Raw genomic sequence first — 113,673 nt, 5'->3', positions numbered from 1 at the left:
GGCGAGATCGGCGGGCAGTTCAACGTGGCCAAGCGGGTTCCCGGCAAGGAAGAGTTCCACGAGACCCTGCGCTACTTCCGCAACAAGCTGGAGAGCACCGGCGTCGAGCTGCACCTGAACCGCCGGGTCGGCGTGGACGATCTGGTCGCGGGCGGCTACGACGAGATCGTCCTCGCCACCGGCATCGTTCCGCGCACGCCGGCGATCCCCGGCATCGAGCATCCGAAGGTGATCAGCTACCTGGACGCGATCCTCGAGCGCAAGCCGGTGGGCGGCAAGGTGGCGGTGATCGGCGCCGGCGGCATCGGCTTCGACGTCTCCGAATTCATCACCCATGCCGGTCCGTCCACCAGCCTGGAGCGCGAAGCGTTCTGGAAGCAGTGGGGGATCGATACCCGCCTGGAGGCCCGCGGCGGCATCGCCGGGGTCAAGGCCGAGGTGCATCCGGCAGCGCGCCAGGTGTTCCTCCTGCAACGCAAGAAGAGCAAGGTCGGCGACGGCCTCGGCAAGACCACCGGCTGGATCCATCGCGCCGGCCTGAAGAACAAGCAGGTGCAGATGGTGAATGCCGTGGAGTATCTCGGGATCGACGACGCCGGCCTGCATATCCGCGTCGCCGAGGGCGAGCCGCAGGTGCTGCCGGTGGATACCGTGATCGTCTGCGCCGGCCAGGACCCGCTGCGCGAGTTGCAGGACGGCCTGCTGGCGGCCGGCCGGAGCGTGCACCTGATCGGCGGCGCCGATGTCGCCGCCGAGCTGGATGCCAAGCGCGCCATCAACCAGGGTTCGCGCCTGGCTGCCGAACTCTGAGAACCTGTCCGCGATCTGTTGCGTAGCGGAGAAACTGCGTTGAAAACGGCTTTTCTCCAGCTCGCACAGGTTCTGCGTATCGTCCCTGTCCGCGCTCGTCGGCGCGGCGGGGCGCTGCGCACCGGTTTGGTGAACGGTGGCGCTCTGCCACGGTGATCTCCGTCCGCTCAAAACCCGACCGCTTCACAATTTCCCCTACCGCTCGGCGGGCCGTCCGGCATCGCCCGGGTGTCTGCCAACCCAGTCACATTGCCCGCGACATTTTTTCCCCTAGACTTGCCCGAACAACGAGATAGCGCCTGTTTTTCAGGTGACATGCCAGATGGGTACTGCCGGATGCGGGCCGCCTCGCCAGGCGTTCGAGGGTTAGCGATGAGCATGCAGAAAAAGCCACAGATGGCGGAGGCCGTGCTGTTCTTCAACGACAGCGGCGTCTGCAAGGAAATGCTGTATCCCGAATTCGAGGCGCTGCTCGATGGTCTGGTGCGCATGCCGGAATACGCCGACCGGCAGATGCACCTGGCCTATGTGTTGATCAATCCGCGCCTGCAGGCGCGGGCAGCGGTGTTCTTCTATCTCGATTTCGACGAGCAGGGCGGCGCCGACACCGGCTGGAACCTGCCTCTGCGCAACCTCGCCGAGCGCGCCGGACGCGGCCCCGACATGGGCGGCGGGCCGATCCGCCTGGCCTGTCGCAGCCAGTGCCCGGTGTCCTGGCACCAGATGCACCTGTGGGACCCGGAGAGCAGCGCCGGACGCAACCATTTCGTACTCATCCGCGACGCGCTCAGGCGCAACCAGCTCGGCCTGCTGGTGGACGAGGAGCCTGCCGCGGTGGAGCCGCAGCGGCTGCAGATGGCCGCCGAAGAACAATGGTACGCCGCCGGTCCCGCCGCCCCGAAGGCAGCGCCCGCGGAGCCTCCGCGCAAGCAGGAGGACGAGCAGGCGGCGCGCCTGGCGCAACTGGTCAAGCAGCAGCGGCAACAGCTCGCCGCCCTGGCCCGGCAGCACGAGCAGCGCCTGGCCGGGCTCGCCCGGCAGCACGAAGAGGAACTGGCCAGGCGCGAACAGGACGCCCGCGGGCAACTGGACATCCTGCGCAGCGAAGTGCTCAGCCTGCAACAGGCCCTGGAACGGCAGGCGCGGGAGAACGCCGAGTTGCAGCAGCGTCTGCTGGAGCAGGGCGAGCAGTTCCAGCGCAACCGCGAGGAACTGACCCGGCAACTGCGTTTCATCGAGAACCAGGGGCGCAACGAGACCGACCTGCTGCGCTCGGAGTTCGCCGACGAACTGGAGGCTCGGGTGGCGGTGGCGGTGGCCGGCTACAAGGAGCAGGTCTCGATCCGCGACGTCGAACTGGCCTACCGCAACGAGCTGGACCAGCAACTGGAGCAGGAACTGGCCGAGCTGCGCGCCGAGCGCGACCGTCTGGCCGCCCAGGGGCCGGAGCAACTGCTGGAGCGTCTATCCGGCCAGGGCGTGGTATTCGTCGCCTACCATCCCGGCGCCGGGCACCTGACCATCCCCTTGCAGGACATCCCGCGTTACCAGGACAATCCGCTGGCCTACGCGGCGGCCAAGTGCTTCGTCTCCGAGAGCCAGTACCGCCAGTGGCTGGACCACTTCCAGCAGCCGCGCTGCGAGGCGCTGCTGCCCGGCGGCGAACGCTGCAACCTGCCGCTCGACCGGGTCGACAACCCGGCGCGCTTCGTCGCCGGCGACACCAACTGCTGCGCCCGGCACAAGACCACGGGGCGCCTGCGCACCGTGAGCTGACTTCTTGCCGTTTCCCCACTGGTCACCGCATACACCCTTGCAGCGTCTCGAACTCGACTGGCTGCAACGGGCCGGGGTCGAACTGGCGCTGCTGCGCCTGGACCAGGCCGATCCGTTGATCTCCGGCAACAAGGGGTTCAAGCTCGCGCCACACCTGGCGCTGGCCCGCGAGCAGGGGCTGGACGGCCTGATCAGCCTCGGCGGCGCCCACTCCAACCACCTGCACGCGCTGGCCGGCGCCGGCGCGCGTTTCGATTTCCGTTGCGTCGGCCTGTTGCGCGGACACGAAGTCGATACGCCGACGGTGCGCGACCTGCGCAGTCTCGGCATGGAACTGCACTGGCTCGGCTACGGCGGCTATCGCCAGCGGCATGCCGCCGGTTTCTGGCTTCCCTGGCGGGAACGTTACCCAGGCTTGCTGCCGGTCGCCGAGGGCGGTGGCGGGCTGCTGGGCGCGCGCGGTTGCATCGGGCTGGTGGAGCGCATAGCGACCCAGTTGCCGACGCTCGGCTGGGACGATTACGACGCGATCTGGGTGGCCGCCGGTACCGGTACGACACTGGCCGGCCTGGTGCTCGGCGAGGCTGGGCGGCATCCCGTGGTGGGCGCGCTGGCGGTGCCGGAGGACCACGGCGTCGCCGCCCAGGTCGCGGCGACCCTTGCCGAGGCGGGCTGGGCCGATACCGGCTATCGCCTGCTGGACGCCAGCCGTGGCGGTTTCGCCTGTCTCGATGGGAGGTTGGCGCGGTTCATCGTCGAGTTCGAGACGGCCAGCGGCGTCGCCCTCGAACCGCTGTACACCGGCAAACTGCTGCTCGCCCTGCGCGAGGCCGTGGAGAGCGGCGCGGTGGCTCGCGGCAGCCGGCTGGTGGCGCTGCACAGCGGAGGCCTGCAGGGCCGCCGGGCATTGCAGGAGCGTTTGCTGGCGTTGCTCTGATCAGGCATCCGCGGCCTGGCGCGCGCTACCCCACAGGCTGAGCCCCGGGGGCCAGTCGTCGCTGGCCAGGAACAGGCGCTCGGCCTCTACCCAGTAGCCGTCGCGCGGCACCACCCTTACCAGCATTTGCGGACGTGCCTCGTCGGCGAAGGCGATGTTCCAGCAGGCGCCGTCGCGCGGTGGGTCGAGCGGGTCCTGCCGCCGCATGGCCGGCGCCAGCCAGTGCTCGCGCGACAGATGCAGCCAATGCTGCCCGGCCTGCGGTCCGGCCAGGCTGGCCAGGTACGCCGGCCAGTCGCGCTGGCGGAGCCAGCGGCCACGCAGATGCCGTGGCTCGATGTCGGCGGGCAGGCTGCCCGGCCCGGGCCAGGGATGGAACAGGTAGCCGCTCAGCCACAATGCGGAAACGGCCGATTCGGCTCCATGGGCGGCCAGCACCTGGCGACCCTCGCGGGTCGCCGCCAGCGGCAACTGGTGTCGGCAGAGGTGTTCCAGCTTGCGTGACAGGCGGTCCTGGCCGCCGGGCCCGAGCCAGTCGCCGGGGCCGGACTGGGGCCCCAGGTAGAGTTTGATCGCCAGTTCCAGGTGGTGGATGCCGTCGTCGTCCCGCAGCAGCAGGTCGAGTTCGCCAAGGGTATGCCCGCCGTCGCGCACCGGCAGGTTGGCGGCGATCAGGCGCACGTCCGGGGCTTGTTCCAGGGCGAATTGCCAGAGATGTTCGTAGTACAGGCCGAGACGCTGCCGTGGCCACTGCGCGAGCCAGGCGGCGAGGTGCTGCGGCTGTCGCTCCTGTTCGCGCAACCAGGCGGCCAGGCGCTCCGGCTCCTGGCGCCAGCGGCTGGCGGCGAGCGGATGGCGCTGCGGCTCCGGGGTCCGGCGCAGCAACGGCGGGGCGAGCAGGGTCCAGGCCAGGTCGCGGACGGCCGGGTGGCGCAATTCGTCGAGCAGTTCGGTCAGCAGCGTCATACCCAGAGGTTAGCCGGGTTGCGCCACTCGCGGCGATTTCCCGTACATGCGCGGGTTTGCCGCTGTCCGCGGCTTTCGCCCATAATCCGCTCTATCCCGCCCGCCAGCTTTTCGCAGGAACCGCATGGAACCCTTTCGCAATATCGGCATCATCGGCCGCCTCGGCAGCACCCAGGTGCTGGATACCATCCGCCGGCTGAAGAAATTCCTGATCGATCGCCACCTGCATGTGATCCTCGAGGACACCATCGCCGAAGTCCTGCCCGGACACGGCCTGCAGACCTGCTCGCGGAAGATCATGGGCGAAATCTGCGACCTGGTGGTGGTGGTCGGCGGCGATGGCAGCATGCTCGGCGCGGCCCGCGCGCTGGCCCGGCACAAGGTGCCGGTGCTGGGGATCAACCGCGGTAGCCTGGGCTTCCTCACCGACATCCGCCCGGATGAACTGGAGGCCAAGGTCGGCGAGGTGCTGGACGGCCAGTACATCGTCGAGAGCCGCTTCCTCCTCGATGCCCAGGTGCGTCGCGGTATCGACTCGATGGGGCAGGGCGATGCGCTCAACGACGTGGTCCTGCACCCGGGCAAGTCGACCCGGATGATCGAGTTCGAGCTGTATATCGACGGCCAGTTCGTCTGCAGCCAGAAGGCCGACGGCCTGATCGTCGCCACGCCCACCGGTTCCACCGCCTACGCGCTGTCCGCCGGTGGTCCGATCATGCATCCGAAGCTGGATGCCATCGTCATCGTGCCGATGTACCCGCACATGCTTTCCAGCCGCCCGATCGTGGTGGACGGCAACAGCGAGCTGAAGATCGTCGTGTCGCCGAACATGCAGATCTACCCGCAGGTCTCCTGCGACGGGCAGAACCATTTCACCTGCGCCCCCGGCGATACCGTGACGATCAGCAAGAAGCCGCAGAAGCTGCGCCTGATCCACCCCATCGACCACAACTACTACGAGATCTGCCGGACCAAGCTCGGCTGGGGCAGCCGCCTGGGCGGAGGCGACTGATGCAACTCGACCCCGGACGTGGCTACGACCTGATCGGCGATGTCCACGGCTGCGCGCATACCCTGGACCGCCTCCTCGACCTGCTCGGCTACCGCCTGCAGGGCGGCGTCTGGCGCCATCCGCGGCGCCAGGCGCTGTTCCTCGGCGACATCGTCGATCGCGGCCCGCGCATCCGCGAGGCCCTGCACCGGGTGCACGCGATGGTCGACGCCGGCGAGGCGCTGTGCATCATGGGCAACCACGAATTCAACGCGCTCGGCTGGAGCACCCCGGCGGCGCCCGGCAGCGGCCGCCAGTACGTCCGCGAGCATACGCCGCGGCATGCCCGGCTGATCAAGGAGACCCTCGAGCAGTTCGAGGGCCACGACGCCGACTGGCGCGACTTCCTCGGCTGGTTCCAGCAACTGCCGCTGTTCCTCGATGCCGGGCGCTTCCGCATGGTCCATGCCTGCTGGGACGGCGAACTGATCGCGACCCTGCGCCGGCAGTTCCCCGACGGGCGGATCAGCGAAGCCTTCCTGCAGGAGTCGGCGGAGCCCGGCAGCTTCGCCGACCTGGCCTGCAACCGCCTGCTGCGCGGTACCGACATGCGCCTGCCGCACGGTGCCACGCTGACCAGCAGCGATGGCTATACGCGCGCCTTCTTCCGCACCAAGTTCTGGGTCGAGGACGAGGCGCCGCGCACCTACGGCGATATCGTCTTCCAGCCCGACGCGTTGCCCGAAGCGATCGCCCGCGAGCCGCTCAGCGAGGAGCAGAAGTCCAGCCTGCTGACCTACGGCGCCGACGAACCGCTGTTGTTCGTCGGCCACTACTGGCGACGCGGCACGCCGGCGCCGATCCGGCCGAACCTGGCCTGCCTGGACTACAGCGCGGTGATGTACGGCAAGCTGGCGGCCTACCGCCTGGATGAGGAAACCCGCCTGGACCGGCACAAGTTCGTCTGGGTCGAAGTGAAGCGGCCGGAGGCTGACGAGTGAGCGCGGTGCAGGTCCTGAAGTTTCCCCTGTCGGTCGACCTGGCCGGCTTCGTCGGCCTGCTGCGGCGTCTGAACGTGCCGCACCGGGTCAGCGAGGAATCCGGCCAGCAGGTCCTCTGGGTGCCCGACGAGCGGCTCGCCGAGCAGGTCCGCGAGTTGTACCGGCGTTATCCCGAAGGCGATCCGCAGGCGACCCTGGAGGCCGCGCCGCGACCGGCGGGGCAGGGGTTCGTCCGGCAACTGCGGATGAGCCCGATGACCGCCGCGGTGTTGCTGCTGACCTTCGTCGTCGCCGCCGTCACCTACCTTGGCGACAACTTCGCGACGATGCGCTGGCTGACCTTCCAGGACTTCCGTATCCAGGGCCAGTACGCGCTGTTCACGCCGTTGGCCGAGAGCCTGGCGGCGGGTCAATGGTGGCGGCTGTTCACGCCGATGCTGATCCACTTCGGCTGGCTGCACCTGGCGATGAACGCCATGTGGTTCTGGGAGCTGGGCCGGCGCATCGAATTCCGCCAGGGCGGCCCGATGCTGCTCGGCCTGACCCTGCTGTTCGGCCTGGCGTCCAACGTGGTGCAGTACGCGGTGAGCGGCGCCAGCCTGTTCGGCGGGTTGTCCGGGGTGCTCTATGGCCTGCTCGGGCACTGCTGGATCTTCCAGTACCTGGCGCCGAACCAGGCCTATCGCCTGCCCAGGGGCGTCGTGGCGATGATGCTGATCTGGCTGCTGGTGTGCCTGTCCGGGGTGATCGACCTGCTCGGTTTCGGCTCCATCGCCAACGGCGCGCACGTTGGCGGGCTGCTGGTCGGTTGCCTCAGCGGTTTGCTGGGCGGCCTGCTGGCGCGGCGTCGCCGTTGAGCGAGGGGCTGCGGCAGCTTCGATGTGCGCCGCCGGCCCCGGCCCGGTAGAATGGCCGGTACGCCTTTTCACCGGAGCCGGCCATGTCGTCCTTCAACCAAGCGATCGAGAACATCACTCCAGAGATCTACCAGAACCTCAAGCTGGCCATCGAGATCGGCAAGTGGCCGGACGGCCGCAAGCTGACCCAGGAGCAGAAGGAACTCTGCCTGCAGGCGGTGATCGCCTGGGAGCTGCAGAACCTCCCCGAGGAGGAGCGCACCGGCTACATGGGCCCGCAGCACTGCTCCTCGCATTCCGACGAGCCGATCCCGAACATCCTGTTCAAGTCGGACTCCGTGCACTGATGGAAGAAATCGCCCGCGGCGCGTTGAGCAAGATGACGGCGCGCCTGGAAAGCAATGCTCCCGTGCAATACGCCTTCCGCCTCGACGACCGCGAAGTCGCGGTGAACCCGCTGATCGGCCGGCCGCTGCGCCTGGAGTACCTCGGCAGCATCTTCTGCACCCATTGCGGCCGCAAGACGAAGAAGAGTTTCAGCCAGGGCTATTGCTATCCTTGCTTCACCCGGCTGGCGCAGTGCGACAGTTGCATCGTCAGCCCGGAGAAGTGCCACTACGAGCAGGGCACCTGCCGCGAACCGGAGTGGGGCGAGCGGTTCTGCATGACCGATCACGTGGTGTACCTGGCCAACTCCTCCGGGGTGAAGGTCGGCATCACCCGCGCCAGCCAGATTCCCACCCGCTGGATCGACCAGGGCGCGCGCCAGGCGCTGCCGATCCTGCGCGTGGCCACCCGCCAGCAGTCCGGCCTGGTGGAAGACCTGCTGCGCAGCCAGGTCGCCGACCGCACCAACTGGCGAGCCATGCTCAAGGGCGAGGCCGAGCCGGTCGACCTGGCGGCAGTCCGCGAGCAGTTGTTCGACCAGTGCGCCGACGGCCTGCGCGAATTGCAGCAACGTTTCGGCCTGCAGGCGATCCAACCGGTTATCGACCTCGATCCGCTCGAGATCGCCTACCCGGTCGAGGCCTACCCGAGCAAGGTCGCCAGCCTCGACCTGGAAAAAACGCCTATCGTCGAAGGCACGCTTCGCGGTATCAAGGGCCAGTACCTGATCCTCGATACCGGGGTGATCAACATTCGCAAATACACGGCCTACCAGATCGCCGTGCATCACTGAGCAGAAGGGCCACAAGCCATGCGCACCGAGCAACCGAAAGTCATCCACCTCAAGGACTATCAGGCGCCGGACTACCTGATCGACGAGACCCACCTGAAGTTCGAACTGTTCGAAGACCACAGCCTGGTGCACGCCGAGCTGAAGCTGCGGCGCAACCCCGAGCGCGGCGCCGGCCTGCCGCCGCTGTTGCTGCATGGTCAGCAACTGGAGCTGCTGGCGCTCGAACTGGACGGCCAGGCGCTCGGCGCGGACGACTACCAACTGGACGACGAGCAGCTCGGGGTGCAACCGCGGCAGGCCGAGTTCGTCCTCAGGAGCACGGTGCGTATCCATCCGGAGAGCAACACCGCGCTGGAAGGCCTGTACAAGTCCGGCAAGATGTTCTGCACCCAGTGCGAGGCCGAGGGTTTCCGCAAGATCACCTATTACCTCGACCGTCCCGACGTGATGAGTCGCTTTACCACCACCGTCAGCGCCGAACAGCAGCGCTACCCGGTGCTGCTCTCCAACGGCAACCCGCTGGCCAGCGGTTCCGAAGGCAACGGCCGGCACTGGGCGACCTGGGAAGACCCGTTCAAGAAGCCGGCCTACCTGTTCGCCCTGGTCGCCGGCGACCTCTGGTGCGTCGAGGACAGCTTCCGCACCATGAGCCAGCGCGACGTGGCGCTGCGCATCTACGTCGAGCCGGAGAACATCGACAAGGTCCAGCACGCCATGGACAGCCTGAAGAAGTCGATGCGCTGGGACGAGGAGGTCTACGGCCGCGAATACGACCTGGACATCTTCATGATCGTCGCGGTCAACGACTTCAACATGGGCGCGATGGAGAACAAGGGCCTCAACATCTTCAACTCCAGTTGCGTCCTGGCCCGTGCCGAAACCGCCACCGACGCCGCCCACCAGCGGGTCGAGGGCGTGGTGGCGCATGAGTATTTCCACAACTGGTCGGGCAACCGGGTCACCTGCCGCGACTGGTTCCAGCTGTCGCTCAAGGAAGGCTTCACCGTATTCCGCGACTCGGAATTCTCCGCCGACATGAACTCGCGCACGGTCAAGCGCGTCGAGGACGTCGCCTTCCTGCGCACCAACCAGTTCGCCGAGGACGCCGGGCCGATGGCGCATCCGGTGCGCCCCGACTCGTTCATCGAGATTTCCAACTTCTACACCCTGACCGTCTACGAGAAGGGCTCGGAAGTGGTGCGGATGATCCACACCCTGCTCGGCGCCGAAGGCTTCCGCAAGGGCTCGGACCTGTACTTCCAGCGCCACGACGGCCAGGCGGTGACCTGCGACGATTTCGTCAAGGCCATGGAAGACGCCAATGGCGTCGACCTGACCCAGTTCAAGCGCTGGTACAGCCAGTCCGGCACTCCGCGCCTGGCGGTGGAAGGCGAGTACGACGCCGCCGCCCGCCGCTACACCCTGACGGTGCGCCAGAGCTGCCCGCCGACTCCCGGCCAGCCGAGCAAGGAACCCTTCGTCATCCCGCTGGAGCTGGGCCTGCTCGACGGCCAGGGCCACGAACTCCCGCTGCGCCTGGAAGGCGAGGCCGCGGCCCAGGGCGGCAACCGCGTGCTGGCGGTGACCGAGGCCGAGCAGCGCTTCGTCTTCGTCGAGGTGCCGGAGCAGCCGCTGCCATCGCTGCTGCGCGGCTTCTCCGCGCCGGTGAAACTGAGCTTCCCCTACAGCCGCGACCAGTTGCTGTTCCTCATGCAGCACGACAGCGACGGCTTCAACCGCTGGGAGGCCGGCCAACAGCTTTCGGTGCAGGTCCTGCAGGAGCTGATCGGCCAGCACCAGCGCGGCGCGCAACTGGTACTCGACCCGCGCCTGATCGAGGCCTACCGCACCCTCCTGGCGGACGAGGCGCTGGACCAGGCGATGGTCGCCGAGATGCTCTCGCTGCCCAGCGAGGCCTATCTCACCGAGATCAGCGAAGTCGCCGATGTCGACGCGATCCATGCCGCCCGCGAATTCGCCCGCCAGCGTATCGGCGAAGCGCTGTTCGAGCCGCTGTGGCAGCGTTACCAGGCCAACCGCAAGATTTCCCGCGACACCGCCTACCTCGCCGAAGCCTCGCACATCGCCCGGCGCAGCCTGCAGAATATCGCGCTGTCCTACCTGTCGCTGTCGGGCCGGGAGGAAATCCTCGCCGCCTGCCTGGAGCAGTACGAAGGCTGCGACAACATGACCGAGCGCCTGACCGCCCTGGCGGTGCTGGTCAATTCCGGCTTCGAGGCAGAGAAGGGCAAGGCCCTGGCCATGTTCGCCGACTACTTCAAGGACGACCCGCTGGTGATGGACCAGTGGTTCAGCGTGCAGGCCGGCTCGCCGCTGCCGGGCGGGCTGGAGCGGGTCCAGGCGCTGATGCAGCACCCGGCCTTCACCCTGAAGAACCCGAACAAGGTGCGCGCGCTGATCGGCGCGTTCGCCAACCAGAACCTGGTCAACTTCCATCGTCCTGACGGCGCCGGCTATCGCTTCCTCGCCGACCAGGTGATCGTGCTCAACGCACTCAACCCGCAGATCGCCTCGCGCCTGCTGATGCCGCTGACCCGCTGGCGCAAGTACGACGAGGCGCGGCAGGCGCTGATGCGCGGCGAGCTGGAACGTATCCTGGCCTCCGGCGAGCTGTCCAGCGACGTCTACGAAGTGGTGAGCAAGAGCCTGGCCTGATCCGCCAGCTTCTCCCGGAAGAGGGTGTTACTGGCCACTGGCTGGTAACGCCCTTTGTTACTTCTGGGAATCGCTTCACTGTTTTCCATTGATGGAGCCCGCTTAATCGTGTTTCGCGAACCACCCTGCGCAGGCTCTGCGAAGGGACTTTTCGCGCCATTGGCGGAATTCGCCTGGCGCGTTTTGTCGGACACTTCCTGTTTTCTGGTCAGTGAATGAACAGTCATCTGGCAGGAAGTCCTGTTTTTGTCGCAATCCATTGAATTCCCTGGAGGATTCCGTTGAATTGGCATCCCGGTTGCACTGCCTCGTCGCGCGGTTCCCTTTCGTCGACGCGAGGCCGGTGACGCCGCGACCACCCATAACAAGGCCGCAGAGAAACGGCCGAACGGCGAACCGCCCGCAGTGGCGGCGCCCAACGCATGACCACATGGAGTGAGTTCCCGATGTACATCCCCAACCGCCAGCCCCGGCTGCGCTCCGCGCCGGCCCGGGCCGGCTTCGCCTTCGCCGGGCTGCTGCCGCTGCTGGGCGGCCAGGCCCAGGCCGTCGAATTCAGCTTCCTCGACAACGAGGTGTCCGGTTCGCTCGATACCACCCTGTCCTACGGCACCCTGTGGCGGGTGCAGGGGCAGGACAAGAGCAACAACGACATCAACACCAACGACGGCAACCGCAACTTCGATACCGGCCTGGTTTCCGAGGTCTACAAGATCACCTCGGACCTGGAGGCGACCTGGCGCAACTATGGCGTGTTCATCCGCGGCACGGCGTTCTATGACACCCAGATCATGGACAAGCGCAACGACTACTACAGCCACAACGATCCATCGCAGCCGAGCCAGAGCTATCCCCACGACGACCGTTTCACCAGCCAGACCCGCGACATCGCCGGGCACAAGGCGGAAATCCTCGACGCCTACGTCTACGGCAGCTGGGACATCGGCAACATGCCGCTGAGCGCGCGCTTCGGCCGCCAGGTGTTCAACTGGGGCGAGGGCATCTTCTACCGTGGCGGGGTCAACACCACCAACCCGGTGGATGCCGCCAAGTACCGCCTGCCCGGTTCCGAGCTCAAGGAAGTGCTGATGCCGGTGGAGGCGCTGAGCTTCAACATCGGCCTGACCGACAACCTGTCGATGGAAACCTTCTACCAGTGGAACTGGAAGGAAACCCGCCTCGACCCGGTCGGTACCTTCTTCTCCGAGACCGACCTGTTCGCCGACGGCGGCAACACCGGCTACAGCGACTTCACCGGCACCGCGCTGGACACCCCGGTGCCCGGCTTCGGCAACGTCATCGGCCTGTACCAGGCGCTGGGCAACAATCCGCTGCTCAGCGGCGCGCTGAAGAACACCGGCCTCTATGCCAACGGCGTGACCCCGGCCTACGGCAACGTAATGAAGGTGTCGTCCATCGGCAAGGACATCAACGCGCGCAACGACGGCCAGTTCGGCGTGGCCTTCCGCTACATCGCCGAGGAACTGAACAGCACCGAGTTCGGCTTCTACTTCGTCAACTACCACTCCAAGGAGCCGACCCTGTACGCCGACATCGGCGACTATGCCGGGGCCGACCTGGCGGCGCTGGCCAACACCCTGCGGCCGATCGCCGGCAACCTCGCCGAAGCCCTGGCCAACGGCCTGGTGACCGCCGACGTGATGGGCAACATCAATGCCCGCCGCGAGTTCGCCGAAGACATCCGCATGTACGGCTTCAGCTTCAACACCACGGTGGGCGACGCCTCGGTGTTCGGCGAGCTGGCCTATCGGCCGAACCTGCCGATCGGCATCGCCGCCACCAACGACCTGATCGGCGACCTCGCCCACGGTGCGGCGGAAGCCGCCAACGGCGGGCAGATCAACGTCGGCGGGCAGATGGTCGGCCTCGGCGGGCAGATCCACAACTACGAGCGGGTCGAGGCGTTCAACACCTCCCTCGGGACCATCTACAACTTCGGCCCGTCGCTGAGCTTCGACTCGTTGACCGGCGTCGCCGAGCTGGCCTCGGAACACCTGCGTGGCAGCAGCCTGAAGTACACCGCCTACGACGGCAGCACCCGCTACTACGCCGGGCGCGGCAACAGCTCGTACGTTTCCGGCGGCGACCGTGGCGACCAGGTGAACCGCAACGCCTACGGCTACACCCTGCTGCTCAGCGGCACCTGGAACGACGTGTTCGCCGGGGTCAACGTGTCGCCCTACGTGGTCTACAAGGACGACTTCGAAGGCAACTCCTACCAGACCGGCAACTTCATCGAAGGTCGCAAGGCCTACACCCTGGGGGTCAAGGCCACCTACCTGAACAGCCTGGAAGGCGAACTGCAGTACACCGAGTTCTACGGCGGCGGACAGAACAACAACATCCGCGACCGCGACAACATCGGCCTGACCGTCAAGTACTCCTTCTGACCGAACCGATAACGACACGGGCGCCGCGAGCGCCCGGCACCTCACACGGAGAACCCTCATGTTGAACAAGCACCTGCTGATCGGCGCTTCCCTGGCGCTGGCACTGGGCAGCGGCGGCGCGCTGGCCGGCGTTTCCGCCGGCGAGGCGGCGCAACTGAAGTCGAGCCTCACCCCGCTGGGCGCGGAGAAGGCCGGCAACGCCGCCGGCAGCATTCCCGCCTGGACCGGCGGCATCACCCAGGCGCCGGCCGGCTACAAGCCGGGCCAGCACCACCCGGACCCGTTCGCCGCGGACAAGCCGCTGTTCACCATCGACAAGGCCAACCTGGAGCAGTACAGGGAACACCTGACCCCGGGCCAACTGGCGCTGTTCAAGACCTACCCGGACAGCTTCCGGATGCCGGTCTACCCCAGTCGCCGTTCCGGCTCGGCGCCGCAGTGGCTGTACGACAACACCTTCGCCAATGCCACCAGCGCCAGGCTGCTGGACGGCGGCAACGGGTTCGCCGACGCCTATGGCGGGGTGCCGTTCCCGATTCCGAAGAGCGGCGTGGAGGCGCTGTGGAACCACGTCGCCCGCTACCGCGGTACCTATGTCGTGCGCCGCGCCTCGGAAGTCGCGGTACAGCGCAACGGTAGCTACTCGCTGGTGACCTCGCAGCAGGAAGCGCTGTTCAAGTACTACCTCAAGGGCGGCAGCTTCGCCGACCTGAACAACCTGATGTTCTACTACCTGTCGTTCACCAAGAGCCCGGCGCGCCTGGCCGGCGGCGCGGTGCTGGTGCACGAGACCCTCGACCAGGTCAAGGAGCCGCGCCAGGCCTGGGGCTACAACGCCGGCCAGCGCCGTGTGCGGCGTGCGCCGAACCTTGCCTACGACACGCCGATCGCCGCCGCCGACGGCCTGCGCACCGCCGACGACACCGATATGTTCAACGGCGCGCCGGACCGCTATGACTGGAAGCTGCTGGGCAAGAAGGAAATCTACATTCCCTACAACAACTACAAGGTCAGCAGCCCCGAGGTGAAGTACGAGGAACTGCTCAAGCCGGGCCATCTCGATCCGCAATACACCCGCTACGAACTGCACCGCGTGTGGGTGGTGGAAGGTACCCTGAAGCCGGGCGCGCGGCATATCTACTCCAAACGCACCCTGTACCTCGACGAGGACAGCTGGAGCGCGGCGGTGGTCGACCAGTACGACGGTCGCGGCGAACTGTGGCGGGTGTCCATGGCCTACCTGAAGAACTTCTACGACCTGCCGTACACCTGGAGCGCGCTGGACGTGTTCCACGACCTGCAGGCGCGTCGCTACCACGTGCAGAACCTGGACAACGAGGAGCCGGGTACCATCGACTTCACCCAGGCGATACCGGACGACTCCTACTTCAAGCCCTCGGCCCTGCGCCGCCGCGGCACCCGCTGATCGCTCCGCTCGCCGGCGCCGACCGCTTCCCTCCGGGGAGGAGGGCGGCGCCGATCCCCCGTTACAGACGGCTTACACGCTTAACAAAAGATAACGTGGCTTCAATTGTCTCCGTCGCCAAACGCTGGCTATATAACGCTCACCACGAACCACTAATAACAACAACGGGGACGGTATCCATGCGTGAGCCCATGACGTGGCGCACTTCGCCCGGCCAATCCGCGGACGCTTCGCGGCATCCGGCCATTCCTTCCAGATCGCCCCTGGCCAGCAGGGCCCTGTCGTTTCTCGGGGCGCTTTCTCTTCTGACCTTCGCCGCCACCCCGGTTCTGGCCGAGTCGACGCCAACCGCCGCGCCGCCGCAATTCGCCGTGGAATCGCCGAAGGCCGCCAGCAGCCTGCTGCTCAGCGTCGCCCATGCCGGCAAGCGGCTGGTCGCGGTCGGCGACCGTGGGCATATCCTGCTCTCCGACGACGACGGCAAGACCTGGACCCAGGCCAAGGTGCCGACCCGCCAGTTGCTCACCTCGGTGTTCTTCGTCAACGAGCGCAAGGGCTGGGCGGTCGGGCACGATGCGCAGATCCTCGTCAGCGACGACGCCGGCAGCACCTGGACCAGGCAGTTCGAGGACCTCGGCCGCGAAGCGCCGTTGCTGGACATCTGGTTCGCCGACGAACAGCACGGCCTGGCCGTCGGTGCCTATGGCGCGCTGCTGGAGACCCGCGACGGCGGCCAGCACTGGGAAGACGTCAGCGAGCGCCTGGACAACGAGGACCAGTTCCACCTCAACGCCATCGCCGCGGTCAAGGACAACGGCCTGCTGGTGGTCGGCGAAGCCGGCAGTCTGTTCCGCTCGAAGGACTGGGGCGCCACCTGGGAAAAACTCGAAGGCCCCTACGAGGGCTCGCTGTTCGGCGCCATCGGTACCGCCGATGCGGGCGGCGTGCTGGTCTACGGCCTGCGCGGCCACCTGTTCCGCTCCGCCGATTTCGGCGACAGCTGGGAAGAGATACCGCTGAAGGCGGCGTCCGGCGACCTGGAATTCGGTCTCTCCGACGGCGCGCTGCTGGCGGACGGGCGTATCGTCGTGGTCGGCCACGGCGGCAGTGTCCTCGAAAGCTCCGACGGCGGGCGCAGCTTCAGCGTGTTCAACCGTCCCGACCGGCTGTCCCTGGCCGGCGTCAGCGCCACCGGCGACGGCCACCTGATCCTGGTCGGCCAGGGCGGCGTGCACCTCGCTGCGGCGAACGGTGCCGCGCTCGAACAACCACAATAAGGCGGGGTCGCATGAGTGCCATGAACCAGCATCAGCAAAACAAGGCGAGCCTGCTCGAACGCCTGATCTTCAACAACCGGCCGGTGGTGATCTTCCTCTGCCTGCTGGTCAGCGTCTTCCTGTTCTACCAGGCCACCCAGGTGCGGCCGTCCACCAGCTTCGAGAAGATGATCCCGCTGGAGCACCCGTTCATCCAGAAAATGCTCGAGCACCGCAACGACCTGGCCAACCTCGGCAACACCGTGCGCATCTCGGTGGAGGCGGTGAACGGCGACATCTTCACCAAGGAGTACATGGAGACGCTCCGGCAGATCCATGACGAGGTGTTCTACATCCCCGGCGTCGACCGTTCCGGCCTGAAGTCGTTGTGGAGCCCCAGCGTGCGCTGGACCGAAGTGACCGAGGAAGGCTTCGCCGGCGGCGAGGTGATCCCGCAGACCTACGACGGTTCGCCGCGGGCGCTGGAGGAACTGCGCAACAACGTGCTCAAGTCCGGGCAGATCGGCCGCCTGGTGGCGAACAACTTCAAGTCGAGCATCGTCGACGTACCGCTGCTGGAGATGTACCCGAACCCGAAGAACCAGAGCGAACTGATCAAGCTCGACTACCGCCAGTTCTCCCATGAGCTGGAAGAGAAGATCCGCGACAAGTACCAGTTGCAGAATCCCAACGTGAAGGTGCACATCGTCGGCTTCGCGAAGAAGGTCGGCGACCTGATCGACGGGCTGGTGATGGTGGTCGGCTTCTTCGGTATCTGCCTGCTGATCACCCTGGTCCTGCTGTACTGGTTCACCAAGTGCATCCGCAGCACCATCGCCGTGCTGATCACTACCCTGGTGGCGGTGCTCTGGCAGCTCGGCCTGCTCAACCTGGTCGGTTTCGGCCTCGATCCCTATTCGATGCTGGTGCCGTTCCTGATCTTCGCCATCGGCATCTCCCACGGCGTGCAGAAGATCAATGGCATCGCCTTGCAGTCCAGCGGCGCCGACAATGCGCTGATGGCGGCGCGGCTGACCTTCCGCCAACTGTTCCTGCCCGGGATGATCGCGATCCTCGCCGACGCCGTCGGCTTCATCACCCTGCTGGTGATCGACATCGGGGTGATCCGCGAGCTGGCCATCGGCGCCTCGATCGGCGTGGCGGTGATCGTCTTCACCAACCTGATCCTGCTGCCCGTGGCGATCTCCTACATCGGCATCAGCAAGAAGGCAGTGCAGCGCAGCAAGGACGACGCGGTGCGCGAGCACCCGTTCTGGCGCCTGCTGTCGAACTTCGCCAGCCCGAAGGTGGCCCCGGTGTCCATCGCCATCGCCTTGCTGATGCTCGGCGGCGGCCTCTGGTATGGCAAGCACCTGAAGATCGGCGACCTCGACCAGGGCGCGCCGGAACTGCGTCCCGACTCGCGCTACAACCTCGACAACGACTTCATCATCCGCAACTACTCGACCAGTTCGGACGTGCTGGTGGTGATGGTCAAGACCACCCCGGAAGGCTGCTCCACCCACCAGGCCCTGGCGGCCATGGACGAGCTGGCCTGGAAGCTGGAGAACACCGAGGGCGTGCAGTCGGCGATCTCGATGGTCACCGTGTCCAAGCAGGTGATCAAGGGGATGAACGAAGGCAACCTGAAATGGGAGACCCTGTCGCGCAACCAGGACGTGCTGAACAACTCCATCGCCCGTGCCGACGGTCTCTACAACACCGACTGCTCGCTGGCGCCGCTGCTGGTCTTCCTCAACGACCACAAGGCCGAGACCCTCGACCGCGCGGTGGCGGCGGTGCAGGCCTTCGCCGCGGAGAATGACAAGGACGACCTGCAGTTCCAGCTGGCCGCCGGCAACGCCGGGATCGAGGCCGCCACCAACGAGGTGATCAAGCAGTCCGAACTGATCATCCTGGTGCTGGTGTACATCTGCGTGGCGGCCATGTGCATGATCACCTTCCGTTCCTTCGCCGCGACCCTCTGCATCGTCCTGCCGCTGATCCTCACCTCGGTGCTGGGCAACGCGCTGATGGCGGCGCTGGGCATCGGCGTGAAGGTCGCGACCCTGCCGGTGATCGCCCTCGGCGTCGGCATCGGGGTGGACTACGGGATCTACATCTACACCCGCCTGGAGTCTTTCCTGCGCATGGGCCTGCCGTTGCAGGAGGCCTACTACGAGACCCTCCGCTCCACCGGCAAGGCGGTGCTGTTCACCGGCCTGTGCCTGGCGATCGGCGTGGCCACCTGGATCTTCTCGGCGATCAAGTTCCAGGCCGACATGGGCCTGATGCTGACCTTCATGCTGCTCTGGAACATGTTCGGCGCCCTCTGGCTGCTGCCGGCCCTGGCGCGTTTCCTGATCAACCCGGCCAAGCTGCAGGCCAGGAAGGCCTCGCTGTTCGCTCACTGAGTCGCACCGAGCCTCGCCAAGACCGCGGCCCCGGCCGCGGTTTTTTTCGCGCGGAGGAAGGCCGCCGCGCTTCAGTCCGGTGTGGCGGGGAACAGCAGCTCGCAGCGGAAACGCTGCTCGTCGCTGCTGTAATGCAGGCGCCAGCCGCTCTTCTGGCACAGGCGCTGGACCAGGTCGAGGCCCAGGCCATAACCGAACGCCATCGACTCGTCCGTGCCCTGGGCCGCGCCGATGGGGTTGCTGATCAGCAGGCTGCGGTCGCGCACGACGATTTCCACCACGCCCTCGTCGCTGTACTGCAGGGCGTTGCGCAGCAGGTTGCCGATGATGATCCGCGCGCGGGTCTGCGGCAGGCTGTGTGGCTCCACGTCGAGGTGGAAGGTCAGGCCGCGGCGCTGGCTCAGCGCCTGTTGTTCCTCGAGCAGCTCCTCCAGCAGGCGACCGACCTCGATGTGTCCGTCGTCGCGCAGTTCGCCGCTCTCGCGGCTGAGCCAGAGCAGGGTTTCGGTCATCTGCTGCATGGCCAGCGCCGAGCGGCGGATGCGTTGCAAGGCATGCGGGGAGGGCGCGCGGCCGGGTTGGTCGAGCAGCTCCAGGTTCATGCCGATCACCGCCAGCGGGGTGCGCAGCTCATGGCTGGCGTAGCGCAGGAAGCGCTCCTCGCGCTGGCTGAAGTCCTTGATCCGGGTCACGCTGTTCCACAGGGTATCCGCCAGCACGTTGAGTTCGCGGTAGTTGAAGCGCGGCCGCTGGCTGTCCGGGGCGAGGTCGTCGAGGGTCATCGACCAGCGCGTCAGCTTGCGCAACGGCGCGACGATGAACCAGACCAGCAGGCCGACGGCGGCCAGCGAAGGCAGGGTGACCGATAGGGTGACGATCCAGGTCTGCCTGACGCGGGCGTCGATGATGGCGTCGGACAGCGGCGTGTCGATGCTGCCGGCGGCGTCGTTGTCGTAGAGGTAGAGCGTCTTGCCGTCGGCCAGTGGCTGGCGGACCACCACGTAGGCATCGTCGCTGGGCGCGTCGTCATCCTCCTCTTCGTCATCGTCGTCCCAGTTGCCGAGCAGTTGCATGGCGCCGATGCTCTTGTAGGGCGGGGTGTCGAGCATCTCCCTGAGTTTCGGCGGCAGCCCCGCGGTGCCGACGCTGCCCTTGAAGTAGTAGCTGTCCGGCGCCGGCGTAGCCGGGTCTTCCTGGTAGCGCTGGGCGAAGTACAGCCCTTCCTCTTCCATCATCATGCTGAGCAGGTAGAGGGCGCCGGTCTCGCCGTAGTTGCCGAGCATGCGCGTGTAGACCAGCAGCACCCCGGCGAGGATCAGGCTGACGCCGCCGCCGACGATGGGGATCAGGCTCAGGCCGCGTTTCATTTTCGCTCCAGCTGGAAGCCGACGCTGTGCAGGGTATGGATCAGAGGGGTGGCGAACCCCTTGTCGACGGTGCTGCGCAGGTGGTGCATGTGCACGTTGAGGGTGTTGCTTTCCGGCGGCTCGTCGCCCCAGACGCTGCGCCCCAGCTGCTCGCGGGTGACCAGCGCGGGGCTGGCGCGCATCAGGCACTCGAGGATCTTCCAGGCGGTGGGGGACAGCGCCAGGGGCGTGCCGCCGCGGCTGGCCTGGCGGCTGTCGAGGTCCATCACCAGGTCGTCGACCTGCAGGCGCTGGGCCTGGCCGCTGCGGCGCCGGCTGAGGGCTTGCAGGCGGACCAGCAGCTCCGGCAGTTCGAAGGGCTTGAGCAGATAGTCGTCGGCGCCGGCGTCGAAGCCGTCGAGCTTGTCCTGCAGGGTATCCAGGGCGGTGAGCATGAGTACCGGGGTCTGCAGGCCGGCTTCGCGCAGCTGGCGACAGACCTGCCGGCCGTTGATGCGCGGCAGCATGATGTCCAGCAGGATCACGTCGTAGCGGTTGGCGCGCGCCAGGTTGAGGCCGGCCTGGCCGTCGCGGGCGTGATCGCAGACCACCCCGGCGGCCTCGAGGTAGTCGATGACGGTGCCGGCGAGATCGAAGTTGTCTTCGACGACGAGTACGTGGATATGCATGGCCTGGGTCGCGTGACGAATGGGCTGGTCGACTGGCGGTGGATGGCCGTCGCGCCATGGGCGGTTCGGGAGAGGCGGGCGGTCGGCGGTTTTCGCGAGTCGGGCAGCGATGTTCGTCGATCGGGGCGCGGGCTGTCCAGTTGCCCACCCGGTTTGCGCCTCCGCTGTGACCCCGTGCCGCTCCCGTCGGCGTGTCCGCGTTAAGCCTTTTTTAACCCCCCGGGAGCTAGCGTGCGCCTGCTCGGAACGCTAGCCGCCAGGCTATTGCCGGGTGCCATCCGCGAAGAGTGCGGGTGCCTTTCGTTTTTGGGGGATTTTTTGCCATGTCGCGGACGACGCGTTGGAAGGATGTTCGAAAGTGCGGGATACGCACACTGGTGCCGCTGGGCGTTTCGCTATCGCTGTCGCCCTGTGCGTTGGCCGAAGCCCGGTCCAGCGGCTGGGAGCAGGACTTCATCGGCGTGCCGGTCGCGCGCGCGTTGGGCCTGACCGGCAAAGGCGTGGATGTCGGGGTGATCGATGGCGGTTTCCTTCCGCAGCATCCGGCGTTCGCCGGCCAGGCGATCACTCCGCTGGCCAACCGAGTGGCCATCGACGGCGAGGAAGCGATCGCCGATCCCTCCCGGCCGCTCTTCGATCGCGATGAGCAAAGCGGAGAAATCCAGGTCGCCAGCCATGGCGCGAATGTCAGCGGAATCATCGCGGCCAGGCCGGAGGTCATTGCCGATTTCACCTATCGTGGTGGCGTGGCGCCGAAGGTCGGGCTTTTCCAGACGCAAATCAGGCCCAGCGACGAAGCCGATGACGAGGATGCCGACATAGAGGAGGAACAAGATGAAGCGGCGAGCCAGGCCAGCCTGCTGCAACCGGGCAGCGAGGAACTCGTCCATGGCGCCCTGAGCACCCTCTACCGGGGCGCGCCGACGGTACGGATCATCAACAACAGCTACAACGACGATCCTATCGGCAATGACGCCGCCGCGGTGGATGCCGCTTATGCGGCGATCGATCCCGCAGCGCCGCATCCCTACCTGAATGCCCTGGCCGACGGCGTGCGCGACGGGCGCCTGCTGGTGTTCGCAGCCGGCAACGAAAGCCGCGCGCAGCCCGGCTTGCTCGCCACCTTGCCGCGCTTCATGCCCGGACTGGAAAGCGGTTTCCTCAGCGTGGTCGCGCTGGGTCCGGACCGCGACCTCACCGACTACTCCAACCAGTGCGGGGTGACGAAAGACTGGTGCCTGGCGGCGCCCGGCGACATGTACGTGGCCGCGGCGAACGGTGCCTCGGCCGAACGCTTGACCTACACCTATGCCGACCAGAGCGGTACCTCCTACGCCACGCCGCTAGTCAGCGCCAGCGCGGCATTGCTGGCCGAGCGTTTTCCCTACATGGACATGGCGCAGGTGCGGATGACCATGTTGAGCACCGCCGTCGATCTTGGCGAGCCTGGGGTCGACGCGCGTTTCGGCTGGGGGTTGCTGGACCTGGCCCGGGCGGTACGTGGACCAGGCCAGCTGTTCGGCGATCAGCGGGTGACGCTGGACGCGGCGCGCGGCGGCTGGAATGCCAGGGATGCCTGGAACAACGACATCCGCGCCGGTGGCATGCTTGGCAAGGCCGGCAGCGGCGCGCTGCGGCTGTCGGGCGATAACCGTTTCGCCGGGGTCGCGGTCGAGGCCGGCGAACTGGCGCTCGCCGGGCGCAACCGGTTCTCTGCCGCCAGCGAGGTTCGCGGCGGGCGCCTGGTGGTGGACGGCACGCTCGAAGGACCGGGGTTGAGGGTAGCCCGGGCCGGCGAGCTGGGCGGCGGCGGCACCATTGCCGCGCCGACCCGGATCGACGGTGTGCTCGCCGCCGACCGCCTCGCGGGCGCGCCGAGCTTCACCCGCTCGCTCGAACTGTCGCCGTCGAGCACGACCCGGGTGGCGCTGGGCGGGCAACCGCCGATCCGCCTCGACGGCGCGGCTGCTTTCGCCCGGTTGGGCGGGCGGCTGCAACTGACGGCGGCCGATGCGGCGGGGGCGGGGCAGAAGTTCCTGACGGTCGCGCGGGGCGCCACCTACCAGGGCGGTTTCGATGCCTTGCAACAGGCGCCGGGCCTGGCCGCGCGGGGCCTGCGCCACGACTTGCGCTTCGCTGCGGATGGCATCGCCCTGGCCCTGGCTCCGCTCGACCTGCCGGGGCAGGTCAACCTACAAGGCAACGCCGGGCGTTCCGCGGCGGCGTTGAACGCGCTCCGTGACCGGCCCATCGCCCTGCGCCCCGGCGCCTACAACGATTGGCTGCAGGCCAGCCTGGCGCGCGGCGATCTCGCTGGCCTGCCACGCAGCGCCGGCGGCCAGGTGTATGCCGACAGCCTGGCCTACCTGAGTCGGCAGCCGTCGCAAGTGGATCGCGCGATGTTTGGCGAGCTTTCCTGGGCGCAGCCCGGGCAGGCGCCGCGGTTGTGGTTCCAGGGGCTCGCTTCCGGCTTGCGCAACGAGGGGCGCTCAGGCGTCAGCGGCAGTCGCGAGCGTAGCGACGGCATTGCCCTGGGCCTGGTCCAGGCGCTCGACGAACGAACCCAGGGCGGCGCGACGCTGGCGCAGACCAAGGGACGGATCAACAGCGCCGGCGGCAAGGTCGAGCTGGACATCACCCAGCTCGCCGTGGGCTTGCTACACGCCTTCGACAGCCTGGAACAGGGCGGTTACGTCAGTGCCATGCTCGGCGCCGGCTACCTCGACGCCGCCAGCAAGCGGCGCCTGCCGGGCTTTGCCACGGCCAAGGGCGACAGCGAGGGCTGGCTCTACCACGCCAGCGTCAAGAGCGGCTACCGCTGGCGCAAGGACGATTGGCGGGTCGAGCCGCGGGTCGGCCTGCTGGCGACCCGCACGGAATGGAAAGGTTTCCGCGAAAAGCACAGCGAGCTGGCGCTGGACGTCGACCGCGCGGCCAGGGATGCGACCTTCGCCACCCTGGAACTGAGCGTCGCGCGCAGCCTGCGGGTGGCCGACTGGTCGCTGGAGCCGGAGCTGAACCTGGGCTACGAGCGTGCCCTGGGAGTGCCGGCGAGCCACACCGAGGCTAGCCTGCAGGGCGTCGACCTGAAGCAGGTTTCGGCCCATCGGGGGCGCGACCTGTTCAGTGCGGGGATGGCGCTGCACGCCCGCCGCGGTCCGTTGCAGGGCAGCCTGGAGCTGCAGGGGACGAAAGGCGAGCGGGTCGGCGGCAGCGCCGTCAACCTGCGCCTGAGCTACGACTTCTAGCGCTGGCTACTTGAGCACCTTGATTGGCTTCACCGGGGTGCCGTCGCTCCACTGGCCCATGCCGGTCTGCTCCGGCGTAGCGCCCAGGGCGTACTGGCGGTTGCGGTTGTAGAACGCCGCGTCGGTGAGGCCATCGAACAGCTTCCAGGTGCCGTACCAGTCGAGGGCGTCGATCACCAGCGGGTCGTGGCCGGTATAGCGGCCTTCGGCCTGCTGGACTTCGAGGCGCTTCTCGACGCGGTCGAGCAACCAGTCGCTGTCTTCTTCCTTCGGATACTGCGGGCCGAATACCGGCGCGGTGGGCGCCGCGTGGTTGGCCAGCAGCGGCGGAGCGCCGTGGCGATCGCTGCGCAGCAGCAGGAGGTTCTTGTCGCTGGGCGGAATGTGCCGGCTCTGGCGGTAGATGCGCTTGGCGTCGGTGCAGGCCACGTGGCTGTCCTCGTCGCCGCAGACCGCCAGCAGCAGGGTACCCTTGGCCAGCCCCGACAGGCGTTCCTGGGCCACGCCGTCCCAGCGCTTGCCCTGGCTCTTGCCGGGCTCGACCACCATCAGCGCCTTCGCCGCCGGCAGCTTCAGGCGTTCGCTGGCGGCCGCCAGGTTGGCGGCGAGCAGTCCGCCGGCGGAGTGGCCGAGGTAGGCGACCTGGTTCAGCCGCGGGCGCACCCCCAGCTCGCCGGCCTGCAGGCGCCTGAGGGCGTCGCCGAGGGCGCCGGCGGCATTGTCGAGGAAGTCTGCGTTGGGCGTCTTCAGGTCCGGCTGGTAGCGCGGGTAGACCACCACCATGCCGCGGCGGACGATATGGTCGATCCAGGCGCGGTAGAGGTCCGGCTGCATCACGCTCCAGCCGTGCAGGAAGATCACCAGCGGAGCGTTGCCGGGGACCGGTTGCTCGGGGGTGAACACCCAGTATTCGCGAGCGCCTTCGCCGAAGTGCCACTGATGCACGCTGGCATGGCGATAGGCCGCGCCGCCCGGCCCTTCGGCCGGCTGCGTCGGCGGCGTGGGCGCGGTCGGCGGTTCGGCGGCCGTCGCGGCGTGGCCCAGGAGCAGGCCGCACAGGACGAGGTACAGGGTACGGAAGCGCATGCGGGCCCTCTTGCGGAATCGGAATGTCGTGCCAGTCCTAACCATAGCGCCGTTCAGCGCGGATAGAGCGGTGGCAGGCCGCCATTGTCGACCGCTCCCGCCGGCGCTTGTTCCGTGGTGGGCAGGGCGCGGATCGCCCGCCACAGGTCCTCGCCCTGCCAGGAATGGCCGCTCTCGCTGTACAGCGCGCCGTTGAGGCCATCCAGGGCGTCGGACAGCGGTACGAAGCGGGCCGCCATGTCGGCCAGGGTATCGGGTTGCTGACGAGCCCAGGCGTCCAGGGCCTGGCGGGTCGCCTGGGGATCGTTGGCCAGGCAGGCGCGGCGCAGCTCGTCGAGCAGGCTGCGGCTGCTCGGGCCGTTGGCTGCGGCGCGGATCACCGCCGGCAGCTGGCGGGCGCGCCACCAGAGGCCGAAGCCGAGCAGGGTGGTCAGGGCCAGCACGGCGGTAGCCAGTTGCCAGGGCCAGAGCGTCGGCTCCAGGCGTTCGCCGAGCGGCAGCGCCGCCGCCGGCGGCTCCGCCTCGGCCTGCGGCGCGGCGGCCACTTCCAGGGTGCGCGGTGGCAGGCTGGTGCGCTCCAGGCGGTCTTCGCGGGTGTTCCACCAGACCACTTCGAGCGCCGGCAACTCGATGCGCCCGGCCTGCTCGGGCACCAGCGCCTCGCGTTCCTCGCGACTGCCGATGAGGCCCTGGTCGGTGCTCTGGTCGGCCAACTGCGGTTGGTCCGGGTAGCGCCGCAGGCCTTGCACGTCGGGCAGCGGCAACGGCGGAAGCTGGGTGCCGGAAAGCCCCTCGACCTTCAGCAGCACATTGCGCGTCAGCGATTCGCCGACCTGCGCCTGCTCCGGCTGCGGGCTCCAGCTTTCGCTGATGCTCAGCGCGCGGGCCGGCATCCAGGGCGCGTCGGCCGGATAGTCGGCAGGCTTGGGCCGGACCTGCAGCGGGATGCTCGGCGAAGTCACCCGCATCTGCCGGCCGGGGCGCGGGCCGAAGGGGTTGTAGTCGTCGCTGCCACGGTCGACCAGGGTCGCGCTGAAGGCTTGCGCAGGAATCTCCAGGGTGCCGCTCTTCTGCGGGAAGATCGCGTAGCGCACCTCGATCACGCCGTGGCGGATGCCGTTGATCTCCTTCTCGTAGGTACGCGCCTCGCCGAGCTGTTCGACCTTCGCGTCGTTCATCGCCAGCGGGGTCAGGCTGCTGTCGTCGTATAGCGACACCGAGTGGTAGATGCGCAGGGTGAGGATCGCCTGGGCCTGCACGTAGACCGTCTCCTGGTCGACGCTGGCATCGATGAAGACCGGCGCCAGCTTGCTGCTCTTGGCGCGGTCGCGCGCCTCCAGTACGTGCAGCCTGATCGGCTGGGTGCTGCTGGCGCCGAGGCTGATCGGCGGGATCGCCACGTAGCCGCTCTGCTTCGGCAGGAGGGTGACGATCCAGCGGGTGGTGGCCTGGGCCCGGCCGTTCTGCGTGGCGAGACGGTTGACCTGGCGCGTGCCGAGGACCTCGAAGAGGGCGTCCAGCGGGCTCAGGTCGGGCTTGCCGAAGAGGGTCGGGTCGTCCGATTCCAGCGTCAGTTCGACGCTTTCCCCTTCGGTCAGGCGGGCGCGGTCGACGCTGGCGCTGAAGCTGGCGTGGGCGGAGACGCAGAGGAGCGCGAGAAGCAGGCTGCAGAACAGGCGGATCATGGCGTGGCTTCCTGGCGTTGCTGCTGTTGGTACCAGAACTTGCGCCGCAGCAACTCGGCGGGATCGTCGGGAATCTGTCGCAGCCATTGCTCGAGGGCCTGGCGACGTTCGTCGTCGAGTCCGTCGTCGGCTTCCTCGTCGCCCGTCCGCTCGTCCTCGGCGTCGGGCTGCGGCTGCGCTTGGCCGGGTGCTCCGGCGGTCTTCTCGCCTTCGTCTTCCGGCAGGCTGGTCGAGGGCGCCGCGGCCTGGGCCTTCTGCGCATCGACGGTCGCCGCATCGCGCGGCGGCCGCTGGCTGCTTCCGGATGGCGGGCTCTGCTGGCTCGCTTCCTGGCGCTGTTCCTTGTTCTCGCCGGCCTGCTGCTGCGCCGCCTGTTCCTGGCGCTGGCGCAGCAGTTCCTCGACCAGGGCCTTGTTGCGTTGCGCGGCGACCAGTTGCGGCTGGCGCTCCAGGGCTTGTTCGTAGGCGTCGACGGCGGCTTCCAGTTCGCCCTGGCGGGCCAGGGCGTTGCCACGGTTGTAGTGATCGTCGGCCTGGTCGCCCTGGGCGAAGGCCTGGGCAGCGGCGGCGTAGTCGCGGGCCTGGTAGAGCGACAGGCCTTTCCAGCGGAAGTCCTCGAAGCGCTTCGCCGCCTCGTCCGCCTGGCCTCGTTGCAACAGGCGCTGGCCTTGCTGGTCCGGACGCAGCCAGAGGTCTTCGAACTGGAAGGCCATGGCCGGTTGCGGCAGGCTCAGCATCAACAGCGGCAGGCAGAACAGCCAGCCGCGCCGTCCGGCACAGGCGGCCAGCAGGAGCAGCGGCAGGAGCAGCCAGTAACCCTGGTCGGCCCAGCGCTGCAGGCGCAGCAGGGCGTTCTCGCGGTCTTCCTCCAGCGTGCCGCCGCGGGCCAGCAGGCCGAGGCTGTCGAGGTCGCGGTCGTTCGGCCGCAGGCGCTGGTAGCCGGCGCCGATCTCCGCGGCGAAGCGGCGCAGCCCGCTTTCGTCGAGCCTGGGCAGGAGGATGCCGCCCTGATCGTCCTTGAGGAAGCTGCCATCCTCCTGCTGCACCGGAGCGCCCTTCGGCGTGCCGACGCCGAGCACGGCGAGGCGCGCCGCCCGGTGCTCGAGGGCGCTGCGGATGCCCTGGCGCTCGGGTTCGCTCAGCCCGCTGGTCAGCAGCAGCAGGCGGCCGCGGCCCTGGGCGCCCTGTTCCAGCAGGTCGAGGGCCTGGCGCACGGCGAGGTCGGCGCGCTGGCCGGGCTCGGGCATGATCGAAGGTTTCAGGGCGTCGAGCAGGTTGCGCGCGGTGAGCTGGTCGTCCGACAGCGGCACCAGGGTATGCGCGCTGCCGGCGTAGACGACGATCGCGGTCTGCGCGTCGTTGCGCGTGCGAAGCAGGTCGAGCAGCTTGCGCCGGGCCTGCTCCAGGCGGGTCGGCGACAGGTCGCCGGCAAGCATCCCGGGAGTCAGCTGGAGGATCGCCACCAGCGGGTCGCTACGCTTCATCGAGGGCTGTTCCAGTTGCTGCCAACTGGGCCCGAGCAAGGCCAGCAGGGCCAGCAGCCAGGCGATGCCGAGGCAGATCCAGGGCATGCGGTTCTGCCGCCCGGCGCCGCCGACCAGCAGCCAGGGCTGGAAGGCCGTCGGCAGCAGCAATTGCCAGCGTCCGGCACGACGCTGGCGATGCAGCAGCTTCCACAGCAACCAGCCAAGCAGCGGCGCCAGCAGCAGCCAGTAGGGGCGCAGCCAGTGCGGCCAGGCGTCCAGCAACAGGTTCATGGTTGCCTCCCGGAACGGCGGCGCGGCCAGGTCCGGTTTTCCCGTGGCCAGAGTTCCAGCGCCACCAGCAGCACGCTCAGGCCGAGGGCGGCGGCCAGCGGCCAACTGTACAGCGCCAGGGCCGGGCGCGCCCGGGTAGTCTGCTGGGCGACCGGTTCGAGGCGGTCGAGGGTCGCGGAAATGCTTTCCAGCTCGGCGCTGGATCGCGCGCGGAAGTATTCGCCGCCAGTGATCTCGGCGATACCGCGCAGGGTCGGCTCGTCGAGATCGAGCCCCGGGTTGAAGCCGAACAGGCCGGGCACGCCGCCCTGCTGCGGGTCGGCGCCGACGCCGATGGTGTAGATCTTCACCTGTTGCTCGGCGGCCAGTTGCGCGGCGATCTGCGGGGCTATCTGTCCGCCGGTGTTGGCGCCGTCGGTGATCAGCACCAGCACCCGGCTTTCCGCGGGCCGCTGGCGCAGGCGCTTGACCGCCAGGCCGATGGCGTCGCCGATCGCGGTGTTCTTGCCGGCGATGCCGATCTGCGCCTCGTCCAGCCAGACCCGCACGGTGTGCCGGTCGAAGGTCAGCGGCGCCTGCAGGTAGGCCTGGCTGCCGAACAGGATCAGGCCGACGCGGTCGCCACGACGGTCTTCGATGAAGTCGCCGAAGAGTTTCTTGATCAGTTCCAGGCGGCTGATCTCGTCGTCCTGCCAGCGCATGTCGCGGTAGTCCATGGAGCCGGAGACATCCACCGCGAGCAGCAGGTCACGGCCGCTGGCGGGTAGCGGCAGGGGTTCGCCGACCCACTGCGGGCGGGCCGCGGCGAGCAGCAGGAGGAACCAGAGCAGGGCGAAGCGCACCTGCTGCCGCCAGGCCGGCAGGCGTGCGCGGGCACGGCGTCCGGCGAGGCTTTCGAGTTCGTCGAGGAAGCTCACCTTGAGCGCCGCCTCGCCGCTGTCGGCGGCCGGCAGCACCAGGCGCAGCAGCCAGGGCAACGGGGCGAGGGCGAAGACCCAGGGCCAGGCGAACTCAAACATGCTTGCGAATCCAGGTGGCGACGGCGGCGTCGAGGCCGTCCACGGCCTTGTCGTCGAGGGTGCAGTCGGCACGGTAGCCGCCTTCCACCAGGATCATCCAGCGGGTCAGGCCGGCGGCCGGGCAACGGTTGTCGAGGAACGCCAGCCAGGCGCGGCCGCTGAGGGCGTGGCTGCCGCTATCTGGCCAGCGCGCCCTGCAGACCCGCTTGAGCAGGCCGTTGATGGCCTGCAGCCAGGGCCCGGCGGAAGCCCTGCCGTAGGGCTTGGCAAGCGCGGCCAGTTCGGCCAGGGCCGCTTCGCGCAGCGGATCCAGCGGCGCTTCGCCGCGGGTGGCGATGGTGCGCCGCGGCAGGTGCCGGCGCAGTCGCCAGAGCCCCCAACCGAGCAACGGCAGCAGGGCGGCCAGCAACCACCAGCCGGGCGCCGGCGGCCACCAGCCGATGGGCGGGGGGGCGATCAGCGGTTCCAGCCGGTCGAGCGGATTCATGCGCGATATCCCGGCTGGTGTTGTTCCAGCAGGTCCCGCAACTGCTCCACCAGGTCTTCCTGGGTCGACAGCGGCAGCAGCGGCACGCCCAGTCGCTGGGCCAGCCGCTGCCAGCGCGCGCGGCGCGCCTCGGCCAGCTCGCGATAGGCCTGGCGCAGCTCGTTGGCGTGGGTGTCCAGCTCGAGGTCGGCGGCGCCTTCGCGGAAGCGCAGCAGTCCGGCGGCGGGGAGGGCATGGTCGAGCGGGTCGGACAGCGGTAGCAGCACCAGGTCGGTATGGCGTGCGATCAGGCTGAGTTGCTGCTCGGCGACGTCATTGAGGGTGCGCTCGTCGCACAGCACCAGGATCAGGCTGCCCGGGCGCAGCACTTCGCGGGCGCGGCGCAGGGCCAGGCCGAACAGTTCGCCAGGTCGCTCGGCCGGCGTCTCGCGCAGCTCGCGATTGGCCCGCAATAGCTGGTTGAACAGTTGTAGCAGGCTGTGCTTGCTGCGTCGCGGCTTGATTTCGTGGCAGTCGCGGTCGCTGAATACCAGGCCGCCGATACGGTCGTTGTGGGCCAGCGCCGACCAGCCGATGAAGGCCGCCGCGCGTGCCGCCAGCACCGCCTTGAAGCACAGGCCGGAGCCGAAGAACAGGCGCTGGCTCTGTTCGACCAGGACGAACACCGGTCGCTCGCGTTCCTCGTGGAACAGCTTGGTGTGCGGCTCGCGGGTGCGCGCGGTGACGCGCCAGTCGATGGTCCGTACGTCGTCGCCGGGCTGGTAGATGCGCACCTGGTCGAAGTCCACGCCGCGTCCGCGCAGGCGCGAGTGATGCAGGCCGACCAGCGGGCTGCGGCGGTTCTGCGAGGAGAACAGGCGCGCTTCGTGGAGCCGGTGGCGCATTTCCAGAAGCTCGTCGAGGCCCAGTTCGACGCCCGGGGCGGCGCTCAGCATGGCGGCGGCCTCAGGCCACGGCGACCACGTCGAGGATGCGCTGCACGACCCGGTCCTGGTCGATGCCGGCGGCTTCCGCCTCGAAGGTCAGGATCAGGCGATGGCGCAGCACGTCGAACAGCACCGCCTGGATGTCCTCGGGGCTGACGAAGTCGCGTCCGCCCAGCCAGGCGTGGGCGCGCGCGCAGCGGTCGAGGGCGATGGAGCCGCGCGGGCTGGCGCCGTAGGAGATCCATTCGGCGAGTTCCGCGTCGTGCTTGGCCGGGGTGCGGGTGGCCATGATCAGTTGCACCAGGTATTCCTCCACCGCGTCGGCCATGTACAGGCCGAGGATTTCCTGGCGCGCGGCGAAGATGGTTTCCTGGGTCACCCGGCGCTCCGGCCGGGCCTCGCCGTTCAGTGCCTCGCCACGCGCCTGCTGGAGGATGCGGCGTTCCACCGAGGCCTCCGGGTAGCCGATCTTGACGTGCATGAGGAAGCGGTCGAGCTGGGCTTCCGGCAACGGGTAGGTACCTTCCTGCTCGATCGGGTTCTGTGTCGCCATCACCAGGAACAGCTGTGGCAGGTCGTAGGTGCTGCGGCCGACCGAAACCTGGCGCTCGGCCATGGCTTCGAGCAGCGCCGACTGCACCTTGGCCGGGGCGCGGTTGATCTCGTCGGCCAGCACCAGGTGATGGAAGATCGGGCCTTGCTGGAACACGAAGGTGCCGGTCTCCGGACGGTAGATCTCGGTGCCGGTGATGTCGGCGGGGAGCAGGTCGGGAGTGAACTGGATACGGTGGAACTCGGCTTCGAGGCCTTCGGCGAGGTCCTTGATGGCCTTGGTCTTGGCCAGTCCCGGCGCGCCTTCCACCAGCAGGTGGCCGTCGGCTAGCAGCGCGATCAGCAGGCGGTCGACGAGTTTTTCCTGGCCGAGGATCTGGCTCGACAGGTAGCCCTTCAGTCCCTGCAGGGCGCTCTTGTGCTGCGTGCTTTCTGGCTCGTTGCTCATTGTCTGGACTACCGGTTCCAAGGCCTGCTGGGGTGTCGCTCGGTGGCGCACGGCGAGGCCGGCGCGCGCGGGCGGGGAGAAGGCTCCGCTCTGCGGCGGATGACGCCCCCCGATCCCGCACATGTTAGCGCACGGCGACTGCCTAGCGTACTCTCCGACGCTCGTGCCGCGCCTATTCGTGAACCCGCGCGGGTATGCCGGTGAAAAGCCTCCGCCTCTCGCCGTGACCTGCCTCGCGAAGCGCGGCGGATCGACGCGCCCGGGGAACTTCGCCGGCTCAGGCGGGTCGGTTTCCGCGATGCGAACAGCGAATGGACAGAGCGTTTGTCAGGAGCGACATTGCCGGGGGTTGCCCGGCGCAAGGGGGAGGGCCGCGCCCGGCGTGGGTGGCGGCGCTGGGTCGGCGGGCTGCTGTTGCTGCTCGGCGCGCTCGCCAGCGGATGTTCGAACGCGCCGCGCAACGCCGCCGGCGAGGACACCAGCCAGGGTTCGATGCGCGCCGGCGAATTCCTCCAGACCGATGCCGATCGCATGGCCACCCTGGCCATGCGCGACAACCTGCAAAGCCTCTACCAGTTGCTCTGGAAGCTGTACAAGCGCAATCCCGCCGAATGGAAGAAGACCGGCCTGCCGAGCCAGGCCGACGCCGAGCTGGCGATCCGCCGGGCCATCGAGCAGAACCGCGAACTCAGCGACCTGGGCGGCCGCCGCGACATCGCCGCGCTGTCCTATTCCCTCGATCCGGCGTTCAGGGGCGACCGCGTCGGCGCCTTCATCTATTCCCTGGCCAGCATGCTGATCACCGCCCATGGCGGGCGTACCGAGTTCTACGTCTACCAGGGGATCGACGCGCAGTACGTCTACAACGCCGCGCGCAACGTCGAGGTCGCCACCTGGATGCTGGCTACCCGCAAAGACGACAAGGGCGCCCCGTTGCTGCTTTCCAACGCCCTCACCGACGACGCCAGCAACCTCAGCTACGCCCGCGAGTTCGCCAAGATCGTCGCGCGCCTGGACCTGCTCGCCGAGGTGCTCGGCGAACGCTACCGGCGGATCAGCGTGAACTACGCCCAGGGACTGCTGTTCATGCATTTCCTGCCGGTGCAGTGAGCCGATGCTCCCGGGGTGAACGAATATGTCGCAGCACGGTAAGTGTTTTGCCTTGCCGGCTCGTTAAGCTCTGTCGGATATGACCGGCGGGTCGCTCGCCGAAAAAGGGCGGTTCCCGGTCAGCCTTTGCTGTGCGCCTGCCTGCCTGGATTAATGCTCAGCTTCTGCTGAACTTCATGGACGCAGCGAGGGTCGGTCCGAAGGTGCGTTGCTCGCGACCTTTCCCGCGAACCGCTCGCCTCCATGAAATAACAAGCCAAGCGGAGTACAACCATGGCGTTCTTCACCGCGGCCAGCAAAGCCGATTTCCAGCATCAACTGCAGACGGCACTGGCGCAGCACCTCGGCGACAAGGCGTTACCACAAGTCACGCTGTTCGCCGAACAGTTCTTCAGCCTGATCTCCCTCGATGAACTGACCCAGCGTCGGCTTTCCGACCTGGTCGGTTGCACCCTTTCCGCCTGGCGCCTGCTGGAGCGCTTCGACCGCGACCAGCCCGAAGTCCGCGTATACAACCCCGACTACGAGAAGCACGGCTGGCAATCCACCCACACCGCGGTGGAAGTGCTGCACCCGGACCTGCCGTTCCTGGTCGACTCGGTGCGCATGGAACTGAACCGTCGCGGCTACAGCATCCATACCCTGCAGACCAACGTCCTCAGCGTGCGCCGCTCGGCCAAGGGCGAGCTGAAGGAAATCCTGCCCAAGGGTAGCCAAGGCAAGGACGTCAGCCAGGAATCGCTGATGTACCTGGAGATCGACCGTTGCGCCCACGCCGGCGAACTGCGGGCGCTGGAGAAGGCCATCCTGGAAGTGCTCGGTGAAGTACGCGTGACCGTCGCCGACTTCGAACCGATGAAGGCCAAGGCCCGCGAACTGCTGACCTGGCTTGGCAAGGCCAAGCTGAAGGTGCCGGCGGAGGAACTGAAGGAAGTGCGCAGCTATCTCGAATGGCTGCTGGACAACCACTTCACCTTCCTCGGCTACGAGGAATTCAGCGTCGCCGACGAGGCCGACGGCGGGCGCATGGTCTACGACGAGAAATCCTTCCTCGGCCTGACCCGTCTGCTGCGTGCCGGCCTGAGCAAGGATGACCTGCACATCGAGGACTATGCCGTCGCCTACCTGCGCGAACCGGTCCTGCTGTCCTTCGCCAAGGCTGCCCATCCGAGCCGCGTGCACCGCCCGGCCTACCCGGACTACGTGTCGATCCGCGAGCTGGACGGCAAGGGCCGGGTGATCCGCGAGTGCCGCTTCATGGGCCTGTTCACCTCCTCGGTGTACAACGAGAGCGTCAACGACATTCCCTTCATCCGCGGCAAGGTCGCCGAAGTGATGCGGCGCTCCGGTTTCGACACCAAGGCCCACCTCGGCAAGGAACTGGCCCAGGTGCTGGAAGTACTGCCGCGCGACGACCTGTTCCAGACCCCGGTGGACGAGCTGTTCAGCACCGCCCTGGCGATCGTCCGCATCCAGGAGCGCAACAAGATCCGCGTGTTCCTGCGCAAGGACCCCTACGGTCGCTTCTGCTACTGCCTGGCCTACGTGCCGCGCGACGTGTATTCCACCGAGACGCGCCTGAAGATCCAGCAGGTCCTGATGGAGCGCCTGCAAGCCAGCGACTGCGAGTTCTGGACTTTCTTCTCCGAGTCGGTGCTGGCCCGCGTGCAGTTCATCCTCCGCGTCGACCCGAAGTCGCGCATCGACATCGACCCGGCGCGCCTGGAGGAAGAAGTGATCCAGGCCTGCCGTTCCTGGCAGGACGACTACAGCAGCCTGGTGGTGGAAAACCTCGGCGAGGCCAAGGGCACCAACGTCCTGGCCGACTTCCCGAAAGGCTTCCCGGCCGGCTATCGCGAGCGCTTCGCCCCGCACTTCGCGGTGGTCGACCTGCAGCACCTGCTCAGCCTGTCCGAGCAGCGCCCGCTGGTGATGAGCTTCTACCAGCCGCTGGCGCAGGGCGAGCAGCAACTGCACTGCAAGCTGTACCACGCCGACACCCCGCTGGCCCTGTCCGACGTCCTGCCGATCCTGGAGAACCTCGGCCTGCGCGTGCTCGGCGAATTCCCCTACCGCCTGCGCCACCAGAACGGCCGCGAATACTGGATCCACGACTTCGCCTTCACCTACGCCGAAGGGCTGGACGTGGACATCCAGCAGCTCAACGAGATCCTCCAGGACGCCTTCGTCCACATCGTCAGCGGCGACGCCGAGAACGACGCCTTCAACCGCCTGGTGCTGACCGCCAACCTGCCGTGGCGCGACGTCGCCCTGCTGCGTGCCTACGCGCGTTACCTGAAGCAGATCCGCCTGGGCTTCGACCTCGGCTACATCGCCAGTGCGCTGAATGCCCACACCGACATCGCCCGCGAGCTGGTGCGGCTGTTCAAGACCCGCTTCTACCTGGCGCGCAAACTCACCGCGGAAGACCTGGAAGACAAGCAACAGAAGCTGGAGCAGGCGATCCTCGGTGCCCTCGACGAAGTCCAGGTGCTCAACGAGGACCGCATCCTGCGGCGCTACCTCGACCTGATCAAGGCAACCCTGCGGACCAACTTCTACCAGCCCGACGGCAACGGCCAGAACAAGAGCTACTTCAGCTTCAAGTTCAACCCGAAGGCCATCCCGGAGCTGCCCAGGCCGGTGCCCAAGTACGAGATCTTCGTCTACTCGCCGCGCGTCGAGGGCGTGCACCTGCGCGGCGGCAAGGTGGCTCGCGGCGGCTTGCGCTGGTCGGACCGCGAGGAAGACTTCCGCACCGAGGTGCTCGGCCTGGTCAAGGCCCAGCAGGTGAAGAACGCGGTGATCGTGCCGGTCGGCGCCAAGGGCGGCTTCGTCCCGCGCCGCCTGCCGCTTGGCGGTAGCCGCGACGAGATCCAGGCCGAGGCGATCGCCTGCTACCGGATCTTCATTTCCGGCCTGCTCGACATCACCGACAACCTCAAGGAAGGCGAAGTGGTGCCGCCGGCCAACGTGGTCCGCCACGACGAGGACGATCCCTACCTGGTGGTCGCCGCGGACAAGGGCACGGCGACCTTCTCCGACATCGCCAACGGCATCGCCGCCGAGTACGGTTTCTGGCTCGGCGACGCCTTCGCCTCGGGCGGCTCCGCCGGCTACGACCACAAGGGCATGGGGATTACCGCCAAGGGCGCCTGGGTCAGCGTGCAACGGCACTTCCGCGAACGCGGCATCGACGTGCAGAAGGACAACATCAGCGTCATCGGCATCGGCGACATGGCCGGCGACGTGTTCGGCAACGGCCTGCTGATGTCGGACAAGCTGCAACTGGTGGCCGCCTTCAACCACATGCATATCTTCATCGACCCGAACCCGGACGCCGCCAGCAGCTTCGTCGAGCGCCAGCGCCTGTTCAACCTGCCGCGTTCGAGCTGGGCCGACTACGACGCCAAGCTGATCTCCGCCGGCGGCGGGATCTTCCTGCGCAGCGCCAAGAGCATCGCCATCACCCCGGAAATGCAGGCGCGCTTCGACATCCAGGCCGACAGGCTGGCGCCCACCGAGCTGATCCACGCGCTGCTCAAGGCGCCGGTCGACCTGCTCTGGAACGGCGGTATCGGCACCTACGTGAAGTCGAGCAAGGAAACCCACGCCGATGTCGGCGACAAGGCCAACGACGGTCTGCGCGTCGACGGCCGCGAGCTGCGCGCGAAGGTGGTGGGCGAGGGCGGCAACCTGGGCATGACCCAACTGGCGCGGGTCGAGTTCGGCCTGCACGGCGGTGCCAACAACACCGATTTCATCGACAACGTCGGTGGCGTGGACTGCTCCGACCATGAGGTCAACATCAAGATCCTGCTCAACGAAGTGGTGCAGGCCGGCGACATGACCGAGAAGCAGCGCAACGCGCTGCTGGTGAAGATGACCGACGCGGTCGGCGCCCTGGTGCTGGGCAACAACTACAAGCAGACCCAGGCGCTGTCCCTGGCGCAACGCCGCGCCCGCGAGCGGATCGCCGAATACAAGCGGCTGATGGGCGACCTCGAGGCGCGCGGCAAGCTCGATCGCGCCCTGGAGTTCCTGCCTTCCGACGAGGAACTGGCGGAACGCATCAGTGCCGGCCAGGGGCTGACCCGCGCCGAGCTGTCGGTGCTGATCTCCTACAGCAAGATCGACCTCAAGGAATCGCTGCTGAAATCGCTGGTGCCGGACGACGACTACCTGACCCGCGACATGGAGACCGCCTTCCCGGCATTGCTGGCGGAGAAGTTCGGCGACGCCATGCGCCGCCATCGCCTGAAGCGCGAGATCGTCAGCACGCAGATCGCCAACGACCTGGTCAACCACATGGGCATCACCTTCGTGCAGCGCCTGAAGGAGTCCACCGGCATGAGCGCGGCCAACGTCGCCGGGGCCTACGTGATCGTTCGCGACGTGTTCCACCTGCCGCACTGGTTCCGCCAGATCGAGAACCTCGACTACCAGGTGCCCGCTGATATCCAGCTGACCCTGATGGACGAACTGATGCGTCTCGGTCGCCGCGCCACCCGCTGGTTCCTCCGCAGCCGCCGCAACGAGCTGGACGCGGCGCGCGACGTGGCCCACTTCGGCCCGCGCATCGCCGCCCTCGGCCTGAAGCTCAACGAGCTGCTCGAAGGGCCGACCCGCGAGCTGTGGCAGGCGCGCTACCAGACCTACGTCGACGCCGGCGTACCGGAACTGCTGGCACGCATGGTGGCCGGCACCAGCCACCTGTATACGCTGCTGCCGATCATCGAGGCGTCCGACGTGACCGGCCAGGACACCGCGGAAGTGGCCAAGGCCTATTTCGCCGTGGGCAGCGCGCTGGACCTTACCTGGTACCTGCAACAGATCACCAACCTGCCGGTGGAGAACAACTGGCAGGCGCTGGCCCGCGAGGCGTTCCGCGACGACCTCGACTGGCAGCAGCGGGCGATCACCGTCTCGGTGTTGCAGATGCAGGACGGACCGAAGGAGGTCGAGGCTCGCGTCGGCCTGTGGCTGGAACAACACCTGCCGCTGGTCGAGCGCTGGCGGGCGATGCTGGTCGAACTGCGTGCCGCGTCGGGTACCGACTACGCCATGTACGCCGTGGCCAACCGCGAGCTGATGGACCTGGCGCAGAGCAGCCAGCACGGTGTCTGCATCCCCTGATGCGAGCGGACTGACGGCAAGCAAGAGCCCCGCCTGAGTGCGGGGCTCTTTCATTCTGGCGCGGCGAAAACCTGCGGTGTTTGCGGTGGCTGAGGCGCTGCGCGGCGACAAATGTCCGGCGCCCGGCGTTAGCCTGGAAAGGACAACCTGACTCACAGATTTAATAAATATTTAGTTATTAGAAAATCTATTGATAGGTTCATATGGATCTATGACTTCTCCGCTTCGTATGCCTTGGCCGGGATCCTGTCGATCGCATAAACCCCCGGCAGCCCGTACTTCCTTCCCCGCCCGGTGAGTTTTCCGATGACGTCGCGGCGGTCACGCGGGAGGCAAGAACAGGCAAAAGGACACTATTTCGCCATGGGTGTGTCTAAAAATTGACAGTTCCCGCTTAAAAAATTAGCAATTAGCATATTTAGTCATTAGATTGACGTTAATCGCCTGCGGCTGCTTTGGCCGTGCCCGCACTGTCAGGGATTCGACGTTGCCATCGGAAACCGCATCCATGCTCCCGACCTGCCGCTTCGGTCGGTATCGACCTTGCCGCGTAGGCTGGGCATGCGGTTCAGCAAGAAAGGAATCGCCGTGCTGCGTCTGCCGTCCTGCCGTAACACCCTTCGACCCATCGAACGCCCGCTCGCCTGGCTTGCCGGCCTGGCGCTGGCGCTTTGTGCCGGCGCTGCCGCAGGGGCTGCCGGCGGGCCGTCCAGCGTGGCGTTCTGGTACGCCGAGCGGCCGCCGCTGGCCGAGCTTTCCCAGTTCGACTGGGTGGTGCTCGAAGCGGCGCACCTCAAGCCGGCCGATGTCGGGTATCTGAAAGAGCAGGGCAGCACGCCCTTCGCCTATCTGTCGGTCGGCGAGTTCGACGGCGACGCCGCCGCCATCGCCGATAGCGGCCTGGCCCGGGGCAAGAGCGCGGTCCGCAACCAAGCCTGGAACAGCCAGGTAATGGACCTCGCCGCGCCGAGTTGGCGGGCGCACCTGCTCAAGCGCGCCGCGGAGCTGCGCAAACAGGGCTACGCCGGCCTGTTCCTCGATACCCTGGACAGCTTCCAGCTACAGGCCGAGGAGCGCCGCGAGGGCCAGCGCCGGGCGCTGGCCAGTTTCCTCGCCCAGCTGCATCGCCAGGAGCCGGGCCTCAAGCTGTTTTTCAATCGCGGTTTCGAAGTGCTGCCGGAGTTGCCCGGCGTCGCGTCGGCGGTGGCCGTGGAGTCGATCCATGCCGGTTGGGACGCCGCTGCCGGGCAATACCGCGAGGTGCCCCAGGACGATCGCGATTGGCTGAAGGGTCACCTGGATGCCCTGCGCGCCCAGGGCATGCCCATCGTCGCCATCGACTACCTGCCGCCGGAGCGGCGCGACGAGGCGCGCGCGCTCGCTGCGCGCCTGCGTAGCGAAGGCTACGTGCCGTTCGTCAGCACCCCGGCGCTGGACTACCTGGGGGTGAGCGACGTCGAGGTGCAACCGCGGCGCATCGCGCTGCTCTACGATCCGCGCGAGGGCGACCTGACCCTGAGCCCCGGCCACGTCTACCTCGGCGGCCTGCTCGAATACCTCGGTTATCGGGTCGACTACCTGCCCACCGACCAGCCGCTGCCCGAACGTCCGCTGAGCGGTCTCTACGCCGGGGTGGTGACCTGGATGACCAGTGGACCGCCGCTGGCCAGCGACGCCTTCGACAACTGGGTCGCTGCGCGTCTCGACGAAAAGGTGCCGGTGGCGTTCCTCGCCGGCCTGCCTACCGAGAACGACGGTCTGTTGCAGCGCCTGGGGATTCGCCGACTGTCGCAGAAACTCAAGGTCAAGCCGAGCACCGAGACCCACGACCAGGCGCTGCTGGGCGCCTTCGAGGCGCCGCTGGTGATCCGGATCCGCGACCTGCCGGCGCTCACCGTACTCGACCCGGCGCGGGTGGCCCCGGCGCTCAAGCTCAAGGGCGACGGCAAGGAGTACGTGCCGGTGGCGACCGCCGACTGGGGCGGCTTCGCCCTGGCGCCCTATGTGCTGGAGGAGGGTAGCGAGCACCGGCGCTGGATCCTCGATCCGTTCGCCTTCCTGCGCAAGGCCTTGCGTCTTGTGCCGCTGCCGAGTCCCGACGCGACCACCGAGAATGGCCGGCGCATCGCCACCGTGCACATCGATGGCGACGGCTTCGTCTCCCGTGCCGAGGTGCCCGGCAGTCCCTATGCCGGCCAGCAGGTGCTGGAGGACTTCATCAAGCCCTATCCGTTCCTCACCTCGGTCTCGGTGATCGAAGGCGAGGTCGGGCCGAAGGGCATGTACCCGCACCTGGCCAGGGAGCTGGAGCCGATCGCCCGGCGCATCTTCGCCGACGACAAGGTCGAGGTCGCCAGCCATACCTTCAGCCATCCGTTCTTCTGGCAGCCGCAACTGGCCGAGCAGGGCGAGAACTTCGAGGCCCAGTATGGCTACAAGATGGCCATCCCGGGCTACGACAAGGTCGACTTCGTACGCGAGGTGATCGGGGCCCGCGACTACATCGAGCAGCGCCTGACCACCCCGCGGAAGCCGGTGAAGATGATCTTCTGGTCCGGCGACGCGCTGCCCGACACCGCCACCATCAAGCTCGCCTACGACGCCGGGCTGATGAACGTCAACGGCGGCAATACCGCGCTGACCCGGGCCTTTCCCTCGCTGACCGGACTCTACCCGCTGATCCGGCCCACCCGCGGCGGCGTGCAGTACTACGCGCCGATCATCAACGAGAACGTCTACACCAATCTCTGGCAGGGGCCGTACTACGGCTTCCGCGGCGTCATCGATACCTTCGCCCTGACCGACAGCCCGCGCCGCCTGCGCGGCCTGCACCTGTACTACCACTTCTATTCGGGGACCAAGCAGGCCTCGATCCGCACCATGCACCAGATCTACGCGGCGATGCAGGCGGAGCATCCGTTGTCGCTGTGGATGAGCGACTACATCCCGCGCCTGGAAGGCCTGCATCGCGCCAGCCTGGCCAAGCGTGCCGATGGCAGCTGGCAGTTGCGCGGCTTCGCCGCCTTGCGCACGGTGCGCCTGGACCCGGCGCTGGGTTGGCCGGACCTCGCTCGCTCCACGGGAGTCGCGGGCGTGCGCGACCTGCCCCAGGGGCGCTATGTACACCTGAGTGCGGCGAATGCGCGCCTGGTCCTGCGCGACAGCCGCGATCCGCGGCCGGCGCTGGAGGAGGCCAACCTGCCGCTGAAGCACTGGCGCTACCGCGACGATGGCCGCGTCGAGTTCGCCTTCGCCGGGCACCTGCCATTGCGCCTGGTGGTGCGCGCGGCGGGCGATTGCCGGCTGAGCGCGGCCGGCAAGGCCTTCCCGGGAAAGGCCGGCAACGGCCTGTGGACGTTCGAGTTGCCGATGGAGCAGGTGCGCGATGGCCAACTCGTCTGCCGCTGACAAGCATCCCCAGGCGCGCCTGCTGAATCCCTGGGCCCTGCTGCCGGTCGCTCTCGGGGTGGCGCTGGTGCTGTGGCTGACCTTCAACAGCGAAGAGGTATTCATGCCCAGCGGCGATGGCGAGCCCGACGCGGTCTCGGTGAACTACGCCGAACTGCTGTTGCAGGCGCACCCGGAGAACGACGCGCTGCGCCTGACCCTGATCGACCTGCTGGTCAAGCTCGGCGACTTCGAGCAGGCGCGTCATCACCTCGCCCGTCTGCGCGGCAAGGACCGCCTGGCAACGCCGTTCTACGAGGTGGAACTGGACATCCTTGGCGCCCTGGCCAGGCCCGAGGGCATGGATGAGGAGCAGACGCGCCGATTGCTGGAGCGCCTGCGCAAGATCGAGCATGTTTCGTTGAACGACGCCATGCTCGAACGACTTGCCCGTCATGCCCTGGCCCTGGACGCGCCGGACCTGGCGGCGCGGACCTTTGCCGAACTGGCCGGCCGCGACCCGCAGGGCCGGCAGCGCTGGCTGGACGAGGCGGCGCGCTGGTACCTGGCTTCCGGCGAGCCGCTGCCGGCGGCGGACATCCAGCGGCAACTGGCCGAAGCGCAAACCGAGCCGGCGAAGCGCCTGGCCTATCTGCGCCAGGCCTTCGCCAGTCTGCTCGCTGGCGAGCGCGGCGAACAGGCGGCGTTGTTGCTGGACGAGCGGCTGGACGCCTTGCCGGAGGATGAGTCAACCCTGGCCTGGCTCGCCGAGGGCGTACGCGCCGCCGAAGGCAGCCAGCGCTACGACCTGGCCGAACGCTTCATCCGGCGCTGGCGCGAATTGCGCCCCGAGGACCATGAGGCGCTGGCCGCCGACCTGCGCCTGAACATGGCCGCCGGGCGGATCGAGCGGGCCTGGGAGGTCGGCCGGGAGCTGCTGGCCCTGCGCCCGGAGGACAGGACGCTGCTGGCCGATCTCGCGCGCCTTGGCGAATGGACCGGCAACGGCCCGCAGGCCCTGGGCCTGTGGAAGCAACTGCTGGCCGGCGCCGATGACCCGGCCCTGCGCGAGCATGCCTGGCGCCTGTCGCTGCAGATGTTCGATTTCGACAGCGCCATCGAGCTGCTGGCGCCCATCGGTGCGCAGCGACAGATGACCGACGAGGAACTCGATGCGCTGGTCTACAGCCATGAAACCCGCGGCACGCCGGAAGAGGGCGAGGCATGGCTGCGCGGCTACGTGCAGGTTTATCCGAAACAGCGCCTGGCCTGGCAGCGCTTGCAGCAGATCCTCGAACACACCCAGCAGTTGCAGGAAGAGACCGGGGTCTGGGCGCGGATGGCCCGGCATTTCCCGCTGAGCGTCAAGGAACGCATGCAGTGGGCGGAAACCCACTGGAACCTGTTCGATCCGCGCCAGGCCTGGAAGGTCCTCGCCGGCGTGGATACCCGCGCGATCCGCGAGCCGGAGTTCTGGCGCCTGCGCGCGGCGCTGGCCTGGGCCCTGGAGCAGGACGACGATGCCCGCGCCGCCTACGAGCGCATGCTGGCCCTGGACATCCGCCTGAACAGCAGCGACGAGGACCAGTTGATCGCCCTGTACCGGGACAGCAATCCGCAGCAGGCCTTGCAGGTGCTTATCGGCAGTTGGCAGCGCAGCCGCGATCCGCGGCGCCTGGCCAGCGCCCTGCAACTGGCGGAGAACCTCCACGACTGGCCGGCCCTGAAGAGCCTGCTGGCCGAGGCCGAAGGCCTGCCGGAAGCGCAGGGCAGCCCCTATTACTGGGTGGCCAGGGCGCGGTTGGCGGAACAGGAAGGCCATGGCGACGTCGCCGAGCGCCTGTACCGGGAAGCCCTGGTGCGTTTCCCCGGCGAGAACCTGGTGCGCGAACGCCTGCTCTGGTTCTACATCGACCGTGGCCGTCGCGACAGCCTGGCGCCCCTGTTGGCGCAGTGGCATGGCCTGGCGCTGCGGGACAGCACGCTGTGGCTGCCGTTCGCCAGCGCCAGCCTGCTGCTCGAGCGTAACGATCAGGCGCTGGCCTGGTTCCGCCTGTACCTCAAGTCCAATCCCAACGACTGGCTGGTGCAGGCCGCCTACGCCGACGCGCTGGATGCCAGCGGCTACCAGGACAAGGCCCTGCGCCTGCGCCGGCAACTGCTCCGGCGGCTCGACCGCGAGGCGGTCAGGGCCACCCCGGACAGCTTCGCCGCCTACCTGCGCCTGCTCGCCGTGGCCCAGGGGCCGCTGCTCGCCCAGGGCGAGGCGCGGCGGGCCTGGAATGGCGAGCCGGCGATGCTGCAGCTGTGGTTCGAGCAGTTCCTCGACCAGCTCGCCGCCACCAACCAGGAGCCGCTGAAGGATGACTGGCTGGCCTGGGCGCGCGGCCGGGGCCTGAAGATCGGGCGCAACGAAGAGATCCAGGCCGCCCTGCGCAGCCAGAATCGCGCCGCCCTGCAACGCCTGCTGGAGCGCGACGAGCTGGATCCGGCGCAGCGGGTCGAGGCGCTGGTGCGTCTCGGCCATGGCGGCGAAGCGCTGGGCGAGGCCCTGGGCGCACTGGGCGACGGCCACTCGCGCGACAACCGCGAGCAGCTGCGGCGGCAGGCGGCGGAAATCCTCGAACGCACGCCCCAGGGCCTGCAACTGGGTTGGAACAAGCGCGACTTCGGCGGTCTCGACTTCAAGGGGCCGACGCTGCGCGCGGCGCGCCACCTCGGCGACGACTGGTACGCCGATCTCGAACTGGGCAGTGGCCGCTATCACGGCGATGCGCTGGATAGCTCGCTCCTCGGTAGCGAACGCAACGCCAGGCTGACGTTGCGGCGCGAACTGGCCGATGGCTTCGCCGCGGCGACGCTCGATGGCAGTTGGCGCGACGACGAGGACCGCCACGGCCTGGGCCTGCTGCGCAACTGGCGGCTGAGTGCGCGCGACGAACTGGAAGCGGGCCTCGACTGGCACCGCGAGACCGACGAGACCGGCCTGATGCGCGCCCTCGGCATGCGCGACAGCCTACGGCTCGGCGGCCGCCACACCCTCAGCGGGCGCGACCAGTTGAGCTGGTCGCTGGCGCACAACCGCTTCTCCACCCGCCAGGGCGACGACCTCGGCAACGGCGAGGCGCTGTCCCTGGAGTGGGCCCACACACTGTTCTTCGATGGCCCGGCCTGGCAACTGCGCGGCGGCATCGACTACCAGCGCAATCGCCTGGAGAACCGCGTGCCGGACGACCTGCTGGCGGCCCATGGCGGTGCGCTGGCGCTCGATGGCGCGCGCAGCCAGGACCTGCTGCAGGACCGCTACGGCCAGGTCTACCTCGGCAGCACCTGGCGCCGTGGCTTCCCTGGCGCGCTGAACCGCAGCCGTCCGCAATACACCTGGATCGTCGACACCCTGGCCGGCTGGCAGTGGACAGAGAAGGAGTTCAACTACGGCATCGATCTCGGCATCGGCATGGAGCTGCTGGGCGATGACGAACTGGCGTTCACCTTCGGCTACCAGTCGGCTCCCCAGGGCGGCGGCGGCGATGCCGGCGGCACGCTCGGGGTGACCTACAGCACGCGCTTCGGCCGCTGAGCGCGGCCCGGATACGGAATTCAACAGGAGGAACACAACATGCAATCCATCCGCTGCCTGGCTCTCGCGGCCGTCGCCCTGTTCATGGCGGGCTGCTCCAGCTTCACCAGCGAAAGCGCTACGCCGCTGGCGCGCGGCGCGCAGTGGGGCCTGGTGCCGCTGCTCAATTACTCCCAGGCGCCGCAGGCCGGCGAGCGTGCCGAGCAGATCCTGCTCAGCGTGCTGGCCGAGGAGGGTGTGCGGCCGCGCCTGTACCCGGCGCAGCCGCAAGGCGACCTGCAACTGGTCGACGACCGCGAGCGCCAGCAGCGCGCGCTGGACTGGGCACGCCAGCAGAAGCTGGCCTACGTGGTCACCGGCAGCGTCGAGGAGTGGCAGTACAAGAACGGCCTCGACGGCGAGCCGGCGGTGGGCGTCAGCCTGCAGGTGCTGGAGCCGGCCTCCGGGCGGGTGCTCTGGAGCACCAGCGGGGCGCGCGCCGGCTGGTCCCGGGAAAGCCTGGCGGGCGCCGCGCAGAAAGTCCTGCGCGAGCTGGTCGGCGACCTGCGGCTCGAGTGACGGCGATGTCCGCGCACAAGGATTTCACCCTCGCACCGCGCGCCAGCGGCAGTGTCTCCTGGGTCGAGACGCTGGTCATCAGCGCGCTCGCGCTGGGCCTGGGCTGGTGGTTCAGCCCGGACGACCCGCTGCAGGTCAACGCCACCTTTCCCTGGGTGATCCTCGCGCCCCTGTTGCTGGGCATGCGCTACGGCTTCGTCCGCGGGTTGGCCAGCGCGGCGCTGCTGGTGGCGGCGCTGTTCGCGTTTCGCGTCCAGGGCGTCGAGGCCTATGCCCAGGTACCGGCGGCCTTCATCGTCGGCGTGCTGCTCTGCGCCATGTTGGTGGGCGAGTTCCGCGACATCTGGGAACGCCGCCTGGAGCGCCTGGAGCTGGCGAACGAGTACCGCCAGTTGCGCCTCGACGAATTCACCCGCGCCCATCACATCCTGCGCATCTCCCACGATCGCCTGGAGCAGCGGGTCGCCGGCAACGACCAGAGCCTGCGCAGTTCGCTGCTCGGTCTGCGACAACTGCTGCGCGAGCTGCCGGGCGATGAGGCACCGCTCGATGCGCTGGCGGAAACCGTGCTGGCGCTGCTGGCCCAGTACGGTTCGCTGCGCATCGCCGGACTCTACCGGGTACGCCACGACCGCACCCCGGAGCCGCAACCCTTGGCGACGCTCGGCGAGATGCCGGTGCTGGACGCCGACGACCTGCTGGTGCGCACCTGCCTGGAGCGCGGCGAACTGGTCAGCGTGCGCCAGGAACTGCTGGAGCGCGGCGAGCAGCGTGCGCACAGCGCGCTGCAGGTGTGCGTGCCGCTGGTCGACACCGATGGGCGGATCCTCGCCCTGCTGGCGGTGGAGCAGATGCCGTTCTTCGTCTTCAACGAACGTACCTTCAGCCTGCTGGCGATCCTCGCCGGGCACATCGCCGACTTGCTGCAGAGCGACCGTCGCGCACTGCAACTGGCCGACATCGACGCCCAGCGCTTCTCCCAGTACCTCAAGCGCTCCCTGCTGGACGCCCGCGACCATGGATTGCCGGCCTGCCTGTATGCCTTCGAGTTGACCGATGCGCGCTACGGCGAAGAGGTCCAGCGTCTGCTGGAAGGCAGCCAGCGTGGCCTCGACGTGCAGTTGCGACTGCGCAACGACGAGGGCCGGCGGGTCCTGCTGGTGTTGTTGCCGCTGACTTCCGCCGAAGGCTCCCAGGGGTATCTGCAGCGCCTGAGGATTCTCTTCGCCGAACGCTTCGGCCAGGCCCGCGAGCTGGAGTCGCTGGGCGTGCGCATCCGCCAGTACGAACTGGACGCCGGCAACGATCGCCAGGCGCTGGGACATTTCCTTTTCAACGAGTGCGGCCTGAATGATCAGCAAGTGGCTGTTTAGCGGCGCCTTCCTGTTCGAGCTGAGCAGTTGGGCGAGCGTCTTCGCCGACCTGCCGTTCGGTCAGGCGCTGGCGCTCTACCTGTTCGCCCACGGCCTGGGCAGCGCGCTGCTGTGCGTCGGCGTATGGCTGCTGCTGCCGCGGCGCTACAAGTTCCCGCTGCCGTGGAGCCCGCTGTTCCTCTTCAGCCTGGCCTTCTTCGTGCCGCTGATCGGGGCGGTCGGCGTCGCTGCGGCGGTATTCCCGGCGCTGTACCTGCCGCGCCAGCGTGGCGAGCAGGCCTGGCAGGCGATGGGCGTCCCCGAGCTGCCGTTCCGGCCGAAGGAAAAGCGCCTCGACATGATGTTCAGCGACGGCGGTCTGCAGGACGTCCTGCGCCATGCGCCGGACCCGAACCAGCGGCTCACGGCGATCTTCGCCACCCGGCGGATGCCCGGCAAGGAGGCGATCCCGATCCTCAAGCTGGCCCTGCGCGACCCCGCCGACGACGTCCGCCTGCTGGCCTACTCGATGCTCGACCAGAAGGAAAGCCGGATCAACCAGCGCATCGAGGCCGCCCTCGGCCGCCTCGCCGGCGCCACGCCGGCGCGACGCGGCGCGCTGCACGGGACCCTGGCGCGCTGGTACTGGGAACTGGCCTACCTGGGGTTGGCCCAGGGCAGCGTACTGGAGCACATCCTCGAGCAGGCGCGCGAGCATACCGACCAGGCGCTGCGCGGCACACCCTCGGCCGACCTGCATCTGCTGGCCGGACGCATCGCCCTCGAACAAGGCCGCCTGGAGGATGCCGGGCACGCCCTCCAGGCCGCCGAGGAGGCGGGAATCGATAGCGCCCAGCTGGCGCCGTTCCGCGCCGAGGTGGCGTTCTTCCAGCGGCGCTACCGGGACATCCCCCGGCTTCTCGCCGGAATGCCCGACGACATGCTGCAACGGCCGCCCTTCGCGGCCCTGGCGAGATACTGGACATGACCGAACACACCGCTCCGACGGCGCCCGTCGCCGATGTCTGCCTGCTGCTGGAGGGCACCTGGCCCTATGTCCGCGGCGGCGTCTCCAGCTGGGTCAACCAGTTGATCCTCGGTCTCCCCGACCTGACCTTCTCGGTGTTCTTCATCGGCGGCCAGAAGGATGCCTACGGCAAGCGCCACTACCCGATCCCGGACAATGTGCTGCACATCGAGGAACACTTCCTGGAAACCGCCTGGAGTTCGCCGAACCCGCAGACGCGACAGGGCAGTAGCGAGACCGAAAAGGCGTTGCGCGATCTGCACCGTTTCTTCCACTACCCGGAGACGCCGGACGTGGAGGAGGGCGACGCGCTGCTCGACCTGCTCGCCGAGGGCCGCATCGGCCGCGAGGACTTTCTCCACAGCAAGGCCAGCTGGGAGGCGATCACCGCAGGCTACGAGCGCTATTGCACCGATCCGTCCTTCGTCAATTACTTCTGGACCCTGCGCTCGATGCAGGCGCCGGTGTTCATGCTCGCCGAGGCGGCCCGGCGGATGCCGCGGGCGCGCATGCTGCACTCGATCTCCACCGGCTACGCCGGCCTGCTGGGCTGCATCCTGCAACGTCGCTGGGGCTGCCGCTACCTGCTCAGCGAGCACGGCATCTACACCAAGGAGCGCAAGATCGACCTGGCCCAGGCCAACTGGATCGCGGAGAACCCCGACGAGCAGCTGAGTACCGGACTGGATGCCGAGGTCAGCTACATCCGTCGCTTGTGGATCCGCTTCTTCGAGCGTGTCGGCCTGCTCACCTATCGCGCCGCCAATCCGATCGTCGCCCTCTACGAAGGCAACCGCCAGCGCCAGGTACTCGATGGCGCCGAGCCACGGCGCACCCGGGTGATCCCCAACGGCATCGACCTCGATGCCTGGGCCGGCGCCCTCGAACGGCGGCCGCCGGGGATTCCGCCGGTGGTCGGGCTGGTCGGCCGGGTAGTGCCGATCAAGGACGTGAAGACCTTCATCCGCGCCATGCGCGGGGTGGTCAGCGCGATGCCGGAGGCGGAGGGCTGGATCGTCGGTCCGGAGGAGGAAGACCCGGACTATGCCAGCGAATGCCGCAGCCTGGTGGCCAGCCTCGGCCTGCAGGACAAGGTGAAGTTCCTCGGTTTCCGTCGGATCGGCGAGGTCCTGCCGCAACTCGGCCTGATGGTCCTCACCTCGATCAGCGAAGCGCAGCCGCTGGTGATCCTCGAAGCCTGGGCTGCCGGCGCCCCGGTGGTGAGCAGCGACGTCGGCTCCTGCCGCGAACTGATCGAAGGCGCCGACGCCGAAGATCGCGCCCTGGGCCGCGCCGGGGAGGTGGTGGCGATCGCCGACCCGCAGGCCACTTCGCGGGCGATCCTCGCCCTGCTGCGCAATCCGCAGCGCTGGCAGGCGGCCCAGGCGGTCGGCCTGCAACGGGTCGAACGCTACTACACCGAGGCGCTGATGCTCGGACGTTACCGCGGGCTGTACCGCGAAGCCACGGAGATTGCATGACATGGCCGGCATCGGCTTCGAACTGCGGAAGATCCTTTCCCGCGATTCCTATACGGCGACCCTGCGGGCCTATCTCTACGCCGGGCTGATCAGCTCCGGTCCCTGGGTGCTGTCGATCGTCAGCGTGATGCTGATCGGCGTGCTGAGCCTCGGCGTGGTGGTGCCGGACGTGCTGGTCCGGCAGTTCCTGATCACGGTGACCTACCTGATGGCGCTGTCGCTGATCTTCACCGGGGGACTGCAACTGTTCTTCACCCGCTTCATTTCCGATCGCCTGTTCGAGCGCAAGCACGAGGCGATCCTGCCCAACCTGGTGGGTGTGCTGTTGCTGGTGACGTTGGCGGCGGGCCTGCTCTCGGCGATATTGCTGGCGACCCTGTTCGATGAGCCGTTCGCCTACCGCCTGCTGGTGATGGCCAACTTCGTGGTGCTCTGCAACCTGTGGCTGGTGATCATCTTCCTGTCGGGAATGAAGGCCTACAAACGCATCCTGCTGGTGATGTTCATCGGCTACGCGCTGATGGTCGCCTGTGCCTACCTGCTGCGTTTCATGCAGATGGACGGCCTGCTGCTGGCATTGCTGATCGGCCACGCCAGCCTGCTGTTCGTCTTCCTCTACGACATCCTCCGCGAGTACCCGGCCAGGCGCATGGTGGCCTTCGACTTCCTCGACCGCCGGCAGGTCTTCGTCAGCCTGCTGCTGACCGGCCTCTGCTACAACCTGGGCATCTGGATCGACAAGTTCATCTTCTGGTTCAACCCATCCACCTCGGACCTGGTGATCGGCCCGCTGCGCGCCTCGATCCTCTACGACCTGCCGATCTTCCTCGCCTACCTGTCGATCATTCCCGGCATGGCGGTGTTCCTGGTGCGCATCGAGACCGACTTCGCCGAGTGGTACGAGCGGGTCTACGAGGCGATCCGCGGCGGCGAGACCCTGCAGCACATCGGCCTGCTCAAGGAGCAGATGATCCTCGCCATCCGCCAGGGCCTGCTGGAAATCTGCAAGGTGCAGGGGCTGGCGGTGGTCCTGCTGTTCCTGCTGGCGCCGCAACTGCTCGGCTGGCTGGGAATTTCCCGCTACTACCTGCCGCTGTTCTACATCGACCTGATCGGGGTGAGCATCCAGGTAGTGTTCATGGCCTTGCTCAACGTCTTCTTCTACCTGGACAAGCGCCGCATCGTCCTCGAACTCTGCGTGCTGTTCGTGATCGTCAACGGCGTCCTGACCTTCGTCAGCCTGCTGCTCGGGCCGAGCTTCTTCGGCTACGGCTTCACCCTGTCGCTGCTGGTCTGCGTGCTGGTCGGGCTGTACCGCCTGACCACCGCGCTGGACGACCTGGAGTACGAGACCTTCATGCTCAATCGCTGAGGGGTTTCGCCGGCGGCAGGGTCTTTCAGAAAGGGCCGATTCACCCGGTTGAATCGGCCCCTTTTTTTGCTTCCTCGATGCGTTTTTGCAGCTTCTGCATATCCACCAGGCGTTGCGTACCGAAGGTTCGCATCGGCAGGTCGCCGCTCTCTATCCAGGCATAGAGCAGGTCCGGCCGGTCGCTGAGGCCGGTCAGGAAGGCGAAACGCATCAGGGTTATATAGCGGGGGCATTCGGCGAAACCCTCTTGGGGGAGTTCTTCCACTTTCATCAGGCGTCCTGCACCATGGTCCGATGTTGGAGGGGAACCCTCGGTCTAGAGGGCTTGGATTCATATTGATCTACTAACAGTTAGTGAATCAATATGCATAGGGAACCATCAGACGCGGACTACACATGGTAAAGAATCGACGTTTGTTCACTGCTGGCAAGCGCTTGCGCGCCCTGCGCGAGCTGATGGGCTTGAGCCGTCCGCAGTTCGCCGAGTTGGTGGGGATGACGGCCAAGCGCCTGGAGAACATCGAGAACGAACTGCAGCGCATGCACGACGAGGACTTCGAGAAGGTCTGCGGAACCTTCCCGGAGTTCAGCGACTGGATCGCCTATGAAGGCAGCATCGAGCCGCAGTCGATCGCCTGGAAGGTCGCCGACTCGGCGCAGGCGGCCGCGGTCTACCTGGTGGAGCGCAACCCGGTGCTGCTGGAGCGGCACGGCATCGACATGCAGGCCTGGCGCGAACGCCACCGTGAGATACGCGAGGCGCTGCTGGCGGCGGAACAGGCGCCGGAGGCGGAGCCGGCGCCCCTGCAAGAGCCGCCGGAACCCAGGCGCCAGCGGAAGAGGAAAACGCCCGCGAGCGGCAAGGGCGACTGAGGCGCATCGCGCCAGAAACGAAGGGAAGTATCTGTACATGGTCTATGTAGTGAGGAAGCGCTGCCTGTTTCGCGCCGGCGAGCGCCTGTTCGGGTTGCGCGGGCTGACGGGGTTGAACCGACCGCAGTTTTCCGAGGTGGTCGGCATGGATCCCAAACGCCTTGAGAACATCGAGAGTGGCCGGCAGCGCATGCACGACGAGGATTTCGAGAAGGTCTGCGGGACCTTTCCGGAGTTCAGCGACTGGATCGCCTATGAAGGCAGCATCGAACCGCAGTCGATCGCCTGGAAGATCGCCGAGGCCGCCCAGGAAGCGGCGGTCTATCTGGTGGAGCGCAACCCCGAGCTGCTCGAACTCCACGGCCTCGACGTGCCGGCCTGGCGCGAGAAGCATCGGGAAATCCTCAAGAAGCTGCGCAAGCGGGAACTGTCGCCGCCACCCGAAAAACCACCGAAACCCAGGCGCAAGCGCAAGCCGAGAAGCAACCTGCCCACACCCACCGACGGTACCTGAGACCGGCTCCCTCTCCCCAGCCCTCTCCCGCAAGCGGGAGAGGCAACGGGGCTCCCGAAGCCCAGCGGTAGGGCGAATAACGCGCAGCGTTATCCGCCGTCAGCCCCAGGTGGGCCTCAGAACACCACTCCTACCGGATAGACGAAGGCGTTCACGTCGTAGAACGGCGTGCGCTGGTAGAACCATTGCAGGCGCGCCTGCGGATCGGCGGCGAAGGCCTTGTCCTCGCGCAGGCGTTTGTCGAAGGCGGACTTCAGCGCCGGGTCTTCCGCCAGCATCTTGCGCGCCATCGGCTCCATCACGTATTCCTCCGGCTCCTCGGCGGCCACCAGGGTGGAATTGAAGAAGCCCCAGGACCAGAACGAATCCGGACTCTGCGGTTGCAGCAGGTCGATGGCCAGGACGCCCAGCGGCTGGGCGGTGTCGATCGACAGCGAGCCGGCCGGGAAGGTCTGCAAGCGCTGGAACGGCTTCGGCGTGCCGCTGACCAGCAGGCGACCTTCGTAGCCCGGAATCCGGTTGCCTTGCACGCGATCCGGTTCGAAGCCATCGGCGAGCTTGATGTCGTCCATGCGGTACAGGGTCACGGCGATTTCGGTCGGACGTTCCAGGGTGGTGTAGCGGATACCGTGGGCCTTGATCCGGGCGATCACTTCGTGCCACTGCGCCGGGACGATGAAACGCTGGGGACGCGGCACCACCAGGTCGGGTACGCCGTTGTCGGTCACCGGTAGTTTCAGCGTCTTCGGCCGGTTGCTCCAGACGATGGTGCGGGCCCCGGTGACCGGCGATTGCTCGTAGCGGTAGTCGCCGACCACGAACGGCGTCTCGGCGGCCTCGCCCGGCTTCCAGGTGAGGATCACCTCCTTCTGCCGCAGCAGGCGCTCGCGGTCGCTGGCGATGGCCTGGCGCAGGCTGGCGGCCTGCTCGCCGATCACCTCGAACATCGCCTTGAGCATCACGTAGTTGCCCAGCACCTGGGTCTTGTACGGATGCAGGGCGTGTTGCTCGATGAGGATCGACGGCACGTTGCGGATGTCGCCGTACTGGTTGGAGAAGCGCGCCAGGTCGGTGCGGTAGGGGTAGTAGCCCTGGGTCGGATCCTGGTTGTCGTTCAGGCTGATGCATTCATGGACCATGTGCCCGAGGCTTTCCAGCGCCTGGTACACCGGCTTGCGCATGACCTGGTCCATCCAGGCGCTGCTCGCCGGTGACCAGCCATTGCCGTTGTGGCAGTAGGAGCTGTCGTAGGGATACATGGCGCCGTCGGTGGAGTGAGTGTCGGCGAAGAAGCTCAGTTCGTAGTGGTTGAACACCCAGGCGACGTTGCGGATCTCCGCGCTGTCGAGCTTGGTGAAGTCGCGGTTGAGATTGAGATTGCGGCCGTTCACCCGCCAGCCGGTCTCCCGCGGGCCGTTCTGGTTGATCCGCCCGTAGGCGCTGCGGCGCAGGTCGCCGTCGACGTTGACCACCGGGATGAACAGCAGGTTGATCTTCTCCAGCAGCCCGGCGAGCGGGCGGTCGGCAGCGCTCATGTCGCGCAGCAGCATGAACATGGCGTCCTTGCCGTTGGCCTCGCCGGGATGGATCTCGGCTTCCACCAGCAAGGTCGGCTTGGCGGAGCGCTTCAGGCCGGCGGCGGACTTGTCGGTCTCGGTGGAGGCGGTCACCAGCAGCATCGGGTGACCCTCGGCGCTGCGCTCGGGCAACTCGCGCAAGGCGATGCGGCCGGAGGAGGCGGCTACCAGTTTCTCCAGGTAGGCGCGGGTCTCGCGGTAGTCGCTGGTGCGCTGGAAGTCGCTGCTCTCGGCCTGGGTGATCAAGGGGTCGCCGGGCTTGGCCAGGTAGCGCAGGCTGCCCAGCTTCTGCTCGAACATCGGTGGCAGGATGCGTTGGCGGGCCGCGGCCGGGTAGGCGCTGTCATCGATGTAGGCGGGCGCGTGGGGCAGCTCCGCGTGAGCGGGCAGGGCGCTCGCCAGCAGGACGCCGGCGAGTAGCGAACGGGGTTGGCAAGGGAACACGATGAACCTCCATGTGGATGAGAACGGCCGCGGCGTGGATGGGCTTGCGCGACGCGAGCCACGCGTCGTCGCGCAGCCAGTGCAGTGAAACGCCGGCGGCAGGCATCGGTGTTGACGCCGGGCAAGGCGCGGCGAAGCCGATGGCGAGAGCGCCGCCGGTGGATGGTTCAGGGCTGGGTTTGCAGACCCTTCAGCAGTGCCTGGTGGAAGCGTTCCGGAGCCTGTATCTGCGGGGTATGGCCAAGGTCGGGGAATTCCACCAGGGTCGCCTGGGGAATCCGTCGGGCGGCGTCCTTGCCCAGTTGCGCGTAGTTGCCCAGCCTGGCTTTCAGTTCCGCCGGCGCGGCGTCCTTGCCGATGGCGGTGTTGTCTTTCTCGCCGATCAGCAGCAGGGTCGGCATCTGCAACCGGTCCAGTTCGTAGACCACCGGCTGGGTGAAGATCATGTCGTAGGTCAGCGCCGAGTTCCAGGCCACCGACTCGCGCCCCTTGCCGCGATACATGCCGGCCTGCATCTGTACCCAGCGATCGAACTCGGGGCGCCATTCGCCGGCGTAGTAGGTGGCTTGCTGGTATTGGCGAATGCCTTCGGCGCTGGTCTGCAAGTCGCGCCTGTACCAGTCGTCGACACTGCGCCAGGGCACGCCCAGGGCCTTCCAGTCCTCCAGACCGATGGGGTTGACCAGCACCAGTCGTTCGACCTGCCGCGGGTAGAGCAGGGCGTAGCGGGTAGCGAGCATGCCGCCCATGGAATGGCCGATCACGCTGGCCCGGGCGACGCCGAGCCGTTCCAGCAGGGCGTGGGTGTTGGCTGCCAGTTGCTGGAAGCTGTACTGGTAATGGGCCGGCTTGCTCGACTTGCAGAAGCCGACCTGGTCGACGGCGATCACCCGGTAGCCGGCGTCGGCGAGCACGTCGATGGTGCGCTCCCAGGTCCCGGCGCAGAAATTCTTGCCGTGCATGAGCAGGATGGTGCGGCCGTTGGCTTTCTTCGGCGCGACGTCGAGGTAGGCCATGCTCAGCGGCTGGCCCTGGGAGGTGAAGTCCAGATAGTGCACCGGATAGGCGTAGTCGAAGCCTTCCAGGCGTTCGCCGTAGACCGGCGCCTGGCTGGCCAGCGCCGGCCCGCAGGCGAGGGCGAGACAGAGACTGAGGCGGGGTAGGGACATGCGATCGCTCCTGTGTGGGTCTGCTGGAGGATGCACGTCAGGGCGCGAGCTGGCCAGTCCTGGCCGGTTGCCTACAGTTGCTTCAGATACTTCACCACGTCTGCTGCGCCAGCCGCCCGCAGACCTTCGCCGAGGGCATCGGCGCGTTCGTCGTTGCGGGGCAGCAACAGGCACTCCGGGGTTTCCGGGGTGAACAGGGCGAGTCGCGCATAGGGCAGGCCGGTATCCAGCAGCAGGCTCATGAAGGTCGGCTCGGACCAGGCCTGGGTCGGAATCCGCAGCATGTGGTAGCGCTGTTCCAGTTCGTCCAGCGCGCCGGGCTCCAGTTCGTAGCGTTCCAGGTGTGCCGGCAGCTTCAGTTCCAGTTCGCGGCGGCGGGCGTAGACGATCGCCGCGGCGAAGGCGCAGGCCTGACGTTCGCCCGCCCAGAACAGGCGCTCGCCGTGCCAGGCGGCCTGGCGCAGGCGGATGCTGTCGCCGTTGGTGAAACGCGGCAGGGCCAGGCTCAGGGCCTTGACGAAATCCTTGTAGCTGATGATCCGTACGCCCCGGCAGACCTCGGCCGTGGCCAGGTCTTCCAGGCGTGGGCAAGGTGTCTGGACGAGGATCTCGCGGCTGCATACGCCTTCGATGGTCTTCAGGTCGACCGACTCCAGGGTGGAGTGACTGACCCGCACCAGGCGCTTGAGGACCGTGTGGGCTTCCGCCTTGTCTTCCTGGACCGGGCCGGACAGCGCGCCGCGCGGCAGATCGACCAGGGTGTGCAGGGGCGGTCCGGCCTGCCACCAGACGCTCGGCTCCGGCCGTCGCAATGGCTGGAACGGCAGCTCGAGGGCGGCCGCCCGTTCGCGCAGCTCCCGGCCATCGCTTCGCGCGGCACCCAGGCGCAGGCGGTTGGCGAGTGCGGAAAGGCGACCGGTGAAGGTGCTGTTGCTACGCGAGTTGGAACTCATGATCGACGGAGGGCTCCTCGGGCTCGGCGACCGACGCGGAAAGGGGCGGGAGGGGACGGCGACGGTCCGTCCATTGAAGCACAGGTTCGGGCGTGACATTCAACCGCGTGGTTTGTGGCAAGCTGTCGTGGTTCATTCAAGCGGGGGGCTCCATGCCCGGTCTCATCATGGATATCGCCCTGTCCGGCGAACGCCTGCAGGCCATCTACGGCGGCAGGGCCAATCGGGTCCTGCTGCGCAGCCGCGACGGTCGCCGGGTGAACCTGCCGGCCCATCACCTGCGTCCGTTCATCGGCCACGATGGCGTGCATGGCACGTTCCGCCTCGATTTCAGCGAGGATGGCCGCCTGCTGGCGCTGCAACGCCTCGCCTGAGCGGGTGCTCGACGGCTATAATCGGCACCCTTCATTCTGCCGACCGATACCCGACCATGTACACCCTGGCCCGCCAGCTGCTGTTCAAACTGTCCCCGGAAACCTCCCACGAACTGTCCATCGACCTGATCGGGGCCGGCGGTCGCCTGGGCCTGAACCGCCTGCTGACGCCCGAGCCGGCCAGCCTGCCGGTCTCTGTGCTGGGCCTGGAGTTTCCCAATCCGGTGGGGCTGGCCGCGGGCCTGGACAAGAACGGCGACGCCATCGACGGGTTCGGCCAGCTCGGTTTCGGCTTCATCGAGATCGGCACCGTCACTCCGCGACCGCAGCCGGGCAATCCCAAGCCGCGCCTGTTCCGCCTGCCGCAAGCCAACGCGATCATCAATCGCATGGGCTTCAACAACCACGGCGTCGACCACCTGCTGGCACGGGTGCGCGCGGCGAAGTATCGCGGCGTACTGGGGATCAACATCGGCAAGAACTTCGATACCCCGGTGGAGCGCGCGGTCGACGACTACCTGATCTGCCTGGACAAGGTCTACGCCGACGCCAGCTACGTCACCGTCAACGTCAGCTCGCCGAACACGCCCGGCCTGCGCAGCCTGCAGTTCGGCGATTCGCTCAAGCAACTGCTGGAGGCACTGCGCCAGCGCCAGGAAGCGCTGGCGCTGCGGCATGGCCGGCGGGTACCGCTGGCGATCAAGATCGCCCCGGACATGACCGACGAAGAGACCGCGCTGGTCGCCGCGGCGCTGGTCGAGGCGGGGATGGACGCGGTGATCGCGACCAATACCACTCTCGGCCGCGAAGGCGTGGAAGGCCTGCCGCATGGCGACGAGGCGGGTGGCCTGTCCGGCGCGCCGGTGCGGGAAAAGAGCACGCACACGGTGAAGGTGCTGGCCGGCGAGCTGGGCGGACGGCTGCCGATCATCGCCGCCGGCGGTATCACCGAGGGCGCGCACGCGGCGGAGAAGATCGCCGCCGGGGCGAGCCTGGTGCAGATCTATTCGGGTTTCATCTACAAGGGACCGGCGTTGATCCGCGAAGCGGTGGACGCCATCGCCGCATTGCCGCGGCGGAATTGAAAAGGGCTCCTTGCGGAGCCCTTGGGCTTGCGCCCGCCGCCCGGATGGGGCGTGCCTTGGGGAAATCGGTGCTATCCGTGTTGTCGCTTACACGTGCTGGAGTTGATTGAGACGTTGTAAGCCGGCCGTGCCAGTGAGGCCGTCCCAGTTGTCGCCACGGCCCTCGCGCCAGCCGTTGAGCCAGGACTGCCGCGTCGTAGGATGGGTGAACGGACAAAGATCACGAGATTTACCGGTTATGCCGTTCTGATAACCACGCAAGAAGGCTCTTTCCAACGGATCACGCTTAAGTCTTCTCATAGGGTGTTGCCCTCACTTGTTGACTGTTATGTCCCGTTGGCCCCCAGGGGAGGCCTGGCGAAGCTTTCGCCGAAAGGGGTCGTTGCCGGCGTGACGACCCTCGCCCGACACCGTTGCGGTGGCGGATTAACTGGAGTTCTAACCAAAGCGTTCAGGCGTGTGAATGACCGATTTGTCATAAAGACTTAACGCTTTCGTCGATAGGGCCATATGTTGCAGGCTCATGACGCCTGGTTTCCGGCGCTAACGCCGCAGGGTCGCGGGGTTGCGCCTTATAACGATTTGCACCCCCACCAATTGAGATTTCCTCGCATTCCGACGAAGGGTCGCCCAGACTGCGACTCGGGGTCGCAGCGAGCAACGCCGGGAGCGTTCCGGCAATCGAACCACGGCACCTGGTGCCAAAGAAGTGCCCATGAGGGTGCTTCCACTGACAAGGGCTACGGCCCGGGAAGGCGATATGGCTGATGTTTACGAATTGTTTCTGACCTGCCCGAAAGGCCTGGAAAGCCTGCTCCTCGAAGAGGCGCAGGGGCTCGGCCTGGACGAGGCGCGCGCCCAGGTGTCGGCGGTGCGCGGGCAGGGCAGCCTGGAGGTGGCCTATCGCCTCTGCCTGTGGTCGCGCCTGGCCAACCGGGTCTTGCTGGTGCTGGCGCGATTCCCGGTGGAGAACGCCGAGTCCATGTACATGGCGGTCCACGCGGTGAACTGGGAAGACCACCTGGACGCCGGCGGCACGCTGGCGGTGGAGTTCAGCGGCAAGGGCTCGGGCATCGACAACACCCATTTCGGGGCGCTGAAGGTCAAGGATGCGATCGTCGACAACCTGCGCGAGCGCTCCGGCCGACGTCCGTCGGTGGACAAGGTCAATCCGGACGTGCGCGTCCACCTGCACCTCGACCGCGGCCAGGCGACCCTTTCCCTGGACCTCTCCGGGCATAGCCTGCACCAGCGCGGCTATCGTCTGCAGCAGGGCGCCGCGCCGCTGAAGGAGAACCTGGCGGCGGCGGTGTTGATCCGTGCCGGCTGGCCGAAGATCGCCGCCGAGGGCGGTGCCCTGGCCGACCCGATGTGTGGCGTCGGCACCTTCCTGGTCGAGGCGGCGCTGATGGCTGCCGATATCGCGCCGAACCTCAGGCGCGAGCGCTGGGGCTTCAGCAATTGGCTGGGGCACGTGCCGGCGCTGTGGCGCAAGCTCCACGAGGAAGCCCAGCAGCGCGCGGCGGCCGGCCTGGCCAGGCCGCCGTTGTGGATTCGCGGCTACGAGGCCGACCCGCGCCTGATCCAGCCGGCGCGCAACAATATCGAGCGTGCCGGAGTGGCCGACTGGGTGAAGATCTACCAGGGCGAACTGGCGACTTTCGAGCCGCGCCCGGACAAGGGCCAGACCGGCCTGGTGATCTGCAACCCGCCCTATGGCGAGCGCCTCGGCGACGAAGCCAGCCTGCTGTATCTCTACCAGAACCTCGGCGAGCGCCTGCGCCAGAGCTGCATCGGCTGGAGCGCCGGGGTGTTCACCGGGGCGCCGGAACTGGGCAAGCGCATGGGTATCCGCAGCCATAAGCAATACGCGTTCTGGAACGGCGCGCTGGCCTGCAAGCTGCTGATGATCCAGGTCGAGCCGCGCCAGTTCGTCACCGGCGAGCGTGGCGAACGCAACGACGAAGGTCTGGCGCGGGCGCCGAGCGAGCCGGCACGGCTGAGCGAGGGCGGGCAGATGTTCGCCAATCGCCTGCAGAAGAACCTCCGGCAACTGGGCAAATGGGCGCGCCGCGACAAGATCGAGTGCTATCGCCTGTATGACGCCGATATGCCGGAGTATGCCCTGGCGGTGGATATCTACGGCGATTGGGTTCACGTCCAGGAGTACGCCGCGCCCAAGTCGATCGATCCGGCAAAAGCCCAGGCGCGCCTGTTCGACGCCCTGGCGGCGATTCCGCAGACCCTGGGCGTTGCCCAGGAGCGGGTGGTGGTCAAGCGCCGCGAGCGCCAGGCCGGCAAGAAGCAGTACGAACGGCAGAGCAGCGAGGGCAAGTTCCTCGAGGTGGGCGAGGGCGATGTGCGCCTGCTGGTGAACCTGACCGATTACCTGGATACCGGGCTGTTCCTCGATCACCGGCCGATGCGCCTGCGCATCCAGAAGGAGGCGGCCGGCAAGCGCTTCCTCAACCTGTTCTGCTATACCGCCACGGCCACCGTGCATGCGGCCAGGGGCGGCGCGCGCAGCACCACCAGCGTCGACCTGTCGAAGACCTACCTGGACTGGGCGCGGCGCAACCTGTCGCTCAACGGCTTTTCCGACAAGCAGCGCCTGGTGCACGGCGACGTGATGGAGTGGTTGCGGGAAGACGATGGCCAGTACGAACTGATCTTCATCGACCCGCCGACCTTCTCCAACTCCAAGCGTATGGAAGGCGTGTTCGACGTGCAGCGCGACCACGTCGAACTGCTCGACCTGGCCATGGCGCGGCTGGCGCCGGGCGGGGTGCTGTATTTCTCCAACAACTTCCGCAAGTTCGAACTGGACGAGAGCGTGCAGGCCCGCTATGCGGTCGAAGAGATCACTGGCGAAACCCTCGATCCGGATTTCGCGCGTAATCCGAAGATCCATCGGGCCTGGAGAATCACCGTTCGCTGAGGCGAGCGGCATTCATGCAAAAGGCCGCCGGCGGGCAACCGCTGGCGGCCTTTTTTTTCGTACTGCGCCTTATTTCCGCGCGTGCAGGCTCAGCAGTACCTGGTCGAGGATCGCCGAAGCGCCCCACGGCCGCGGGCTGTTGAGGATCGCCACCACCACCCAGTTGTGGCCGCTGGCGTCGCGGCTGAAGCCGGCGAGGGCGCGCACGGTGTTGAGGGTGCCGGTCTTCACGTGCGCCTCGCCGACCAGTGCGGTGCGCCGCAGGCGTTTGCGCATGGTGCCGTCGAGGCCGGCCAGCGGCAGCGAGGAGATGTACTCCGCTGCATAGGGGCTGTGCCAGGCGGCTTGCAGCATCGCCGCCATCTCACGGGCGCTGACCCGTTCCTGGCGCGACAGTCCCGAGCCGTTCTCCATCACCAGGCGCGGCGCGGTGATGCCCTTGCGCGCCAGCCACTGCCGCACCACCCGCTGCGCGGCCTGGGCGTCGTCGCCGTCGGCGCTGTTGCGGAACTGCGCGCCGATGGAGAGGAACAACTGCCGGGCCATGGTGTTGTTACTGTATTTGTTGATGTCGCGGATGATCTCGACCAGGTCTGGCGAGAAGGCCTTGGCGATCAGCGTGGCGTTGCGCGGTACGCTGCCCTGGCGGTCCTTGCCGAGGATGCTGCCGCCCAGTTCCTGCCAGATGCCGCGCACCGCGCCGGCGGTGTAGCCGGGATGGTCGAGCAGCGACATGTAGGTCTGCGCGCTACAGCCCTGGGGAATCTGTCCGGTGGCCAGCAGGGTGGTGCCGTCGAACTGGGTCACCGGGCTGAAGCGCAGCTTCGGCCAGGCCGGGCAGGTGGCCGGCGCGGTCATCTTCACCTGGTTGTCGATGCGTACGTTGGCCAGCGGCGGGTCCATCTGCACGTTGACCTTGTTGCCGTCGGTGCGCACCACCATGCGCACGCTCTTCAGGTTGACCAGCAGCGAGTCCGGACCGACCAGGAACGGCTTGGTGTCGTCGCCGCCGTCGTCGTTGAATACCGGCAAATGAGGGATGTTGAAGTAGCTGCGGTCGAGTACCAGGTCACCTGTGACCTTGGTCACGCCATTGGCGCGCAGGTCACGCATCAACAGCCAGAGCTTCTCCATGTTCAGTTTCGGATCGCCGCCGCCCTTGAGGTAGAGGTTGCCGTTGAGCACTCCGTTCTTGAGCTGGCCGTCGGTGTAGAACTCGGTCTTCCACTGGTAGGTCGGGCCGAGCATTTCCAGGGCGGCATAGGTGGTGAACAGCTTCATGGTCGAGGCCGGGTTCACCGATACGTCGGCGTTGTAGTAGGTGGGGTTGCCCGGGCCGTCGAGCGGAATCAGCACCAGCGACAGATCGTTGCCGGTCAGCTTGTTGGTCTGCAGGGCTTTCTGCACGTTGGCCGGCAGGGTGGCGTTGACCTGGGCGAGGGTGGGAAGGGCGAAAGGCAGGAGCGTGGCGAAGGCAAGAGTACGCAGCGACTTGAACATTAATGAAGAACCCTTGAAGACGGAGGGTAGAAAATGAAATGAAGATGAAAAACGAAGCGAACCTGAAAAGAGAGACGGGCATCACGCGAAGAGGCCGTCTTGCTCATTATGCCGCAAGGCGGATAACGATGCGCTGGAGTTTCGCGGAGTTCGCCGTCATATCGCCGAATGGTCGGAACTGGTAGAGTGCGCCGGCAATCCGGCCGCGCCGCGCGGAGCTTGCCGGGGTTCGCCCGCGGCTCCAGCGGCGTCGGCTACTGTCTGTAATGCGAGGCTCCGCCAATGGAGCGTCAATCCAGGAGATGCCGCCATGGCTACTAATCGTTCCCGCCGCCTGCGCAAGAAATTGTGCGTCGATGAATTCCAGGAGCTGGGTTTCGAATTGAACTTCCACTACAAGGAAGGCGTGGATGCCGATGCGGTGAACGCTTTCATGTTGCGCTTCATCGATCAGGCGATCGAAGCCAACGAACTGACCTATGGCGGCTGCGACGAATTCGGTTTCGTCTGCCTGGCGCGCCGTGGCTCGGTCAATGAAGAGCAGCGGGCCCTGATCGAGGCCTGGTTGAAGCAGCAACCGGAACTGGCCAGCGTCGAGGTCGGCGCGTTGGTCGACGCCTGGTACCCGGAACAGCCTGTCCTGCCGAAGCTCTAAGCGATAGCGCCGCCATCCCGCCCGAGGATGGCGGTCGCGTCTTCCCTCCCTTTCAATCCTGCTCCGGCGCTATCTGGCCCGGCGCCCGTCGTGCTTCCCTTTGCCCTGCCGAAGGCATGTCGGCGGCTTGTGGCCGTACATGCGGATAGCATTACTCTGAAGCCCCTGACGAACTATTCAACTCGCTCTGGCAGATAACGAGCCGGGAGAGCGCGTATATATGCGGGTGTTTTTCATGCAGATAACCAGGCCAATTGCTTGGCAATATACGAGGTTTTGAATTCGCCGTAAGAAATAAATTAAGTTTCCGTGAGAATATTCCTTAAAGTATATGGGTTGCCATCGAATATCTCGACAATATGGCTCCCGTCTATATCTTGCTCAGGAGAATTTTTTCTGAATTTTTATTGGCAAGGAAATCAGACAATGAGCCGTATCCTGATAGTCGACGATCATCCCGTGATTCGCATGGCCATGAAGATGTTGCTGGAAGCCGAAGGGCACCAGATCGTCGGCGATACCGATAATGGCGTGGATGCCATCAGCCTCGGGCGGGAGCTGAAGCCGGACCTGGTCATCCTCGATATCGGCATTCCCAGGCTGGACGGCCTCGAGGTCATCAGCCGCCTGATGGTGCTGGCGTTGCCCCTGAAGATCCTCGTCCTGACCGGCCAGAGCGCCTCGCTCTTCGCCCTGCGCAGCATGCAGGCGGGCGCCGCCGGGTTCGTCTGCAAGCAGGGCGGACTGGCCGAACTGGTGACGGCGGTGAATGCGGTCGCCTCGGGATACAGTTACTTTCCCAGCTCGGCCATGCGTCCTGTGCAACAGGGCGCCTATTCCGACGATGTGGAATTGCTCGGACGCCTGTCCGATCGCGAAGTATCGGTATTGCAATACCTCAGCCAGGGTTATTCGAACAAGCAGATATCCGAGCAGATGTTTATCAGCAACAAGACCGTCAGCACTTACAAGGCGCGCTTGTTGTTGAAGTTGAACGCCGGCTCGCTGGTGGATCTCATCGAGTTCGCCAAACGCAATACGCTTATCTAAGGGCCGGAACCGAATGAAGTTCCAGAAACGCAGTGCGTGCATGCTCGGCCTGTTTCTCGTATTCGCCTGCATGGCGGGATATGCCGTTCCGGCGAGGGCGACGGCTGGCGAATATTCTTCCCTGCTCCGGATTCCCGCTCCGGATTGCCCGGAGGGCGCCGATGCGGTCGTCGAAGCGCCGCTACACCAGGCTGCCGACGGGCTGCGCTCGCCGTCCCCTTCCAGCCTGGTGCTCGGCCTGCTGGTGGCCTGCCTGGTCTGCGTCGGATGCCTGGGCTGGAATACTGTCCTTCAACTCAGGCTCAGGCGCTGGCAACGTACCGAAGCCGACCTGAGCGGCCGCCTGGCATTGAAGCAGGCGCTGGTCGACGGGATTCCCTACCCGGTGAGCATCCGCACGCTCGACGGTCGCCTGCTGGCCTGCAACCGCAATTACCTGGAAAGCCTGCGGATGACCCGTGAGCAGGCCCGCGGCACCCTGTTGACCGATTCCGACTGGGTCGAGGGCAGCAAGGCACGGCTCATGCACCAGCAGTGCCTGGCGGTGGCTCGGGGAGGAACGGCGAGCTTCACCGACATGGCGGTGCGCATCGGCGGGCAATTGCTGGAGATCCACCATTGGGTCACGCCCTACAGGGATCGCCAGGGCCGGGTGCTCGGCCTGATGAACGGCTGGATCGACATCACCGAACGGGAGCGCCTGGCCCGCCAGTTGCGCGAGGCGATGCGCCAGGCGGGCGAGGCGAATCGGGCGAAGAGCGTCTTCCTGGCGACCATGAGCCACGAGATCCGTACGCCGATGAATGCGGTCATCGGCATCCTCGAACTGGTCCTGCAGCGCCTGGCGCCGGAGCAGCGCGAACGCGCCTCGCTGGAGGTCGCCTACGAGGCTGCGGGGTCGCTGCAACTGCTCATCGGCGACATCCTCGACGTCGCCAAGATCGAGTCCGGCCACCTGACCCTCACGCCCGAGCGGGTTCGCCTGCGCCATGTCGTGGAGTCGGTGCGCCGCATGTTCGAAGGCCTGGCCCGGCAGAAAGGCCTGAGGCTCGTTGTGGAGCTGGACGATGCCCCGGGACGGGACGTGCTGATCGATCCCCTGCGCTTCAAGCAGGTGCTCTCCAACCTGGTGAGCAATGCGATCAAGTTCACCGAGCGGGGACAGGTGACGATCCGTCTCCAGGAAAGGAGCCTGGACGAGGGGAGGGCGATCGTCCGGGTGGACGTGGAGGATTCCGGTATCGGTATCGCTCCGGCGGACCAGGCGCGCCTGTTCCAGCCTTTCATCCAGGTGGCCAAGGGACGCACGGTGCAGGGCGGGACCGGCCTTGGGCTGGCGATCTGTCGGAAGTTGGTGGACCTCATGGGCGGCGATGTCGAGATGCACAGCGAGCCGGGCAAAGGCACCCGGGTGTCGCTCGACCTGCTCTTGCGCCAGTGCGGGCCGAAAATGCCTGAATCCAGCCAGGACCCGCTGGCAGCATCCATGGAGCCGTCTCGCCGCCTGCATATCCTCATCGCCGACGACTATCCGCCCAACCGGGTACTGCTGCGCCAGCAACTGGAGTTTCTCGGCCACCGGGTGGCGGAAGCGGAGGATGGCCAGGTGGCGCTGGAACTCTGGGCCGACGAGCGCTTCGAGGTGCTGATCAGCGACTGCAATATGCCGCGCCTGAACGGCTATCAGCTGGCACGCAGGATACGCATCCAGGAACGGTGCGAGCGGCGCGCGCCGATCCTGATCCTCGGCTATACCGCCGACGCCGAGCCGGACGAGGTACAGCGCTGCCGCGACGCGGGCATGGATGATTGCCTGTTCAAGCCGCTCGGCCTGGAGACCCTGCGCAACTACCTCGCGACCTCTTTCGGCCGCGACGCCGCGCAGCCCCGGGGGCTCTATGACGCGGACGCTCTCAGCAGCCTCGGTGGCGGCCGCCCGGAACGGCTGCGCGAACTGCTGGAGACCCTGCTAGGCAGCAACCGTCAGGACCTCCAGCGCCTTGCCATCCTCCTGCGCGAGGGCGACAGGACCCGGCTCGCCGAGCATGCCCACCGCATCAAGGGCGCCGCGCGGATGATCGGGGCGCGTACCCTGCTGGAGGCCTGCGAGGCCCTGGAGGACGCCTGCCGGCGAGGTGGCGACGGGGAGTGCCTGCAGGCGTCTGGCGAAAGACTCCGGCTGGCCCTGGAGGCGTTGCAGGAGGAACTCCAGGAGCAGTTGGCGGCCGCTGCGGTATGAGCCCTTCCGTTCAGGAGGGGCTCGAGCGTCCGGTCATTTCCCGGGCCATTTCCGTGGCGTAGCTGTCGGTCATGCCGGCGATGAAATCGATCACCTGGAGAAAGGCGCGGTACAGCGGCCACTGCGGGTCGGGCGCGTTGCGTCCGAGCAGGTCGAGGATGCGCCGGTTCTTGAACGACGGCGTATGCCCGCCGTATTGCTCCAGCGCGGCGCCACAGAAGGCGTTGAGGAGGATCTCCAGAGTGGTGTAGGCGCCGATCTCGTGGAGGGTCTTGCGCTTGTCCTGGAAGATCTTTTCCCGCGCGATGGCCTTGGCCCGTTGCACGCAGAGCTTGGCCGGGCCGTGCATGTGTTCCACCAGGTCGCCGGCAAGCTGCCCGGCGAGCAGGGCCTGCTGCTGGTCGACGAAGGCACGGGCGGCGGCATTGGTCAGGTGCTCGATGGCCTTGCCGCGGAGGATCGCCAGCTTGCGCCGGCGGGAGTCCCTGGGGCCGAGTTGGCGATAGGTGTCGGGCAGGTCGTCGCCGACCAGGCCGAGCAACAGCGCCTCGACCTCGCTGTATTCGAGCAGCTCCATTTCCAGGCCGTCTTCGAGGTCGATCAGGCCGTAGCAGATGTCGTCCGCCGCTTCCATCAGGTAGACCAGCGGATGACGAGCCCAGCGCTCGTCGTCGAGTTGCGGCATGCCGAGCTTATGGGTGATCTGCTCGAGCAGCGGCAGTTCGCTCTGGTAGCAGCCGAACTTGTGCTTCTTGTAGCCCAGCGCTTCGGCGTGGCGCGAGGTCCAGGGGTACTTCAGGTAGGTGCCCAGGGTGGCGTAGGTCAACCGCGTGCCGCCGTCGAACTGGTGGTATTCCAGTTGGGTGAGGACCCGGAAGCCCTGGGCGTTGCCTTCGAAGTGGAGAAAGTCGGAACGCTCGGCGTCGCTCATCTCGTCCAGCCAGCCACGTCCGGCGGCTTGCTGGAACCAGTTGCGGATCGCGTCTTCGCCGGAGTGCCCGAACGGTGGGTTGCCGATGTCGTGGGCCAGGCAGGCCGACTGGACGATGACCCCGAGGTCGCTGGGGTCGCACCACTCGGGTAGTTCCTCGCGGAGGATCTCGCCGACCCGCATGCCCAGCGAGCGGCCGACGCAGGCGACTTCCAGGGAGTGGGTCAGGCGGGTGTGGATGTGATCGTTGCTGGAGACCGGATGGACCTGGGTCTTGCGTCCGAGGCGGCGAAACGCGCCGGAGAAGATGATCCGGTCATGGTCCTTGTGGAAGGCGCTGCGGCCCAGTTCATCGTTGCTGTGTACCGGCTTTCCGAGCCGTTCGCGGGTGAGCAGGGTCTGCCAGTCCATCGGGAATTCCAGGGATGCGCTGAGGCGATGCGGACACGCTAACGGTTTGCCTCGGCAAGCTCAATCGTCGCGTTGGGGAAACGGAGGGCGCCGACCGTTGCCGGTCGGCGCATCCTTCAACGGCCTTTCCGCGTGCGCAGGCCGAGCAACAGCGGGGCCAGGGCGACGCCCAGGCGCAGCAGACGCTGCCAGCGTCCGCCCTTGCCAAGCAGTACGCCCAGCAGTGCGGCTCCGCCGGCGCCCCAGAGCGCCGCATTGCCACCGCCGAACAGTTGCTGGCTGAGGTTGTGGCCCAGCCCCTGGGCCTGGCGGAAGGGTTGCACCAGCAGTTGGCTTTCGCGGCGCAATTGCTGGCGCTGCATTTCCAGGCGCAGGCGGATCACCGCCTTGCGCAATTCGCGACGCGACAGGCCGGTCGCGTTCACCGGTAGTTGGCTCATGCGCGTTTCCTTGTCATGGCAGCAGTCGCTCGCGGTCGTTGGCCAGTTCTTCCAGGGTGGCGCTGAACGGCGAGCTTTCGTCGTTGATCGACTGGTACAGGCGCCAGCCGCAGAACAGCGAGCCGATCACGTAGAACAGGCACAACCCGAGCGCCGCTGCGAGCCGGTTGGTGTCCCAGAACACGATCAGCACCAGCAGCGACAGGCCGACCAGCAGGAGCAGGGCGAATACCAGGGCCAGCCCGGCGAACAGCAGCAGGCGCAGGGTGTTGGCCTTCTGTTCCTGCAGCTCGATGCCGAACAGCTCGACGTGACCGTGCAACAGGCCGAGGAAGGCGGCGCCGAAGCGCCGCAGGGAGGGGCGGCCGTCCGCCGGGTCCTTTCCTTCGCTCATGGCTCAGCGCCGGCTGACCAACAGGCCAAGCAGGAAGCCGACGCCGGCGGCGATGCCGATGCTCTGCCAGGGGTGTTCGCCGACGTACACCTCGGTGGCGTCCACCGCGGCCTGGCTGCGTTCGCGGACGTTGTCCTTCAGCGAGTCCTTGGTGTCGCGCAAGGTGTCGCGAGCGCGCTTGAGGCTGTCGTGGATCTTGCCGCGGATTTCTTCCGCCTGGTCGCCCGCCACGTCGGCGGTGCTTTGCAGGAGTTTCTCGGTATCGGCGACCAGTGCCTGGAATTCAGCCAACAGTTCATCCTTTGCAGCGTTTGCAGTGGTCTTGCGGGGCATGACGAGCTCCTCTGGTCATGGGGTGTGTTTTTTTCGAGCCGAGCGCGGGGCGGAAGGTTCAACCGATGGGTAATTTCCGCGCGTTGCCGGTCGCTCCCGGCGCTCCTTTCATTAAAGACTGCCACAGCGTGCCTGTCGGCGCGGCTGCGGCGAGATGACGCCCATCCGGCTGCTTCGCAACGGGGCGCGAACTGGTATGGCGCTTGCAATTCCCTGGTGCGCACGTCGGCCGGAATGCCCCTTGCGAGGGCGCCAGGCGCTCCCGGAGGGTACTTCGGGATGAACGTCCAACCCAATGAAAATCAAGGAAAGTCCGAGAGCTTTCCATGCTGCCTCAGGCACCTTGCGAAACATCTGCCGAAGAAAAGCAGCGGTTCGCACGACGACTACTGCTTCGTCATGGTGCGTTGAAGGGTGGGCGTGGGCGTTTCTGGTGCTTTCTCTCTACGCGCGAAGGCTGCCTCAATCCATGGATAACCTGAATAGTGCGGTGCAAGTCCTGATCCACGGCTCCAATACCCTGTTCATCCTGCTCGGAGCGGTGATGGTGCTGGCGATGCACGCCGGCTTCGCCTTCCTCGAGGTGGGCACCGTGCGCCTGAAGAACCAGGTCAACGCCCTGTCGAAGATCCTGTCCGACTTCGCCATCTCGGCGCTGGCCTATTTCTTCGTCGGCTACTGGATCGCCTACGGCGTGACCTTCTTCCACCCGGCAGCGGCGCTGACCGTGGACAGTGGCTATGCGCTGGTGAAGTTCTTCTTCCTGCTGACCTTCGCCGCGGCAATCCCGGCGATCATCTCCGGCGGCATCGCCGAGCGTGCCCGGTTCGGCCCGCAGTTGTGCGCCACGGCGCTGATCGTGGCCTTCGTGTACCCGTTCTTCGAAGGCTTGGTGTGGAACGGCAATTTCGGCTTGCAGGAATGGCTGAAGTTGGAGTTCGGCGCACCTTTCCACGATTTCGCCGGCTCCGTGGTGGTGCATGCGCTGGGCGGCTGGCTGGCATTGGCGGCGGTGCTATTGCTGGGCAGCCGCAACGGCCGCTATCGCGACGGCAAGCTGGTGGCGATGGCGCCGTCGAGCATCCCGTTCCTGGCACTGGGGTCGTGGATCCTGATCATCGGCTGGTTCGGCTTCAACGTGATGAGCGCCCAGACCCTCGCTGGGGTCAGCGGGCTGGTGGCGGTCAACTCCTTGCTGGCGATGGTTGGCGGCACCATGGCGTCGCTGCTGATCGGCCGCAACGACCCGGGTTTCCTGCACAACGGTCCGCTGGCCGGGTTGGTGGCGGTGTGCGCCGGTTCCGACCTGATGCATCCGATCGGCGCGCTGGCTACCGGCCTGGTGGCGGGGGCCCTGTTCGTCTGGGCGTTCACCGCGACCCAGGTGCGCTGGAAGATCGACGACGTCCTCGGTGTCTGGCCGTTGCACGGTCTTTGCGGGGTCTGGGGCGGGATTGCCTGCGGCATCTTTGGCCAGCAGGCATTGGGTGGGCTCGGCGGGGTGAGCCTGGCCAGCCAGGCGCTCGGCAGCCTGCTGGGGGTGACGGTGGCTTTCGCCGGCGGCCTGTTGGTCTATGGGCTGATGAAGGCGCTGCTGGGCATCCGCTTGAGCCAGGAGGAGGAGTACTACGGCGCGGACCTGTCGATCCACAAGATCGGCGCGATCAGCCACGAATGAGGGGGCGGACTTCCTTGGTCCGGTGGGGTATCGGCGGATAACGCCCCAGGCGCTATCCGTCCTGCACGTTGCGAGCGAGGCATCCCGCCATGAAAGAGGCCACCCAAGGGTGGCCTCTTCGTTCCGCCGCGGGGCTCTGGGGAGGGGCGGATGGCCGTAGCGCGGCTATCCGCGGGGCCTGCCGTTACCAGAGCGGCAGCGTGTAGCTGACGATCAGGCGATTTTCGTCGTAGTCGTTGGTGTAGTTGGTGCGCATGGTCGCGTTGCGCCACTTCACCCCGAGGTTCTTCAACGGGCCGCTCTGGAACACGTAGGCGATGTCCATGTCGCGTTCCCATTCCTTGCCTTCGCCCGAGGTGGTCAGCAGGTCGATGTTGTCGCCCTTGACGTAGCGGGTCATGAAGGTCAGGCCGGGAATGCCGACGCCTGCGAAGTTGTAGTCGTAGCGCGCCTGCCAGGATTTCTCGTCCTTGTTGGCGAAGTCGCCGATCTGGATGAAGTTCACCAGGTAGGGGTCGGCGCCGTTGATGTAGGCGAAGCCGGTGTCGCCGCTCATCTTCTGGTAGCCGACGCCGAAGGCGTGGTAGCCGAGGCTGTAGGTGAACATGGCGTTGAGCGCCTTGTTGTCGACGTTGCTGGAGCCGTCGTCGGTGGAGCGCGCCCAGCGGATGTCGGATTTCAGCGACTGCTTGTCGGCGATCGGCAGGGTGTGCACCAGGCCGAGGTAATGCTGCTTGTAGAAGTTGTCGAGCTTGCCGTAGTGGTAGCTGGTGCTGAGGTTGTCGGTCCACTTGTAGCTGCCGCCGGCGAAGTCGAACTTGTCCGAAGTCAGCCCGGAACGGACCACGATGTTGCGCTTGCCGCCACCGGTGATGGTCATGTCCTCGTTGTCCGAGGAGTCGCGCTGGTTGACCTTCTTCAGGCGCCCGGCGTCGAGGGTCAGGCCGTCGATCTCCATGGAGTTCAGCGCGCCGCCCTGGAAGGTCTGTGGCAGCAGGCGGCTGTCGTTGGGCATGATCACCGGCAGCTTGGGGGTCAGGGTGCCGATCTTCAGGGTGCTCTTCGACGCCCGCAGCTTGGCGGTGATCCCTGCCTCGCCATAGTCGTCCTGGGCGCGGCCGGTCTCGCGGTCGCGCTTGAGCAGGCCGGTGCCGCTGCGGTCGGGGCTGGAGTCGAGCTTCACCCCGAGCAGGCCGATGGCGTCGACGCCGAAACCGATGGTGCCCTCGGTGTAGCCGGACTCGTAGCGCAGGAGGAAGCCCTGGGCCCATTCCTCGGCCTTGGACTGGCTGGCGCCTTCCTGGCGGAAATCACGGTTGAAGTAGAAGTTGCGGAGTTCGATGCTGGCCTTGCTGTCCTTGATGAACTCGGCATGGGCCAGGGTTGGGACGGTAATGCTGGAACCCAGCGCGGCAAAAGCCACGGCACGGGCGATCGGGGTCATGCTCATTGTTATTGTCTCCTCGAGCGCTTGGGGCAGGCCGATGGCGGCGGCGTGACGCCACGTCGGCCTGTGACAGCCCGGTTACTTAAGCACTACAGGAAGACGGCCACTGTTAGACATTAGTCGAGGGTGGCCGCGAATTGGCACGAACCCTGTCTAGGACGGGCTTTCCCGCTATTCCAGCCAGTGCGGGAAGTAGCCCAGGGCGGCCTGGACCCGCGCATCGTGCGCCGGAATCACGCTCAGGCGCGGGTCGCTGCGGAGCAGCAGGCGGATCTTCGCCAGTTGCGCGAGGGTGCGCGCGGGATCGCGATCGACCAGGGCGCGGCCGGCGAAGAATTTCTGCCGTGGGCCTTCGACGCCTTCGAGTCGCCAACTGGTGTCGCCGCTGAAGAACAGCCGGCGCCCGCTGTCGAGGGTGACGAACAGACCGACTGAGCCGGGCGTATGGCCGGGCAGGGGGACCAGCACCAGGCGGCCGTCGCCAAACAGGTCGAGGCTTTCGTCGAAGCCCATGAACGGCTGCGGATCGAAGCTGTAAGGTCGCCAGCGCACGCCATGGCGGAATTGGCTGGGGAAGGCGGCCGGCGGGGTGGCGATGCGGCTGAAGGCGATCTCCTCGTAGGGTGCCCAGACCGGTACTTCGGGGAAGTCGACCAGGCCCGAGGCGTGATCCCAGTGTGCGTGGGACAGCAGGATGCGATCGACGCGGATACCGGCTGCGTCCAGTTGGTCGCGCGCCGGGACGACTTTCTGGTAAGCGAACAGCGGCGCCGCCCACCAGGGCATGTCGGCGCGGAACTGGGCGTCGATGTCGCGCCCCAGGCCAGTGTCGAAGAGCAGGGTGGCGGCATGGTGCTCGATCAGCACCGCGGTATGGCTGAGCGGCACCCGGCGCACCCAGGAGCCGCCGTCGACGGTGAGCGCATCGAGGGTTTCCACTCCCGAGGTGCGCAACAGGGCGACTCGCATTTCCGCCGCCTGCACCGGCAGGACGAGGAGGGCGATCAACAACGAGGCAAGGCGATACAGGAAAGGCATCAAGATTCACCGGCAGGAAGAAAAGGGGATGGCTGGGGCTCGCCGAATGCCAGCGGCAGGCGGCCGCGCCGCCAGCGCCAGCCTGCGGGGCGCAACGCCAGCAGGCGCTCGGCGCCGGCGGGCCAGGGGATGGATGGCTGCGAACCCGGCCAGAACAGCTCGGCCTCGGCGTGCAGGTGCAGCAGGTCGCCGTTGTCGAAATCGATGAACAGGAGGCCGCAGCGAGGCTCCTGGAGCAGGTTGCCGAGGGTATTGAACAGGCGGTTGCCGGCGTAGTCGGGCAACCACAGGCGGTCATCCGCGCCGAGCCGGAGAAAGCCCGGCGGCCCGCCCCGATGGGAGACGTCGACGCCGCCCCTGAGCGGGTCGGCATGCTGGCTGGCGATGAACAGCGTATCGCTGCGCGAGACCAGCGACAGCCAGCGCGGATCGAGTCCTTCGCCCTGCAACGCGGGACTTGCGATCCTGGAGACGGGCTGATGGCTGCGCGCCTGGATGTACTTGGGACAGTTGCCGAAGGACTGCTCGACGCCGACCGTGAAACCCTTTCCGTCCCGCGCCAGGACCCGTCCATTCATGCGGTTGCGGCGGCGGGTCGGCCATTCCAGGCCGAGGATGCCGAGGCGGGTGCCGGCCTCGAGATTGGCCGCCAGCGGATCGTCCGCTTGCGGCAGGCTGTCGATGCGCAGGCGGGTCGGTTCCGGCGAACGGGCGAAGCCGGGGGGGCCCCAGAGCACCGAGGCGCTGGGGTAGCCGTCGGCGTCGAGGCTGCCCACCAGCAACAGCGGTAGCAGGGCGAAGAACTCCCGATGCTGGTCCGGCATGAAGGTGCGGATCGCGCGGCTGCCGAAGCCGGCGACCTGTTCGCGAACGCCGGCGCGTTCCTGGATCGCCAGTTCGCCGGCGTGGAAGGGGCTCTGTTCCTGGCTCATGCTGCCTCCTGCCGAGCTACAGGCCGGGCATCGGGATGTAGCCGGGCAGCGCGCGGATGCGGGCGATCCAGGCGTTCAGCGCCGGGTAGTGGTCCAGCGCCAGGCCGCCCTCGGGGGCCAGGGCCAGGTAGGGGTAGAGGGCCACGTCGGCGATGCTCGGCTGTTCGCCTTGGGCCAGCCAGCGATGCTCGGCCAGGTGCCGCTCGACCAGGCGCAGCACTTCCAGGCCTCGCTGGTGGGTCTGCTCGCGATCCAGCGGCAGGTCGAAGCGGGCGATCAGCCGGGCGCTGGCCGGACCGTTCTGCACCTCGTTGGCCGAATAGCTGAGCCAGTAGGCGATTCGGCCCTGGCTGACGGGGTCGAGCGGATACCACACGGGATCGGCATGGCGTCGCGCCAGATAGACGAGGATGGCATGGGAGTCGCCCAGTTGCAGCTCGCCGTCTTCCAGCACCGGGATCTGCCCGCGGGGATTCATGCGGAGGAAGGCTTGGGTCTTGTGCTCGCGGTTGAGGAAATCGACCGGCCGCAGCGTCGCCTCGCGGCCGATGAGGGAGAGGAACAGGCGGACCTTGTAGGCGTTGCCGGAGAGATCCAGGTCATGGAGTTTCATCTGAGGGTTCCAGGCGGGTATTGGTGCCTGGATATTAGACAGACAGGTCTGTATATTTCAAGGCACGCGTTCGCCTTTTTCCGTCGGTATTCGTCCGGGGAGCGACGCAGAGCGGTTCAAGGGGGCGGCAGGGTCGCGCATAATGGGCCGCTCAGGAGGCTTTCCATGACATCCCGCAAACGCGAGCAACTGCTCAGCACCGCCGTCGACCTGTTCTATCGCGAGGGTTACCACGCCACCGGCATCGACCGCATCCTGGCCGAATCCGGCGTGGCGAAGATGACGCTGTACAAACACTTTCGCTCGAAGGACGAACTGATCATGGCCGCCCTGGAGGTGCGTCGGCAGCGCACCGCCGAACGCATGCTCGAAGCCGAGGCGCGGTTGCAGCCGCGCGCGGTGATCCTGGCGGTGTTCGATGGTCTGCAGGAGTTCCTCCAGGACGAGGCGTTCCGTGGCTGTGCCTTCATCCATGCCGCCGCCGAGTTCCATGAGCGCTCGCATCCGATCCACCGCCAGGCGGCCGAGCAAAAGGCCTTCGTCGAAGCCTACTTCCAGCGCCAGCTGGAGCGCCTGGGCGTGCGTTCGGCGGCACTGCTTGCGCGGCAGTTGCAATACCTGATGGAGGGCGCCCTGGTGATGGCGCACATCCACGGGCCGGCGGACCAGGCCCGTGAGGCCCGGCAGGCGGCCGAAAGTCTGTTGCAGGTCGCTGGCATCTGAGCGCGGGTGCTACCATCGCCGCGAAACACTGCACAGGTCCTTTCGATGCCCCCGGAATGCCAACTCTTCGGAACCCTCGGTTGCCACCTCTGCGAAGTCGCGGAGGCGGTGCTGATGCCCTTCGTCGAACATGGCCTGCTGGTCGAACTGGTGGACATCGCCGACGACGAAGCCTGGGTCGAGCGCTATGGCCTGCGGATCCCGGTGCTGCGCCGCTGCGACAATGGCGCCGAGCTGAACTGGCCGTTCGAGGCCGAGCAGGTCGCAGCCTTCCTCAGCCGCTGATGCCTATTCATTCGCGCTAAGCGCGGCACCGCTGGTAACCCCGCGCGCTATGCGCAAACCGGACTGCGTTCCGCTTCCTTCCCCCATGCCGCGCGGTGCCTGGCTTCGGCGATGCTGGCGAAGCGATGCATAGGCGTTTCTCAATGGTTTTCATAGCCTGAGCCTATTGGCTCGGCAGGCTGCGTTCGGCTAGGCCTAAGGGCGATGGATAAACCCTGAGTTCCCTTCAGGACTGACTGGAAACAGCCGGGAACCCGCGTGGCGCAGGACGCGTCGCAGGTCGTTCGGTCCGCTGTCGCGGACCGCCGGGGTGTGGGGTCGGGACGACGAGGCTCGGCGTTTCCTCATAACGAAAGAGGACGCCTGATGAAAACGCCCGCCTGGACGCGCCATGCCCTCTGGGTCATGCCGCTCGCCCTGGGGCTGCAATCCGCCGTGGTCGCGGGGGATGAGCAGCCAAGCAAGACTTCCAGCTATTCGCCGGTGGTGATCAACGAGGACTTCGCCACCATCATGAAGCGCATGACGGCGAACAAGCCGTCGATCGAGCAGGCCCACAAGACGCTTCTCGAGCAGCGTTACGATCTCAGCGACAGGCCGGCCAAGGGTGCCAGCATGACGCGCGGCAAGCCGCTGCAGGAAGGGGTCCGGGTGAAGCTGCCGGCCGGCACCAGCTGGGAGGAACTGGCCAGGCTGAGCCCCGAGGAAATCCGCAAGCAGGGGCTGTTCCCCGGCGGCTTCCTGCCGCTGCCACACCCCAACCATGCGGAGGGCGGGATGGTCTTTCCCAAGTTCCTCATCGACGAGATCAAGCGCCAGGAAAGCCGCGACCTGACCCGTTTCGACCTCGACTACGACCTGCCGGACCACTTCCTGCCGGAATTCCCGGCACCGATGTTCCTTACCACCCGGCCTGACCTGGGCGATGTGTCCAAGGGCAAGCTGGTGACCATCGACAACTATTTCGAGCTGTTCAACGGGATTCTCAATCCCAAGCAGCTGGAAGGGCTGCGCCTGCTGCTAACGGCCTTTCCGCAGCAGCAGTTCAACCTCACCGACGATCGCCGTAGCGAGCATCCGAGCCGCGGCGTGGCCTGCTTCGACTGCCATGCGAACGGCCACACCAATGCCGCTACCCACCTGGCCGGCGACGTGCGCCCGCAGCCGTTCCGCCACCGCATCGACACGCCGACGCTGCGCGGGGTGAACATCCAGCGGCTGTTCGGCTCGCAGAGGGCGCTGAAGACCGTCGAGGACTTCACCGAGTTCGAGCAGCGTGCCGCCTACTTCGACGGCGACCCGGTAATCGCCACCAAGAAGGGGGTGAACGTGCTCGAGCGTGGCAGTCAGGTGCATTTCATGGGTGAGTTCCAGGCGCTGCTGGACTTCCCCCCGGCACCGAAGCTGGATGTGGAGGGGCGGCTCGATCCGGGCAAGGCCAGCGAGCAGGAATTGCGTGGCGAAAAGCTGTTCTACGGCAAGGCGGCCTGCGCCGGGTGCCATGCGCCGCCTTACTTCACCGACAACCTGATGCACAACCTGAAGGTGGAGCGCTTCTACGATCCGAAACTGGTCAATGGCGTGATGGCGTCCGCCGACGGGCCGATCAAGACCTTCCCGTTGCGCGGGATCAAGGATTCGCCGCCGTACCTGCACGACGACCGCCTGCTGACCCTGGAGGACACGGTGGAGTTCTTCAACCTGGTGCTGGAGCGCAAGCTGTCCGCGGAAGAGAAGGGCGACCTGGTGGCCTACCTGCGTACCCTGTGAGAAAGACCGAATCGCAGGCAATAAAAAACCCGCCGTTGAGGCGGGTTTTTCGGGATATGGTCGGAGCGACTGGATTCGAACCAGCGACCTTCTCGTCCCGAACGAGACGCGCTACCAAGCTGCGCTACGCTCCGTTTTGTTGGGGCGCATTCTACAGAAAAAGTTTTGGTACACAAGGGGTTAGATGAACTTTTTTTCGAGCCCCGGTTTCCCCGGGCGGAAAAGCAAAGACCCCGTCGCTCGTTCGAGTCGCCGGGGTCTTCAGGAAAACCTGTTACGCGACGGTATCAGAGTTCCTTGACGGTGCGGACCTGGTCCTTGTTCACGCGGGCGCGCTTGCCGTCGAGCTGTTCGAACTCGTAGAAGCCGGAATCCTCGTCATAGGAAGGGGTGTCTACGGCCTGGATTTCACGTCCGTCGTTGAGGGTGATCACGGTAGGGCTGGAACAACCCGCGAGGGCGCCGAGGCCTACGGCGAGGAGGAGGGCGGGTAGCATCCGCTTGATCATTGCGCAGTTCTCCTGTGCGGTCAGACTTTGAAGTTACGAGTTTCTGACAGACGAGTTCTAGGAAGAGTTCCCCCCTAAAAACGAGTGTTCCCCCCACCTTCGAGAAAATTCGACTCGACGTCCCTTCCGTTTTACTTCAGTTCGCGGTGATTAGCCAACAGCTCGGGGGTGTTAAGGTTGGCCAGCCGCGGATCGCCCGCGGCCAGCTCGATGGCCTCCGCGCCAAGCGGCAACAGGACGTGGCGTGGGCTACGGTCGCCCTGGCGCCAGGCGTGTTCTATCTCTTCGGCCAGGTGCGTCGGGATCAGGCTGAACAGCGGTTCCCACTGGCCGCCGCAGCGCAGCATCCAGGGGCGCGCCGGTGTGCGGCCGGCGGCCTGCAGCAGGGTTTCCAGCAAGGCGCGGTCGATGCGCGGCGCGTCGCAGGGCAGCACCAGCAGCCAGGGATGCCGGGCCACCGCCAGGCCGGCGCGGATGCCGGCGAGCGGGCCGGGGAAGTCTCGGCTGTCGTCGCTCACCAGGCGGTCGGCATAGGCCGCATAGCGTTCCTGGTTGCGGTTGCAGGAGACGATCAGGTCATCGGTGAGCGGGCGCACCAGGCGATGCAGGTGGGCGATCAGGGGCAGGCCCTGCCACTCGATCAGGCCCTTGTCGCGACCGCCCATGCGCTGGCCGCGGCCTCCCGCCAGGAGAAGGATGGAGCAGGGGGGCAGGGCGCTATCGGGCATCTGGGGTCTCCGTGTCGGGCCTGTGATATAACACCGCGATCACGTCCACAAGCAAGGGCCAACCCCATGAGCCACAAGGCCGAAACGGCATTCGTGCCGTTGAACATCGCCGTCCTGACCGTCAGCGATACCCGTACCCTGGAAACCGATACCTCAGGCCAGTTGTTCGTCGACCGCCTGACCGAGGCCGGGCACAACCTGGCCGCTCGCGTGCTGCTGAAGGATGACCTGTACCGGATCCGCGCACAGGTCGCGACCTGGATCGCCGAGGACAGCGTGCAGGTCGTGCTGATCACCGGCGGCACCGGTTTCACCGGCCGCGACAGCACCCCGGAAGCGGTGGCCTGCCTGCTGGACAAGCAGGTGGACGGCTTCGGCGAGCTGTTCCGGCAGATTTCGCTGGCCGACATCGGTACCTCCACCATCCAGTCGCGGGCCCTGGCCGGGCTTTCCAACGGTACCCTGGTCTGTTGCCTGCCGGGCTCCACCAATGCCTGCCGCACTGCCTGGGAAGGCATCCTCGTCGAGCAACTGGACGCCCGTCATCGCCCGTGCAACTTCGTCCCGCACCTGAAACAGGCGGCGCCCTGCGAGAGCCGCGGGTGAGCGGCTGCTGCGAACAGCCGGGGCTGATGCCGGTCGAGACGGCGCTGGAACGGCTCCTCGAACTGGCCGCGCAAACGCCTATCGATACGTGTGAGCAGGTGCCCCTGGAGCAGGCTGGCGGCCGCGTGCTGGCGGTCGACCTGCTGGCCGGCCTGGACCTGCCGCCGTGGCCGAACAGCGCCATGGACGGCTACGCCTTGCGACTCGCCGACTGGAACGGCGAGCCACTGCCGGTCAGCCAGAAGATCTTTGCCGGACAGGCGCCGGAGCCGCTGCAAGCGGGTACCTGTGCGCGGATCTTCACCGGTGCGCCGCTGCCGGAAGGCGCCGATCTGGTAGAGATGCAGGAAAACGCCGAAGCGCTCGACGATGGCCGCGTGCGCTTCACCCAGCCGTTGCGCGCGGGCCAGCATGTGCGCCCGCGTGGCCAGGAAATCCGCCAGGGCGACCTGGTCCTGCCGGCCGGCACGCGCCTGCGCTCCATCGAACTGGGGCTGGCGGCTTCGCTCGGCTGCGCGACCCTGGAGGTGCGACGCAAGCCGCGGGTGGCGCTGCTGTCCACCGGCGACGAGCTGGTCGAGGCGGGCCAGCCGCTGCAGGCCGGGCAGATCTACAACAGCAACCGCCCGTTGCTCAAGGATTGGCTGCAACGCCTGGGCTGCGACGTGCTCGACGCCGGTATCCTTCCCGACGACCTGGCACGTACCCGCGAGCGCCTGGCCGGGTTGGCCGGGGTGGACCTTATCCTTTCCACTGGCGGCGTATCGGTGGGCGAGGCCGACTTCCTCGGCATGGCGCTGCGCGAAGCCGGCGAGCTGACCCTCTGGAAGCTGGCGATAAAACCCGGCAAGCCGCTGATCGTCGGCCAGTTCCAGGGCATCCCGGTGATCGGCCTGCCGGGCAATCCGGCTTCAACCCTGGTCACCTTCGCCCTGCTGGCGCGTCCCTACCTGCTGCGCCGGCTCGGCGTGGCGCAGGTCGCGCCGCTGCGGGTGGAGGTACCGGCCGGCTTCGCCTGGACCAAGGCGGGGCAGCGTCGCGAGTACCTGCGTGGTCGCCTGGAGCAGGGCCGCGCGGTGCTCTATCCGAACCAGAGTTCCGGGGTACTGCGCAGCGCTTCCTGGGCCGAGGGGCTGGTGGAGGTCCGCGAGGGACGTACCCTCGTGGAAGGCGAGGGCGTGGCGTTCATTCCGCTGAGCGAACTGCTCGACTGAGCCGACGGTGGCCGGATGGCCGCCGTTCTCATTGCGCCGCCGGCTCCTTCCGCCGTTGCCGGTACTCGCCGGGCGTCTGCCCGGTCCAGCCCTTGAAACTGCGATGGAACGAGCGGGACTCGGTGAAGCCCAGGTACTGGGCGATGTCCTGGATCGGCAGCTCGCTATGCAGCAGGTAGTGCTCGGCCAGTTCGCGGCGCAGTTCGTCGAGGGTCTGCTGGTAGCTGCTGCCGGCTTGCTGCAGGTGGCGTTGCAGGGTGCGTACGGTCATGCCGAACTTCTCCGCCACCCGTTCCTTGCGCGGCAGGCCGTCCTTGAGTAGCTGGCGCAGGGCGTTCTTCACCCGCAGCGGCAGCGGCTCGTCATCGTCCAGCTCGGCCATCAGCGCCAGGGCATGTTCTTCCAGGGTGCGCAGCAGCGTCGCGTCGGCCTGGCGCAGCGGCAGCGCCAGGTAGTCCAGTGGTACCAGCAGCGCCGAACAGGGTTGGGTGAAGCGCACCGGACAGCCGAAGAAGGTCTCGTAGTCTTCCACGCGGGTTCCGTCCGGCAGGTCGTGTTCCAGCCAGACCTCGTCCGGCGAACCTTCCAGGTCGGCGATCCAGCGCGCGTAGAGGACCCAGGAAGCCAGGACGTGCTCGACCATGTGGCGCCGTACCAGGGGTGTCTGGTGGCGGCAGTTCCAGATCAGCCGGACCTGCCCGCCGGCCGCCTCGATGCGGCTGGTGCCCATGTCGCCGACCAGCTTCTCGTAGGGCGTGATGCGGCTCATGGCCTCGCCCAGGGTGGCGCAGTTCATCGCGATGTAGCCGAGCACGCTCCAGGAGCCGGGCTGGACGAAGCGCGCCGAATGCAGGCCGAACAGGGGATCACCGGAATGCTCGCAGAAATAGCCGAGCAGGCGCTCGTGGGCTTCGCCCGGCAGGCGCTGGCGATTGTCGTTGAGCTGGTCGGCCTGGAGGCCGGCGGCGGCCAGGGCAGGGGCGATGTCCAGGCCGAGCCGTTCGGCGTGGCGCAGGTACTTCAGCAGGGCCGGAACCGAGGTGGAGCCAAGGGTCTGCATGGTCGTTGTTCTTGTCGTGGCGGGTGGAACAGGCCGTCCGGCGTGCGTGCCGGCTGTCTTGATCGGTCACAGGGAGTGTCTCGATCCGACAGTGACAGGCGAGGGCGGCTGGCTAGTATAGGCAGCCAGAAAGGTTCCGATAAACAGGTTGCCGCGACAAGCGAGGGGAGAGGTTCATGCGTCGTTGGAATGGCTGGGGCGAAGAAAGCACCGTGGTCGAATTGCCGGACAGCGCCCGTGGGTTCCTGGCGGAACTGGTCGGGCAGGGCGCACGCTTGCCGGACGCCAGCCTGGAGGCGGCGCTGGCGAAGGTCCCGGCATCGCGCCTGGAGGCCGATCCGCGCTACAGCATCGCCCCCCGTGAGCGTCTGCTGCATGCCCGCGGGCAGAGCCTGCCGGACTGGCTGGCGATGCGCGAGGGCGACTTCGGCGTCTACCCGGACGCCGTGGCCTATCCGGAAACCGCCGAGCAGATCCGCGAGTTGCTGGCCCTGGCCGACTCCCGCGACCTGCAACTGATTCCCTATGGCGGCGGTACTTCCGTGGCCGGCCATATCAATCCGCAAGCCTCGCGGCGGCCGGTACTGACGGTCTCGCTGGAGCGCATGAACCGCCTGATCGATCTGGACCGCGAGAGCCTGGTCGCGACCTTCGGCCCCGGCGCCGCCGGCCCGCAGGTGGAGAGCCAGTTGCGTGCGCTGGGCTACACGCTCGGGCATTTCCCGCAGTCCTGGGAGTTGTCGACCCTCGGTGGCTGGGTCGCCAGCCGCTCCAGTGGCCAGCAGTCGCTGCGCTATGGGCGGATCGAACAACTTTTCGCCGGCGGGACCCTGGAGACCTTCGCCGGGCCGCTTGAAATCGCTACCTTCCCGGCATCCGCGGCGGGACCGGACCTGCGCGAACTGGTGCTGGGCTCTGAGGGACGCTTCGGGATCATTTCCTCGGTGAAGGTGCGGGTCTCGCCGCTGGCCGAGGACGAGCGCTTCTACAGCGTCTTCCTGCCGAACTGGCAGCAGGCCCTGCAAGCCACCCGCGAGCTGGCCCAGGCGCGCGTGCCGCTGTCGATGCTGCGCCTGTCCAACGCCGTGGAAACCATGACCCAGCTGGCCCTGGCCGGCCATCCCGGACAGATCGCCTGGCTGGAGAAATACCTGGCACTGCGCGGCGCGGGCGAGGGCAAGTGCATGCTGACCTTCGGCGTGACCGGCAACCGTCGGCAGAACGGATTGTCGCTGAGCCAGGCGAAGGCCTTGCTGAAACGCTTCGGCGGGGTCTTCACCGGCACCCTGCTGGGGCGCAAGTGGGCGCAGAACCGCTTCCGCTTCCCCTACCTGCGCGAGGCCCTGTGGCAGGCGGGCTACGCCGTGGACACCCTGGAGACCGCCACCGACTGGAGCAACGTCGACGGCCTGCTGCAGAAGATCGAGGCCAGCCTGCGCGACGGCCTGGCCGCCGAGGGCGAGAAGGTCCATGTGTTCACCCACCTCTCGCATGTCTATGGCGAGGGGTCGAGCATCTATACCACCTACGTGTTCCGTCCTGCCGCGAGCTATGCGGCGACGCTGGAGCGCTGGAAGCGTCTCAAGCATGCGGCCAGCCAGGCGATCGTCGACAATCGCGGCACCATCAGCCACCAGCATGGCGTTGGCAAGGACCACGCACCCTACCTGCCCCGCGAGAAGGGCGAACTGGGCGTCGCCGCGCTGCGTGCCATGGCCGGTCACTTCGACCCGGCCGGGCGGCTCAACCGCGGCACCCTGCTGCAGGACTGAGCGGAATGACTTCAGCCTGGAACGAGGAGTGGCGTCGCCGCCGCCTGCCGGCGCTGGCGGGGCAGGAGTGGGACCTGATCGTGGTCGGCGGCGGCATCAGCGGTGCCGGCATCCTCCGCGAAGCCGCGCGGCGCGGCTGGCGCTGCCTGCTGCTGGAGCAGCGGGACTTCGCCTGGGGCACCTCGAGTCGCTCGTCGAAGATGGTCCATGGCGGCCTGCGCTACATCGCCAAGGGTCAGTGGCGGCTGACCCGCGACTCGGTGCGCGAGCGCCAGCGGCTGCTCGGCGAGGCGCCTGGGCTGGTAGAGCCGTTGAGCTTCGTGATGGCCCACTACCGCGGCGGCTTTCCCGGCCCGCGGCTATTCGGCGGCCTGCTGAGCGTCTACGACGCCCTTGCCGGGCGGCGCAACCACCGTTTCTACGACGCCGCCACGTTGCGCTACCTGGCGCCGGGCCTGAAGGAACAACGGCTGCTCGGCGGCACGCGATTCTTCGATGCGGTGACCGACGATGCGCGCCTGGTGCTGCGGGTGCTGGCCGAGGCGCGTCACGACGGCGGCGAGGCATTCAACGGCATGCGTGTGCGCGAATTGCTGCGCGAGGGCGGCCAGGTGGTCGGCCTGCGCGCCGAGGACCGCGAGAGCGGCGAGCTTCTCGACTTTCGCTGCCGTGCCCTGGCGGTGGCCACCGGGGCCTGGGCCGATGAGTTGCGCCAGCCCGGCGGAAGCGAGCACATCCGCCCGCTGCGCGGTAGCCATCTATTGCTGCCGGCCTGGCGCCTGCCGGTTGCCCATGCCTTCAGCTTCATGCACGCCACGGACCGGCGACCGGTGTTCGTGTTCCCCTGGGAGGGCGCGACGGTGGTCGGCACCACCGATCTCGACCATCGCGACGGCCTTGGGGAGGACGCGCGGATCAGCCGCGCCGAACTCGACTACCTGCTGGCGGCCTGCGCCCAGCAGTTTCCCGCCGCTGCCATCGAGGCGTGCGACGTGCTGTCTACCTGGGCCGGCGTGCGACCGGTGGTCAGCAGCGGCGACGACAGCGGCAAGCCTTCCGACGAGAAACGCGAGCATGTGCTCTGGCGCGAGCCGGGCTGCGTGACCCTGGCCGGCGGCAAGCTGACCACCTTCCGGCCGCTGGCGGTGGAGGTGCTACAAGCCTGCGCGCCGCTGCTCGGGCGCACGGTCACGGACGATGGCGCGGCGGTGTTCGGCGCCTGCGAAGGCCCGCTCATCGACGGGCTCGGCAGCGGCCAGCGACGCCGCCTGGCCGGTCGCTACGGACGCGACCTGGTCCGCCTCAAGCGGCTGGTGGACACCCTCGGAACGGACTGCGTGGGTGCCAGCGAAACGCTATGGGCCGAACTGGCGTTCGCCGCCGAGGCGGAAATGGTGCTGCATCTCGACGACCTGCTGTTGCGCCGCACCCGCCTCGGCCTGCTGTTGCCCGGAGGCGGCGCGGCATACCTGCCGCGTATCCGCGCACTCTGCCAAGCGCGCCTGGGCTGGGACGACCCGCGCTGGGAACGTGAGCAACAGGCCTATCTGGACCTCTGGCGCCGGCACTACAGCCTGCCCGTCTGACCAGCCGAGACGAGAACGAGATGAACGACAAGAACTATCTGCTGGCGATCGACAATGGCACCCAGAGCGTGCGCGCCCTGCTGTTCGACTTGCAGGGCAACCTGCTGGGCAAGGGCAAGGTGGAGCTGGAGGCCTACTACTCGAAGCATCCGGGCTGGGCCGAACAGGACCCCGAGTACTACTGGGCGATGCTCGGCGAGGCCTGTCGGCGGCTCTGGGACCAGGTGGACATCGATCGCGGGCTCATCCGCGGGGTGTCGCTGACCACCCAGCGCGGTACGGTGATCCACGTCGATGCCGAGGGCAGGCCGTTGCGGCCGGCGATCCTCTGGCTCGACCAGCGCCGGGCGGAGGTCCGCGAGCGCATCAGGGGGCCGTGGGGCTGGCTGTTCAAGCTGGTCGGCGCCGAGGGCGCGGTGGAGCATTTCCGCGCCCAGGCCGAGGTCAACTGGGTGGCCCAGGAGCAGCCGGAGATCGCCGCGAAGACCGACAAGGTGTTGCTGCTTTCCGGCTTTCTCAGCCACCGCCTGACCGGCCGTTTCGTCGACTCGGTGGGGTGCTGCGTTGCCTACCTGCCGTTCGACTACAAGCGCCTGCGCTGGGCCGCGCCGCGCGACTGGAAATGGCAGGCGCTGGCGGTACGCCGCGAGCAGTTGCCGGAGCTGTTCAAGCCGGGCGAGCGGCTCGGCGAGATCAGCGCCGAGGCCAGCCGGCACACCGGCATTCCGCAAGGCCTGCCGTTGATCGCCGCGGGGGCCGACAAGGCCTGCGAGGTGCTCGGCGCAGGTGCGTTGGAGCCCACCATCGCCTGCCTCTCCTACGGCACCACGGCGACCATCAACACCACTCGCGCCCGCTACCTGGAAACCGTGCCGCTGATTCCACCCTATCCGGCGGCGATTCCCGATCATTTCAATACCGAGGTGATGATCTATCGCGGCTACTGGATGGTCAGCTGGTTCAAGCGCGAGTTCGGCTTGCGCGAGATGCAGCAGGCGCGCGAGCAGGGGGTCGAGCCGGAGCAACTGTTCGACGAACTGGTCAACGGCGTGCCGCCCGGCTCGATGGGCCTGACCCTGCAACCCTACTGGTCGCCGGGAATCCGCGAACCGGGACTGGAGGCCAAGGGGGCGATGATCGGTTTCGGCGACGTGCATACCCGGGCACACATCTACCGGGCCATCCTCGAGGGCCTGGCCTATGCCCTGCGCCAGGGCAAGGAGCGCATCGAGAAGCGTTCGGGCACGCCGATCGTGCGCCTGCGCGTGGCCGGCGGCGGCTCGCAGAGCGACGCGGCGATGCAGCTCACCGCCGACATCTTCGGCCTGCCGGCCGAGCGCCCGCATGTCTACGAGGCGTCCGGCCTGGGTGCGGCGATCGACTGCGCGGTGGGGCTCGGCCTCTATCCGGACGTCGCCAGCGCGGTGGCCGGGATGACCCGCGTCGGCCGGGTTTTCCTGCCCCAGGCGGAAGCCCGGCAGATCTACCAGCGGCTCTATGGCGAGGTCTACCTGCGCATGTATCGCCAGTTGCGCCCGCTCTACCGCAGCATTCGCGAGATTACCGGCTACCCTGCCTGAACCGGGCGCCGCACTTCCGTCCCGGATACGCGGTCAATAGGCAAAGACAAGGCCACGACGAGGGGTTCGGTTCGATGGACAAGGACAAGGTTCTGCTGGTCCTGCATGGCAAGCAGGCGGGCAACGAAGAGGTTCGTGCCGCGGTCGCGGCGCAGCGCGAGGCCGGGCGGGAGCTGGCGGTGCGGGTAACCTGGGAGGACGGCGACGCCCGGCGCATCGTCGAGGAGGCGCTGGCGGCCGGCTTTGCGACGCTGGTCGCCGGCGGTGGCGACGGCACGCTGCGCGAGGTGGCCGAAGCGCTGGCGCGCGGGCGAGGCGAGGCGAGCCTGGCGATCCTGCCGCTGGGCACCGCCAACGATTTCGCCCGCGCCGCCGGGATTCCCCTGGAGCCGGCCGCGGCGCTGGCGCTGCTCGACCAGACGGCGCGGCCGATCGACCTGGGCGCGGTGAACGGCAAGCTGTTCCTCAACATGGCCACTGGCGGCTTCGGTTCGAAGGTCACGGCGAATACCTCGGAGGACCTGAAGAAGGTTCTCGGCGGTGCCGCCTACCTGTTGACCGGGTTGACCCGTTTTTCCGAAGTGCATGCCGCCCAGGGCCGTTTCAGCGCCCCGGACTTCCAGTGGGAAGGCGAGTTCCTCGCCCTGGGCATCGGTAACGGGCGCCAGGCCGGCGGCGGGCACGTACTGTGTCCGCAAGCGCGAGTGGACGACGGCCTGCTGGACGTGAGCATCCTGCCGACGCCGCAGGACATGGTCGGTACCCTGGGCACCCTGCTCGGCGGTGGCAACGGAGTGGAAAGCCTGTTCGTCCGCGCGCGGGTGCCATGGCTGGAAGTGGAGGCGGCGGAAGGTCTCGACGTCAATCTCGACGGCGAGCCGCTGGAAGGACGCAAGCTGCGTTTCTCGGTTTCCCCGGGCGCGCTGCGCGTGCACTTGCCGGCCGGTTCGCCGTTGTTGCGCGAGCCGCCGCGCGAGGACTGAGGGCGGGGCCGACTGATCCGCTGCCTGGAGTGGCGTCTGTGTCTTGTCGGCCTTTCCCGCGACACCGTATAACAGCATCTTTCCACCAAGGATGCTGGTTCCATGTTCCGTCTCTCCGCGCTGTACCGCTATCCGATCAAGTCTTCCGCCGCCGAGTCCCTGGAGCGCGTCGCGCTCGATGCGCTGGGCGTGGTCGGCGACCGACGCTGGATGGCGGTGGACACCGAAACCGGACGTTTCTTCACCCAGCGCCTGCTGCCGCAGCTGGGGCGTATCCAGGCGCGCTGGGCGGCGCCGGAGGTCCTGCGGCTGAATGCGCCGGGGATGTCCGAGCTGAGCCTCGAAGTACCGGCAGCCGACGCCAACCTGCGTGGCGTCACGGTCTGGCGCGATACCTTGCAGGCGCCGGATGCCGGCGACGCCGCAGCGGACTGGCTGACGCGCTTCCTCGGCCGCCCGACGCGCCTGGTGCACATTCCCGAGGCGCGCGCGCGGCAGGTCGATACCGGCTACGCCGAGCCGGGGCAGAAGGTGCATTTCGCCGACGGTTTCCCGCTGCTGCTGATCGGCCAGGCTTCGCTCGACGACCTCAGCCAGCGGGTCGGCCGGCCGTTGGAGATGCTGCGCTTCCGTCCCAACCTGGTGGTGGAAGGCAGCGCCGCGTTCGCCGAGGACGGCTGGAAACGCATCCGCATCGGCTCGGTCGAGTTCGTCGTGGCCAAGCCCTGTTCCCGCTGCATCCTCACCACCCTGGATCCGGCGACCGGCGAGCGCAACGAGGACCGCGAGCCGCTGACGACCCTGAAGACCTACCGGGAAAAGGATGGCGCGGTGCTGTTCGGGCAGAACCTGATTGCGCTAGGACAGGGCAGCCTGGAGGTGGGGATGCCGGTGGAAATCCTCGACTGAGGAACGGTCGCCCGCCGTTGCGGCGGGCGGCCATTGCCGGCGATCAGAGCTTGGCGTCGACGCAACCGGTGCTCAGGCACTCGCGCTCGCGTTCGCGGAGGAAGTCGAGGCGCTGGCGGGTCTTCTCGGTGGCGCAGTCGAGATTGACGAAATAACCGTTGTCCTTGCTTTCGCTGCAGGCCGCGTCGCGCTCCTTGATCCAGGCGATCTGGCTCTTCTTCAGCAGGGCTTTCTGGCCGTCGTTCAGGTGCTTGCGCAGGGTGCCGAACTGCTGGTTCAGCTCGCGGTCGGCCTGGGAAAACTCGCCGCTGCGGCAATACACGCTGTCGAAGGCGTTGCGCGGCGTACCGCAGGCGTCGGCGGCCAGGGCGCCGTCGGCGAGCAGCAGGCTGGAGGCGGCGAGCAGGGCGGTAGCGAGGGGCTTGTTCATCTTGAGGTCCTTTTCAAGGTACTGGAAAGGCCCGGGCGTCCGGGCCGGGTTGGGGGTCAGAAATCGTCGAAGTAGCGTTCGTGCCAGTCGACGATGGGCTGCGGCGCATTGAGCTTCTGCCCGTAGATCACCGCATAGGACAGCACGTTCTGCACGTACTGGCGAGTCTCGTCGAACGGAATGGTCTCGATCCACACGTCGAAGGCCAGGTGGCGGGTATCTTTCAGCCACTGGCGGACGCGGCCCGGACCGGCGTTGTAGGCGGCCGAGGCGAGTACCCGGTTGCCGTTGAACTGTCCATGCACCTGGCTCAGGTAGGCGGCGCCGAGGCGGATGTTGACGTCGGGCACGATCAGTTGCTGGGTCGAGGCCAGCGGGATGCCGAACTTGCGCGAGGTCTCCTTGGCGGTGCCGGGCATCAGCTGCATCAGTCCGGTGGCGCCGACTCCGGAACGGGCATCGGACATGAACGCGCTTTCCTGCCGGGTGATGGCGAAGATCCAGCTGGAGTGCAGGCCGCGGTTCTTCGCTTCGCGCACCAGGGTGGCGCGGTGCGCCATCGGGAAGCGGATGTCCAGGTCGTCCCAGTACTGCGCCTGGCTGATCGAGCGGATCGCCGGGAAATACCACTGCATGTCGTAGGCCAGCCTGGCCTGGGCGATCAGCTCGTCGTGATCGAACAGGCGCGCGGCGTGGTACCACTCGCGGCGGGCGTTGATCACTTCGCCACGGTTGAAGAACTCCATGGCCCGGCGCGTGCTGGCGGCGTTGCGTACGCGTTGCAGGACGCGCGGGTCGATGTGCGCAGGGCGGTTGCCGAGCTTGTACGGCACGCTCAGGCGGTCGGCGGCGAGGAAACCGTAGAAGTCGCGCTCGCCGGCGAGCTTCTGGTACAGCGCGATCGGCTCCTTGCTGTTCGGCTGTGCCAGTTGCAGGCTGCGTGCCTGCCAATAGCGCCAGCGGCTGGTGGCGGCGAGATCCTGGGGCAGCTTGCGGGTCAGCGCATAGGCTTCGTCCCAGCGGCCCAGGCGCAGCAGCAGGCGGGTGCGCCATTCGGTGACGGTGTTGTCGCGCAGGCCGGGATCGTACTGGGTCATCAGCGGCAGTGCACGCGGATCGAATCGCTTGGCCAGGCTGAGACCGATCTCGCGGGCGATGGCGACCTTCTCGTCGCTGGAGAAGGGTAGCGCCGAGCTGTAGTAGTCGAGCAGGCTCAGGGCCTTTTCCGGGTCCTGCCGCGCCAGGCGGCGCAGGCCGAGACCGACCACGTCGGCGGTGGCATGGTCGCGCTGGCTGAAGCGGCCGGTCTGGCTCAGCTGGGCGGGGTTCTGCGCCACGCTGACCATCAGCGCGCCCTGGTTGCCGAGGGTCGGCAGGCGCTGCGCGAGGTGCGAGGCGAGGCTGTAGTTGCGCGCTTCGGCGGCCAGCTTGAGGCGTTTCCAGACCTTTTCCTCGGTGAGCTGGCCTTCGCCCTGCCAGAGGCCGAACAGGGTGTCGCAGGCAGCCGGCTGCGACTTGCCGACCAGCCACAGGCGTTCGCTGGTGGCGTAGCCTTCGGCCTTCTGGCCGTGGCCCAGCTGGTACTGGCCATACAGGCAGTCGAGTTCGGTGAAGTTCAGCTTCGGATCGTAGTAGTTGACGAAGGTCTTCCAGTCGCCGCGGTCGGCCAGCAGGCGCAGCCAGCGCAGTTTCAGCCAGCCGATCTGCGGCAGGTCGCCGTGTTCGGTGAGGAAGCGCTCGACCTCCTCGTTGCTGGCGGACTTCAGCCGATGGGTCAGTTCGTCGTAGGCCAGGTAGGGTTCCAGCGGGTAATCGCGCAGGGCGCTGCGCGAGGCCATGTAGGGCGCGCTGTTGCCCTTGGCCAGGGCGGCCTTGGCCTGGTCGTAGAGACGGCGTTGTTCGGTCAGGGAAGCGGCGTGGGCCGCGTCGACGGAGGAAATACTGAGCAAAAGACAGGAAACGAGAGTGAACAGGCGACCGCGCATGACTTATCCGGGCAGGTGATGTCGGGTAACGTCGGCAGGTCCGCAACGGCTGCCTACGGGCGTTTCGACCGCTCGCGGGACTGGCGCGCGACCGCTGTCGCGGGGCGCGCCCGAAGCCGGGCGGATGGCTCGCCTAAGCTTAGCCGTTGCGGCATGGCGGTGAAAGCGCCGTGCCATCCGATGCCTATCCGGCGTAAAATGCGCGCCCTGTTTCCGGAGGCGCCCATGACCCTGCTCAAGTTCACCGATGTATCCCTTGCCTTTGGCACCACTCCCTTGCTGGACAAGGTGTCGTGGCAGATCGGCCGTGGCGAGCGGGTCTGCGTGATCGGGCGCAACGGTACCGGCAAGTCCAGCCTGTTCAAGGTGGTCAAGGGCGAACAGCAGGCCGACGACGGCGAAGTCTGGCGCGCACCGGCGCTGAAGATCGGCGAATTGCCCCAGGAACTGCCGCGTGCCGACGAACGGACAGTGTTCGACGTGGTGGCCGAGGGTCTGGCGGAAGTCGGCAAGCTGCTCGCCGAGTACCACCACCTGAGCCAGAACATCCATACCGACGATGACCTGGCGCGCCTCTCGCGGGTCCAGCAGGAACTCGAGGCGCGCGATGGCTGGCGCCTGCAGCAACTGGTGGACAGCACCCTCAGCCGCCTGCAGTTGCCGGCCGACAAGACCCTCGCCGAACTCTCCGGCGGCTGGCGTCGGCGCGTGCTGCTGGCCCAGGCGCTGGTCGCCGAGCCGGACCTGCTGCTGCTCGACGAACCGACCAACCACCTGGACATCGGCGCCATCGCCTGGCTCGAGGAAGCGCTGCTGGGCTTCAACGGCGCGGTGCTGTTCATTACCCACGACCGCGCCTTCCTGCAATCCCTGGCGACCCGCATCCTCGAGCTGGATCGTGGCCACCTGATCGACTGGAACGGCGATTACGCCAGTTTCCTGGTGCACAAGGAACAGCAACTGGCCGCCGAAGAAGCTGCCAACGCATTGTTCGACAAGCGCCTGGCCCAGGAAGAAGTGTGGATCCGCCAGGGCATCAAGGCCCGCCGCACGCGCAACGAAGGGCGGGTTCGGGCACTGAAGGAAATGCGTCGCGAACGCGCCGAGCGCCGCGAGCGCCAGGGCAAGGCCAGCTTCCAGCTGGAAAGCGCGGACAAGTCCGGCAAGCAGGTGATCGTGGTGGAGCACGTCAGCTTCGCCCATCCCGGCGGCCAGCCGCTGGTACGCGACTTCTCCATGGTCCTGCAGCGCGGCGACCGTATCGGCCTGCTCGGCGCCAACGGTACCGGCAAGACCACCTTGCTCAAGCTGCTGCTTGGCGACCTGCAGCCGACCTCGGGCAAGATCGAGGTGGGCACCAAGCTGGAAGTGGCCTACTTCGACCAGTTGCGCCATCAGCTCGAACCCGAGCAGACGGTGATCGACAATATCTCCGAAGGCCGCGAGTTCATCACCATCGACGGCCAGAACCGGCATGTGCTCAGCTATCTCGGCGACTTCCTGTTCAGTCCGCAGCGCGCCCGCACCCCGGTGAAGGCGTTGTCCGGCGGCGAGCGCGCGCGCCTGTTGCTGGCCAAGCTGTTCAGCAAGCCGGCCAACCTGCTGGTGCTCGACGAACCGACCAACGACCTCGACGTGGAAACCCTGGAACTGCTGGAGGAAGTCCTGCTCGGCTTCCAGGGCACCGTGCTGATGGTCAGCCACGATCGGGCCTTCCTCGACAACGTGGTGACCAGCACCCTGGTCTTCGAGGGCGAGGGCAAGGTTCGCGAATTCGTCGGTGGCTACCAGGACTGGCTGCGCCAAGGGGGCACGCCGCGCCTGCTCGGCGTGAGCGAGTCGAAGAGCGGCAAGGCCGAGCTGAATACCGCGCTGGCGCCCGCCGCCGAACCCGCGCCGGCTGCTGCGGCGCCGAGCGAGGCGCCGGCGAAGAAAAAGCTCAGCTACAAGTTGCAGCGCGAGCTGGAGGCTTTGCCCGGGCAGATCGACGCGGTCGAGGCGGAGCTGGCGGGTGTCCAGGAAACCATCGCGGAGCAGGATTTCTATCTGCGCCCGCAGGACGAGCAGCGCGAAACCCTGGCGCGGCTGGACGCGTTGCAGCAGGAACTCGATGCCTTGCTCGAGCGCTGGGCCGAACTGGAAGACTGATCCATCTCGAAAAAAGTGAGCTGCATCAATGTGATAGCGGCTCATCTCGATGATCCTTGCGGGCCTTGCCGGCGGTGGGTGCAGTCCCCCGTCGGTCCCTCTGGCTGGCGTCATTGACGGGCCGGCCGTCTCCCGAGAAAGGATCAGTCCATGGCAATCGAGTACCGCATCACGCTGGACGACCAGCATCAGCTCAACTATCGCATCGAGCTGGAGCGGCACTACGACCCGCAGGCGGCTGCCGCAGCGCCGCGCTGGACGCGCCTGGAACACAATCGCTGCAGCAACTGCCCGCTCGATCGCGAACGCTACAGCCATTGTCCGGCGGCGGTCGACCTGCATGGGGTGATCGAGGATTTCCGCAACCTGCCGGCGTTCCGCAAGGCCGGCATCTGCGTGCGCACGCCGGAGCGCGAGTACATCAAGCAGGCGGGCCTGGAGGAAGGACTGCGCGCGCTGATCGGCTTGATCATGGCCAGCAGCGCCTGTCCGCTGCTGGCGCCGCTGAGGCCGATGGCCATGCAGCACCTGCCGTTCGCCAGCAACCAGGAGTTCGTGCTGCGGGTGGTGCCGCTGTACCTGATGCGCCAGTACTTCAACTTCCGCGAGGGGCGGCATGCCGATTGGGAACTGAAAGGGCTGGTGCGGCTGTTCCAGCAGTTGCAACTGGTCAACCAGGCGTTCTGGCAGCGAATCCACGACACCTGTGTCAGCGATTCCAACCTGAAGGCGTTCCTGACCTTCTTCTCGCTGTCGTCGAGCATCAGCTATTCGCTGGAAACCCAGTTGCAGAAGATCCGCCCGCTGGTGATGAGCGCCGAGGAAACGCTCGGCTGAGGCGCAGGCCCCGGCCGAGCGGGGAGAGATCAGGCTTTCTTCAGGTGCACCGCGAGCACGTCGCAGGGCGCGCCGTGCAGCACGTCGTTGGCAGTGGAACCGAGCAGCAGCGCCAGGCCGTGGCGACCGTGGCTGCCGACCACGATCAGGTCGCAGGCCTGTTCCGCGGCGAGGCGGTGGATTTCCTGGCGCGGTTGCCCGTAGACCAGGTGGCGCTGCTCGCTGCCGAGGTCCGGATAGCGTACGGCGAAGGCATCCAGGCGTTCACGGGCCTGGTCGAACTGCTGCTGCTGCAACATCGACAGGTCCATCGGCACGTCCCCACCGAAGGCCATGGCCATGGGCTCGACCACATGCACCACCGAGAGCCGGGCCTGGTTGCTGGTGGCCAGGGCCGCCGCACGCTTCATCACCGGGTCGCATTCGTCGGTCAGGTCGACGGCGACCAGAATGTGTTGATAGGGCATGAACGTCTCCTCCCAGAAGGGGATAGTGTTTTCATTATGGACTTTCGCGCCGCGCGTGGAACCTGTTCCGTTGCGCTGGGCAAAAAGCTGCTCCGCCGTGGTCGCATTCGCCTGTAAACTGCGCCTCCCTTGGCGACTGCGACCGATCCTGCCTGCGCGCGCGGATCGAGGCAAATGCCTTAACCGTTTTTCGAGTGTCCGTTCCTTATGACCACTTGGCTGGTGATCCTGCTGCTGGCTGTCATGCTCAGTCCCCTGGCCTGGCTGATGCCGTCCAACAGGCAGCGCGGCAAGATGGCCCTGCGCCTCGAGGCGCGCCGTCTCGGCCTGGCCATGCAGCTCGCGCGCCAGGATTGGCCGCATTGGCTGGAGAGCGCTCCGCCGACGTCCTGCGCGCAGTTCCACTGCCCGCGCCGACGCGGCCGGGAGGCCTGGTGCTATTGGCAGAATACCCCGGGCCAGTGGCTGAACCAGTGGCGCGAGCCGTGCGCGGACGATGAGTTGCTGGACGCCCTGCGCAGCCTCCCGGGGGATGTGTACAAGGTGGAGGCGACCGCCCAGTTCCTTGCCCTGTATTGGGGCGAGCGCGGCGATAGCGCCGACCTCGGGCGCATCGCCGAGTTTCTCCGCCAGCGCGCCTGAGGCGGCGCGCCGAGGTTCATTGGTTGCGCGCGGCATACAGCGCGGCGACCTTCTCCAGGCCATCGATGATCCGGTCTGCATTCTTGTTGACCAGGAACGGCACGCTGTTCTGGTTGTAGTTGCGCAGGGACTTCTCGATGTAGTGCCACTTGATCGCCACGCTGCGCAGCGCCCTGGCGATCTCCTCGTCGTTCTGCGGCGCCTGCTGCAGCTTCAACAGGTTGACCGAAAAGCGGCTGGCCAGGTCGTCCAGTGGACGCTCCTCGCCGCCGCCGAAGAAGCTGGCGCCTACCGACGCGTTGCGCGAGGCATAGTCCAGGGCAATGTCCTGCATCAGCAGGCTCTGTTCGCGGCTCTGCTCGGTGAGCGTCGGCACCGTGGCGGCGTTTTCCCGTTGCAGGCTGCGATACAACTGGCCGCCGAGGTCCATCAGTTGCTGGTTGCGCCGTGCCAGGTCGGCGACCGGTTGCAGGTCGCTGTAGCCCTTGGCGCGCACCGCGCCGGTCAGCTTGTCGAGGTCTTGCGCATAGTCCCGCCATTGCTCGCGAAGCTGGCCCAGCAGGCGCCGGGATTCGCTGCCGTTCACGCCGTCGAGTCGCTGCAGGCGGGCTTCCGCCGTCTGCGCCGAGCTTTCGATCAGGCTGGCGTAGCGTTGATCGCCTTCCTGGCCGACGTACATGAAGAAGGCGTTCAGGGATTTCTGCGTGGCGAGCCGCATCTGGTGCAGGGCGAGCAGGTCATCGGCGGTCCCTGCCGCGAAGACGGGGAGGCTCAGCAGGCCGAGCAGGGCCAGACAAAGAGTGAACGGACGGCAGATCATGGGTTCCATCTCCATGTGGCCCTGGAGGCCTTCTTGTTGTTCTTTTGTAACGGCCCGTGGCCGATCATGCATGGCGATCTGCGGCGACTCTAGCCTGCCTTTCCGCACCGGGACAAGCGCCCACGGCGCCGATCATCGAACATCTGAATGGTCCGACAGAGGCTGGCTGAATGGCCCTGCGCAGAGGGCCTGGAGGAGGGCAGGTGTTTTCCGGATGGCTGATTGACAATTCCCGGCTTTTGCCGGAATGTGTGCGCACCCAAGTCAAACGGGCGTATGAATCGAGCGTTTGCCTCGCGCAGGCCTCGACAATAGAGACCCGGTTATCGCGTCGGCGGGTGTGCCGAAGGGTTTGGGACTATGCTCGGCGGTTGCCGAAAGGGTCCCGACACGGCGTCCGATGTGTAAGTTCAAGCTTCCATAATAGCGTGGAGATCAGTTGATGATTTACCAAGGTAAAGCCATCACGGTTAAGCCTCTTGAGGGCGGCATCGTCGAGTTGAATTTCGATCTCAAGGGCGAGTCCGTCAACAAGTTCAACCGTCTCACCCTCAGTGAGTTGCGTGCGGCAGTCGATGCGATCAAGGCCGATGCATCGGTCAAGGGCGTGATCGTGACCAGCGGAAAGGACGTGTTCATCGTTGGTGCCGACATCACCGAGTTCGTTGACAACTTCCAGCTGCCCGACGAGGAACTGATGGCGGGCAACCTCGAAGCCAACAAGATCTTCAGCGACTTCGAAGACCTGGACGTACCCACCGTTGCCGCGATCAACGGCATCGCCCTCGGCGGCGGCCTGGAGATGTGCCTGGCCGCGGACTTCCGCGTGATGAGCGCGACCGCCAAGGTCGGCCTGCCGGAAGTCAAGCTGGGCATCTACCCGGGCTTCGGCGGCACCGTCCGCCTGCCGCGCCTGATCGGCTGCGATAACGCCGTCGAGTGGATCGCCTCGGGCAAGGAAAACAAGGCCGAGGACGCCCTGAAGGTCGGCGCCGTCGACGCCGTGGTCGCTCCCGAGCAACTGCAGGCCGCTGCCCTCGACCTGGCCAAGCGCGCCGTCGCCGGCGAGCTGGACCACAAGGCACGGCGCCAGCCGAAGCTGGAAAAGCTGAAGCTGAATGCAATCGAGCAGATGATGGCCTTCGAAACCGCCAAGGGCTTCGTCGCCGGCCAGGCCGGTCCGAACTACCCGGCGCCGGTGGAAGCCATCAAGAGCATCCAGAAGGCCGCCAACTTCGGCCGCGACAAGGCGCTGGAAGTCGAAGCCGCCGGCTTCGTCAAGCTGGCCAAGACCTCGGTCGCGCAGAGCCTGATCGGCCTGTTCCTGAATGACCAGGAACTGAAGAAGAAAGCCAAGAAATACGACGAAGTCGCCAAGGACGTGAAACTGGCCGCCGTGCTCGGCGCCGGCATCATGGGCGGCGGCATCGCCTATCAGTCGGCGCTCAAGGGCACCCCGATCCTGATGAAGGATATCCGCGAAGAGGGTATCCAGATGGGCCTGAACGAGGCCGCCAAGCTGCTCGGCAAGCGCGTCGAGAAGGGTCGCCTGACCCCGGCGAAGATGGCCGAGGCGCTCAATGGCATCCGTCCGACCATGTCCTATGGCGACTTCGGCAACGTCGACATCGTCGTCGAAGCCGTCGTCGAGAACCCCAAGGTCAAGCAAGCCGTGCTCGCCGAAGTGGAAGGCGCGGTGAAGGAAGACGCGATCATCGCCTCCAACACCTCGACCATCTCCATCAGCCTGCTGGCCCAGGCGCTGAAGCGTCCGGAAAACTTCTGCGGCATGCATTTCTTCAACCCGGTGCACATGATGCCGCTGGTGGAAGTGATCCGTGGCGAGAAGACCGGTGAAACCGCCATCGCCACCACCGTCGCCTACGCCAAGAAGATGGGCAAGAGCCCGATCGTGGTCAACGATTGCCCCGGCTTCCTGGTCAACCGCGTGCTGTTCCCGTACTTCGGCGGCTTCGCCAAGCTGCTGAGCTTCGGCGTCGACTTCGTGCGCATCGACAAGGTGATGGAGAAGTTCGGCTGGCCCATGGGCCCGGCCTACCTGTCCGACGTGGTCGGCATCGACACCGGCCACCATGGCCGCGACGTCATGGCCGAGGGCTTCCCGGACCGCATGGCGGTCGAGGGCAAGACCGCCGTCGACGTGATGTACGAGGCCAACCGCCTGGGCCAGAAGAACGGCAAGGGCTTCTACGCCTACGAGACCGACAAGCGCGGCAAGCCGAAGAAGGTCACCGATCCGCAGGCCTACGAAGTGCTCAAGCCGATCGTGGTCGAGCAGCGCGAAGTGACCGACGAGGACATCGTCAACTTCATGATGATCCCGCTGTGCCTGGAAACCGTGCGTTGCCTGGAGGACGGCATCGTCGAGACCGCTGCCGAGGCCGATATGGGCCTGATCTACGGCATCGGCTTCCCGCCCTTCCGTGGTGGTGCTCTGCGCTACATCGATTCGATCGGTGTCGCCGAGTTCGTGGCCCTGGCCGACAAGTACGCCGAGCTGGGCGCGCTGTACCACCCGACCGCGAAGCTGCGTGAAATGGCCAAGAACGGTCAGAAATTCTTCGGTTAATCGCGGAACGACTAGAGCGAGAGTGAATTTATGAGCCTGAATCCGAGAGACGTCGTCATTGTCGACTTCGGCCGCACCCCGATGGGTCGTTCCAAGGGTGGCATGCACCGCAACACTCGCGCCGAGACCATGTCGGCGCACCTGATCAGCAAGCTGCTGGAGCGTAACCCGAAGGTCGACCCGGCCGAAGTGGAAGACGTGATCTGGGGTTGCGTCAACCAGACCCTGGAACAGGGCTGGAACATCGCGCGCATGGCGTCGCTGATGACCCAGATCCCGCACACCAGCGCCGCGCAGACCGTCAGCCGCCTGTGCGGTTCGTCGATGAGCGCGCTGCACACCGCCGCCCAGGCGATCCAGACCGGCAATGGCGATGTATTCGTCATCGGCGGCGTGGAGCACATGGGCCACGTCGGCATGATGCATGGCGTCGACCCGAACCCGCACCTGTCCCTGTACGCCGCCAAGGCCTCGGGCATGATGGGCCTGACCGCGGAAATGCTCGGCAAGATGCACGGTATCAGCCGTGAGGCGCAGGACAAGTTCGGCGCGCGTTCGCACCAACTGGCCTGGAAGGCCACCCAGGAAGGCAAGTTCAAGGACGAGATCATCCCGATGGAAGGGTATGACGAGAACGGTTTCCTGAAAGTCTTCGACTTCGACGAGACCATTCGTCCGGAAACCACCGTCGAGACCCTGGCCCAGTTGAAGCCGGCGTTCAATCCGAAAGGCGGCACCGTGACCGCGGGGACCTCCTCGCAGATCACCGACGGTGCCTCCTGCATGATCGTGATGTCGGCCCAGCGCGCCCAGGACCTGGGCATCCAGCCGATGGCGGTGATCCGCTCCATGGCCGTGGCGGGTGTCGACCCGGCGATCATGGGCTACGGCCCGGTGCCGTCGACCAACAAGGCGCTCAAGCGCGCCGGCCTGACCATCGCCGACATCGATTTCGTCGAACTCAACGAAGCCTTCGCCGCCCAGGCCCTGCCGGTGCTGAAGGACCTCAAGCTGCTCGACAAGATGGACGAGAAGGTCAACCTCCACGGCGGCGCCATTGCCCTGGGTCACCCGTTCGGTTGCTCCGGTGCACGCATTTCCGGCACCCTGTTGAACGTGATGAAGCAGAACGGCGGTACCCTTGGCGTGTCCACCATGTGCGTGGGCCTGGGACAGGGTATCACCACCGTCTTCGAGCGCGTCTAAGCGTTCGTAGAAGGGGAAAGCCGGGGCCTCGTGCCCCGGCTTTCGTTTTTCAGTGTCAGTCGTTTCCGGCTGCATCGAGCGAATGACGCCCCGGGAGCGCGGGTTTGCCTATTGTGCGATCCGTGCCTATACCGGGCTGTTGTATGTCGGCATTGTGCCGTTGTTTTCCGATTTTCGAGACAAGGTAAGGAACATGGACCTGCAGGCTGGGCTCTATCGTCATTACAAGGGACAGAACTACCGGGTCCTGGGTGTCGCGCGGCATTCGGAGACGGAAGAGGCGCTGGTGATCTACCAGGCGCTGTACGGCGAATTCGGTCTCTGGGTGCGTCCGCTGGAGATGTTCACCGAGGCCGTGGAGGTCGATGGCGAGTGGGTGCCGCGCTTCGTCCTGGTGAGTCCCGAGGCCGATCCCCTGGGCTTGCAGAAAGCTCCCGGCGGGGAAGACCGCGCTTGACCTTGGCTCGTTCGCCACTATATATAGCGGTGCCGCGCTAGTCGCTCCCTTCTTTATATTCATCTTTTCGACGCAGGAACCTTCCGATCCATGGGTAAATCGCTGGTCATCGTGGAATCCCCGGCCAAGGCCAAGACCATCAACAAGTACCTGGGTAGCCAGTACGTGGTGAAGTCGAGCATCGGCCACATCCGTGACCTGCCCACCAGTGGTTCGTCGAGTTCCAAGGAGCCGGCGGCCAAGGGCCGCAAGAGCGCCTCCGAGGCGCCGGCGCTGTCACCGAAGGAGAAGGCCAGGCGCCAACTGGTCTCGCGCATGGGGGTCGACCCCGAGCATGGCTGGAAGGCCAAGTACGAGATCCTGCCCGGCAAGGAAAAGGTCATCGACGAGCTGCGCCGCCTGGCCAAGGACGCCGACACCGTCTATCTCGCGACCGACTTGGACCGCGAAGGGGAGGCCATCGCCTGGCACCTGCGGGAAGCCATCGGCGGTGACGAAAGCCGCTACAAGCGCGTGGTATTCAACGAAATCACCAAGAAGGCCATTCAGGAGGCCTTCTCCCAGCCCGGCGAGCTCGATATCAACCGGGTGAACGCCCAGCAGGCGCGGCGTTTCCTCGACCGCGTGGTCGGCTACATGGTCTCGCCGCTGCTCTGGCAGAAGATTGCCCGCGGGTTGTCCGCCGGCCGCGTGCAGTCGGTGGCGGTGAAGCTGGTGGTGGAGCGCGAACGCGAGATCCGCGCCTTCGTCCCGGAAGAGTACTGGGAGGTGCATGCCGACCTCGGTACCGCCAAGGGCGCCAACGTGCGCTTCGAGGTTACCCGTGAGAAGGGCGAGGCCTTCAAGCCGCTCAACGAAGCCCAGGCCATGGCGGCCCTGGAAAAGCTCAAGGCGTCGGCCTATAGCGTCGCCAAGCGCGAGGACCGGCCGACCTCCAGCCGACCCTCGGCGCCGTTCATCACTTCCACCCTGCAGCAGGCGGCGAGCAACCGCCTGGGCTTCGGGGTGAAGAAGACCATGATGATGGCCCAGCGTCTCTACGAGGCCGGCTACATCACCTACATGCGTACCGACTCGACCAACCTGTCGGCCGATGCCATTGGCATGGTCCGCGGTTTCATCGAGGACGAGTTCGGCCAGAAGTACCTGCCGGGCAAGGCCAACGTCTACTCGAGCAAGGAGGGCGCCCAGGAAGCGCACGAGGCGATCCGTCCTTCCGACGTCAACCTCAAGCCGACCCAGCTGTCCGGCATGGAGCGCGACGCCGAGCGCCTGTACGACCTGATCTGGCGCCAATTCGTGGCGTGCCAGATGACCCCGGCCGAATACCTCTCGACCAGCGTGAGCGTCACCGCCGGCGATTTCGAACTGCGCGCCAAGGGCCGCATCCTCAAGTTCGACGGTTATACCCGGGTACTGCCGCAGCAGAGCAAGCCGGGCGAGGACGACGTCCTGCCGGAAATGAAGGAAGGCGAGAACCTCAAGCTGATCAAGCTCGATCCGAGCCAGCACTTCACCAAGCCGCCGGCGCGCTACTCCGAAGCGAGCCTGGTCAAGGAACTGGAGAAGCGCGGTATCGGCCGCCCCTCGACCTACGCGGCGATCATCTCCACCATCCAGGAGCGCGGCTACGTAACCACCCACAACCGCCGCTTCTATGCGGAGAAGATGGGCGACATCGTCACCGATCGGCTCAACGAGAGCTTTGCCAACCTGATGGACTACGGTTTCACCGCCGGGATGGAGGAGCATCTCGACGACGTGGCCCAGGGCGAGCGCGACTGGAAGCACCTGCTCGACGAGTTCTACGGCGATTTCAAGAAGAAGCTCGAGGTGGCCGAAGTCAGCGAGAAGGGGATGCGCGCCAACCAGCCGACCCTGACCAACATTCCCTGCCGCGAGTGCGGCCGGCCGATGATGATTCGTACCGCCTCCACCGGCGTGTTCCTCGGCTGCTCGGGCTACAGCCTGCCGCCGAAGGAACGTTGCAAGGCGACCGTCAACCTGATTCCCGGCGACGAGATCGCCGCGGACGACGAGGGCGAGTCCGAGTCGCGGGTGTTGCGTGGCAAGCATCGCTGCCCGATCTGCAGTACCGCGATGGACGCCTACCTGCTGGACGAGAAACACAAGCTGCATATCTGCGGCAACAACCCCGACTGTCCGGGCTACGAGATCGAGGAAGGCCAGTACCGGATCAAGGGCTACGAAGGGCCGAGCCTGGAATGCGACAAGTGTGGCAGCGAGATGCAGTTGAAGACCGGCCGTTTCGGCAAGTTCTTCGGTTGCACCAATCCGACCTGCAAGAACACCCGCAAGCTGCTGAAGAATGGCGAGGCGGCGCCGCCGAAGATGGACGCCATCCGCATGCCTGAATTGAAGTGCGAGAAGGTGGACGATATCTACGTGCTGCGCGACGGCGCTTCGGGCATGTTCCTGGCCGCCAGCCAGTTCCCGAAGAACCGCGAGACCCGCGCGCCGTTGGTGAGCGAGATCATCCCGCACAAGGCCGAGCTGGATCCCAAGTACCATTACCTCTGCGACGCCCCGCAGAAAGACCCGGACGGCCGTCCCGCGGTGATCCGTTTCAGCCGCAAGACCAAGGAGCAATACGTGCAGTCCGAGGTCGATGGCAAGCCCACCGGCTGGCGCGCCTTCTACGATGGCGGCAAGTGGAAGGTCGAAGACAAGCGCTGATGGATGGCGCGCCCGCTTGCATGGGGCGCGCTTATACTGCGCGAAGGCCGGGCGCTGACCTGGCCTGCGCTCCGCATTCCTTCCAGTTTTAATCGGGAGTACCGGCATGGCCCAAGAGCTTTATACCCGCACCAACCAGAAGCTGTATTTCGCCGGGTTGGCTCTGGAGGCCTGGAAGCGAGCCGATGCCGAGCGGGCGATGAATGCCCAGGCGATCATCCAGGGGGAGCGCGAATCGGCGCTGTTCCACCTTTATGGCGCAGTGCTCGGTGTATGCCATGAGATCGCCGGTTACTACCGTCTGCCGCAGGCTGCCGCTCCTCGCGTGGATGCATTGCTGAATGCCGAAGTGCTGGCGGCCGCGCCCAGCCCCGAGCTGGCTGAGCTGGTGGAGTTGGCGTCGCAGCCGGAAACCTGGCTGGGCCAGTTGCTGGGCGCCTACTCCGAGCTGTTCCTGCCGCCGCGACCGACCAAGGCAGCGAAGATCGACCCCAGCACACCGTTGATCGTTGCCGTGAGTATCGACGAAGACGCCCCCTTGCTTTCTCGCGAGACCCTCGAGGAATGGCGGCAGTCGCTGAAGCAACTGGTCCTGCGTTTTCGCGAGAGCCTGACGGAGCTGTAACGCCGTCGTCATTCGCCGATCAGCGGTAGGAAATTTTCCTACCGTTCCACTCGGTTGATTTGCCAGCAAAAAAATTTAGCGGATGCCGTCCGGGCGCTCTGGAACCGCCGTTACAGGCGCGAGAGCGGAACCGGAAGGCGGATGCGGGCTAGGGATGCACTGGATGGGCTGTTACAATGTCGCGTCTTCGTAGAGAGCGTCTGTCATGCCAACATCCTTCCTTGAAATCGTAGAAATGCCCGACGGGCGCATCGTGCTGCGTCGCGCCGATGACGAGGAGGCGTTGGTGACCCTGGAGTTCTCCGGGGACGCGAAGAATTTCCTGCAAGGCCAGCATGTCGAAGTGGCCAAGGCCATGTTCAATGTCGGCGTGCAAATGGCCGGTCGTCTTGCCGAGGGCGAGATGGAACACGACGAAGGCCCCCGCGTCCTGCACTGAACGCTGTCCCCCGCCGTTTTTTCAACCCAGACGAATATTCAGGCTCTGTGCTTGGCCCAGTTGGGCGGCGCGGGACAGTTGCTTGCGCGCCGCCCGGCTCAGCGGTTCCAGCCAACTGACCACGGTGTGGCTGCGGCCCAGGCGTAAGGCCTCGCAACTGAGCGCCAGGGCAGCGGCGTTGTCCTTCGCCTGCAGTAGCAGGATGCGCTCGCGGTTCAGGCCGGCGCGGCGCAGCCATTCATGGGTCAGGCTCGCCGGCGGAGCGATCAGGGTCAGCCAGCGGGCATCCTGTTCCTCGCTGAGCTCGCGGAGAATCGGTGCGAGCAGGGTCAGGCAGTGCCCTGGCAGGCCGCTGAGCGAAAGTTCGCTAAAGGCAGCGGGTTCCTCGATGGAGGCGCTGGAAGGGCTGTCGATGACATCGTCGAGCAAGGGAGCGCCGTTGCTGGCCCAGAACGCTTCCTGGAACAGTGGCAACTGGGCGCTGGGCAGCGAGTGGGAGGTCTGCATGGTATCTCCTGTCAGCGTCGGATCACGCCGACGCTCAAGCCTTCGATGATCAGTTCCTGCTCCTTCAGATCGACTTCGATCGGAGCGAACTCAGGGTTTTCCGCCAGCAGCCAGACCTTGCTGCCTTCGCGCTTGAAGCGTTTCACCGTGACCTCCTCGCCGATCCGCGCGACCACCACCTGGCCGTTGCGCGCTTCGCGGGTGACGTGGACGGCCAGCAGGTCGCCGTCGAGAATGCCGATGTCCTTCATGCTCATGCCGCGCACGCGCAACAGGTAGTCGGCGCGAGGATTGAAGAAGGCGGGATTGATCCGGCAGGATTCCTCGATGTTCTGTTCGGCGAGGATCGGTGCGCCGGCGGCGACCCGTCCGATCACCGGCAGGCCCTCATCGTCGTTGGCGGCATGCGGTTCGAAGCCGGGAATGCGGATGCCGCGAGAGGCGCCCGGAGTCATTTCGATGGCGCCCTTGCGTGCCAGCGCCTTGAGGTGCTCCTCGGCGGCGTTCGGCGACTTGAAGCCGAGTTCCTGGGCGATTTCCGCCCGGGTCGGCGGAAAGCCGTGGTCTTCCAGGCAGCGCTTGATGAAGGAGAGGATCTCGGCTTGGCGGGGCGTCAGCTTCTGCATGTCGTCGCTCTGTGTTTTTATCCAGTGACTGGGATTATATACAGTGAGCGAGGCGTGGCAATGATTTTCCGCATGACATTTCGTCCTGCGTCACGATGAAGTTGGCCAGTGTCTTGCTTCCGTTTTTCGGGACTTCTCTGTAATTTTCCTGACTGGTGCGTCATCTGCCGCTTGACAAGGGATGTGGCTGAAACGTATGTTTCAAACAAGTGTTTGTCAGGCGGAGAAACCATGGCCCAGTCGGAAACCGTCGAACGCATTCTCGATGCGGCGGAACAGCTGTTCGCGGAAAAAGGCTTCGCCGAAACCTCGTTGCGTCTGATCACCAGCAAGGCCGGGGTCAACCTGGCGGCGGTGAATTATCACTTCGGTTCGAAGAAGGCGCTGATCCAGGCGGTGTTCTCGCGCTTCCTCGGGCCATTCTGCGCCAGCCTGGAAAAGGAGCTGGATCGTCGCCAGGCCAAGCCCGAGGCCCAGCACGCCACCCTGGAGGACCTCCTGCACCTGCTGGTGTCCCAGGCGATGGCGGTGAAGCCGCGCAGCGGCAACGACCTGTCGATCTTCATGCGCTTGCTCGGCCTGGCCTTCAGCCAGAGCCAGGGGCACCTGCGCAAGTACCTGGAAGAGGTCTACGGCAAGGTCTTCCGGCGCTACATGCTGCTGGTCAACGAGGCGGCGCCGAAGCTGCCGCCCATCGAGCTGTTCTGGCGCGTGCACTTCATGCTCGGCGCGGCCGCCTTCAGCATGTCGGGGATCAAGGCCCTGCGGGCGATGGCGGAAACCGATTTCGGCGTGAACACTTCCACCGAGCAGGTGATGCACCTGATGGTGCCGTTCTTCGCCGCCGGCATGCGCGCCGAGAGCGGCATCGACGATCCGCTGCTGGCCGGGGCGCAACTGCGCCCGCGGAACAAGACGCCCGCCAAGGCCTGATCGCAGACGGCGCCCGAGGGCGCCGTTTTCCTTTCTCCTTTCTCTGTGCTCCGGGCGGAACTCCATGCGCCGGGCCGGCTCCATTGGCAGGCGCGCGGTACTGCCTCGGGGCTTAAGTCTTTCTGCCGGGTGCAGTACAGTGTGCGCTGTCTGAGGCCCGTGACGGCGGGCTTCGCTGATTTCCAGGCCATAGGACTCTTCATGCAAGGCTCTCTGATGCTCGACATCGGCGGCACCTGGCTGACCGCCGAGGACCGCCAAATCCTGCGCCACCCCGAGGTGGGCGGGCTGATCATCTTCGCTCGCAACATCGAGCATCCTGCCCAGGTTCGCGAACTGTGTGCGGCCATTCGCGCCATCCGTCCCGACCTGTTGCTGGCCGTCGACCAGGAAGGAGGGCGCGTGCAGCGCCTGCGCCAGGGCTTCGTGCGCCTGCCGGCGATGCGCGCGATCGCCGACAACCCCAATGCCGAAGAGCTGGCCGAGCACTGTGGCTGGTTGATGGCGACCGAGGTGCAGGCGGTAGGCCTCGACCTGAGTTTCGCGCCGGTGCTGGATCTCGATCACCAGCGCAGCGCCGTGGTCGGTAGCCGCGCCTTCGAGGGCGACCCGGAGCGTGCCGCGCTGCTTGCCGGTGCTTTCATTCGCGGCATGCATGCCGCCGGGATGGCCGCCACCGGCAAGCATTTTCCCGGTCACGGCTGGGCCGAGGCCGACTCCCATGTGGCGATTCCCGAAGACGCGCGCAGCCTCGAGGAAATCCGGCGCAGCGACCTGGTTCCGTTCGCCCGCCTGGCCGGACAGCTCGACGCGCTGATGCCGGCCCATGTCATCTATCCGCAGGTCGACCCGCAGCCCGCCGGCTTTTCCCGGCGCTGGTTGCAGGAGATCCTGCGCGGCGAGCTGAAGTTCGACGGGGTGATCTTCAGCGACGACCTGTCGATGGCCGGCGCCCATGTGGTCGGCGACGCCGCCAGCCGCATCGAGGCCGCCCTGGCCGCGGGCTGCGACATGGGTCTGGTGTGCAACGACCGGGCTTCCGCCGAGCTGGCCCTGGCTGCCCTGCAACGCCTGAAGGTGACCCCGCCGTCGCGTCTGCAACGCATGCGCGGCAAGGGCTACGCGAATACCGACTATCGCCAGCAGCCGCGCTGGCTGGAAGCACTGTCCGCGTTGCGCGCCGCGCAACTGATTGATTGAGGGAGCTGTCGATGAGTGTCTACGCGATTATCGGAGGAACCGGCCTGACCCAGCTGGAAGGGCTGACGCTGAGCGAGTCCCTGCCGATCGAAACGCCGTATGGCGCGCCGTCCGCGCCGCTCCAGCGTGGCCGCTACGCCGGGCGCGAGGTGCTGTTCCTGGCGCGTCACGGTCATCCGCACCGCTTCCCGCCGCACCAGGTGAACTACCGCGCCAATCTCTGGGCGCTGAAGCAGGCGGGTGCCGAGGCGGTGATCGCGGTGAACGCGGTGGGTGGCATCCATGCGGCGATGGGAACGGGGCACCTGTGCGTGCCGCACCAGTTGATCGACTACACCTCGGGACGCGAGCACACCTATTTCGCCGGCGATATCGAGCATGTCACCCATATCGACTTCAGCCACCCCTATGACGAGCCGTTGCGCCAGCGCCTGATCGAGGCATTGCGTGCGTTGGGGCTGGCGCACAGCAGCCATGGGGTCTACGCCTGCACCCAAGGGCCGCGCCTGGAAACGGTGGCGGAAATCGCCCGGTTGGAGCGGGACGGCAACGATATCGTCGGCATGACCGGCATGCCCGAGGCGGCACTGGCCCGCGAGCTGGACCTGCCCTACGCCTGCCTGGCGCTGGTGGTCAATCCCGCGGCGGGGAAGTCGGCGGGGATCATCACCATGGCCGAAATCGAACAGGCATTGCACGATGGCATCGGCAAGGTGCGCGAGGTGTTGGCGCGGGTCCTGGCCGGCTAGGCGGCCATCGCAACGAAAAAAAAGGCCGCTATTGCGGCCTTTTTCGCTATTGCGCAGGAGGTGCGGCGTCGAAACCGCCTTCGACGGGAGGCGCGTCCGCCGGTGCCTGCTGTTCTTCCATTTCCATGGGATTGGGGGCGGCGGGACGGGCGCCGACCGGCACCACCTTGATCAGGATGCCCAGGCTCGGATGGTCGAGATAGGTCAGTTCGCCATTCTTCAGCCGCGTGCCCTGCCTGATGTGCTGGCTGCCGGCGAGGAAACCGTCGTCGCCGAAGCGATTGACCCAGAAATCGGCCTCCATGTCGACGAAGCGCACCTGGCTGAGGGTCAGCGTACCTTCCACCGGGAAATGATGATCCTGTTCCTGGCCTTCGCTGAGGGCGATCTTCACCGGGGTCTCGCCGATGTCCTGGCGCCAGGCCTTGTGCAGCAGCACGGTGTAGCCGTTGTCCTGGCTGAGCTTGGCGAGCTGGTTGTCGAGCGCGGTGGCGCGCAGGGCGTCGCTGGCCAGCGGCTGTGCGCCGGTGGCCCAGTCGTCCGGCGCCGGCTGGCTGGACGGCACGGCATCGCCGGCCTGGCGGAACACCACCAGTTCCACCTGGTAGGGACCGCCGGCGAATGCCGCGGGGGCGGCCAGTGAGAGCAGCAGGGCAAGGCAACGGAACAAGCGCATAGGCTAATCCTTAGGTGGTTTGCGGTGTCAGGCGCTCGAACAGCGCCTCCAGGGTATTGAAGCGTTCTTCCGGTCGTTCCATGGGCACCTGGAAGCGGAACAGGGTTGCGCCTTCGAACTTGTAGCGGTTCGGCTGGCCCTGGATCAGCTTGATCAGTACCAGCGGGTCGACCTGGGTATCGGCGGCGAATTCTATACGACCGCCCTGCGGTCCGGCATCGACCTTGAGGATTCCAAGTTTTTCCGCCTGCAGCTTCAGAAGGGTCAGGCGCATCAGGTTCTTCGCCGGATCGGGCAGGAGCCCGAAGCGGTCGATCATCTCCACCTGCAACTCGCGCAAACCTTCCTCGTCAGGGGCGTTGGCGATGCGCTTGTAGAGGATCAGCCGGGCATGCACGTCGGGCAGGTAATCCTCGGGGATCAGCGCAGGCACCCGCAGGTTGACCTCCGGCCCACCGCCCAGCGGCTGCTCGAGGTTCGGCTGCTCGCCCTTGCGGATGGCCTTCACCGCCCGTTCGAGCATTTCCATGTAGAGGGTGAAGCCGACCGCCTGGATCTGCCCGCTCTGGCCGTCGCCGAGCAACTCGCCGGCGCCGCGGATCTCCAGGTCGTGGGTGGCGAGGACGAAGCCGGCGCCCAGGTCCTGGGCGTTGGCGATGGCTTCCAGGCGCTTCTCGGCGTCCGGGGTCATCTGACGGCGCGGCGGTGTCAGCAGGTAGGCGTAGGCCTGGTGGTGGCTGCGACCGACGCGGCCGCGCAACTGGTGCAACTGGGCCAGGCCGAACTTGTCGGCGCGCTCGATGAGGATGGTGTTGGCGCTGGGCACGTCGATGCCGGTCTCGATGATGGTCGAGGCCACCAGCACGTTGAAGCGCTTGTGGTAGAAGTCGCTCATCACCTGTTCCAGCTCGCGCTCGTGCATCTGTCCGTGGCCGATGCCGATGCGCGCCTCCGGGACCAGTTCGGCGAGGTCGCGGGCGCACTTCTCGATGGTCTTCACTTCGTTGTGCAGGTAGTACACCTGGCCGCCGCGCAGCAGTTCGCGGAGCAGCGCTTCCTTGATCACCGCGTTCTGCTGCTCCATGACGAAGGTGCGCACCGACAGGCGGCGCGCCGGCGGCGTGGCGATGATGGACAGGTCGCGCATGCCGGAGACGGCCATGTTCAGGGTCCGCGGGATCGGCGTGGCGGTGAGGGTGAGGATATCCACTTCGCTGCGCAGGGCCTTGAGCTGCTCCTTCTGGCGCACCCCGAAGCGGTGTTCCTCGTCGATCACGACCAACCCCAGGTTGGCGAACTTCACGTCTTCCTGGAGCAGCTTGTGGGTCCCGATGAGGATGTCGATCTTGCCTTCGGCCAGTAGCCGCGCGGCGTTCTCGACTTCCTTGGCGCTCTTGAAGCGGCTCATCACCTCGACGCTCACCGGCCAGTCGGCGAAGCGGTCGCGGAAGCTGTTGTAGTGCTGCTGGGCGAGCAGGGTGGTGGGCACCAGCACCGCCACCTGCTTGCCGCTATGCACGGCGACGAACGCCGCGCGCATCGCCACTTCGGTCTTGCCGAAGCCGACGTCGCCGCAGACCAGGCGGTCCATGGGCCTGGGCGCGAGCATGTCGGCGACCACCGCCTCGATGGCGCTTTGCTGGTCCGGCGTCTCCTCGAACGGGAAGCCGGCCGAGAAGGTCGCGTAGTCGGCCTGCGGATCCTTGAACGCGAAGCCTTCGCGGGCGGCGCGGCGGGCGTAGATGTCGAGCAGTTCGGCGGCGACGTCGCGAACCTGTTCGGCGGCCTTGCGCTTGGCCTTCTGCCAGGTTTCCGAGCCGAGTCGGTGCAGCGGCGCCAGGGCGTCGTCGGCGCCGGTGTAGCGGGCGATCAGGTGCAGGTTGGCGACCGGCACGTAGAGTTTGGCGTCCTCGGCGTATTGCAGCATGAGGAATTCCGCCTGCTGGTTGTCCACCTCGAGGGTGATCAGGCCCAGGTAGCGGCCGACGCCATGGTCGATGTGCACCACCGGCGCGCCTTCGCGCAGCTCGGTGAGGTTCTTGATCACCGCGTCGCCGCCGTCGCGGGTCTTTTCCCGGCGCCGGCGCTGCATGACGCGCTGGCCGAACAGCGGGCTTTCGGCGACCAGGGCGAGTGCCGGATGGTCCAGCAGCAGGCCCTCGTCCAGCGGCGCGATGCTGATCGCCAGGCGTGCCTGGCTGGCGAGGAAGGCCGGCCAGCCGTCGACTTCCTCGGGGCGCAGCTTCAGTCGGGCCAGCAGCTCCAGCAGGACTTCCCGGCGTCCGGGCGATTCGGCGCAGAACAGTACGCGGCCGGGGAACTCCTCGATGAACCGGCGCAGCGCGGCCAGCGGCTCGGCGGCCTTGGCTTCGATCGCCAGGTTCGGCAGCGGCAGGGCCGGGAAGCGCTCGCGCCCGACGCCCGGCTCGACGTCCTCCTGGCTGGCGACCACCCGTGGCCAGTTCTTCAGCCGGGCGAAGCAGTCTTCCACCGGAAGGAACACTTCCGCCGGCGGCAGCAATGGCCGTTCCGGATCGACCCGGCGGTCCTCGTAGCGGCTGCGTACGTCATTCCAGAACTGCTCGGCGGCCTGTTCGATGCCGGGCAGGGAGAACACCTGGGTGTCTTGCGGCAGGTAGTCGAAGAGGGTCGCGGTTTCCTCGAAGAACAGCGGCAGGTAGTACTCGATTCCCGAGGGTGTCAAACCGCTGGCGAGGTCCTGGTAGATCGGGCAGCGCCGGTAGTCGACGTCGAAGCGCTCGCGGAAGCGGCCGCGGAAACCGGTGACCGCTTCCTTGTTCAGGGGGAATTCGCGTGCCGGCAGCAGGCGGATTGACTCGACCTTGTCGATGGAGCGCTGGGTCTCCGGGTCGAAGGTGCGCAGGGTCTCGATCTCGTCGTCGAACAGGTCGATACGGAAGGGCAACTCGCTGCCCATCGGGAACAGGTCGATCAGTGCGCCGCGGACGGCGAACTCGCCGTGCTCGTAGACCGTGTCGACGCAGCGGTAGCCGGCGCCTTCCAGGCGCAGGCGCATCCGCTCGACGTCGAGTTTCTGGCCGACGTCGAGGACCAGGCTGCTGCCGAGCAGGAAGCGGGTCGGCGCCAGGCGGTGCAAGGCGGTGGAGATCGGCACCACCAGCACGCCGTGCTTGAGCTGCGGCAACTGGTAGAGGGCGGCGATGCGCTGGGAAATGATGTCCTGATGCGGCGAAAAGACGTCGTAGGGCAGGGTTTCCCAATCGGGGAAATGCAATACCGGCAGGTCGGGGGCGAAGAACCGCAGTTCCTGTTCCAGGCGTTCGGCATTCTGGCTGTCGGCGGTCAGCAGCAAGGTGAAGCGCTTGGCGGAACTGGCGGCCTCGGCGACAGCCAGGCTCAGCGCGGCACCGGGGAGGTTGCCCCAGTGTTGCTTGCCGGCGCTGGCCGGCAGGCTGGGAAGACGCAGTACGGACACGGGCAAGCTGGGCTCCGGTCGGGAATTTGACCTGCCGGATTGTAACTTTCCCGACTGCTGGATGTCAGTCTTCCGACTGCTGCAGATTGCCGAGCCTGGCCGGCGCGGTCATAATGTAGCCCCTTTTTTCATCCCCTACATGTGGAAGGTATTGCCCGTGACTCAGAAGCCCGACCAGTGTCTCGGTGAATGGATCGATCGTGAAGCCATCGCGGAAGCCATGATCCCGCTGATTGGCCAGCTCTACCGCAATAACAATGTGGTGACCTCGATCCATGGCCGTGGTCTGATCAACCGCTCGGTGATCGCGATCATGAAGGCGCATCGTTTCGCCCGTCATCGCATGGCTGATGACGCCGAGCTGTCGGTTCACGAGACGTTCCCGATCCTCAAGGCGATGAGCGAGCTCAAGCTGGGCGCCGCTTCCGTCGATCTGGGCAAGATGGTCGCCAAGTTCAAGGCAGAAGGTAACGGCCGCAGCATCGAGGACTTCGTCAAGGCCGAGCTGGCCGAAGTGGCCGGCAAGCAGAACGGCGATGCCCGCGAAGGCACCGACGTCGTGCTCTACGGCTTCGGCCGCATCGGTCGCCTGCTGGCGCGTATCCTGATCGAGAAGACCGGCGGCGGCGACGGCCTGCGCCTGCGCGCGATCGTCGTGCGCAAGGGCGCCGAGAACGACCTGGTCAAGCGGGCCAGCCTGCTGCGTCGGGACTCGGTGCATGGTCCGTTCGACGGCACCATCACCATCGACGAAGAAAACAACACGCTGACCGCCAACGGCAACCTGATCCAGGTGATCTACTCCAACGACCCGGCGTCGATCGACTACACCCAGTACGGCATCAAGAACGCCCTGCTGGTCGACAACACCGGCAAGTGGCGCGACGCCGAAGGCCTCGGCCAGCACCTGAAGTGCCCGGGGATCGATCGCGTGGTCCTTACCGCTCCGGGCAAGGGTGCGCTGAAGAACATCGTGCACGGTATCAACCACACCGACATCGGCGCCGACGACAAGATCATCTCGGCCGCCTCCTGCACCACCAACGCCATCGTGCCGGTGCTGAAGGCCGTCAACGACCAGTACGGCATCGTCAACGGTCACGTCGAGACCGTCCACTCGTACACCAACGACCAGAACCTGATCGACAACTTCCACAAGGGCAGTCGTCGTGGCCGCAGCGCGCCGCTGAACATGGTGATCACCGAGACCGGTGCCGCCACCGCCGCGGCCAAGGCCCTGCCGGTGCTGAAAGGCAAGCTGACCGGCAATGCGATCCGCGTGCCGACGCCGAACGTGTCCATGGCGATCCTCAACCTGAACCTGGAAAAGGCCACCACCCGCGAAGAGATCAACGAGTACCTGCGCCAGATGGCCATGCACTCGGACCTGCAGAAGCAGATCGACTTCGTCAGCTCCCAGGAAGTGGTTTCCACCGACTTCGTCGGTTCGCGCCATGCCGGCGTGGTGGACGCCGAGGCGACCATCTGCAACGACAACCGTGTCGTCCTGTACGTGTGGTACGACAACGAGTTCGGCTACAGCTGCCAGGTAGTGCGCGTGATGGAAGACATGGCTGGGGTCAACCCGCCGGCCTTCCCGCGTTGATGCGCGAGGCGTAGAGGAAAACGGGAGCTCTCGGGCTCCCGTTTTTCATTTCTGTGGATAACCAGAACAAGAAACTACTCACTTCGATTTAGGGTTTTTCAATGGATGGTCAACATCTGCACCAGGGCGAGCTGAAGCGTGGCCTGAAGAATCGCCACATCCAGTTGATCGCGCTGGGCGGGGCGATCGGCACCGGGCTGTTCCTCGGCTCGGCGGGCGTCATCAAGACGGCCGGCCCGTCGATGATCCTCGGTTACGCCATTGGCGGCTTCATCGCCTTCCTGATCATGCGCCAGCTCGGCGAGATGATCGTCGA

The 113,673-nt window shown here is 66.7% G+C and carries 90 protein-coding genes, 1 tRNA gene and 1 pseudogene (1 of these 92 only partly in view); 56 read left to right on the top strand and 36 right to left on the bottom strand.

The window, feature by feature from the left end; genetic code table 11:
* From HMPREF2581_RS27700 to HMPREF2581_RS27690, 3 genes are all read left to right on the top strand, one after another.
* Positions 1-810 carry the final stretch of an NADPH-dependent 2,4-dienoyl-CoA reductase gene (locus tag HMPREF2581_RS27700; RefSeq protein ID WP_003091351.1) on the top strand. 1,230 nt of this gene lie to the left of the window's left edge, so the window shows 810 of its 2,040 coding nt (coding positions 1,231-2,040); the start codon falls outside the window, past its left edge; its stop codon occupies positions 808-810.
* 336 nt (positions 811-1,146) lie between these two features.
* Positions 1,147-2,586, top strand: a complete 1,440-nt coding sequence (locus tag HMPREF2581_RS27695; protein WP_003138529.1) for a hypothetical protein — start codon at positions 1,147-1,149, stop codon at positions 2,584-2,586.
* Positions 2,587-2,623: 37 nt separating this feature from the next.
* The gene (locus HMPREF2581_RS27690) at positions 2,624-3,523 is read left to right on the top strand and encodes a 1-aminocyclopropane-1-carboxylate deaminase/D-cysteine desulfhydrase (RefSeq protein WP_003452544.1); all 900 of its coding nucleotides are present in this window, start codon (positions 2,624-2,626) and stop codon (positions 3,521-3,523) included.
* On the opposite strand, the gene HMPREF2581_RS27685 is transcribed toward HMPREF2581_RS27690, so the two are convergent.
* Positions 3,524-4,489, bottom strand: coding sequence for a DUF1853 family protein (locus tag HMPREF2581_RS27685; protein WP_003091344.1), 966 nt, complete (start codon positions 4,487-4,489; stop codon positions 3,524-3,526).
* A gap of 124 nt (positions 4,490-4,613) precedes the next feature.
* Here HMPREF2581_RS27685 and HMPREF2581_RS27680 point away from each other — a divergent pair, with 124 nt between their 5' ends.
* The 10 genes from HMPREF2581_RS27680 (at position 4,614) to HMPREF2581_RS27635 (ending at position 18,701) form a co-directional block, all read left to right on the top strand.
* Complete coding sequence (locus tag HMPREF2581_RS27680; protein ID WP_003091343.1) at positions 4,614-5,501, top strand: NAD(+) kinase; 888 nt, start codon at positions 4,614-4,616, stop codon at positions 5,499-5,501.
* Entirely contained in the window at positions 5,501-6,481 is a 981-nt protein-coding gene (locus HMPREF2581_RS27675; RefSeq protein WP_003091336.1) for a metallophosphoesterase, read from the top strand. The genes HMPREF2581_RS27680 and HMPREF2581_RS27675 overlap by 1 nt, the downstream gene beginning before the upstream one ends.
* Positions 6,478-7,338 carry a rhomboid family intramembrane serine protease gene (locus HMPREF2581_RS27670; protein ID WP_003138531.1) on the top strand — a complete coding sequence of 287 codons (861 nt, stop codon included), beginning with the start codon at positions 6,478-6,480 and terminating at the stop codon, positions 7,336-7,338. Before HMPREF2581_RS27675 ends, HMPREF2581_RS27670 begins: the two co-directional genes overlap by 4 nt.
* Before the next feature lie 83 nt (positions 7,339-7,421).
* Positions 7,422-7,685, top strand: a complete 264-nt coding sequence (locus HMPREF2581_RS27665) for a YeaC family protein (RefSeq protein WP_003104989.1) — start codon at positions 7,422-7,424, stop codon at positions 7,683-7,685.
* Positions 7,685-8,518, top strand: coding sequence for a DUF2797 domain-containing protein (locus HMPREF2581_RS27660; protein WP_003091329.1), 834 nt, complete (start codon positions 7,685-7,687; stop codon positions 8,516-8,518). Before HMPREF2581_RS27665 ends, HMPREF2581_RS27660 begins: the two co-directional genes overlap by 1 nt.
* Before the next feature lie 18 nt (positions 8,519-8,536).
* Positions 8,537-11,194 (top strand): aminopeptidase N, encoded by a 2,658-nt coding sequence (gene pepN / locus HMPREF2581_RS27655; RefSeq protein ID WP_003138532.1) that lies wholly within the window; start codon positions 8,537-8,539, stop codon positions 11,192-11,194.
* A 446-nt stretch (positions 11,195-11,640) separates the two neighbouring features.
* Complete coding sequence (locus tag HMPREF2581_RS27650; RefSeq protein ID WP_003110074.1) at positions 11,641-13,605, top strand: DUF1302 domain-containing protein; 1,965 nt, start codon at positions 11,641-11,643, stop codon at positions 13,603-13,605.
* Positions 13,606-13,663: 58 nt separating this feature from the next.
* Positions 13,664-15,031, top strand: a complete 1,368-nt coding sequence (locus HMPREF2581_RS27645) for a DUF1329 domain-containing protein (protein WP_003091320.1) — start codon at positions 13,664-13,666, stop codon at positions 15,029-15,031.
* 179 nt (positions 15,032-15,210) lie between these two features.
* Entirely contained in the window at positions 15,211-16,308 is a 1,098-nt protein-coding gene (locus HMPREF2581_RS27640; RefSeq protein ID WP_003110477.1) for a WD40/YVTN/BNR-like repeat-containing protein, read from the top strand.
* An 11-nt stretch (positions 16,309-16,319) separates the two neighbouring features.
* Positions 16,320-18,701 (top strand): efflux RND transporter permease subunit, encoded by a 2,382-nt coding sequence (locus tag HMPREF2581_RS27635; protein WP_003138533.1) that lies wholly within the window; start codon positions 16,320-16,322, stop codon positions 18,699-18,701.
* 71 nt (positions 18,702-18,772) lie between these two features.
* Here the strand turns inward: HMPREF2581_RS27635 and cprS are convergent, their stop codons facing one another.
* Together cprS and cprR are read right to left on the bottom strand one after the other, a co-directional pair.
* Entirely contained in the window at positions 18,773-20,068 is a 1,296-nt protein-coding gene (gene cprS / locus HMPREF2581_RS27630) for a cationic peptide sensor histidine kinase CprS (RefSeq protein ID WP_003138535.1), read from the bottom strand.
* A complete protein-coding gene (gene cprR, locus HMPREF2581_RS27625; RefSeq protein WP_003091311.1) occupies positions 20,065-20,736 on the bottom strand; it encodes a cationic peptide response regulator transcription factor CprR in 672 nt (223 codons plus the stop codon). Before cprR ends, cprS begins: the two co-directional genes overlap by 4 nt.
* Positions 20,737-21,113: 377 nt before the next feature.
* Here cprR and HMPREF2581_RS27620 point away from each other — a divergent pair, with 377 nt between their 5' ends.
* Positions 21,114-23,984, top strand: coding sequence for a S8 family serine peptidase (locus tag HMPREF2581_RS27620; protein ID WP_003091308.1), 2,871 nt, complete (start codon positions 21,114-21,116; stop codon positions 23,982-23,984).
* A 6-nt stretch (positions 23,985-23,990) separates the two neighbouring features.
* Here HMPREF2581_RS27620 and HMPREF2581_RS27615 read toward each other — a convergent pair whose 3' ends face one another.
* From HMPREF2581_RS27615 to HMPREF2581_RS27585, 7 genes are read right to left on the bottom strand one after another with little or no spacing between them, the layout of a single operon-like run.
* A complete protein-coding gene (locus tag HMPREF2581_RS27615) occupies positions 23,991-25,070 on the bottom strand; it encodes an alpha/beta hydrolase fold domain-containing protein (RefSeq protein ID WP_003112115.1) in 1,080 nt (359 codons plus the stop codon).
* A 53-nt stretch (positions 25,071-25,123) separates the two neighbouring features.
* Complete coding sequence (locus HMPREF2581_RS27610; protein WP_003113945.1) at positions 25,124-26,755, bottom strand: BatD family protein; 1,632 nt, start codon at positions 26,753-26,755, stop codon at positions 25,124-25,126.
* Positions 26,752-28,512 carry a VWA domain-containing protein gene (locus HMPREF2581_RS27605; protein WP_003138538.1) on the bottom strand — a complete coding sequence of 587 codons (1,761 nt, stop codon included), beginning with the start codon at positions 28,510-28,512 and terminating at the stop codon, positions 26,752-26,754. The genes HMPREF2581_RS27610 and HMPREF2581_RS27605 overlap by 4 nt, the downstream gene beginning before the upstream one ends.
* On the bottom strand, positions 28,509-29,531 hold the full coding sequence (locus HMPREF2581_RS27600; RefSeq protein ID WP_003091297.1) for a vWA domain-containing protein: 1,023 nt from the start codon (positions 29,529-29,531) through the stop codon (positions 28,509-28,511). The genes HMPREF2581_RS27605 and HMPREF2581_RS27600 overlap by 4 nt, the downstream gene beginning before the upstream one ends.
* Positions 29,524-30,018 carry a DUF4381 domain-containing protein gene (locus HMPREF2581_RS27595; protein WP_003091296.1) on the bottom strand — a complete coding sequence of 165 codons (495 nt, stop codon included), beginning with the start codon at positions 30,016-30,018 and terminating at the stop codon, positions 29,524-29,526. Before HMPREF2581_RS27595 ends, HMPREF2581_RS27600 begins: the two co-directional genes overlap by 8 nt.
* Entirely contained in the window at positions 30,015-30,953 is a 939-nt protein-coding gene (locus tag HMPREF2581_RS27590) for a DUF58 domain-containing protein (protein WP_003138541.1), read from the bottom strand. Before HMPREF2581_RS27590 ends, HMPREF2581_RS27595 begins: the two co-directional genes overlap by 4 nt.
* Positions 30,954-30,963: 10 nt before the next feature.
* Positions 30,964-31,944, bottom strand: a complete 981-nt coding sequence (locus HMPREF2581_RS27585; RefSeq protein ID WP_003091294.1) for an AAA family ATPase — start codon at positions 31,942-31,944, stop codon at positions 30,964-30,966.
* 339 nt (positions 31,945-32,283) lie between these two features.
* Between HMPREF2581_RS27585 and HMPREF2581_RS27580 the strand changes: the two genes are divergently transcribed.
* From HMPREF2581_RS27580 to pelG, 9 genes are all read left to right on the top strand, one after another.
* A complete protein-coding gene (locus tag HMPREF2581_RS27580; RefSeq protein WP_015502651.1) occupies positions 32,284-33,054 on the top strand; it encodes a hypothetical protein in 771 nt (256 codons plus the stop codon).
* 273 nt (positions 33,055-33,327) lie between these two features.
* Positions 33,328-38,190, top strand: coding sequence for an NAD-glutamate dehydrogenase GdhB (gene gdhB / locus HMPREF2581_RS27575; RefSeq protein WP_003138545.1), 4,863 nt, complete (start codon positions 33,328-33,330; stop codon positions 38,188-38,190).
* Positions 38,191-38,751: 561 nt separating this feature from the next.
* Positions 38,752-41,598, top strand: coding sequence for a bifunctional glycoside hydrolase/polysaccharide deacetylase family protein (locus HMPREF2581_RS27570; RefSeq protein ID WP_003138547.1), 2,847 nt, complete (start codon positions 38,752-38,754; stop codon positions 41,596-41,598).
* Positions 41,576-45,157 carry a tetratricopeptide repeat protein gene (locus tag HMPREF2581_RS27565; protein ID WP_003138549.1) on the top strand — a complete coding sequence of 1,194 codons (3,582 nt, stop codon included), beginning with the start codon at positions 41,576-41,578 and terminating at the stop codon, positions 45,155-45,157. Before HMPREF2581_RS27570 ends, HMPREF2581_RS27565 begins: the two co-directional genes overlap by 23 nt.
* Positions 45,158-45,196: 39 nt before the next feature.
* Positions 45,197-45,715: a pellicle/biofilm biosynthesis outer membrane protein PelC gene (locus HMPREF2581_RS27560; protein WP_003091288.1), complete on the top strand. Its 519-nt coding sequence runs from the start codon at positions 45,197-45,199 to the stop codon at positions 45,713-45,715.
* A 5-nt stretch (positions 45,716-45,720) separates the two neighbouring features.
* Positions 45,721-47,088: a pellicle/biofilm biosynthesis GGDEF protein PelD gene (locus tag HMPREF2581_RS27555; RefSeq protein WP_003138550.1), complete on the top strand. Its 1,368-nt coding sequence runs from the start codon at positions 45,721-45,723 to the stop codon at positions 47,086-47,088.
* Positions 47,066-48,055, top strand: coding sequence for a tetratricopeptide repeat protein (locus tag HMPREF2581_RS27550; protein ID WP_003138551.1), 990 nt, complete (start codon positions 47,066-47,068; stop codon positions 48,053-48,055). Before HMPREF2581_RS27555 ends, HMPREF2581_RS27550 begins: the two co-directional genes overlap by 23 nt.
* Positions 48,052-49,575: a GT4 family glycosyltransferase PelF gene (pelF, locus tag HMPREF2581_RS27545; protein WP_003103472.1), complete on the top strand. Its 1,524-nt coding sequence runs from the start codon at positions 48,052-48,054 to the stop codon at positions 49,573-49,575. Before HMPREF2581_RS27550 ends, pelF begins: the two co-directional genes overlap by 4 nt.
* 1 nt (position 49,576) lies before the next feature.
* Positions 49,577-50,947, top strand: coding sequence for an exopolysaccharide Pel transporter PelG (gene pelG / locus HMPREF2581_RS27540; RefSeq protein ID WP_003103470.1), 1,371 nt, complete (start codon positions 49,577-49,579; stop codon positions 50,945-50,947).
* Between the two features lie 40 nt (positions 50,948-50,987).
* Here the strand turns inward: pelG and HMPREF2581_RS27535 are convergent, their stop codons facing one another.
* On the bottom strand, positions 50,988-51,218 hold the full coding sequence (locus HMPREF2581_RS27535; RefSeq protein ID WP_003091282.1) for a hypothetical protein: 231 nt from the start codon (positions 51,216-51,218) through the stop codon (positions 50,988-50,990).
* A gap of 125 nt (positions 51,219-51,343) precedes the next feature.
* Between HMPREF2581_RS27535 and HMPREF2581_RS27530 the strand changes: the two genes are divergently transcribed.
* On the top strand, positions 51,344-51,820 hold the full coding sequence (locus HMPREF2581_RS27530; RefSeq protein ID WP_003130641.1) for a helix-turn-helix domain-containing protein: 477 nt from the start codon (positions 51,344-51,346) through the stop codon (positions 51,818-51,820).
* A 37-nt stretch (positions 51,821-51,857) separates the two neighbouring features.
* Positions 51,858-52,334, top strand: coding sequence for a helix-turn-helix domain-containing protein (locus tag HMPREF2581_RS27525; protein ID WP_003103222.1), 477 nt, complete (start codon positions 51,858-51,860; stop codon positions 52,332-52,334).
* Between the two features lie 116 nt (positions 52,335-52,450).
* Here the strand turns inward: HMPREF2581_RS27525 and HMPREF2581_RS27520 are convergent, their stop codons facing one another.
* From HMPREF2581_RS27520 to HMPREF2581_RS27510, 3 genes are all read right to left on the bottom strand, one after another.
* The gene (locus HMPREF2581_RS27520) at positions 52,451-54,355 is read right to left on the bottom strand and encodes a M14 family metallopeptidase (protein WP_003138552.1); all 1,905 of its coding nucleotides are present in this window, start codon (positions 54,353-54,355) and stop codon (positions 52,451-52,453) included.
* A gap of 167 nt (positions 54,356-54,522) precedes the next feature.
* Positions 54,523-55,524 carry an alpha/beta fold hydrolase gene (locus tag HMPREF2581_RS27515; protein ID WP_003091278.1) on the bottom strand — a complete coding sequence of 334 codons (1,002 nt, stop codon included), beginning with the start codon at positions 55,522-55,524 and terminating at the stop codon, positions 54,523-54,525.
* 71 nt (positions 55,525-55,595) lie between these two features.
* The gene (locus HMPREF2581_RS27510; RefSeq protein ID WP_003452519.1) at positions 55,596-56,477 is read right to left on the bottom strand and encodes a DUF6685 family protein; all 882 of its coding nucleotides are present in this window, start codon (positions 56,475-56,477) and stop codon (positions 55,596-55,598) included.
* A gap of 152 nt (positions 56,478-56,629) precedes the next feature.
* Between HMPREF2581_RS27510 and HMPREF2581_RS27505 the strand changes: the two genes are divergently transcribed.
* Positions 56,630-56,851: a DUF2835 domain-containing protein gene (locus tag HMPREF2581_RS27505; RefSeq protein ID WP_031632397.1), complete on the top strand. Its 222-nt coding sequence runs from the start codon at positions 56,630-56,632 to the stop codon at positions 56,849-56,851.
* Positions 56,852-56,907: 56 nt separating this feature from the next.
* Positions 56,908-57,936, top strand: a complete 1,029-nt coding sequence (locus tag HMPREF2581_RS27500) for a quinone-dependent dihydroorotate dehydrogenase (protein ID WP_003138558.1) — start codon at positions 56,908-56,910, stop codon at positions 57,934-57,936.
* An 87-nt stretch (positions 57,937-58,023) separates the two neighbouring features.
* On the opposite strand, the gene rmf is transcribed toward HMPREF2581_RS27500, so the two are convergent.
* Positions 58,024-58,236, bottom strand: a complete 213-nt coding sequence (rmf, locus tag HMPREF2581_RS27495; protein WP_003103238.1) for a ribosome modulation factor — start codon at positions 58,234-58,236, stop codon at positions 58,024-58,026.
* Positions 58,237-58,696: 460 nt separating this feature from the next.
* On the opposite strand from rmf, the gene rlmKL reads away from it, so the two are divergent.
* Positions 58,697-60,874, top strand: coding sequence for a bifunctional 23S rRNA (guanine(2069)-N(7))-methyltransferase RlmK/23S rRNA (guanine(2445)-N(2))-methyltransferase RlmL (gene rlmKL / locus HMPREF2581_RS27490; protein WP_003116467.1), 2,178 nt, complete (start codon positions 58,697-58,699; stop codon positions 60,872-60,874).
* 69 nt (positions 60,875-60,943) lie between these two features.
* Here the strand turns inward: rlmKL and dacB are convergent, their stop codons facing one another.
* A complete protein-coding gene (dacB, locus tag HMPREF2581_RS27485; RefSeq protein WP_003138560.1) occupies positions 60,944-62,374 on the bottom strand; it encodes a D-alanyl-D-alanine carboxypeptidase/D-alanyl-D-alanine endopeptidase in 1,431 nt (476 codons plus the stop codon).
* Between the two features lie 310 nt (positions 62,375-62,684).
* On the opposite strand from dacB, the gene HMPREF2581_RS27480 reads away from it, so the two are divergent.
* From HMPREF2581_RS27480 to HMPREF2581_RS27470, 3 genes are all read left to right on the top strand, one after another.
* On the top strand, positions 62,685-63,029 hold the full coding sequence (locus tag HMPREF2581_RS27480) for a YggL 50S ribosome-binding family protein (RefSeq protein WP_003091271.1): 345 nt from the start codon (positions 62,685-62,687) through the stop codon (positions 63,027-63,029).
* Between the two features lie 426 nt (positions 63,030-63,455).
* A complete protein-coding gene (locus HMPREF2581_RS27475) occupies positions 63,456-64,079 on the top strand; it encodes a response regulator transcription factor (RefSeq protein ID WP_003091268.1) in 624 nt (207 codons plus the stop codon).
* A gap of 13 nt (positions 64,080-64,092) precedes the next feature.
* Positions 64,093-66,318: an ATP-binding protein gene (locus HMPREF2581_RS27470; protein WP_003138563.1), complete on the top strand. Its 2,226-nt coding sequence runs from the start codon at positions 64,093-64,095 to the stop codon at positions 66,316-66,318.
* Positions 66,319-66,328: 10 nt separating this feature from the next.
* On the opposite strand, the gene HMPREF2581_RS27465 is transcribed toward HMPREF2581_RS27470, so the two are convergent.
* The 4 genes from HMPREF2581_RS27465 to HMPREF2581_RS27450 form a co-directional block, all read right to left on the bottom strand.
* Positions 66,329-67,660 (bottom strand): deoxyguanosinetriphosphate triphosphohydrolase, encoded by a 1,332-nt coding sequence (locus HMPREF2581_RS27465; protein WP_003091265.1) that lies wholly within the window; start codon positions 67,658-67,660, stop codon positions 66,329-66,331.
* Between the two features lie 116 nt (positions 67,661-67,776).
* Positions 67,777-68,100 carry a hypothetical protein gene (locus HMPREF2581_RS27460; RefSeq protein WP_003130654.1) on the bottom strand — a complete coding sequence of 108 codons (324 nt, stop codon included), beginning with the start codon at positions 68,098-68,100 and terminating at the stop codon, positions 67,777-67,779.
* 13 nt (positions 68,101-68,113) lie between these two features.
* Positions 68,114-68,494 carry a phage holin family protein gene (locus HMPREF2581_RS27455; protein WP_003091263.1) on the bottom strand — a complete coding sequence of 127 codons (381 nt, stop codon included), beginning with the start codon at positions 68,492-68,494 and terminating at the stop codon, positions 68,114-68,116.
* A gap of 3 nt (positions 68,495-68,497) precedes the next feature.
* Positions 68,498-68,827, bottom strand: a complete 330-nt coding sequence (locus HMPREF2581_RS27450) for an ElaB/YgaM/YqjD family protein (RefSeq protein WP_003091262.1) — start codon at positions 68,825-68,827, stop codon at positions 68,498-68,500.
* A 469-nt stretch (positions 68,828-69,296) separates the two neighbouring features.
* On the opposite strand from HMPREF2581_RS27450, the gene HMPREF2581_RS27445 reads away from it, so the two are divergent.
* Positions 69,297-70,505 carry an ammonium transporter gene (locus HMPREF2581_RS27445; RefSeq protein ID WP_003091258.1) on the top strand — a complete coding sequence of 403 codons (1,209 nt, stop codon included), beginning with the start codon at positions 69,297-69,299 and terminating at the stop codon, positions 70,503-70,505.
* A 184-nt stretch (positions 70,506-70,689) separates the two neighbouring features.
* Here HMPREF2581_RS27445 and opdQ read toward each other — a convergent pair whose 3' ends face one another.
* From opdQ to HMPREF2581_RS27425, 4 genes are all read right to left on the bottom strand, one after another.
* Complete coding sequence (gene opdQ, locus HMPREF2581_RS27440; RefSeq protein WP_003091257.1) at positions 70,690-71,955, bottom strand: porin OpdQ; 1,266 nt, start codon at positions 71,953-71,955, stop codon at positions 70,690-70,692.
* A 168-nt stretch (positions 71,956-72,123) separates the two neighbouring features.
* A complete protein-coding gene (locus HMPREF2581_RS27435; RefSeq protein ID WP_003109616.1) occupies positions 72,124-72,990 on the bottom strand; it encodes an MBL fold metallo-hydrolase in 867 nt (288 codons plus the stop codon).
* Entirely contained in the window at positions 72,990-73,922 is a 933-nt protein-coding gene (locus tag HMPREF2581_RS27430; RefSeq protein WP_003138568.1) for a pyridoxamine 5'-phosphate oxidase family protein, read from the bottom strand. Before HMPREF2581_RS27430 ends, HMPREF2581_RS27435 begins: the two co-directional genes overlap by 1 nt.
* 16 nt (positions 73,923-73,938) lie before the next feature.
* On the bottom strand, positions 73,939-74,535 hold the full coding sequence (locus tag HMPREF2581_RS27425; protein ID WP_003091251.1) for a glutathione S-transferase family protein: 597 nt from the start codon (positions 74,533-74,535) through the stop codon (positions 73,939-73,941).
* Positions 74,536-74,700: 165 nt separating this feature from the next.
* On the opposite strand from HMPREF2581_RS27425, the gene HMPREF2581_RS27420 reads away from it, so the two are divergent.
* The 3 genes from HMPREF2581_RS27420 (at position 74,701) to HMPREF2581_RS27410 (ending at position 77,313) form a co-directional block, all read left to right on the top strand.
* The gene (locus HMPREF2581_RS27420; RefSeq protein WP_003138570.1) at positions 74,701-75,258 is read left to right on the top strand and encodes a TetR/AcrR family transcriptional regulator; all 558 of its coding nucleotides are present in this window, start codon (positions 74,701-74,703) and stop codon (positions 75,256-75,258) included.
* A 45-nt stretch (positions 75,259-75,303) separates the two neighbouring features.
* On the top strand, positions 75,304-75,543 hold the full coding sequence (locus HMPREF2581_RS27415) for a glutaredoxin family protein (RefSeq protein ID WP_003109620.1): 240 nt from the start codon (positions 75,304-75,306) through the stop codon (positions 75,541-75,543).
* Between the two features lie 366 nt (positions 75,544-75,909).
* Entirely contained in the window at positions 75,910-77,313 is a 1,404-nt protein-coding gene (locus HMPREF2581_RS27410; protein ID WP_003130664.1) for a cytochrome C Snr1, read from the top strand.
* Positions 77,314-77,370: 57 nt separating this feature from the next.
* On the opposite strand, the gene HMPREF2581_RS27405 is transcribed toward HMPREF2581_RS27410, so the two are convergent.
* From HMPREF2581_RS27405 to mobA, 3 genes are all read right to left on the bottom strand, one after another.
* Positions 77,371-77,447 (bottom strand) — tRNA-Pro (locus HMPREF2581_RS27405).
* 153 nt (positions 77,448-77,600) lie between these two features.
* Complete coding sequence (locus tag HMPREF2581_RS27400) at positions 77,601-77,822, bottom strand: YgdI/YgdR family lipoprotein (RefSeq protein WP_003091247.1); 222 nt, start codon at positions 77,820-77,822, stop codon at positions 77,601-77,603.
* Between the two features lie 131 nt (positions 77,823-77,953).
* Entirely contained in the window at positions 77,954-78,550 is a 597-nt protein-coding gene (gene mobA, locus HMPREF2581_RS27395) for a molybdenum cofactor guanylyltransferase MobA (RefSeq protein WP_003109495.1), read from the bottom strand.
* Positions 78,551-78,616: 66 nt separating this feature from the next.
* Here mobA and moaB point away from each other — a divergent pair, with 66 nt between their 5' ends.
* The gene (moaB, locus tag HMPREF2581_RS27390) at positions 78,617-79,156 is read left to right on the top strand and encodes a molybdenum cofactor biosynthesis protein B (RefSeq protein WP_003091240.1); all 540 of its coding nucleotides are present in this window, start codon (positions 78,617-78,619) and stop codon (positions 79,154-79,156) included.
* On the top strand, positions 79,153-80,370 hold the full coding sequence (glp, locus tag HMPREF2581_RS27385) for a molybdopterin molybdotransferase MoeA (RefSeq protein WP_003138573.1): 1,218 nt from the start codon (positions 79,153-79,155) through the stop codon (positions 80,368-80,370). The genes moaB and glp overlap by 4 nt, the downstream gene beginning before the upstream one ends.
* A 28-nt stretch (positions 80,371-80,398) precedes the next feature.
* On the opposite strand, the gene HMPREF2581_RS27380 is transcribed toward glp, so the two are convergent.
* The gene (locus HMPREF2581_RS27380) at positions 80,399-81,430 is read right to left on the bottom strand and encodes an AraC family transcriptional regulator GliR (protein WP_003091237.1); all 1,032 of its coding nucleotides are present in this window, start codon (positions 81,428-81,430) and stop codon (positions 80,399-80,401) included.
* Between the two features lie 176 nt (positions 81,431-81,606).
* Between HMPREF2581_RS27380 and HMPREF2581_RS27375 the strand changes: the two genes are divergently transcribed.
* The 5 genes from HMPREF2581_RS27375 to HMPREF2581_RS27355 all read left to right on the top strand — a co-directional run bounded on the left by HMPREF2581_RS27375 (position 81,607) and on the right by HMPREF2581_RS27355 (position 88,260).
* The gene (locus HMPREF2581_RS27375; protein WP_003138574.1) at positions 81,607-83,202 is read left to right on the top strand and encodes an FAD-binding oxidoreductase; all 1,596 of its coding nucleotides are present in this window, start codon (positions 81,607-81,609) and stop codon (positions 83,200-83,202) included.
* 5 nt (positions 83,203-83,207) lie between these two features.
* A complete protein-coding gene (locus tag HMPREF2581_RS27370; protein WP_003138575.1) occupies positions 83,208-84,788 on the top strand; it encodes a glycerol-3-phosphate dehydrogenase/oxidase in 1,581 nt (526 codons plus the stop codon).
* 20 nt (positions 84,789-84,808) lie between these two features.
* On the top strand, positions 84,809-86,368 hold the full coding sequence (locus tag HMPREF2581_RS27365; RefSeq protein ID WP_003109491.1) for an FGGY-family carbohydrate kinase: 1,560 nt from the start codon (positions 84,809-84,811) through the stop codon (positions 86,366-86,368).
* Between the two features lie 74 nt (positions 86,369-86,442).
* A complete protein-coding gene (gene yegS / locus HMPREF2581_RS27360) occupies positions 86,443-87,351 on the top strand; it encodes a lipid kinase YegS (protein ID WP_003138576.1) in 909 nt (302 codons plus the stop codon).
* A 102-nt stretch (positions 87,352-87,453) separates the two neighbouring features.
* On the top strand, positions 87,454-88,260 hold the full coding sequence (locus HMPREF2581_RS27355) for an MOSC domain-containing protein (RefSeq protein WP_003113973.1): 807 nt from the start codon (positions 87,454-87,456) through the stop codon (positions 88,258-88,260).
* A 43-nt stretch (positions 88,261-88,303) separates the two neighbouring features.
* On the opposite strand, the gene HMPREF2581_RS27350 is transcribed toward HMPREF2581_RS27355, so the two are convergent.
* Positions 88,304-88,690, bottom strand: a complete 387-nt coding sequence (locus HMPREF2581_RS27350) for a lysozyme inhibitor LprI family protein (RefSeq protein WP_003091225.1) — start codon at positions 88,688-88,690, stop codon at positions 88,304-88,306.
* Positions 88,691-88,746: 56 nt separating this feature from the next.
* Entirely contained in the window at positions 88,747-90,675 is a 1,929-nt protein-coding gene (gene slt / locus HMPREF2581_RS27345; protein ID WP_003138578.1) for a lytic transglycosylase Slt, read from the bottom strand.
* Positions 90,676-90,900: 225 nt separating this feature from the next.
* On the opposite strand from slt, the gene HMPREF2581_RS27340 reads away from it, so the two are divergent.
* Positions 90,901-92,823 (top strand): ATP-binding cassette domain-containing protein, encoded by a 1,923-nt coding sequence (locus HMPREF2581_RS27340; RefSeq protein WP_003138580.1) that lies wholly within the window; start codon positions 90,901-90,903, stop codon positions 92,821-92,823.
* A 150-nt stretch (positions 92,824-92,973) separates the two neighbouring features.
* Positions 92,974-93,660 (top strand): DUF6901 family protein, encoded by a 687-nt coding sequence (locus tag HMPREF2581_RS27335; protein WP_003091213.1) that lies wholly within the window; start codon positions 92,974-92,976, stop codon positions 93,658-93,660.
* A gap of 29 nt (positions 93,661-93,689) precedes the next feature.
* On the opposite strand, the gene HMPREF2581_RS27330 is transcribed toward HMPREF2581_RS27335, so the two are convergent.
* Positions 93,690-94,127 carry a universal stress protein gene (locus HMPREF2581_RS27330; protein ID WP_003091210.1) on the bottom strand — a complete coding sequence of 146 codons (438 nt, stop codon included), beginning with the start codon at positions 94,125-94,127 and terminating at the stop codon, positions 93,690-93,692.
* Positions 94,128-94,334: 207 nt separating this feature from the next.
* Between HMPREF2581_RS27330 and HMPREF2581_RS27325 the strand changes: the two genes are divergently transcribed.
* Positions 94,335-94,769 carry a hypothetical protein gene (locus HMPREF2581_RS27325; protein ID WP_003109487.1) on the top strand — a complete coding sequence of 145 codons (435 nt, stop codon included), beginning with the start codon at positions 94,335-94,337 and terminating at the stop codon, positions 94,767-94,769.
* 16 nt (positions 94,770-94,785) lie between these two features.
* On the opposite strand, the gene HMPREF2581_RS27320 is transcribed toward HMPREF2581_RS27325, so the two are convergent.
* On the bottom strand, positions 94,786-95,604 hold the full coding sequence (locus tag HMPREF2581_RS27320) for a hypothetical protein (RefSeq protein WP_003138583.1): 819 nt from the start codon (positions 95,602-95,604) through the stop codon (positions 94,786-94,788).
* Between the two features lie 427 nt (positions 95,605-96,031).
* Here HMPREF2581_RS27320 and fadB point away from each other — a divergent pair, with 427 nt between their 5' ends.
* The 6 genes from fadB to HMPREF2581_RS27290 all read left to right on the top strand — a co-directional run bounded on the left by fadB (position 96,032) and on the right by HMPREF2581_RS27290 (position 103,603).
* Complete coding sequence (fadB, locus tag HMPREF2581_RS27315; protein WP_003091204.1) at positions 96,032-98,179, top strand: fatty acid oxidation complex subunit alpha FadB; 2,148 nt, start codon at positions 96,032-96,034, stop codon at positions 98,177-98,179.
* 30 nt (positions 98,180-98,209) lie between these two features.
* Positions 98,210-99,385: an acetyl-CoA C-acyltransferase FadA gene (gene fadA / locus HMPREF2581_RS27310; protein WP_003138585.1), complete on the top strand. Its 1,176-nt coding sequence runs from the start codon at positions 98,210-98,212 to the stop codon at positions 99,383-99,385.
* 193 nt (positions 99,386-99,578) lie between these two features.
* The gene (locus tag HMPREF2581_RS27305) at positions 99,579-99,842 is read left to right on the top strand and encodes a DUF1653 domain-containing protein (RefSeq protein WP_003109484.1); all 264 of its coding nucleotides are present in this window, start codon (positions 99,579-99,581) and stop codon (positions 99,840-99,842) included.
* Between the two features lie 90 nt (positions 99,843-99,932).
* Positions 99,933-102,539, top strand: a complete 2,607-nt coding sequence (gene topA / locus HMPREF2581_RS27300) for a type I DNA topoisomerase (RefSeq protein WP_003091201.1) — start codon at positions 99,933-99,935, stop codon at positions 102,537-102,539.
* A 106-nt stretch (positions 102,540-102,645) separates the two neighbouring features.
* Positions 102,646-103,164 carry a DUF6586 family protein gene (locus HMPREF2581_RS27295; protein WP_003091199.1) on the top strand — a complete coding sequence of 173 codons (519 nt, stop codon included), beginning with the start codon at positions 102,646-102,648 and terminating at the stop codon, positions 103,162-103,164.
* 205 nt (positions 103,165-103,369) lie between these two features.
* Positions 103,370-103,603 (top strand): hypothetical protein, encoded by a 234-nt coding sequence (locus HMPREF2581_RS27290; protein ID WP_003109483.1) that lies wholly within the window; start codon positions 103,370-103,372, stop codon positions 103,601-103,603.
* Positions 103,604-103,624: 21 nt separating this feature from the next.
* Here HMPREF2581_RS27290 and sulA read toward each other — a convergent pair whose 3' ends face one another.
* Both sulA and lexA read right to left on the bottom strand, forming a co-directional pair.
* On the bottom strand, positions 103,625-104,110 hold the full coding sequence (gene sulA / locus HMPREF2581_RS27285) for an SOS-induced cell division inhibitor SulA (RefSeq protein ID WP_003091197.1): 486 nt from the start codon (positions 104,108-104,110) through the stop codon (positions 103,625-103,627).
* Positions 104,111-104,121: 11 nt separating this feature from the next.
* Positions 104,122-104,736 carry a transcriptional repressor LexA gene (gene lexA / locus HMPREF2581_RS27280; protein WP_003091196.1) on the bottom strand — a complete coding sequence of 205 codons (615 nt, stop codon included), beginning with the start codon at positions 104,734-104,736 and terminating at the stop codon, positions 104,122-104,124.
* A gap of 231 nt (positions 104,737-104,967) precedes the next feature.
* Here lexA and psrA point away from each other — a divergent pair, with 231 nt between their 5' ends.
* From psrA to HMPREF2581_RS27265, 3 genes are all read left to right on the top strand, one after another.
* The gene (gene psrA, locus HMPREF2581_RS27275) at positions 104,968-105,669 is read left to right on the top strand and encodes a transcriptional regulator PsrA (protein ID WP_003091195.1); all 702 of its coding nucleotides are present in this window, start codon (positions 104,968-104,970) and stop codon (positions 105,667-105,669) included.
* Positions 105,670-105,870: 201 nt separating this feature from the next.
* Positions 105,871-106,869, top strand: a complete 999-nt coding sequence (nagZ, locus tag HMPREF2581_RS27270; protein ID WP_003118092.1) for a beta-N-acetylhexosaminidase — start codon at positions 105,871-105,873, stop codon at positions 106,867-106,869.
* Between the two features lie 11 nt (positions 106,870-106,880).
* A complete protein-coding gene (locus tag HMPREF2581_RS27265; protein WP_003091193.1) occupies positions 106,881-107,618 on the top strand; it encodes an S-methyl-5'-thioinosine phosphorylase in 738 nt (245 codons plus the stop codon).
* Positions 107,619-107,664: 46 nt separating this feature from the next.
* Here HMPREF2581_RS27265 and HMPREF2581_RS27260 read toward each other — a convergent pair whose 3' ends face one another.
* Together HMPREF2581_RS27260 and mfd are read right to left on the bottom strand one after the other, a co-directional pair.
* Complete coding sequence (locus HMPREF2581_RS27260) at positions 107,665-108,294, bottom strand: CsiV family protein (RefSeq protein WP_003091190.1); 630 nt, start codon at positions 108,292-108,294, stop codon at positions 107,665-107,667.
* Between the two features lie 10 nt (positions 108,295-108,304).
* A complete protein-coding gene (gene mfd, locus HMPREF2581_RS27255) occupies positions 108,305-111,751 on the bottom strand; it encodes a transcription-repair coupling factor (RefSeq protein WP_003091189.1) in 3,447 nt (1,148 codons plus the stop codon).
* A 139-nt stretch (positions 111,752-111,890) separates the two neighbouring features.
* Between mfd and HMPREF2581_RS27250 the strand changes: the two genes are divergently transcribed.
* Positions 111,891-113,357, top strand: coding sequence for a glyceraldehyde-3-phosphate dehydrogenase (locus HMPREF2581_RS27250; RefSeq protein ID WP_009313820.1), 1,467 nt, complete (start codon positions 111,891-111,893; stop codon positions 113,355-113,357).
* A 101-nt stretch (positions 113,358-113,458) separates the two neighbouring features.
* Positions 113,459-113,673: pseudogene (locus HMPREF2581_RS27245) on the top strand (aromatic amino acid transporter AroP); the annotation flags it as partial.

Origin of the sequence: Pseudomonas sp. HMSC057H01 (assembly GCF_001836405.1) — a bacterium.
Taxonomy (GTDB): domain Bacteria; phylum Pseudomonadota; class Gammaproteobacteria; order Pseudomonadales; family Pseudomonadaceae; genus Pseudomonas; species Pseudomonas aeruginosa.
The sequence above is the reverse complement of the archived record's forward strand: the minus strand, read 5'-3'. Positions and strand labels throughout refer to the sequence as shown.

What these genes read in the sequence shown, in the direction of transcription:
- gdhB (WP_003138545.1), top strand. Translation starts at nt 33,328, where the DNA reads ATGGCGTTCTTCACCGCGGCCAGCAAAGCCGATTTCCAGCATCAACTG.
- HMPREF2581_RS27355 (WP_003113973.1), top strand. Translation starts at nt 87,454, where the DNA reads ATGTTCCGTCTCTCCGCGCTGTACCGCTATCCGATCAAGTCTTCCGCC.
- HMPREF2581_RS27480 (WP_003091271.1), top strand. Translation starts at nt 62,685, where the DNA reads ATGGCTACTAATCGTTCCCGCCGCCTGCGCAAGAAATTGTGCGTCGAT.
- HMPREF2581_RS27515 (WP_003091278.1), bottom strand. Translation starts at nt 55,524, where the DNA reads ATGTCCCTACCCCGCCTCAGTCTCTGTCTCGCCCTCGCCTGCGGGCCG.
- rlmKL (WP_003116467.1), top strand. Translation starts at nt 58,697, where the DNA reads ATGGCTGATGTTTACGAATTGTTTCTGACCTGCCCGAAAGGCCTGGAA.
- HMPREF2581_RS27470 (WP_003138563.1), top strand. Translation starts at nt 64,093, where the DNA reads ATGAAGTTCCAGAAACGCAGTGCGTGCATGCTCGGCCTGTTTCTCGTA.
- HMPREF2581_RS27605 (WP_003138538.1), bottom strand. Translation starts at nt 28,512, where the DNA reads ATGAACCTGTTGCTGGACGCCTGGCCGCACTGGCTGCGCCCCTACTGG.
- pepN (WP_003138532.1), top strand. Translation starts at nt 8,537, where the DNA reads ATGCGCACCGAGCAACCGAAAGTCATCCACCTCAAGGACTATCAGGCG.
- psrA (WP_003091195.1), top strand. Translation starts at nt 104,968, where the DNA reads ATGGCCCAGTCGGAAACCGTCGAACGCATTCTCGATGCGGCGGAACAG.
- HMPREF2581_RS27415 (WP_003109620.1), top strand. Translation starts at nt 75,304, where the DNA reads ATGCCCCCGGAATGCCAACTCTTCGGAACCCTCGGTTGCCACCTCTGC.
- HMPREF2581_RS27550 (WP_003138551.1), top strand. Translation starts at nt 47,066, where the DNA reads ATGATCAGCAAGTGGCTGTTTAGCGGCGCCTTCCTGTTCGAGCTGAGC.
- fadB (WP_003091204.1), top strand. Translation starts at nt 96,032, where the DNA reads ATGATTTACCAAGGTAAAGCCATCACGGTTAAGCCTCTTGAGGGCGGC.
- HMPREF2581_RS27615 (WP_003112115.1), bottom strand. Translation starts at nt 25,070, where the DNA reads ATGCGCTTCCGTACCCTGTACCTCGTCCTGTGCGGCCTGCTCCTGGGC.
- HMPREF2581_RS27320 (WP_003138583.1), bottom strand. Translation starts at nt 95,604, where the DNA reads ATGGAGATGGAACCCATGATCTGCCGTCCGTTCACTCTTTGTCTGGCC.
- HMPREF2581_RS27585 (WP_003091294.1), bottom strand. Translation starts at nt 31,944, where the DNA reads ATGAGCAACGAGCCAGAAAGCACGCAGCACAAGAGCGCCCTGCAGGGA.
- fadA (WP_003138585.1), top strand. Translation starts at nt 98,210, where the DNA reads ATGAGCCTGAATCCGAGAGACGTCGTCATTGTCGACTTCGGCCGCACC.
- HMPREF2581_RS27465 (WP_003091265.1), bottom strand. Translation starts at nt 67,660, where the DNA reads ATGGACTGGCAGACCCTGCTCACCCGCGAACGGCTCGGAAAGCCGGTA.
- topA (WP_003091201.1), top strand. Translation starts at nt 99,933, where the DNA reads ATGGGTAAATCGCTGGTCATCGTGGAATCCCCGGCCAAGGCCAAGACC.
- HMPREF2581_RS27685 (WP_003091344.1), bottom strand. Translation starts at nt 4,489, where the DNA reads ATGACGCTGCTGACCGAACTGCTCGACGAATTGCGCCACCCGGCCGTC.
- HMPREF2581_RS27510 (WP_003452519.1), bottom strand. Translation starts at nt 56,477, where the DNA reads ATGAGTTCCAACTCGCGTAGCAACAGCACCTTCACCGGTCGCCTTTCC.
- moaB (WP_003091240.1), top strand. Translation starts at nt 78,617, where the DNA reads ATGAGCCACAAGGCCGAAACGGCATTCGTGCCGTTGAACATCGCCGTC.
- HMPREF2581_RS27555 (WP_003138550.1), top strand. Translation starts at nt 45,721, where the DNA reads ATGTCCGCGCACAAGGATTTCACCCTCGCACCGCGCGCCAGCGGCAGT.
- HMPREF2581_RS27475 (WP_003091268.1), top strand. Translation starts at nt 63,456, where the DNA reads ATGAGCCGTATCCTGATAGTCGACGATCATCCCGTGATTCGCATGGCC.
- HMPREF2581_RS27445 (WP_003091258.1), top strand. Translation starts at nt 69,297, where the DNA reads ATGGATAACCTGAATAGTGCGGTGCAAGTCCTGATCCACGGCTCCAAT.
- HMPREF2581_RS27650 (WP_003110074.1), top strand. Translation starts at nt 11,641, where the DNA reads ATGTACATCCCCAACCGCCAGCCCCGGCTGCGCTCCGCGCCGGCCCGG.
- mobA (WP_003109495.1), bottom strand. Translation starts at nt 78,550, where the DNA reads ATGCCCGATAGCGCCCTGCCCCCCTGCTCCATCCTTCTCCTGGCGGGA.
- lexA (WP_003091196.1), bottom strand. Translation starts at nt 104,736, where the DNA reads ATGCAGAAGCTGACGCCCCGCCAAGCCGAGATCCTCTCCTTCATCAAG.
- cprS (WP_003138535.1), bottom strand. Translation starts at nt 20,068, where the DNA reads ATGAAACGCGGCCTGAGCCTGATCCCCATCGTCGGCGGCGGCGTCAGC.
- HMPREF2581_RS27295 (WP_003091199.1), top strand. Translation starts at nt 102,646, where the DNA reads ATGGCCCAAGAGCTTTATACCCGCACCAACCAGAAGCTGTATTTCGCC.
- HMPREF2581_RS27370 (WP_003138575.1), top strand. Translation starts at nt 83,208, where the DNA reads ATGACTTCAGCCTGGAACGAGGAGTGGCGTCGCCGCCGCCTGCCGGCG.
- HMPREF2581_RS27560 (WP_003091288.1), top strand. Translation starts at nt 45,197, where the DNA reads ATGCAATCCATCCGCTGCCTGGCTCTCGCGGCCGTCGCCCTGTTCATG.
- HMPREF2581_RS27260 (WP_003091190.1), bottom strand. Translation starts at nt 108,294, where the DNA reads ATGCGCTTGTTCCGTTGCCTTGCCCTGCTGCTCTCACTGGCCGCCCCC.
- HMPREF2581_RS27325 (WP_003109487.1), top strand. Translation starts at nt 94,335, where the DNA reads ATGACCACTTGGCTGGTGATCCTGCTGCTGGCTGTCATGCTCAGTCCC.
- HMPREF2581_RS27505 (WP_031632397.1), top strand. Translation starts at nt 56,630, where the DNA reads ATGCCCGGTCTCATCATGGATATCGCCCTGTCCGGCGAACGCCTGCAG.
- HMPREF2581_RS27380 (WP_003091237.1), bottom strand. Translation starts at nt 81,430, where the DNA reads ATGCAGACCCTTGGCTCCACCTCGGTTCCGGCCCTGCTGAAGTACCTG.
- HMPREF2581_RS27460 (WP_003130654.1), bottom strand. Translation starts at nt 68,100, where the DNA reads ATGAGCCAACTACCGGTGAACGCGACCGGCCTGTCGCGTCGCGAATTG.
- dacB (WP_003138560.1), bottom strand. Translation starts at nt 62,374, where the DNA reads ATGTTCAAGTCGCTGCGTACTCTTGCCTTCGCCACGCTCCTGCCTTTC.
- HMPREF2581_RS27645 (WP_003091320.1), top strand. Translation starts at nt 13,664, where the DNA reads ATGTTGAACAAGCACCTGCTGATCGGCGCTTCCCTGGCGCTGGCACTG.
- HMPREF2581_RS27250 (WP_009313820.1), top strand. Translation starts at nt 111,891, where the DNA reads ATGTGGAAGGTATTGCCCGTGACTCAGAAGCCCGACCAGTGTCTCGGT.
- HMPREF2581_RS27425 (WP_003091251.1), bottom strand. Translation starts at nt 74,535, where the DNA reads ATGAAACTCCATGACCTGGATCTCTCCGGCAACGCCTACAAGGTCCGC.
- pelG (WP_003103470.1), top strand. Translation starts at nt 49,577, where the DNA reads ATGGCCGGCATCGGCTTCGAACTGCGGAAGATCCTTTCCCGCGATTCC.
- HMPREF2581_RS27530 (WP_003130641.1), top strand. Translation starts at nt 51,344, where the DNA reads ATGGTAAAGAATCGACGTTTGTTCACTGCTGGCAAGCGCTTGCGCGCC.
- HMPREF2581_RS27665 (WP_003104989.1), top strand. Translation starts at nt 7,422, where the DNA reads ATGTCGTCCTTCAACCAAGCGATCGAGAACATCACTCCAGAGATCTAC.
- sulA (WP_003091197.1), bottom strand. Translation starts at nt 104,110, where the DNA reads ATGCAGACCTCCCACTCGCTGCCCAGCGCCCAGTTGCCACTGTTCCAG.
- HMPREF2581_RS27340 (WP_003138580.1), top strand. Translation starts at nt 90,901, where the DNA reads ATGACCCTGCTCAAGTTCACCGATGTATCCCTTGCCTTTGGCACCACT.
- HMPREF2581_RS27595 (WP_003091296.1), bottom strand. Translation starts at nt 30,018, where the DNA reads ATGAATCCGCTCGACCGGCTGGAACCGCTGATCGCCCCCCCGCCCATC.
- HMPREF2581_RS27500 (WP_003138558.1), top strand. Translation starts at nt 56,908, where the DNA reads ATGTACACCCTGGCCCGCCAGCTGCTGTTCAAACTGTCCCCGGAAACC.
- HMPREF2581_RS27640 (WP_003110477.1), top strand. Translation starts at nt 15,211, where the DNA reads ATGCGTGAGCCCATGACGTGGCGCACTTCGCCCGGCCAATCCGCGGAC.
- HMPREF2581_RS27590 (WP_003138541.1), bottom strand. Translation starts at nt 30,953, where the DNA reads ATGCTGAGCGCCGCCCCGGGCGTCGAACTGGGCCTCGACGAGCTTCTG.
- HMPREF2581_RS27265 (WP_003091193.1), top strand. Translation starts at nt 106,881, where the DNA reads ATGAGTGTCTACGCGATTATCGGAGGAACCGGCCTGACCCAGCTGGAA.
- HMPREF2581_RS27350 (WP_003091225.1), bottom strand. Translation starts at nt 88,690, where the DNA reads ATGAACAAGCCCCTCGCTACCGCCCTGCTCGCCGCCTCCAGCCTGCTG.
- HMPREF2581_RS27675 (WP_003091336.1), top strand. Translation starts at nt 5,501, where the DNA reads ATGCAACTCGACCCCGGACGTGGCTACGACCTGATCGGCGATGTCCAC.
- rmf (WP_003103238.1), bottom strand. Translation starts at nt 58,236, where the DNA reads ATGAGAAGACTTAAGCGTGATCCGTTGGAAAGAGCCTTCTTGCGTGGT.
- HMPREF2581_RS27435 (WP_003109616.1), bottom strand. Translation starts at nt 72,990, where the DNA reads ATGCCTTTCCTGTATCGCCTTGCCTCGTTGTTGATCGCCCTCCTCGTC.
- HMPREF2581_RS27450 (WP_003091262.1), bottom strand. Translation starts at nt 68,827, where the DNA reads ATGCCCCGCAAGACCACTGCAAACGCTGCAAAGGATGAACTGTTGGCT.
- HMPREF2581_RS27660 (WP_003091329.1), top strand. Translation starts at nt 7,685, where the DNA reads ATGGAAGAAATCGCCCGCGGCGCGTTGAGCAAGATGACGGCGCGCCTG.
- HMPREF2581_RS27680 (WP_003091343.1), top strand. Translation starts at nt 4,614, where the DNA reads ATGGAACCCTTTCGCAATATCGGCATCATCGGCCGCCTCGGCAGCACC.
- cprR (WP_003091311.1), bottom strand. Translation starts at nt 20,736, where the DNA reads ATGCATATCCACGTACTCGTCGTCGAAGACAACTTCGATCTCGCCGGC.
- HMPREF2581_RS27365 (WP_003109491.1), top strand. Translation starts at nt 84,809, where the DNA reads ATGAACGACAAGAACTATCTGCTGGCGATCGACAATGGCACCCAGAGC.
- yegS (WP_003138576.1), top strand. Translation starts at nt 86,443, where the DNA reads ATGGACAAGGACAAGGTTCTGCTGGTCCTGCATGGCAAGCAGGCGGGC.
- HMPREF2581_RS27330 (WP_003091210.1), bottom strand. Translation starts at nt 94,127, where the DNA reads ATGCCCTATCAACACATTCTGGTCGCCGTCGACCTGACCGACGAATGC.
- HMPREF2581_RS27600 (WP_003091297.1), bottom strand. Translation starts at nt 29,531, where the DNA reads ATGTTTGAGTTCGCCTGGCCCTGGGTCTTCGCCCTCGCCCCGTTGCCC.
- HMPREF2581_RS27455 (WP_003091263.1), bottom strand. Translation starts at nt 68,494, where the DNA reads ATGAGCGAAGGAAAGGACCCGGCGGACGGCCGCCCCTCCCTGCGGCGC.
- HMPREF2581_RS27570 (WP_003138547.1), top strand. Translation starts at nt 38,752, where the DNA reads ATGCGGTTCAGCAAGAAAGGAATCGCCGTGCTGCGTCTGCCGTCCTGC.
- HMPREF2581_RS27305 (WP_003109484.1), top strand. Translation starts at nt 99,579, where the DNA reads ATGGACCTGCAGGCTGGGCTCTATCGTCATTACAAGGGACAGAACTAC.
- pelF (WP_003103472.1), top strand. Translation starts at nt 48,052, where the DNA reads ATGACCGAACACACCGCTCCGACGGCGCCCGTCGCCGATGTCTGCCTG.
- HMPREF2581_RS27430 (WP_003138568.1), bottom strand. Translation starts at nt 73,922, where the DNA reads ATGAGCCAGGAACAGAGCCCCTTCCACGCCGGCGAACTGGCGATCCAG.
- HMPREF2581_RS27695 (WP_003138529.1), top strand. Translation starts at nt 1,147, where the DNA reads ATGCGGGCCGCCTCGCCAGGCGTTCGAGGGTTAGCGATGAGCATGCAG.
- nagZ (WP_003118092.1), top strand. Translation starts at nt 105,871, where the DNA reads ATGCAAGGCTCTCTGATGCTCGACATCGGCGGCACCTGGCTGACCGCC.
- HMPREF2581_RS27420 (WP_003138570.1), top strand. Translation starts at nt 74,701, where the DNA reads ATGACATCCCGCAAACGCGAGCAACTGCTCAGCACCGCCGTCGACCTG.
- HMPREF2581_RS27525 (WP_003103222.1), top strand. Translation starts at nt 51,858, where the DNA reads ATGGTCTATGTAGTGAGGAAGCGCTGCCTGTTTCGCGCCGGCGAGCGC.
- opdQ (WP_003091257.1), bottom strand. Translation starts at nt 71,955, where the DNA reads ATGAGCATGACCCCGATCGCCCGTGCCGTGGCTTTTGCCGCGCTGGGT.
- HMPREF2581_RS27400 (WP_003091247.1), bottom strand. Translation starts at nt 77,822, where the DNA reads ATGATCAAGCGGATGCTACCCGCCCTCCTCCTCGCCGTAGGCCTCGGC.
- HMPREF2581_RS27290 (WP_003109483.1), top strand. Translation starts at nt 103,370, where the DNA reads ATGCCAACATCCTTCCTTGAAATCGTAGAAATGCCCGACGGGCGCATC.
- HMPREF2581_RS27410 (WP_003130664.1), top strand. Translation starts at nt 75,910, where the DNA reads ATGAAAACGCCCGCCTGGACGCGCCATGCCCTCTGGGTCATGCCGCTC.
- HMPREF2581_RS27375 (WP_003138574.1), top strand. Translation starts at nt 81,607, where the DNA reads ATGCGTCGTTGGAATGGCTGGGGCGAAGAAAGCACCGTGGTCGAATTG.
- HMPREF2581_RS27535 (WP_003091282.1), bottom strand. Translation starts at nt 51,218, where the DNA reads ATGAAAGTGGAAGAACTCCCCCAAGAGGGTTTCGCCGAATGCCCCCGC.
- HMPREF2581_RS27610 (WP_003113945.1), bottom strand. Translation starts at nt 26,755, where the DNA reads ATGATCCGCCTGTTCTGCAGCCTGCTTCTCGCGCTCCTCTGCGTCTCC.
- HMPREF2581_RS27635 (WP_003138533.1), top strand. Translation starts at nt 16,320, where the DNA reads ATGAGTGCCATGAACCAGCATCAGCAAAACAAGGCGAGCCTGCTCGAA.
- HMPREF2581_RS27565 (WP_003138549.1), top strand. Translation starts at nt 41,576, where the DNA reads ATGGCCAACTCGTCTGCCGCTGACAAGCATCCCCAGGCGCGCCTGCTG.
- slt (WP_003138578.1), bottom strand. Translation starts at nt 90,675, where the DNA reads ATGCGCGGTCGCCTGTTCACTCTCGTTTCCTGTCTTTTGCTCAGTATT.
- HMPREF2581_RS27335 (WP_003091213.1), top strand. Translation starts at nt 92,974, where the DNA reads ATGGCAATCGAGTACCGCATCACGCTGGACGACCAGCATCAGCTCAAC.